At 63.1% G+C, this 115,343-nt stretch carries 93 protein-coding genes and 1 tRNA gene (2 of these 94 cut by a window edge); 46 read left to right on the top strand and 48 right to left on the bottom strand.

What is annotated here, in order from left to right; translation table 11 throughout:
- Window positions 1-1,165, top strand: partial view of an MFS transporter gene (locus AC1RL5_RS01740; protein WP_492589006.1) — the 3' portion only. 50 nt of this gene lie to the left of the window's left edge; the window shows 1,165 of its 1,215 coding nt (coding positions 51-1,215); its start codon lies off the left edge, out of view; the stop codon is at window positions 1,163-1,165.
- Window positions 1,166-1,353: 188 nt separating this feature from the next.
- Here the strand turns inward: AC1RL5_RS01740 and AC1RL5_RS01735 are convergent, their stop codons facing one another.
- The 5 genes from AC1RL5_RS01735 to AC1RL5_RS01715 form a co-directional block, all read right to left on the bottom strand.
- Window positions 1,354-2,532 carry a sugar transporter gene (locus AC1RL5_RS01735; RefSeq protein ID WP_011061784.1) on the bottom strand — a complete coding sequence of 393 codons (1,179 nt, stop codon included), beginning with the start codon at window positions 2,530-2,532 and terminating at the stop codon, window positions 1,354-1,356.
- A 132-nt stretch (window positions 2,533-2,664) separates the two neighbouring features.
- Window positions 2,665-3,264, bottom strand: coding sequence for a TetR/AcrR family transcriptional regulator (locus AC1RL5_RS01730; RefSeq protein WP_011061785.1), 600 nt, complete (start codon window positions 3,262-3,264; stop codon window positions 2,665-2,667).
- 144 nt (window positions 3,265-3,408) lie between these two features.
- Entirely contained in the window at window positions 3,409-4,296 is an 888-nt protein-coding gene (locus tag AC1RL5_RS01725) for an alpha/beta fold hydrolase (protein WP_103407341.1), read from the bottom strand.
- Between the two features lie 22 nt (window positions 4,297-4,318).
- A complete protein-coding gene (locus AC1RL5_RS01720; protein WP_492589007.1) occupies window positions 4,319-5,374 on the bottom strand; it encodes a sugar phosphate isomerase/epimerase family protein in 1,056 nt (351 codons plus the stop codon).
- A 201-nt stretch (window positions 5,375-5,575) separates the two neighbouring features.
- A complete protein-coding gene (locus AC1RL5_RS01715) occupies window positions 5,576-7,315 on the bottom strand; it encodes an amidohydrolase (RefSeq protein ID WP_123577942.1) in 1,740 nt (579 codons plus the stop codon).
- 106 nt (window positions 7,316-7,421) lie between these two features.
- Between AC1RL5_RS01715 and AC1RL5_RS01710 the strand changes: the two genes are divergently transcribed.
- From AC1RL5_RS01710 to AC1RL5_RS01695, 4 genes are all read left to right on the top strand, one after another.
- A complete protein-coding gene (locus AC1RL5_RS01710) occupies window positions 7,422-8,336 on the top strand; it encodes a LysR family transcriptional regulator (RefSeq protein ID WP_019094508.1) in 915 nt (304 codons plus the stop codon).
- A gap of 354 nt (window positions 8,337-8,690) precedes the next feature.
- The gene (locus tag AC1RL5_RS01705) at window positions 8,691-9,674 is read left to right on the top strand and encodes a DUF1852 domain-containing protein (RefSeq protein WP_072450085.1); all 984 of its coding nucleotides are present in this window, start codon (window positions 8,691-8,693) and stop codon (window positions 9,672-9,674) included.
- A 27-nt stretch (window positions 9,675-9,701) separates the two neighbouring features.
- On the top strand, window positions 9,702-10,736 hold the full coding sequence (locus AC1RL5_RS01700; protein ID WP_176876674.1) for a methionine synthase: 1,035 nt from the start codon (window positions 9,702-9,704) through the stop codon (window positions 10,734-10,736).
- A 106-nt stretch (window positions 10,737-10,842) separates the two neighbouring features.
- Window positions 10,843-11,352, top strand: a complete 510-nt coding sequence (locus AC1RL5_RS01695) for a flavin reductase family protein (protein ID WP_011061792.1) — start codon at window positions 10,843-10,845, stop codon at window positions 11,350-11,352.
- Window positions 11,353-11,439: 87 nt separating this feature from the next.
- Here the strand turns inward: AC1RL5_RS01695 and AC1RL5_RS01690 are convergent, their stop codons facing one another.
- The gene (locus AC1RL5_RS01690) at window positions 11,440-11,910 is read right to left on the bottom strand and encodes an Lrp/AsnC family transcriptional regulator (RefSeq protein WP_011061793.1); all 471 of its coding nucleotides are present in this window, start codon (window positions 11,908-11,910) and stop codon (window positions 11,440-11,442) included.
- Between the two features lie 124 nt (window positions 11,911-12,034).
- On the opposite strand from AC1RL5_RS01690, the gene AC1RL5_RS01685 reads away from it, so the two are divergent.
- The 7 genes from AC1RL5_RS01685 (at window position 12,035) to AC1RL5_RS01655 (ending at window position 21,311) form a co-directional block, all read left to right on the top strand.
- On the top strand, window positions 12,035-13,288 hold the full coding sequence (locus AC1RL5_RS01685) for a methionine gamma-lyase (RefSeq protein WP_492589008.1): 1,254 nt from the start codon (window positions 12,035-12,037) through the stop codon (window positions 13,286-13,288).
- Between the two features lie 121 nt (window positions 13,289-13,409).
- Window positions 13,410-14,543, top strand: coding sequence for a branched-chain amino acid ABC transporter substrate-binding protein (locus tag AC1RL5_RS01680; RefSeq protein ID WP_011061795.1), 1,134 nt, complete (start codon window positions 13,410-13,412; stop codon window positions 14,541-14,543).
- Between the two features lie 724 nt (window positions 14,544-15,267).
- Window positions 15,268-15,813, top strand: a complete 546-nt coding sequence (locus AC1RL5_RS01675) for a phage tail protein (RefSeq protein WP_072450083.1) — start codon at window positions 15,268-15,270, stop codon at window positions 15,811-15,813.
- A 17-nt stretch (window positions 15,814-15,830) separates the two neighbouring features.
- Window positions 15,831-16,406, top strand: a complete 576-nt coding sequence (locus tag AC1RL5_RS01670) for a phage tail protein (RefSeq protein ID WP_011061797.1) — start codon at window positions 15,831-15,833, stop codon at window positions 16,404-16,406.
- 28 nt (window positions 16,407-16,434) lie between these two features.
- A complete protein-coding gene (locus tag AC1RL5_RS01665; RefSeq protein WP_053152323.1) occupies window positions 16,435-16,992 on the top strand; it encodes a phage tail protein in 558 nt (185 codons plus the stop codon).
- Complete coding sequence (locus tag AC1RL5_RS01660; RefSeq protein WP_103407347.1) at window positions 16,989-17,534, top strand: GNAT family N-acetyltransferase; 546 nt, start codon at window positions 16,989-16,991, stop codon at window positions 17,532-17,534. Before AC1RL5_RS01665 ends, AC1RL5_RS01660 begins: the two co-directional genes overlap by 4 nt.
- Window positions 17,535-17,660: 126 nt before the next feature.
- Entirely contained in the window at window positions 17,661-21,311 is a 3,651-nt protein-coding gene (locus tag AC1RL5_RS01655; RefSeq protein ID WP_492589009.1) for an autotransporter domain-containing protein, read from the top strand.
- 139 nt (window positions 21,312-21,450) lie between these two features.
- On the opposite strand, the gene AC1RL5_RS01650 is transcribed toward AC1RL5_RS01655, so the two are convergent.
- The 8 genes from AC1RL5_RS01650 to AC1RL5_RS01615 form a co-directional block, all read right to left on the bottom strand.
- Entirely contained in the window at window positions 21,451-22,863 is a 1,413-nt protein-coding gene (locus tag AC1RL5_RS01650) for an aspartate aminotransferase family protein (protein ID WP_103290075.1), read from the bottom strand.
- Window positions 22,864-22,865: 2 nt separating this feature from the next.
- Entirely contained in the window at window positions 22,866-24,314 is a 1,449-nt protein-coding gene (locus AC1RL5_RS01645) for an APC family permease (protein ID WP_145711818.1), read from the bottom strand.
- 93 nt (window positions 24,315-24,407) lie between these two features.
- Window positions 24,408-25,898 (bottom strand): aldehyde dehydrogenase, encoded by a 1,491-nt coding sequence (locus tag AC1RL5_RS01640; RefSeq protein ID WP_072450078.1) that lies wholly within the window; start codon window positions 25,896-25,898, stop codon window positions 24,408-24,410.
- Window positions 25,899-26,128: 230 nt separating this feature from the next.
- The gene (argE, locus tag AC1RL5_RS01635; RefSeq protein WP_011061804.1) at window positions 26,129-27,292 is read right to left on the bottom strand and encodes an acetylornithine deacetylase; all 1,164 of its coding nucleotides are present in this window, start codon (window positions 27,290-27,292) and stop codon (window positions 26,129-26,131) included.
- Complete coding sequence (locus AC1RL5_RS01630; protein WP_011061805.1) at window positions 27,285-27,962, bottom strand: DUF1028 domain-containing protein; 678 nt, start codon at window positions 27,960-27,962, stop codon at window positions 27,285-27,287. Before AC1RL5_RS01630 ends, argE begins: the two co-directional genes overlap by 8 nt.
- A 70-nt stretch (window positions 27,963-28,032) precedes the next feature.
- A complete protein-coding gene (locus AC1RL5_RS01625; protein WP_011061806.1) occupies window positions 28,033-28,443 on the bottom strand; it encodes a RidA family protein in 411 nt (136 codons plus the stop codon).
- Complete coding sequence (locus tag AC1RL5_RS01620) at window positions 28,443-29,759, bottom strand: flavin-containing monooxygenase (RefSeq protein WP_492589010.1); 1,317 nt, start codon at window positions 29,757-29,759, stop codon at window positions 28,443-28,445. Before AC1RL5_RS01620 ends, AC1RL5_RS01625 begins: the two co-directional genes overlap by 1 nt.
- 238 nt (window positions 29,760-29,997) lie before the next feature.
- On the bottom strand, window positions 29,998-31,893 hold the full coding sequence (locus AC1RL5_RS01615; protein WP_093404052.1) for an acyl-CoA synthetase: 1,896 nt from the start codon (window positions 31,891-31,893) through the stop codon (window positions 29,998-30,000).
- Between the two features lie 103 nt (window positions 31,894-31,996).
- Between AC1RL5_RS01615 and AC1RL5_RS01610 the strand changes: the two genes are divergently transcribed.
- Entirely contained in the window at window positions 31,997-33,016 is a 1,020-nt protein-coding gene (locus tag AC1RL5_RS01610) for an AraC family transcriptional regulator (RefSeq protein ID WP_072450074.1), read from the top strand.
- A 177-nt stretch (window positions 33,017-33,193) separates the two neighbouring features.
- On the opposite strand, the gene AC1RL5_RS01605 is transcribed toward AC1RL5_RS01610, so the two are convergent.
- Entirely contained in the window at window positions 33,194-34,150 is a 957-nt protein-coding gene (locus AC1RL5_RS01605; protein WP_015635988.1) for a LysR family transcriptional regulator, read from the bottom strand.
- Window positions 34,151-34,276: 126 nt separating this feature from the next.
- Here AC1RL5_RS01605 and AC1RL5_RS01600 point away from each other — a divergent pair, with 126 nt between their 5' ends.
- The 5 genes from AC1RL5_RS01600 to AC1RL5_RS01580 all read left to right on the top strand — a co-directional run bounded on the left by AC1RL5_RS01600 (window position 34,277) and on the right by AC1RL5_RS01580 (window position 41,590).
- A complete protein-coding gene (locus AC1RL5_RS01600; protein WP_207239336.1) occupies window positions 34,277-36,028 on the top strand; it encodes a DUF1302 domain-containing protein in 1,752 nt (583 codons plus the stop codon).
- Between the two features lie 34 nt (window positions 36,029-36,062).
- A complete protein-coding gene (locus tag AC1RL5_RS01595; RefSeq protein WP_093403823.1) occupies window positions 36,063-37,424 on the top strand; it encodes a DUF1329 domain-containing protein in 1,362 nt (453 codons plus the stop codon).
- 110 nt (window positions 37,425-37,534) lie between these two features.
- The gene (locus AC1RL5_RS01590; protein ID WP_177190964.1) at window positions 37,535-38,839 is read left to right on the top strand and encodes an MFS transporter; all 1,305 of its coding nucleotides are present in this window, start codon (window positions 37,535-37,537) and stop codon (window positions 38,837-38,839) included.
- Window positions 38,840-38,889: 50 nt separating this feature from the next.
- On the top strand, window positions 38,890-40,062 hold the full coding sequence (locus tag AC1RL5_RS01585) for an amidohydrolase (RefSeq protein WP_072450070.1): 1,173 nt from the start codon (window positions 38,890-38,892) through the stop codon (window positions 40,060-40,062).
- An 88-nt stretch (window positions 40,063-40,150) separates the two neighbouring features.
- On the top strand, window positions 40,151-41,590 hold the full coding sequence (locus AC1RL5_RS01580) for an amidase (RefSeq protein ID WP_123577948.1): 1,440 nt from the start codon (window positions 40,151-40,153) through the stop codon (window positions 41,588-41,590).
- 29 nt (window positions 41,591-41,619) lie between these two features.
- On the opposite strand, the gene AC1RL5_RS01575 is transcribed toward AC1RL5_RS01580, so the two are convergent.
- A complete protein-coding gene (locus AC1RL5_RS01575; RefSeq protein WP_103407351.1) occupies window positions 41,620-43,548 on the bottom strand; it encodes a hybrid sensor histidine kinase/response regulator in 1,929 nt (642 codons plus the stop codon).
- Between the two features lie 242 nt (window positions 43,549-43,790).
- Between AC1RL5_RS01575 and AC1RL5_RS01570 the strand changes: the two genes are divergently transcribed.
- The 3 genes from AC1RL5_RS01570 (at window position 43,791) to AC1RL5_RS01560 (ending at window position 48,103) form a co-directional block, all read left to right on the top strand.
- A complete protein-coding gene (locus AC1RL5_RS01570; RefSeq protein WP_011061817.1) occupies window positions 43,791-44,888 on the top strand; it encodes a carboxynorspermidine decarboxylase in 1,098 nt (365 codons plus the stop codon).
- 30 nt (window positions 44,889-44,918) lie between these two features.
- The gene (locus AC1RL5_RS01565; protein WP_011061818.1) at window positions 44,919-46,163 is read left to right on the top strand and encodes a saccharopine dehydrogenase family protein; all 1,245 of its coding nucleotides are present in this window, start codon (window positions 44,919-44,921) and stop codon (window positions 46,161-46,163) included.
- Between the two features lie 200 nt (window positions 46,164-46,363).
- The gene (locus AC1RL5_RS01560) at window positions 46,364-48,103 is read left to right on the top strand and encodes a dipeptidase (protein ID WP_072450066.1); all 1,740 of its coding nucleotides are present in this window, start codon (window positions 46,364-46,366) and stop codon (window positions 48,101-48,103) included.
- A 55-nt stretch (window positions 48,104-48,158) separates the two neighbouring features.
- Here AC1RL5_RS01560 and AC1RL5_RS01555 read toward each other — a convergent pair whose 3' ends face one another.
- Genes AC1RL5_RS01555 through AC1RL5_RS01530 form a run of 6 tightly spaced genes read right to left on the bottom strand, consistent with a single transcriptional unit; the run spans window position 48,159 to window position 53,742 of the window.
- Entirely contained in the window at window positions 48,159-49,124 is a 966-nt protein-coding gene (locus tag AC1RL5_RS01555) for a fatty acid desaturase family protein (RefSeq protein ID WP_072450065.1), read from the bottom strand.
- Entirely contained in the window at window positions 49,111-49,734 is a 624-nt protein-coding gene (locus tag AC1RL5_RS01550) for a phosphatase PAP2 family protein (protein ID WP_053152341.1), read from the bottom strand. Before AC1RL5_RS01550 ends, AC1RL5_RS01555 begins: the two co-directional genes overlap by 14 nt.
- Before the next feature lie 51 nt (window positions 49,735-49,785).
- Complete coding sequence (locus AC1RL5_RS01545) at window positions 49,786-50,877, bottom strand: glycosyltransferase family protein (protein WP_072450064.1); 1,092 nt, start codon at window positions 50,875-50,877, stop codon at window positions 49,786-49,788.
- Window positions 50,874-51,608, bottom strand: coding sequence for a diiron oxygenase (locus AC1RL5_RS01540; protein WP_053159182.1), 735 nt, complete (start codon window positions 51,606-51,608; stop codon window positions 50,874-50,876). The genes AC1RL5_RS01545 and AC1RL5_RS01540 overlap by 4 nt, the downstream gene beginning before the upstream one ends.
- Window positions 51,605-52,627, bottom strand: coding sequence for a hypothetical protein (locus tag AC1RL5_RS01535; protein WP_072450063.1), 1,023 nt, complete (start codon window positions 52,625-52,627; stop codon window positions 51,605-51,607). Before AC1RL5_RS01535 ends, AC1RL5_RS01540 begins: the two co-directional genes overlap by 4 nt.
- A 53-nt stretch (window positions 52,628-52,680) precedes the next feature.
- Entirely contained in the window at window positions 52,681-53,742 is a 1,062-nt protein-coding gene (locus tag AC1RL5_RS01530; RefSeq protein WP_072450060.1) for a glycosyltransferase family 2 protein, read from the bottom strand.
- A gap of 490 nt (window positions 53,743-54,232) precedes the next feature.
- On the opposite strand from AC1RL5_RS01530, the gene AC1RL5_RS01525 reads away from it, so the two are divergent.
- The 5 genes from AC1RL5_RS01525 (at window position 54,233) to AC1RL5_RS01505 (ending at window position 63,589) form a co-directional block, all read left to right on the top strand.
- Window positions 54,233-56,218 (top strand): type VI secretion system Vgr family protein, encoded by a 1,986-nt coding sequence (locus AC1RL5_RS01525; protein ID WP_103407357.1) that lies wholly within the window; start codon window positions 54,233-54,235, stop codon window positions 56,216-56,218.
- Window positions 56,219-56,244: 26 nt separating this feature from the next.
- The gene (locus AC1RL5_RS01520; protein ID WP_072450056.1) at window positions 56,245-56,694 is read left to right on the top strand and encodes a DcrB-related protein; all 450 of its coding nucleotides are present in this window, start codon (window positions 56,245-56,247) and stop codon (window positions 56,692-56,694) included.
- A gap of 43 nt (window positions 56,695-56,737) precedes the next feature.
- Entirely contained in the window at window positions 56,738-60,943 is a 4,206-nt protein-coding gene (locus tag AC1RL5_RS01515; protein ID WP_492628925.1) for an RHS repeat-associated core domain-containing protein, read from the top strand.
- Between the two features lie 1,099 nt (window positions 60,944-62,042).
- Window positions 62,043-62,315, top strand: coding sequence for a hypothetical protein (locus AC1RL5_RS01510; protein WP_492589011.1), 273 nt, complete (start codon window positions 62,043-62,045; stop codon window positions 62,313-62,315).
- Between the two features lie 143 nt (window positions 62,316-62,458).
- Window positions 62,459-63,589, top strand: a complete 1,131-nt coding sequence (locus AC1RL5_RS01505; protein ID WP_492589012.1) for an RHS repeat domain-containing protein — start codon at window positions 62,459-62,461, stop codon at window positions 63,587-63,589.
- On the opposite strand, the gene AC1RL5_RS01500 is transcribed toward AC1RL5_RS01505, so the two are convergent.
- The 7 genes from AC1RL5_RS01500 to AC1RL5_RS01470 all read right to left on the bottom strand — a co-directional run bounded on the left by AC1RL5_RS01500 (window position 63,552) and on the right by AC1RL5_RS01470 (window position 71,171).
- Window positions 63,552-64,556 carry an Ldh family oxidoreductase gene (locus AC1RL5_RS01500; protein WP_492589013.1) on the bottom strand — a complete coding sequence of 335 codons (1,005 nt, stop codon included), beginning with the start codon at window positions 64,554-64,556 and terminating at the stop codon, window positions 63,552-63,554. The two genes, AC1RL5_RS01505 and AC1RL5_RS01500, sit on opposite strands and share 38 nt — an antisense overlap.
- A gap of 58 nt (window positions 64,557-64,614) precedes the next feature.
- Window positions 64,615-65,466 carry a substrate-binding periplasmic protein gene (locus tag AC1RL5_RS01495; RefSeq protein ID WP_492589014.1) on the bottom strand — a complete coding sequence of 284 codons (852 nt, stop codon included), beginning with the start codon at window positions 65,464-65,466 and terminating at the stop codon, window positions 64,615-64,617.
- 60 nt (window positions 65,467-65,526) lie between these two features.
- On the bottom strand, window positions 65,527-66,189 hold the full coding sequence (locus tag AC1RL5_RS01490) for an amino acid ABC transporter permease (protein ID WP_072441385.1): 663 nt from the start codon (window positions 66,187-66,189) through the stop codon (window positions 65,527-65,529).
- Window positions 66,186-66,827 carry an amino acid ABC transporter permease gene (locus tag AC1RL5_RS01485; protein ID WP_072450047.1) on the bottom strand — a complete coding sequence of 214 codons (642 nt, stop codon included), beginning with the start codon at window positions 66,825-66,827 and terminating at the stop codon, window positions 66,186-66,188. Before AC1RL5_RS01485 ends, AC1RL5_RS01490 begins: the two co-directional genes overlap by 4 nt.
- A complete protein-coding gene (locus AC1RL5_RS01480; protein ID WP_492589015.1) occupies window positions 66,827-67,636 on the bottom strand; it encodes an amino acid ABC transporter ATP-binding protein in 810 nt (269 codons plus the stop codon). The genes AC1RL5_RS01485 and AC1RL5_RS01480 overlap by 1 nt, the downstream gene beginning before the upstream one ends.
- A gap of 57 nt (window positions 67,637-67,693) precedes the next feature.
- Window positions 67,694-69,001 (bottom strand): M24 family metallopeptidase, encoded by a 1,308-nt coding sequence (locus AC1RL5_RS01475; RefSeq protein WP_011061831.1) that lies wholly within the window; start codon window positions 68,999-69,001, stop codon window positions 67,694-67,696.
- 133 nt (window positions 69,002-69,134) lie between these two features.
- Window positions 69,135-71,171 (bottom strand): NADH:flavin oxidoreductase, encoded by a 2,037-nt coding sequence (locus tag AC1RL5_RS01470; protein ID WP_011061832.1) that lies wholly within the window; start codon window positions 71,169-71,171, stop codon window positions 69,135-69,137.
- Between the two features lie 126 nt (window positions 71,172-71,297).
- Here AC1RL5_RS01470 and AC1RL5_RS01465 point away from each other — a divergent pair, with 126 nt between their 5' ends.
- The 4 genes from AC1RL5_RS01465 to AC1RL5_RS01450 all read left to right on the top strand — a co-directional run bounded on the left by AC1RL5_RS01465 (window position 71,298) and on the right by AC1RL5_RS01450 (window position 76,083).
- Entirely contained in the window at window positions 71,298-71,939 is a 642-nt protein-coding gene (locus AC1RL5_RS01465) for a TetR/AcrR family transcriptional regulator (protein ID WP_011061833.1), read from the top strand.
- Window positions 71,940-72,287: 348 nt separating this feature from the next.
- Window positions 72,288-73,097: an amidohydrolase family protein gene (locus AC1RL5_RS01460; RefSeq protein WP_492589016.1), complete on the top strand. Its 810-nt coding sequence runs from the start codon at window positions 72,288-72,290 to the stop codon at window positions 73,095-73,097.
- 47 nt (window positions 73,098-73,144) lie between these two features.
- Window positions 73,145-74,374 carry an MFS transporter gene (locus tag AC1RL5_RS01455; RefSeq protein ID WP_011061835.1) on the top strand — a complete coding sequence of 410 codons (1,230 nt, stop codon included), beginning with the start codon at window positions 73,145-73,147 and terminating at the stop codon, window positions 74,372-74,374.
- A gap of 98 nt (window positions 74,375-74,472) precedes the next feature.
- Entirely contained in the window at window positions 74,473-76,083 is a 1,611-nt protein-coding gene (locus AC1RL5_RS01450; RefSeq protein ID WP_103407365.1) for an amidohydrolase family protein, read from the top strand.
- 103 nt (window positions 76,084-76,186) lie between these two features.
- Here AC1RL5_RS01450 and ydiJ read toward each other — a convergent pair whose 3' ends face one another.
- Window positions 76,187-79,255: a D-2-hydroxyglutarate dehydrogenase YdiJ gene (gene ydiJ / locus AC1RL5_RS01445; protein WP_072450042.1), complete on the bottom strand. Its 3,069-nt coding sequence runs from the start codon at window positions 79,253-79,255 to the stop codon at window positions 76,187-76,189.
- Window positions 79,256-79,415: 160 nt separating this feature from the next.
- Here ydiJ and AC1RL5_RS01440 point away from each other — a divergent pair, with 160 nt between their 5' ends.
- Complete coding sequence (locus AC1RL5_RS01440; protein ID WP_015636008.1) at window positions 79,416-80,321, top strand: LysR substrate-binding domain-containing protein; 906 nt, start codon at window positions 79,416-79,418, stop codon at window positions 80,319-80,321.
- A gap of 208 nt (window positions 80,322-80,529) precedes the next feature.
- Here AC1RL5_RS01440 and AC1RL5_RS01435 read toward each other — a convergent pair.
- The 5 genes from AC1RL5_RS01435 to AC1RL5_RS01415 all read right to left on the bottom strand — a co-directional run bounded on the left by AC1RL5_RS01435 (window position 80,530) and on the right by AC1RL5_RS01415 (window position 84,240).
- Window positions 80,530-80,605, bottom strand: a tRNA-Gly gene (locus AC1RL5_RS01435).
- 65 nt (window positions 80,606-80,670) lie between these two features.
- Window positions 80,671-81,231: a CDP-diacylglycerol--glycerol-3-phosphate 3-phosphatidyltransferase gene (gene pgsA / locus AC1RL5_RS01430; RefSeq protein ID WP_011061839.1), complete on the bottom strand. Its 561-nt coding sequence runs from the start codon at window positions 81,229-81,231 to the stop codon at window positions 80,671-80,673.
- Between the two features lie 32 nt (window positions 81,232-81,263).
- Window positions 81,264-83,087 carry an excinuclease ABC subunit UvrC gene (gene uvrC / locus AC1RL5_RS01425; protein ID WP_072450040.1) on the bottom strand — a complete coding sequence of 608 codons (1,824 nt, stop codon included), beginning with the start codon at window positions 83,085-83,087 and terminating at the stop codon, window positions 81,264-81,266.
- A 1-nt stretch (window position 83,088) separates the two neighbouring features.
- Entirely contained in the window at window positions 83,089-83,730 is a 642-nt protein-coding gene (gene gacA / locus AC1RL5_RS01420; protein ID WP_011061841.1) for a response regulator transcription factor GacA, read from the bottom strand.
- A gap of 147 nt (window positions 83,731-83,877) precedes the next feature.
- Window positions 83,878-84,240, bottom strand: a complete 363-nt coding sequence (locus AC1RL5_RS01415; RefSeq protein ID WP_011061842.1) for a helix-turn-helix domain-containing protein — start codon at window positions 84,238-84,240, stop codon at window positions 83,878-83,880.
- 82 nt (window positions 84,241-84,322) lie between these two features.
- On the opposite strand from AC1RL5_RS01415, the gene AC1RL5_RS01410 reads away from it, so the two are divergent.
- Window positions 84,323-84,553 (top strand): DNA-binding protein, encoded by a 231-nt coding sequence (locus tag AC1RL5_RS01410; RefSeq protein ID WP_011061843.1) that lies wholly within the window; start codon window positions 84,323-84,325, stop codon window positions 84,551-84,553.
- A gap of 22 nt (window positions 84,554-84,575) precedes the next feature.
- Here the strand turns inward: AC1RL5_RS01410 and AC1RL5_RS01405 are convergent, their stop codons facing one another.
- Both AC1RL5_RS01405 and AC1RL5_RS01400 read right to left on the bottom strand, forming a co-directional pair.
- Window positions 84,576-85,037: a GNAT family N-acetyltransferase gene (locus tag AC1RL5_RS01405; protein ID WP_207239341.1), complete on the bottom strand. Its 462-nt coding sequence runs from the start codon at window positions 85,035-85,037 to the stop codon at window positions 84,576-84,578.
- Window positions 85,037-85,792, bottom strand: coding sequence for a carbon-nitrogen hydrolase family protein (locus AC1RL5_RS01400; protein WP_072450038.1), 756 nt, complete (start codon window positions 85,790-85,792; stop codon window positions 85,037-85,039). Before AC1RL5_RS01400 ends, AC1RL5_RS01405 begins: the two co-directional genes overlap by 1 nt.
- A 639-nt stretch (window positions 85,793-86,431) precedes the next feature.
- Between AC1RL5_RS01400 and AC1RL5_RS01395 the strand changes: the two genes are divergently transcribed.
- From AC1RL5_RS01395 to AC1RL5_RS01340, 12 genes are all read left to right on the top strand, one after another.
- The gene (locus AC1RL5_RS01395; protein ID WP_103407366.1) at window positions 86,432-87,523 is read left to right on the top strand and encodes a 3-deoxy-7-phosphoheptulonate synthase; all 1,092 of its coding nucleotides are present in this window, start codon (window positions 86,432-86,434) and stop codon (window positions 87,521-87,523) included.
- Between the two features lie 214 nt (window positions 87,524-87,737).
- Entirely contained in the window at window positions 87,738-88,019 is a 282-nt protein-coding gene (locus AC1RL5_RS01390) for a peptidylprolyl isomerase (RefSeq protein WP_007924449.1), read from the top strand.
- Window positions 88,020-88,171: 152 nt separating this feature from the next.
- Window positions 88,172-90,034, top strand: coding sequence for an extracellular solute-binding protein (locus tag AC1RL5_RS01385; RefSeq protein WP_103407367.1), 1,863 nt, complete (start codon window positions 88,172-88,174; stop codon window positions 90,032-90,034).
- The gene (locus tag AC1RL5_RS01380) at window positions 90,034-91,098 is read left to right on the top strand and encodes a microcin C ABC transporter permease YejB (protein WP_011061848.1); all 1,065 of its coding nucleotides are present in this window, start codon (window positions 90,034-90,036) and stop codon (window positions 91,096-91,098) included. The genes AC1RL5_RS01385 and AC1RL5_RS01380 overlap by 1 nt, the downstream gene beginning before the upstream one ends.
- Complete coding sequence (locus tag AC1RL5_RS01375; RefSeq protein WP_041118786.1) at window positions 91,098-92,120, top strand: ABC transporter permease; 1,023 nt, start codon at window positions 91,098-91,100, stop codon at window positions 92,118-92,120. Before AC1RL5_RS01380 ends, AC1RL5_RS01375 begins: the two co-directional genes overlap by 1 nt.
- A 14-nt stretch (window positions 92,121-92,134) precedes the next feature.
- Window positions 92,135-93,709, top strand: a complete 1,575-nt coding sequence (locus tag AC1RL5_RS01370) for an ABC transporter ATP-binding protein (RefSeq protein WP_093403872.1) — start codon at window positions 92,135-92,137, stop codon at window positions 93,707-93,709.
- 234 nt (window positions 93,710-93,943) lie between these two features.
- Window positions 93,944-95,362 carry a sigma-54 interaction domain-containing protein gene (locus tag AC1RL5_RS01365; RefSeq protein ID WP_103407368.1) on the top strand — a complete coding sequence of 473 codons (1,419 nt, stop codon included), beginning with the start codon at window positions 93,944-93,946 and terminating at the stop codon, window positions 95,360-95,362.
- Window positions 95,363-95,648: 286 nt separating this feature from the next.
- Window positions 95,649-97,040, top strand: coding sequence for a GntP family permease (locus AC1RL5_RS01360; RefSeq protein ID WP_492589017.1), 1,392 nt, complete (start codon window positions 95,649-95,651; stop codon window positions 97,038-97,040).
- Window positions 97,041-97,047: 7 nt separating this feature from the next.
- Complete coding sequence (gene hbdH, locus AC1RL5_RS01355) at window positions 97,048-97,821, top strand: 3-hydroxybutyrate dehydrogenase (protein ID WP_015636019.1); 774 nt, start codon at window positions 97,048-97,050, stop codon at window positions 97,819-97,821.
- Window positions 97,822-97,947: 126 nt separating this feature from the next.
- Entirely contained in the window at window positions 97,948-99,903 is a 1,956-nt protein-coding gene (locus AC1RL5_RS01350) for an acetoacetate--CoA ligase (protein ID WP_492589018.1), read from the top strand.
- 299 nt (window positions 99,904-100,202) lie between these two features.
- Entirely contained in the window at window positions 100,203-102,743 is a 2,541-nt protein-coding gene (locus tag AC1RL5_RS01345; protein WP_093403881.1) for a PAS domain-containing hybrid sensor histidine kinase/response regulator, read from the top strand.
- Window positions 102,744-102,794: 51 nt separating this feature from the next.
- The gene (locus AC1RL5_RS01340; protein ID WP_011061856.1) at window positions 102,795-103,070 is read left to right on the top strand and encodes a peptidylprolyl isomerase; all 276 of its coding nucleotides are present in this window, start codon (window positions 102,795-102,797) and stop codon (window positions 103,068-103,070) included.
- 59 nt (window positions 103,071-103,129) lie between these two features.
- Here AC1RL5_RS01340 and AC1RL5_RS01335 read toward each other — a convergent pair whose 3' ends face one another.
- The 4 genes from AC1RL5_RS01335 to AC1RL5_RS01320 form a co-directional block, all read right to left on the bottom strand.
- Window positions 103,130-104,038, bottom strand: a complete 909-nt coding sequence (locus AC1RL5_RS01335; protein ID WP_125063059.1) for a sugar kinase — start codon at window positions 104,036-104,038, stop codon at window positions 103,130-103,132.
- A gap of 249 nt (window positions 104,039-104,287) precedes the next feature.
- Window positions 104,288-105,505: an amino acid deaminase gene (locus AC1RL5_RS01330; protein ID WP_492589019.1), complete on the bottom strand. Its 1,218-nt coding sequence runs from the start codon at window positions 105,503-105,505 to the stop codon at window positions 104,288-104,290.
- A 47-nt stretch (window positions 105,506-105,552) separates the two neighbouring features.
- A complete protein-coding gene (locus AC1RL5_RS01325; RefSeq protein ID WP_123577960.1) occupies window positions 105,553-106,317 on the bottom strand; it encodes an IclR family transcriptional regulator in 765 nt (254 codons plus the stop codon).
- 150 nt (window positions 106,318-106,467) lie between these two features.
- Window positions 106,468-106,857, bottom strand: a complete 390-nt coding sequence (locus AC1RL5_RS01320; RefSeq protein WP_011061860.1) for a RidA family protein — start codon at window positions 106,855-106,857, stop codon at window positions 106,468-106,470.
- Window positions 106,858-107,418: 561 nt separating this feature from the next.
- Between AC1RL5_RS01320 and AC1RL5_RS01315 the strand changes: the two genes are divergently transcribed.
- Window positions 107,419-108,480: an SMEK domain-containing protein gene (locus AC1RL5_RS01315; RefSeq protein ID WP_492589020.1), complete on the top strand. Its 1,062-nt coding sequence runs from the start codon at window positions 107,419-107,421 to the stop codon at window positions 108,478-108,480.
- Between the two features lie 114 nt (window positions 108,481-108,594).
- On the opposite strand, the gene AC1RL5_RS01310 is transcribed toward AC1RL5_RS01315, so the two are convergent.
- Window positions 108,595-110,028 (bottom strand): RtcB family protein, encoded by a 1,434-nt coding sequence (locus AC1RL5_RS01310; RefSeq protein WP_019095389.1) that lies wholly within the window; start codon window positions 110,026-110,028, stop codon window positions 108,595-108,597.
- A 437-nt stretch (window positions 110,029-110,465) separates the two neighbouring features.
- Window positions 110,466-111,482 (bottom strand): fimbrial protein, encoded by a 1,017-nt coding sequence (locus AC1RL5_RS01305; RefSeq protein WP_123577962.1) that lies wholly within the window; start codon window positions 111,480-111,482, stop codon window positions 110,466-110,468.
- Between the two features lie 307 nt (window positions 111,483-111,789).
- Here AC1RL5_RS01305 and AC1RL5_RS01300 point away from each other — a divergent pair, with 307 nt between their 5' ends.
- Complete coding sequence (locus tag AC1RL5_RS01300; protein WP_123577963.1) at window positions 111,790-112,362, top strand: type 1 glutamine amidotransferase family protein; 573 nt, start codon at window positions 111,790-111,792, stop codon at window positions 112,360-112,362.
- A 115-nt stretch (window positions 112,363-112,477) separates the two neighbouring features.
- On the opposite strand, the gene AC1RL5_RS01295 is transcribed toward AC1RL5_RS01300, so the two are convergent.
- From AC1RL5_RS01295 to AC1RL5_RS01275, 5 genes are all read right to left on the bottom strand, one after another.
- Window positions 112,478-112,651 carry a hypothetical protein gene (locus AC1RL5_RS01295; protein ID WP_492589021.1) on the bottom strand — a complete coding sequence of 58 codons (174 nt, stop codon included), beginning with the start codon at window positions 112,649-112,651 and terminating at the stop codon, window positions 112,478-112,480.
- Between the two features lie 36 nt (window positions 112,652-112,687).
- Complete coding sequence (locus AC1RL5_RS01290) at window positions 112,688-112,945, bottom strand: hypothetical protein (protein WP_492589022.1); 258 nt, start codon at window positions 112,943-112,945, stop codon at window positions 112,688-112,690.
- A gap of 82 nt (window positions 112,946-113,027) precedes the next feature.
- Window positions 113,028-113,492, bottom strand: coding sequence for a hypothetical protein (locus AC1RL5_RS01285; protein ID WP_239690626.1), 465 nt, complete (start codon window positions 113,490-113,492; stop codon window positions 113,028-113,030).
- 131 nt (window positions 113,493-113,623) lie between these two features.
- Entirely contained in the window at window positions 113,624-114,886 is a 1,263-nt protein-coding gene (locus AC1RL5_RS01280; protein WP_492589024.1) for an NAD(P)/FAD-dependent oxidoreductase, read from the bottom strand.
- Window positions 114,887-114,896: 10 nt separating this feature from the next.
- Window positions 114,897-115,343, bottom strand: partial view of a polyamine ABC transporter substrate-binding protein gene (locus AC1RL5_RS01275; RefSeq protein ID WP_065364312.1) — the end only. 642 nt of this gene lie beyond the right edge of the window; the window shows 447 of its 1,089 coding nt (coding positions 643-1,089); its start codon lies beyond the right edge, outside the window; it ends in the stop codon at window positions 114,897-114,899.

The following is a 115,343-nucleotide window of genomic DNA, read 5'->3' as shown; positions in this document are numbered from 1 at the left end:
CGCCCCGGCCTTCGACCTGCGCCCGCTGCTGGTGGCCAACCTGGCCTGCACCATGGCGATGATGGCGTTCGTTTCGCTGATCGGCCCCATTGCGCGGATTCTCGGCCTGGCCACCTGGCAGGCGGGGATGGCGGTGACCGTCTCCGGGGTGATCTGGATGCTCCTGGCCCGGCCCTGGGGCCGGGCCAGCGATCGCCTCGGTCGGCGGCGCATCCTGCTGCTGGGCACCGGCGGCTTCACCCTGGCCTTTCTCGCCCTCAGCCTGTTTATCGACGTGGCGCTGCACGCCCTGCCTTCGGCGCTGCTGGCGTTTGCAGGGTTGCTGCTGGGCCGCGGCCTGATCGGGGTGTTCTATGCGGCAATCCCGGTGGGCGGCTATGCGCTGATCGCCGACAACATCGAGCCCGAGCATCGCGCCCGGGCCATGGCGTCCCTGGGGGCGGCCAACGCCTGCGGGCTGGTCCTGGGGCCGGCGCTTGCCGCATTGCTGGCGCGCCACAGCCTGAGCCTGCCGTTCTATGCGCTGGCGGTGCTGCCGCTGCTGGGCTTCGCCTTCCTCAAGGCACGGCTGCCGCGCCAGGAACTGCACCTCAAGCAGCCGCCCAAGCCGGTGAGCCTGGGCGACCCGCGCCTGCGCCGGCCGCTGGTGGTGGCGTTCGTCTCGATGCTGTGCGTGGCCATGGCGCAGATCACCGTGGGCTTCTTCGCCCTCGACCGCCTGGGCATGAGCCCGGCCGATGCGGCGCAGACCGCCGGCATTTCCCTGACCCTGGTGGGGGTGGCGCTGATCGCCTCGCAACTGGTGGTGCGCAAACTGGAATGGCCGCCGCTGCGGATGATCCGCATCGGCGCCCTGGTGGCGGCGCTGGGCTTTGTCACCAGCATTCTCGCGGCCCACGCCTGGGTGCTGTGGCTGGGGTTCTTTGTTTCGGCCGCCGGCATGGGCTGGATCTTCCCCTCCTTCGCCGCCCTGGCCAGCAACTCGGTGGACGCCGCCGAACAAGGCGCCACGGCCGGCTCCATCGGCGCGGCCCAGGGCCTGGGGGTAGTGGTCGGGCCCCTGGCCGGGACCCTGATCTACGGGCTGGAGCCACGCCTGCCCTACCTGCTGGCGGCGCTGCTGCTCGTACTGGTCGCCTGCTGGCCCGTAGCCCGACTCCGGTAACCTTCGGGCGAACGACGCGCATTATCGAAACCCTGCGGCCCTGTAGCCGCTGCCGAGCCTGCGGCGAGGCTGCGAAAAGGTCCGCAGGACCTTGCTCGGCGGTCTCCAACCGGGCACGCAGCGGCCTTGAGAGCGCCGCGCCCCTGCGACGGAGTGCCGCCCAGACCGTTCGCAGCCTGCGGCAGCGGCTACACGCTGGTGCGGCTCATGCGGCCCAGGGCCAGGCTGTACAACAGCAAGGCCAGGGTCGCCAGGGCGCCACCCGCCAGGCCGACATAGGCAAAGCCCAGCTGCCCGCCGACCCAACTGCCCAGCAGCGCACCGCCGCCAATGCCGATGTTGTAGATGCCGGAGAACATCGCCATGGCCACGTCGGTGGCGTCCGGCGCCAGCACCAGTACCTTGGATTGCAGGGCCAGGCCGAAGCCCATGATCGCCATGCCCCAGAACACACTCAGGGCCACCAGCGACCAGACGTGGCCATTGAGCGGCAACAGCAGGCTCAGGCACAGCGCCAGCAGCGCCACCGCGGTCAGTAGAAACCCCTGGGGGCTGTGGCGGTGCAGCCAGCTGAACAGCAGCGAGCCGATGATCCCGGCGCCGCCGAACACCAGCAGGACCAGGGTCACCACCTCGCCCCCCAGGCCCGCCGCCACCTTGATGAAGGGCTCGATGTAGCTGTAGGCGGTGAACTGCGCCGTCACCACCAGGGCGGTAAGCACATAGATCGCCACCAGCGCCGGGCGCTTGAACAGCAGCGGCAGGCTGCGCAGGGAACCGGAGTTCTGGCTCGGCAGCAGCGGCAAGGTGCGGATCAGCCACAGCACCAGCAGGCCGGCCATGGCCGCGATCACGCTGAACGTGGTGCGCCAGCCCAGGGCCTCGCCCAGCAAGCGGCCCAGGGGAATGCCCAGGACCATGGCCAGTGAGGTGCCGGTGGCCAGCAGCCCGAGGGCCTGCACCTGCTTGCCCGGCGGCGCCAGGCGCACCGCCAGGGACGCGGTGATGGACCAGAACAGTGCATGGGCCAGGGCCACGCCGATGCGGCTGAGCATCAGCAGGCCGAAGTTGCTGGCCAGGCTGGAGAACACATGGCTGACGATAAACAGCCCGAACAGCACCGTGAGCAGCTTGCGTCGTTCGATGTTGCGGGTCAGCAGCATCACCGGCAGCGAGGTCAGGGACACGATCCAGGCGTAGATGGTGAGCATCAGACCGACCCGCTCGGTGGGCAGGTCGAAGCTGGCGCCAATGGCGCTGAGCAGGCCCACCGGCACAAACTCGGTGGTGTTGAAGACAAAGGCCGCCAACGCCAGCGCGATGACCGGCTGCCAGTTGCCTTGGGGTGTCGCCGCGGAATCACTCATGGGGGGGCGTCATACTCTTTCGATGATGGGACGGGTCCGGGACCCGCTGAAAAAATGCACAACCCGGGCCAGCCTCGCTGCTCCCGGATTGCGGGCAAAGGCTCCCAGGCGGAGCCGGGGTGCAGCGCCGCTTCAATTCCCTTGGGCGGTTCGCGCAAAGACCTGCATGGCCAGCGCCACGCCCTGCAGCAGGCGCGCTGCGCTGACGCCGTCGCGGGCTTGCACCGACAGCCCGTGGAGCACCGTAGAGTAATAATCGCCCAGGGAAGTTGCATCGCTGTGGCCGGGCAATTCACCCGCCTGCTGCGCGGCTTCCAGGCGCTGGATAATGCTTGCGGTACGCGCCCGGCGATGTTCGGCCAGCCATTCGCGCACGCTGTCGTTGTCGCTTGAGCAGTTCACCGCCGAGGCCACCACCATGCAGCCACGGGGGCCGTCGGCCCGGGTGTAGAGTGCCACCGCTTCTTGCAGCATGCGCTCGATGGCGACGTAGGCGCAGGGCTCTTGCAGGGCCAGGTCGGCGAAACCGCCTTCCTGGCTTTCGTACAGCTCGATGGCCTCGCGAAACAACGCCTCCTTGGAGCCGAAGGCGGCATAGATGCGCGCCGAGGCGATGCCCAGGGCCGCCACCAGGTCGGCCATGGAGGTGGTTTCGAAACCACGGCGCCAGAACAGTTCGAGCGCCTGGCGCAGTGCCTGGTGACGGTCGAATTCGCGGGGTCTTCCAGCCATGGGGGTCGGGTATCTCGTCGGGACAGGGAAGGCGTTCGGTTGAGCCCGAACAGCCGGTTGGCGCAGGGCGCCGGGACGAAATGATATTAGATTTGCGCCGGTCGCGGCCAATTTCCGTGGCCGCGGCCTTGCCTGCGCCCTGCCTCAGTCACGGCCCTCCTGCAGAAACGGCAGCAGCAGCGCGAGAAATTCCTCCGGTGCCTCCTCCATGATGAAGTGCCCGCAGTCCTCGACAATGGCCCCGCGCAGGTCATTGGCATGGCCCTGCAGGGTCAGCAGAGGTGCATCGTTGGTGGCGTGCTCGGCACCAATGGCCAGCACCGGCATGGTCAGCGGCCGCTGCGCGCGCAGCTGATTCTGGCGCACCGTCTCGGGGATCGCCCGGTAATAGGCGAAGCCTGCGCGCAACCCGCCCGGGGCAGCGTAGGCCTCGATGTAGACTTCGGCGGCCACCGCCTCGCGGCGATGGGACCAGTGGTCGAAGATGTAATTCAGGTAGGCCCGCTCGCGCCCGGCGATCAAGGCTTCCGGCAAATCCCGCAGCTGGTTGAACATGAAGTGCCAGAGAAAGATGTTCTGCTCCGGCGCGACGAAAATCGGTGGTGCATCCGCCAGCCCGGGGATCACCGCCTCGGTCAGCGCCAGGCGCTCCACCGCCTGCGGATGGTCGCTGGCCAAGGCGTAGGCGATCCACATGCCGACGTCGTGGCCGACCACGCTGTAGCGCTCGAAACCCAACTGCCCCATCACCTGGTGCAGCACCCCGGCCACATGGCCGGTGTCGTAGCCGTGCTCAGGACGGTCGGACTGGCCGCTGCCCGGCGGGTCCACGGCAATGGCCTGGAAGCCTTGGGCAGCCAGGGCCTGGATCACCTGACGCCAGGCGTACCAGGTCTGCGGCCAGCCGGGAATCAGCAGCACCGGCCGGCCCGTGCCGGCGATGACACAGTGGATGCGCTGGCCATCGACGCGCACGTAACGGTGAACCAGGTCGAGGCTGTCGGCCTGGAGGTTGTCAGTCAAAGCATTCATGGTGTGTTCTCGATGAAGGGTTTCAGGCAATGCCGAGCATGGCGTTGATCTGTTGGCGGTCGATCTGCGCGCCGGCGAAGTCGTCGAAGATGCGCTCGGTGACCTGGATCATGTGGCGGTTGATGAACTCGACACCTTCCCGGGCGCCATCCTCCTGATCCTTGAGGCAGCACTCCCATTCCAGGGTCGCCCAGCCCAGGTAGTCGTATTGCGCCAGCTTGGAAAAGATCCCCTTGAAGTCCACCTGGCCATCGCCCAGGGAACGGAAGCGCCCGGCGCGCTCGACCCAGGCGCTGTAGCCGCCGTAGATGCCCTGGCGGCCGCTGGGATTGAACTCGGCATCCTTGACGTGAAACATGCGGATGCGCTCGTGGTAGATGTCCAGGTAACTCAGGTAGTCCAGCTGTTGCAGCACGAAGTGGCTGGGGTCGAAGAGAATGTTGCAACGCGGGTGATGGTCCACCAATTCATAGAAGCGTTCGAAGCTGGTGCCGTCGTGCAGGTCCTCGCTGGGGTGGATCTCGTAGCACAGGTTGACCCCCTGCTCGTCGCAGGCATCGAGGATCGGCCGCCAGCGCCGCGCCAACTCGTCGAACGCCGTCTCGATCAGGCCCTCGGGGCGCTGGGGAAAGGGAAACAGATAAGGCCAGGCCAGGGACCCGGAAAAGGTCCCCAGCTCACTCAGCCCCAGGCGTCGCGAAGCCTTGGCCGCCAGCTTCATCTGCTCCATGGCCCAGGCCGTTCTGGCTTGCGGATTGCCCCGCAGCGCTGGCGGGGCGAAGTTGTCGCACATCGCATCGTAGGCCGGGTGCACCGCCACCAGTTGGCCGAAGATATGGCTGGTCAGCTCGCTGATCTGCAGGCCCTTCTGCGCCAGCTGGCCCTTGAGTTCATCGCAGTAGTCCTGGCTCTCGGCCGCCGTGGCGACGTCGAACAACCGCGCATCCCAGGCAGGGATCTGCAGCGCCTTGAAACCCAGGTCGGCGGCCCATTGGGCAATCGCCGGCAAATTGTGGAACGGCGCCGTCTCGGCGCTGAATTGCGCCAGATGCAGGCTGGGACCCTTGAGGGTTTTCATCGAACTGCTCCCTATTCTTTGTCAGTCGACAAAGAATAGGGATACGCTCTTGCCGCGTCAATCATCGCCGTACAGAAAAGTGTTTGGCCGTGAGGCCGATCGCCCGTAGGCGCTGGCTTGCCAGCGAAGGCGTCGCAGTGGTCGACAAGGCAAAAAAAGCCCGCGATGAAGATCGCGGGCCCGGCCGGCATCCAGGCAGCATCACGGCCGGCTATACACCTCACGCCCGGCAAAGTAGGTCTTGAGCACCTGGGTTTGCGCCAGTTGCTCCTGGGGCACCTGGAACACATCGCGGTCAAGAACGATCAGGTCGGCCTGCTTGCCCGGGGCCAGGCTGCCGATCTGCTGCTCCAGGCCAATGGCCCGCGCGGCGTTGTGGGTGTAGGCGTAGAACATGGTTTCCCGGTCGATGCCTTCGTCCTTGTTCAACACGCCCTTGGGCCCCTTGCGGCTGATGGCCTGGGCGATGGCCTTCCAGGGTTCCGGGGTGCTTACCGGCCAGTCGCTGGCCCCGGCGATGGTGGCGCCGTTCTTCAGCAGCGAGCGTGCCGGGTACATGAACTGGAACTGCATGGCGTTGATGTAGGGCTGGAGCAAATCGATGCTCAGCTCATCGGCGGCGGCCCAGTACAGCTGCATGGAGGCGATCACGTCCAGTGGCTTGAAGCGGGCGAACTCCTTGGGGTTGACCATCTGCAAGTGGGTGATGGAGTGCACCACCCCACTCTGGCGATCACGCCGCGCCTGCTCGAAGCCGTTGAGGGATTCGCGCACCGCGCGGTCGCCAATGGCATGCACATGCACCAGCCAGCCACGGGCATCGGCGGCGCTGACCAGCTCGCCGAAATGCGCCGGGTCGATCAGCAGTTCGCCGTCCTTCTTCGAGTTCTTGTAGGGGGTCAGCAGGGAAGCGGTCTGCGCCGGAAACTCGGCGACACCGTCGGCGAAGATCTTGATTCCCGGCAGGCTCAGGTTCGGCACCCCGAGGAACTGCTGGCGCACCTGCTCCAGCACCTCCAGGTCCGCCGGGCGGCTCTTGGGATTGGCCACCATCAGGGCCGCGACCCGCAGGGTCAGCTCGCCCTTCTGCGCCAGCGCCTTGTACACCGGCAGTACACCGACGGTCTGGGCCGTGGGATGCATGGCGAACAGCGCGTCGCCCGGGGTGGCGTTGGCCGCCGGGTCCATCAGCGCGGTGATGCCCAGGCTCAGGTTGAGGTCGCGGGCGGCGCGCCCGGCGTCGAGCAACTGCTCGAAGCTCGGCGGCGGCAGTTGCGAGGTCAGGGCCGAGAGCCCGGCATCGGCGACAAAACCGTTGGGGCTGCTGTCCGGGTGATGGCCGATGGTGGCCTGGGCCTCGCCCTGCAGCGCCTTGACCCGCGCGGCGTCTATGCCGCCGCGCTTGAGCATGGCGCGGTTGGCCCAGCCGGTGTGGTAGTCCCAGCCAACGAACAGAATCGGTACATCGGCCCATTCGCCCTGGTTGAAGCGCTGTTCCAGGGCGTCCACCTGGCTCCAGTAGGTCGAGGGAAAACCGCTGACGCTGAGGATCTCGCCATGCCGCGCCTTGCCGTCATCGCGCCAGCCGCGCAGGCGCTGCTCCAGCTCGTCCAGGGGCAGTTGCTGGGTTTCCAGGTCGGCGGCCTTGAGCTTCAGGCCCCCGAAGATGGCATGACTGTGGCTGTCGATGAACCCCGGCATCAGCACCTTGCCCTGCAGGTCGATGACCTGGGTGCCCGGGGCCTTCAGCGCCAGCACCTGGGCATCGCTGCCGACCATGACGATGCGCCCCTGCTCCACCGCCACCGCCTGTTGCAGGGGCTGGCCCTGCTCGGCGGTGAACACCTTGGCGTTGTGCAGCACCAGGTCCACCGCGGCCTGGCTGTGCAGCGAGACCAGGGCCAGGGCCGAGGCCAGCGTGATATTCAGCGTCTTTTTCATTGTTGTTCGCACCCTTGGCTCAGAATGCGCCAGAGACTAGCCAAGTCACCGGTGCTTAAGAATACTGCTTCGCGCAACCCATCCTTTCCAAAGAGGCAAGACTGCAATGGACCAGCTGGGCGCCATCACCATGTTCGTGACCACGGTCGATCAGGGCAGCTTCACCCGCGCCGCCGCGTGCCTGGGCAAGACCACCTCGGCCCTGACCAAGGCAGTGAGTCACCTGGAGAGCCAGCTCGGCACCCGCTTGCTGGAGCGCTCCACACGCCGGATCGCCCTCACCGAGGCCGGGCATATCTACCTGGCCAGCGCCCGGCAGGTATTGCGCCAGCTGCAACAGGCCGGGGAAGACATCGAGCGCCTGCAGCAGGAAATGTGCGGCACCCTGCGCCTGGTGGCGCCGCCCTCCTTCGCCCCGGCCTTTCTCAATGGCGCCTGCTACGGCTTTCTTGAGCAGTACCCGCAGATGCGCCTGGACGTGGAGCTCACCGACGAATTCGTCGACCTGCAAAGTGGCGGCTATGACCTGGCCGTGCGCGACGGGCCGGTGGAACTGCCGGACCTGATCGCCCGCCCGTTGACGGCCAACCGCATCCTGCTCTGCGCCAGCCCGCGCTATCTGCAGCGCCAGCCCTTGCCGGTGACCCCGGCGCATTTTGCCGAGCATGACTGGCTGATCTTCCGTCACCCGGCATTGAACCCGCATTTCTGGCGCTTCACCTTGAATGGCGAGCAGCAGCGTGTGCCCCAGCCGGTGCCGCGGCTGGCCAGTGACAATTACGATTTCCTGTTCGGTGCCCTACTGGCCGGGCTGGGCCTGCAACTGTGCCCGCAGTGGAGCGCCGCGCCCTACCTGCGTCGCGGCGAGCTGGTGCAACTGCTGCCCGAGGCGCAGCTGGACCCGGAGCAGTTCGGCCCGAGGATCCATGTGATCTACCCCGCCCACAGGCGCCAGACCCGCAAGCACCAGGCCTTCATCCAATGCCTGAACCGCTACCTGGACGAGCAGCAATTGCATTGATGGGCCAGCTCCCGGCCCATCTGGCGCTGGCAGCCCTGTCGAGTGCGGCCGCAGCCACCACGGGTCGGATTGCGCCAGAGCCCAGGCATACACATCAACCAGTGGTTTGGCCGGGCAATGAATACTGGGGCAAATAGGCTTTTGCGATTGAGTGACTATCACATCATGAATGTGACTAAAGACCTGGTGAAATCAATTCATTAGTACTCAATTAATAGCTCGACATAAGATGCGCCTCAATAATAGACAACATAAAGACTACCGAGAAAAAGTAGCCAGGAACAAAACTGGAAAGCACTGAAAGCCAACAAACAAGTTCAGGACTTATCTCGGAAATCAGGATGCCAGATCACAATGAACAACGATTTCACATTCACCATCAAGAGCATTTGCTTCGACGAAGATTATCACCCGTCCGAGAATACGCGCATCACCACCAACTTTGCCAACCTGGCCAGGGGCAAGAGTCGCCAAGAAAACTTGCGCAATACCTTGAGGATGATTGACAACCGCTTCAATGCCTTGGCGCATTGGGACAACCCCAAGGGCGATCGTTATACAGTCGAGCTTGAAATCATCTCCGTGGAGATGGACATCGACACTCAAAGCAGTGGCCATGCCATCCCTCTGATTGAAATATTGAAAACCAATATTTTCGATCGAAAGACCAACGAACGCTTTGAGGGCGTTGTAGGAAACAACTTTTCCTCTTACGTACGGGACTACGACTTCAGCGTGCTATTGCCGGAGCACAACAGGGAGCGACCAAAGTTCAGCATTCCGGAAAACTTCGGAGAGCTGCATGGAAAGCTATTCAAGCATTTCATCAACTCCAGCACTTACAAGGAAAACTTCAACAAGCCACCGGTGATCTGCCTGAGCGTTTCGAGCAGCAAGACCTACCATCGGACTGAAAACCAGCACCCTGTACTGGGCATTGAATACCAGCAGGACGAATATTCTCTAACAGATGAATACTTCAACAAGATGGGGTTGAAAGTTCGCTACTTCATGCCGTCCAACAGCGTTGCGCCTTTGGCTTTCTACTTTGCCGGCGATTTGCTCAGTGATTACACCAACCTGGAACTGATCAGCACCATCAGCACGATGGACACCTTCCAGAAGATTTACCGGCCAGAGATCTACAATGCCAACTCTGCAGCAGGCAAATCCTATCAACCGAGCCTGAAGCACCAGGACTATTCATTGACTCGAATTGTCTATGACCGAGAAGAACGTAGCCGCCTGGCGATTGAGCAAGGGCAGTTTGTCGAGAACAACTTCATCAAGCCATACCAGAACATTCTTGAGCAGTGGTCCGCCAATTACGCTCTTTGACTCATCAAAAATACAAGGTCACCCATGATGAAAAAGTTGTTACCCACTTCAACTGCCGGCAGCTTGCCTAAACCTTCCTGGCTTGCACAGCCTGAAACGCTCTGGTCGCCCTGGAAGTTGCAAGAGGAAGAACTGGTTGAAGGCAAGCAGGACGCCTTGCGCTTGTCACTGCAAGAACAACAGCAAGCAGGCATTGATATCGTCAGTGATGGCGAGCAGACACGTCAGCACTTTGTCACGACGTTCATCGAACACCTCAGCGGCGTTGATTTTGCAAAACGTGAAACCGTCAGGATTCGTGATCGCTATGATGCGAGCGTCCCCACGGTGGTGGGGGCTGTCAGTCGCCAGAAGCCGGTTTTCGTGGAAGATGCCAGGTTTCTGCGCCAGCAGACCGAGCAACCCATAAAGTGGGCGCTGCCAGGCCCGATGACGATGATCGACACGCTTTATGACAGCCATTACAAAAGCCGCGAAAAACTGGCCTGGGAATTCGCCAAGATCCTCAACCAGGAAGCCAGGGAGCTGGAGGCGGCCGGCGTGGATATCATCCAGTTTGATGAGCCCGCCTTTAACGTCTTCTTCGATGAAGTGAATGACTGGGGTGTGGCCACCCTGGAAAGAGCCATTGAAGGTCTTAAATGCGAAACGGCGGTGCACATTTGCTATGGCTATGGCATCAAGGCCAATACGGACTGGAAAAAGACCCTGGGCTCAGAGTGGCGGCAATATGAAGAGGCGTTCCCCAAGCTGCAGAAATCCAGTATCGATATAGTCTCGCTGGAATGTCACAACTCTCATGTCCCAATGGATCTCATTGAACTCATCAGAGGCAAGAAGGTGATGGTCGGGGCCATTGATGTGGCCTCCAACACCATTGAAACACCCGAGGAAGTGGCCGACACCCTGCGCAAGGCATTGCAGTTCGTGGATGCCGACAAGCTCTATCCCTGCACCAACTGTGGCATGGCGCCCTTATCCCGTGGCGTGGCAAGGGGCAAGCTGAAGGCTTTGAGTGCCGGCGCAGAAATCATCCGAAGAGAACTCTCGAACCTGAGCTGAGCTAAAGCCGCAAGTGGTGTGCCAGGGGGGTGAAGCGGTGGATTGAAAAGCCGCCGCTTCACCCCTCTGCGCGCTGCCGGACAGTACCCAATATTCAGGACCCGCCATGTCACTTCCCAGTACGGCTATCGAGCCAATGCGCTTTCGCGAAGCGCTCGGGCACTACGCATCCGGCATCACGGTGATTACCTCACAGGTTGATGGCGAGCCGCTCGGCTTTACGTGCCAGTCGTTCTATAGCGTGTCGATGAGCCCGCCGCTGGTGTCATTCAGCGTCATGTCCAGCTCGGCCAGCTACCCCAAGATTCGTCAGGCGGGCCGCTTCATGGTCAATATCCTCTCAGGCGAGCAGGTCAGGATTTCCAACCAGTTCGCAAGCAAAGGCACGGACAAGTGGCAGGGAGTTCAATGGCAGGAGTCGCCGCTGGGCAACCCGATCATTGCCGGCAGCCTGCACTGGCTCGATTGTGAAATTCACGCCGAACACGTCGCAGGTGACCACCTGATCGTGATCGGTGAAGTCAAGGCGCTGAACCTGCAGCAAGCGGCTGCTGCGCAGCCATTGCTGTATTTCAAAGGACAATATTGCAACCTCGCGGCCCCGGGCGCGGTGTGAACCCTGGCCGGCGCTCCTTCGCTTTGGGCCTGTTTCAGACAGCAAGGTTGCTTGTGAATCGCAAGGACGCTGGCGCCCCACCTGCGCTCACTCTTGTACCGGAATCTGCCGCAACGGCTTGACCGACTTGAAGGAAAAACTCGAATAGATCTCCTTCACCGCCGGCAGGGTCTGCAACACTTCACGGGCGAATTCGCCGAAGGATTCCAAGTCCTTGGCCAGCACTTCGAGGAGAAAGTCGTAGCGCCCGGAGACGTTGTGGCAGGCGATGATTTCCGGGATCTCCAGCAGCCGTTGTTCGAAGGCCCGGGCGGTGTCCTGGGAGTGGGATTCCATCATCACGCTGACAAAGGCGGTGACCCCATAGCCCAGCGCCTTGGGCGAGAGGATCGCCTGGTAACCGGTAATCACCCCGCTCTCTTCGAGAATCTTCACCCGGCGCCAGCACGGCGAGGTGGTCAAGGCGACGCTATCCGCCAGCTCGGCATTGGTCAGCCGGGCGTTGTCTTGCAGGGCGATCAGCAGGGCTTTGTCGATACGGTCCAGATCGAGGGGCATGTCTTACCTTTTTATCTTATTTTTATGGTTATTTATTCCAATTATTCGGTTCTAAAGGGCCGATATTGGAAATTATTGCGCCGGATTTGAGCATAGCATTAGAGCAAATCCGGGAGCGTTCACCATGAACAATAAAAACAGTGACCTTGGTTTTTCCACCCGTGCCATCCATCACGGCTACACCCCCCAGGAGCATCAGGGCGCGCTGATCCCGCCGATCTACCTGACTTCCACCTTCACCTTCGCCACCGCCGAATACGGCGCCGGCTGTTTTGCCGGTGAAGAACCCGGCTACTTCTATACCCGCATCGGCAACCCGACCCTGGCGTTGCTGGAAGCGCGCATGGCCGCCCTGGAAAACGGCGAAGCGGCCGTGGCGTTCGGCTCCGGCATGGGGGCGATTGCCGCGACCTTGTGGACCCTGCTGCGCCCGGGCGACGAGGTCATCGTCGGCCAGACTTTGTACGGCTGCACCTTTGCCCTGCTGCACCACGGCCTTAGCGAATTCGGCGTCAAGGTACGCCATGTCGACCTGACCGACCTGGGCGAGCTGCGGGCGGCCATCGGCCCGGCCACGCGGATGATCTATTTCGAAACCCCGGCCAACCCCAACATGCAACTGGTGGACATCGCCGCCGTGGCCCAGGTGGCCCGCCAGCATCCCGGCCTGCTCGTGGCGGTGGACAACACCTACTGCACACCTTACCTGCAGCGCCCGCTGGAACTGGGCGCCGACCTGGTGCTGCACTCGGCCACCAAGTACCTCAGCGGCCATGGCGACATCACCGCCGGCATCGTGGTCACCGGCCAGGCCCTGGCCGAACGCATCCGCCTGCAGGGCCTGAAGGACCTGACCGGCGCGGTGCTCTCGCCCCAGGACGCTTTTCTCCTGATGCGCGGCCTCAAGACCCTGGCCCTGCGCATGGATCGCCATTGCGCCAACGCCCAGGCCGTCGCCCAGTTCCTCCAGGACCACCCCGCCGTGGCCTGGGTCGCCTACCCGGGGCTGGCATCCTTTGCCCAACACGCCCTGGCCGCAAGACAGATGAAGCTGCCCGGCGGCATGATCGCCTTCGAACTCAAGGGCGGGCTGGCCAGCGGGCGACGCTTCATGAACGCCCTGGGGCTGTTCAGCCGCGCGGTCAGCCTGGGGGATGCCGAATCCCTGGCCCAGCACCCGGCGAGCATGACCCATTCCACCTACACCCAGGAGGAACGGGCCGAACACGGCATCGCCGAGGGCCTGGTACGGCTGTCGGTGGGGCTGGAAGACATCGCCGACCTGCTGGCCGACATCGCCCAGGCCCTGGACGCCAGCGCCGAACCCGCGCGCCCCACCCTGGAGGCCGTGAGCCGAATCGGCAAGGCCCTGCCTTGAGCAGGATCAGCACATCTGGCGGCAAAGCCGACTACAACACCCTGCCGGCGCCCGGGCGCCGGCAGTCCAGGCAACACCCGCAACACCCTTAGAACCGTAACCCACAGGAGTGGAACAACCCATGAGTCGTATCAATAACAAAGCCACCCAACTGCTCAGCGCCATGATCCTTGCCGGCCTGGCCTGCCATTCCATGGCAGCCGACAGCATCCGGATCGGCATCGCCGGGGCCAAGACCGGCCCGGTGGCGCAATACGGTGACATGCAGTTCAGCGGCGCGCGCATGGCCATCGAGCAGATCAACGCCAAGGGTGGCGTCGACGGCAAGCAACTGGTGGCCGTGGAATACGACGATGCCTGCGACCCCAAGCAAGCGGTCGCCGTGGCCAACAAGGTGGTCAACGACGGCGTCAAGTTCGTGGTCGGACACCTGTGCTCCAGCTCCACCCAGCCCGCGTCGGACATCTACGAAGACGAAGGCATCGTGATGATCACCCCGGCCGCCACCAGCCCAGAGCTGACCGCCCGTGGCTACAAGATGGTGTTCCGCACCATCGGCCTGGACAACGCCCAGGGCCCGGCGGCGGCACGCTACATCGCCCAGCTCAAGCCGACCAATGTGGCGGTGCTGCACGACAAGCAACAGTACGGCGAAGGCATTGCCAGCTCGGTCAAGGACATCCTCGGCAAGGAAGGCATCAAGGTGGCGATGTTCGAAGGCATCAACGTCGGCGAACGCGACTACTCCTCGATCCTGGCCAAGCTCAAGCAGGCCAATGTGGATTTCGTCTACTTCGGCGGCTACCACCCGGAAATGGGCCTGCTGTTGCGCCAGGCCAAGGAAAAGGGCCTGACCGCACGCTTCATGGGGCCTGAAGGCGTGGGCAACGACTCGATCTCGCAGATCGCCAAGGACGCTTCCGAAGGCATGCTGGTGACCCTGCCCAAGTCCTTCGACCAGGACCCGGCCAACAAGGCCCTGGTGGAGGCCTTCGAAGCCAAGAAGGAAAACCCCAGCGGCCCGTTCGTGCTGCCGTCCTACTCGGCCGTGGAAGTGATTGCCGGAGGCATCGCCGCAGCCAAGAGCGAAGACCCGGAAAAAGTCGCCGAGGCGATCCACAAGGGCACCTTCAAGACCCCCACCGGCGACCTGAGCTTCGACGAGAAAGGCGATCTCAAGGACTTCAAGTTCGTGGTCTATGAGTGGCACTACGGCAAGCCGAAAAGCGTAGCGGCGGAAAACGCCGGGCTCTAAGCCGGGCACCGGGTGCCGCCTGCCAGGGCAGCGGCGCCCTACCCGTTTCAGGTGCAAGGCCTGAAAGAAACTCTGCACACCGTTTGAACAACGCCCTTCAAGCCAGACTTAAAGCACTAATTCCCGAGTATTCTAGTTGGGAACAACTTAAAGAACGGGTAACAACAAGGACCGCTTCGGGTAACACTTTCCAAAGCCTCTACTTATACTCCAGAGCCCTCGCCTTGGAAGCGGCCCATGCTTCCCGCCCAGGAAGATCGTTAGCCTGCTTTGTTTTCTTCTGAACTTCTCACTGCCGTCTCCCGCTCAACTAGAGCTCGTGATGAAAGGGCCTGAAAAGCCCGAACCAGAGGACTTTCGCGAGCAGCGCAATAACCCCCGCCCACCCGCTGCAAGCCAGCATTCGATATGCCTCAAGGCCTGTATCTTTAGTGCCAAGCCGCTAGGCATGAGGCTTGCCGCGCTGCGCTTATGCAGCAACTAAAACGTTAAAGCACAAGGCTGTGACGCGCTTCGAATGTTACCGATAAAGATGAACTTAATGTTACCGACCAAGTAAAAAAAGATAAGCCGTAAACCCACTAACACCGGGAAGTAGTTCCTCTTTTTTCATGGATAGAAATACTGTTTGCTAACTAAATTCGATTTTGTATATCGTGCGCAACATCAAATTGCCAGCTGCGGAAAGTACTTCTGCCAGGCCTTTTTTCAAGGAGCGAAGAACATGGAACCCTTTCTCGGCGAGATTCGTCTGTTCCCCTGGTCCTGGGCCCCACAAGGCTGGCTTTTGTGCCAGGGGCAGATCCTCGACGTCGTGAACTATACGGCGCTGGCCAGCCTGCTCGGCGATCGCTACGGCGGCGACGGTAAAACCACCTTCGGCCTGCCAGACCTTCGAGGCCGGGCAGCCCTGGGGGAAAACCCTGTCGCGTCGACCAGCCCTGTGCTGGGGGTACATGAACTGGGCAGCATGGACGGCGCCGAGTGGGTCGCACTGACCCTCAACAACCTGCCCGCCCACAACCATGTCGCCAATGTCGCGGTCACCGCCGGCACCGGCGGGCCGGCGGGAAATATTCCCGCCATCAGTTCGACGTCCAAAGGCGCCGTATCCAAACCCACCTATGTCGCTTATGCCGACAAAGATCGCGTGACGATCAACCCGACCACAGTGGTGACCACCCTCGGCTATCCACTGCCAAACATGCAGCCATCGATCGTCGGCAACTTCTGCATTGCCGTCACCGGCACCTACCCACCCCGGGCCTAACGACTAAGGATAGTGATATGTCTGATGCATACCTCGGAGAAATCCGCATGTTTGCCGGCAACTTTGCCCCCAGGGGCTGGGCCCTGTGTAACGGTGCGCAACTGTTGATCCGGAACTTTGAAGCCCTTTACACCCTGATCGGCACGACCTACGGCGGTGATGGCAGCAACACCTTCTGCCTGCCTGACTACCGCGGCCGTACCCCCATCGGCCAGGGCAATGGGCCCGGCTTCACGCCCCGGGCCCTGGGCCAGGCCGTAGGGACCGAGCAAGTCACCATGAGTGCGCTCAATACCCCACCGCACATCCATGGCTTCCAGGTCAGCTCCAGCGAGGTCACATCCGCCAACCCGCTCCCCGCCAACCAACCGGCCAATAGCTACACCTTTGGCAAGTTCAAGCTTGAAGGCAGCTTTACCGGCCTTTACAGCAAGGGCGACAGCACATCGGCGGTGGTCAGCATGAGCCCCAACTTTCTTAGCCCGGCTCTGGGTATCCCCAATAAAGCAGTCGAGCCACACAGCAACATGATGGGGTCCCTGGCGATCACCTACATCATCTGCCTGAACGGCTACTACCCACAAAAGCCCTAGTTTCTCTTAACTTCAGGAATGCTCGACCATGGACGCTTTTACTGGTGAAATCAGGCTCTTTCCCTTCAACTTCGCTCCCGATAACTGGGCCGTCTGCGACGGCAGCCCGTTGCTCGTGCAGAATTACCCCGCACTGTACTCAGTGATCGGCCTCACTTATGGCGGTACTGCCGGGACCAGTTTCAATCTGCCCAACCTCAAAAGTCGCGTCACCATCGGCACCGGCCAGGGCGCCAACCTGACCAATCGATCCCTGGGCCAGGCCGTGGGCGGCGATACAACGACCTTGTTGCCAGCACACTTTGCACCCCATACCCATCACGTACTGGCCAAGGACGGCACCGACACCACTGGCGCCCTGGACCTGGCCAATGGCACTGCCTACCTGGCACAACCACGGGGTGTGCGCTTGTACAACGGCACAGTGCCGCCCACCGCTGCTCCGGGACCAAGCCTGCATCCAAGTACGGTGACCACGAACGGTACGGAGGCGGCGAAGACAGGTTCGACGCGCGATGTGATGCAGCCTTTCCTGACCCTGCGCTATTGCATCTGCCTGAACGGCGAGTACCCACAGCAATCGTGACCAGAGCATGCCTTGACTCTCTCCTGCAGGTCACGCTGCCGGCCGGCGCCAGGCTGCGTCCGCAGAGCGCTGATGACCTGGCCTTCCTGCGGGAGCTGTTCGTGTCCCGCCGCTGGGACGAGGTCAGTGCCGTTCCTGGCTGGAGCGACGCCCAACGACGGGCGTTCCTGCACAACCAGGCCGAGTTGCAACACCAGCACTATGAGCGGCACTACCCCGAGGCGCAGTGGCTGATTGTCGAGCAGGCCGGCCAGCCCATCGGCCGCCTGTGCCTGCATCGGCACGCCACTGAGCAGCGCATCGTCGATATCGCCCTGCTGCCCGCCTGGCATGGCCAAGGCCTGGGTACCCGACTGTTGCGGGCGATCCTGGCGCAGGCCGACGCCCAGGGGCACAACAGCAGCCTGAGCGTCGAAACCGCCAGCCGGGCCCGGCGCCTGTATCAGCGGCTGGGCTTTGAGCCCATTGAAGAGAATGGCCTGTACCTGCAAATGCAGCGGCCGGCACAACGACCGGTCCGTGAGGATCTGGACAACCCCTGAAGCCTGAATGCGTATTACTGCCAGGACGCCCGAAACAGGCAGCCTGCGTATTTTCCACCTTCGTCCTTGACTCCCTTACACGCTGGATGCGACCCAACCAAGCGGGTCGCATGGCAGGAAGCCTTTATGAAAACATCACGCAGTTGTTTCCACGCTTGGCTGGCACGTCCGCTGGCCTTTCTCCTCCTGCTGTTGAACCTGGCCCTGGCTGCCCAGGCCCAGGCCGCAGCGCCAGTGATCACCAGCCCGGTATCGGGCACTACCCTGCCGTCAGTTGCGGTGGGCCAGTCGATGAGCATCCCGATCCTTTCCGTGGGCGGCGCAACACCCCTGGATCAATGGTTCCAGTGCGACATCGACGATCCGGACTACGATGGCATTACCCCCTGCCTGCCGCCGGGGTTGATCCTCGACTCCTCGCCCCACAGTTCAGCCACCACCCTGCACGGCACACCGACCACCGCCGGCAACTATACCTTCAGCATTTCCCTGAATGACGGCGTTGGCCAGGCCGGAGTCGCCACCTACAACCTGGTGGTCACCAGTTCTGCGGTCCCAACCCTGACGTCGGTCAGCCCAAACAGCGGCAGCATCGCAGGCGCCACCGCCGTCACCCTCACCGGCAGCAATTTTACCGGCGCCACCTCGGTCAGCTTCGGCGGCACGGCGGCCCCCAGTTATACCGTCAACAACGCCACGACCATCACGGCCACCACACCGGCTCATGCCGCGGGCGCAGTGAACGTAACGATCATCACCCCTGGCGGCAGCGCGACCCTGACCAATGGCTATACCTACGCCGTGCCCGCCCCCACAGTCGGCCCGGTCAGCGCCACGGTGGCCGCCAACAGCAGCGCCAACTCGATCACTCTGAGCCTCAGTGGCGGCGCCGCCACCAGCGTCGCCGTGGCCAGCGCCGCCAGCCATGGGACTGCCACCGCCAGCGGCACCAGCATCAGCTACACCCCCACCGCCGGTTTCTCCGGCACCGACAGCTTCACCTATACCGCCACCAACGCCAGCGGCACTTCCAGCCCGGCTACGGTGACCATCACCGTCACCCCGCCCACCCTGGCGATAACACCGACGACTCTGCCCAACGGCACTCAAAGCGCGGCCTACAGCCAGACCCTGAGCACCTCCGCGGGCACCGCCCCCTACAGCTACGCGATCACTGCCGGCAGCCTGCCGGCCGGCATGAGCCTGAACACCGGCACCGGTACACTCAGCGGCACCCCCACTGCCGGTGGTGCCTTCAACCTGACCATCACCGCCACCGACGCCTACAGCGCCACCGGCTCTCGCGCCTACACCTTGTTGATCAACGGCCTGCCACCAGTTGCCAACGCACTGAGCGCCACGGTCGCGGCCAACAGCAGCGCCAACCCGATCCCGCTGAGCCTCAGTGGCGGCGCCGCCACCAGCGTCGCCGTGGCCAGCGCCGCCAGCCACGGGACTGCCACGGCCAGCGGCACCAGCATCAGCTACACGCCTGCCGCCGGCTTCTCCGGCGCCGACAGTTTCACCTACACCGCCACCAACGCCAGCGGCACTTCCAGCCCGGCCACGGTGAGCATCACCGTCGGTGCCCCGAGCATCACCCTGAGCCCCGGCTCCCTGAGCAACGGCAACGCCGGCACGCCCTATAGCGCAACCCTCAGCGCCACCGGCGGCACTGTGCCCTACAGCTACAGCATCACATCCGGCAGCCTGCCGACCGGCCTCAGCCTGAACACCGGCACCGGTGCGATCAGCGGCATACCAAGCGCCGCTGGCACCTTCAACCTGACCATCACCGCCACCGATACCAACGGCGCCACCGGGTCCCAGGCCTACTCGATCTCCATCAATATTCAGGCACCGGTTGCCAGCGCCGTCAGCGCCACGGTCGCGGCCAACAGCAGCGCCAACCCGATCCCTCTGAGCCTCAGTGGCGGCGGCGCCACCAGCGTCGCCGTGGCCAGCGCCGCCAGCCACGGGACTGCCACGGCCAGCGGCACCAGCATCAGCTACACGCCTGCCGCAGGCTTCTCCGGCGCCGACAGTTTCACCTACACCGCCACCAACGCCAGCGGCACTTCCAGCCCGGCCACGGTGAGCATCACCGTCAGCGCGCCCAGCCTGGTACTGACCCCGGCGTCCCTGGGAGCGGGCACGGCGGGCAGCCCCTACGGCGCAACCCTCAGCGCCACCGGCGGCACCGTTCCCTACAGCTACAGCATCACCAGCGGTAGCCTGCCGACGGGCCTGAGCCTGAACACCGCCAGCGGCCTGATCAGCGGTACGCCGACTACCAGCGGCAGCAGCAACCTGGTCATCACCGCCACCGATGCCAACGGAGCCACGGGCTCACAGGCCTATTCGATCACCATCGCTGCCGTGGCGATCACCGTGCCCGCCTCCAGCCAGATCCTCGCAGCGGGCCAGTCGGCCACCGTCGACCTGACCCAGGGCGCCACCGGCGGCCCGTTCACCCACGCCACCCTGGGCACGGTGACCCCGGCCTCGGCCGGCCGGGCGATGATGATGGGCCCCTTCTCGATGCGCTTCGTGCCATCGGCGGCCTTCGCCGGTACGGCGGTCGTCAGCTTCGGCCTGCACAATCTCAGCGGTTCCAGCGCCTCCAGCACCATGAGCTTCATCATCCAGACCCGTGCGGACCCGACCAGGGACGCCGAGGTCATCGGCCTGCTCAACGCCCAGAGCCGCGCCGCGGAACGCTTTGCCAGCACCCAGATGGACAACTTCAACCAGCGAATGGAGCAGCTGCACCAGATGCGCTGCGACCGCAATTCGTTCAACGCCAGCTTGCGCAAGGACGGCAGCAACGTACCGCTGGGCGAGGTCGCCAAGGTGATCAAGGAGCAACTGGGAGATTCGGCCAACCAGACCGAGCAGGAAAAACGCGAGGCCGCCGCTGCCGCACAGGACAACTGCAAGCAGGATGCCCTGGCGTTCTGGAGCGACGGTTTCGTCAACACCGGCTCGACCCACGCCCGTGGCGCCCAGGGCAACAGTTTCACCACCCTGGGCCTGAGCGCCGGCGTCGACTATCGGCTGTCGCCCACGCTGATCGCCGGGGTCGGGATCGGCTACGGCAACGACCGCAGCGAGATCGGCAGCAACAAGACCCGCAGCGATGCAGACGCCATCGGCATCGCCACCTACCTGAGCCTGAACCTGGCGCCCCAGGTGTTTGTCGACGGCCTGCTGGGCTACAACCGCATCAGCTTCGACTCGCGTCGCTACATCACGGGCAGCAACGACGACTATGCCCGAGGCTCGCGCGATGCCGACCAGTTGTTCGCCTCGCTGACCGCCAGCTACGAGTACCGCCAGGGGCCACTGTCGCTGACCCCCTACAGCCGCTTGAACGCCAGCGTCACACGCCTGGACGCCTTCAGTGAAAAGGGCGCAGGCATCTACGGGCTGTCCTATGACGAACAAAACCAGCAGAACTTCACCTCCTACCTGGGCCTGCGCACCGGCTACGACCTGATGACCCGGGTCGGCGTGCTCACCCCCAAGGTCGGCCTGGCCTGGGGTCACAACTTCAGTAACAGCAGCGACTACAAGATGCGCTACACCGACCAGGGCGATGAAGGCCTTCTCTACCGGCTCAAGCCCGACGCCCTGGACCGCGACTTCGCCAGCCTGGACATGGGTGTTGACTTCAACCTCGGGCGTGCCTGGCAAATGGGCTTCTCCTATAAGACCGCGCTGGGTTCGGATGAACGCAACGACAGCCTGCGCATCGGTTTGAACGGGAAGTTCTAGAGGCTGACCACAGGCTAACGCCCCGCCACCGGGGGATGCAGAAGGAAATGCTTCCCCTGCCGAGTGACAGGCAAAAAAAACCGCCGCAGCCAGGCTGCGGCGGGTGATGCCACTCAAGGGGGGCGGGTCTGTGTCGCGCTTAGCTGCTCGGCAGGGTACCGGCCTCGATTTCCCCGGCGGTGCGTTCCACTGCGCGGCGGGTCTTGTCCACCAGCTCGTCAATGTCGCCACGGCTGGCCACCAGGGCCGGGGCCATGATCATCCGCCCGAAGGTCGAGCGAATGATCACCCCCTCTTCGAAGCCCAGGGTGCGGCAGCGCCAGGCGATGTCGTTCTCGTTGGCGAAACGCTTGCGGCTGGCCTTGTCCTCGGCGAACTGCAACGCCGCCACCAGCCCGGTGCCCTGGATCTCGCCGATCAGCGGGTGGTTGCCGAACACTTCCCGCAGGCACTGCTGCAGGTAGGGGCCGGTATCGTTCTTGACCTGGCTCACTACCCCTTCATCGCGCAGGGCCTTGAGGTTGGCGATGGCCACGGCCGCTGCCACCGGGTGCCCGGAATAGGTCAGGCCGTGGGCGAACACCCCGCCCTGCTCCACCAGTACCTGGGCAATGCGCTTGCTCAGCACCAGCCCGCCCATGGGGATGTAGCCGGAGGTCAGGCCCTTGGCGATGGACAGGGTGTCGGGCTCGAAACCGAAATGCTGGTGGGCGAACCATTCGCCGGTGCGACCGAAACCACCGATCACTTCGTCGGCGCACAGCAGCACGTCGTACTGGCGGCAGATGCGCTGGATTTGTGGCCAGTAGCTTTCCGGCGGGAAGATCATGCCGCCCGCGCCCTGGAACGGCTCGGCGATGAAGCCGGCGACGTTCTCGGCCCCCAGTTCGAGGATCTTCTCCTCCAGCTGGCGGGCGCAACGCAAGCCGAACTCGGCGGGTGTCAGGTTGCCTTCGTGGGCGAACCAGTAAGGCTCGTCGATATGCGCCACGTCCGGGATCAACCCGCCCATGTCATGCATGAACTTCATTCCGCCCAGGGCCGTGGCTGCCAGGGTCGAGCCGTGGTAGCCATTCCAGCGGCCGATCATCACCTTCTTCTGCGGCTGGCCGAGGATCTGCCAGTAGCGGCGCACGCTGCGGATCAGCACCTCGTTGGCCTCGGAACCGGAGTTGGTGTAGATGGCGTGGCTGTAGTGCCCGGGCAGCAGGCTGAACAGCAACTCGGACAGCTCCACCACCGCCGGGTGGGTGGTGTGGAAGAACATGTTGTAGTACGGCAATTGCTCCAGCTGGGCGCTGGCGGCAGCGGCCAGGTCCTTGCGGCCATAGCCCAGGTTGGTGCACCACAGGCCGGACATGCCGTCCAGGTAGCGCTTGCCGTCGTTGTCCCACAGGTGCAGGCCCTCACCGCGGACTATCACCCGCGGGCCCTCGGCGTTCAGCGCCTTCTGGTCGAGGAAGGCATGGATATGGTGCGCGGCGTCCAGGGCCTGGTAATCCTGGGTGCTGCGGGGCGCGGCCGGCTGCGGCTGTTGGTTGGAGGTGCTCATGGTCATTCTCCTGCACGGTAGGCGGGTTCAAGGGAAGGTTGGGTTGCCAGGGTCGGTTCGCCGGGCAGCAGCGGTTCGGGAACGAACAGCGGCTTGCGCATCACCAGCTTGATCCAGACCACGGCGATCAGCGAAATCACCCCCAGCACCACGCCGGCACTGCCGAAGATCCGCGCGGTCATCTCGGGGGATGGGGAAACGTGGTAGATCGCAAACAGCATGCCGACGATACCCAGCACCTGGGGCCAGGGGTAGAACGGCGAGCGGAACGGCCGTGGCGCATCGGGGTAGCGGCGGCGCAGGGCGATCACGTCGATATGCACGACGATATAGGCCAGCAGCCACGCCAGGGCGGCGGCCAACAGCAGCAGGCTGATGGAATCCGGGTCCTGGCCCAGCAGCAGGATCGGCAGCCCGGTCAGCGCCGCCACGAACAGCACCGCCACCCAGGGCGTACGGCCACGGGGGCTCAAGCGCTTGAACTGGGGAAAGGCCTGGCCGTTCTGGGCCATGCCGTAGAGCATCCGCGGCAGCGCCGCCAGGGACGAGTTGACCGTGCTGCAGGTGGCAGTGATCACCGCCCCCACCAGGAACAGCTTGCCGGCCTCGCCGAACACCGTGGTGGCGAACAGGAAATGCGGCAGCGGATCGCTGGCCAGTTGCGCCCGCGGCACACAGAGCAAGGCACCCAGGCAATAGAGGGTAATCACCAGGAAGATCACGCTCAGGCCGATGATCATCGAACGCGGGATATTGCGCTCCGGGTTGCGGGTTTCCTCCACCAGCGGGCAGACGAACTCGGCACCGACAAAGCCCCAGATGGCCATGGCCGCCAGCGCCAGGGCGCCGACTTGCAGGGGGTTCCAGCCCTGGTCCAGTGGCAGTTGCAGGTCGGCCTGGGCACTGCTCACGGCGCCCAGGCCCAGGGTCAGCAGGATCACCACCATCACCACCGCCAGCACCGTCTGCAGCTTGGCGAAGACGTCGATGCCCAACAGGTTGAGCAAGGTGAACACCCCGAGCACTCCATAGGCCACCAGCATCGGCGGCAACGCGCCGGGGTAGACCTTGCCGATGATCAGGTCCAGAAGCAGCAGCTCGGCGGACAGGGCGAACATCGCCACCACCATGTAGCCGGAGAAGGTCGCGAGGATCGCCGGGAAATGCCCGATGGCCACCTCGGTGTAGCTGCTCAGGCTGCCGGCCCGGGGCACCATCAGCGCCAGTTCGGAAAACGACAGGGCATAGGTCAGGGCCAGCAGGTAGGCCAGCAGCAGCGGGATGAAGAAGCCCAGCCCGGCCATCCCCGCCCCTTGCAGCATCAGCACCATCACCCCCTGGGACACCACCAGGCCGACAGCCACCGAGACCAGTGAACCCAGGCCCAGGACCCGGCGCAGGCCGCCCTTGTTGGTGGGGCGCAAGGCCCCCGTGGAGAGATTTGCAGTCATGGCACGCACTCCGTTCTTATTGTTGTTGTGGGCCTGCCGCCGGGGCGGCAGGTGCAGCGGCGCCAGCCCGGCGCCGCAGAGGGTTCACAGCGCTCAGCGCAGCTGGAACCAGGTGGTTTTCAGTTGGGTGTACTTGTCGAAGGCATGCAGCGACAGGTCGCGACCGAACCCCGACTGCCGGCCACCGCCAAACGGCACGGTGACGTCCAGGGCATCCACGGTATTGACCGACACCGTGCCGGCCCGCAAGCGCCCGGCGACCCGGTGGGCGCGGTTGAGGTCGTCGCTCCACAGCGAGGCGGCCAGGCCGTAGACGCTGTCATTGGCCAGCGCAATGGCCTGTTCCTCGTCGTCGAACGGCGTCACCGCCAGCACCGGGCCGAACACTTCTTCCCGGGCGATGGCCATCGCCGGGCCCACGCCGGTGAGGATGGTCGGCTCGATATAGTTGTCGCTGCCATCGATGCTCAGTTGCCGGCCGCCACAGGCCAGCTGCGCGCCCTGCTCCAGGGCCACCGCGATATGCCCCACGACGCTGGCGGTCTGGCGCGCGTCGACCATGGCCCCGGCACGGCTGGCCGGGTCCAGCGGGTTGCCCGGCCGCCAGTCCCGGGCCTTGGCCTTGAGGCGTTCCACGAACTGTTCATGGATGCTGCGCTGCACCAGCAGCCGCGAGTTGGCGGAACACACCTCGCCCTGGTTGAAGAAGATGCCGAAGGCGGCCTTCTCTGCGGCCAGGTCCAGGTCCTGGCAGTCGTCGAACACCAGGTTCGGGCTCTTGCCCCCGCATTCGAGCCAGACCTGCTTGAGGTTGGACTGCGCCGAATACTGCATGAAGCACTTGCCCACCTCGGTGGAGCCGGTGAACACCAGGCAATCCACGTCCGGGTGCAGGCCCAGGGCCCGTCCGGCTTCGCTGCCCAGGCCCGGCACCACGTTGAGCACGCCTTCCGGCAAACCGGCCTCCAGGGCCAGTTCGGCCAGGCGCAGCGCCGAGAACGGCGACTGCTCGGCGGGCTTGAGCACCACCGAGTTGCCCACCGCCAGGGCCGGCGCCAGCTTCCAGGCGGCCATGTCCAGGGGAAAGTTCCAGGGCACCACCGCGCCGATCACCCCCAGGGGCACGCGGCTGATGCTGGCGTGGCTGTTGCGGGCGCCGGGGGCCACCTGATCGTAGAGCTTGTCGATGCTTTCGGCGTACCAGGCGAAGACATTGGCCGCGCCGGGCACGTCGATGTTCCAGGCATCCATCACCGGCTTGCCCATGTTCAGGCTGTCCAGCAGGGCCAGTTCCTCGCGGTGGGCCAGCATCAGTTCGGCCAGGCGCAGCAGGACCTTCTTGCGCTCCACCGGGGCCATGCGCGCCCAGGGCCCGTGCTCGAAGGCCCGGCGCGCGGCGGCCACCGCCAGGTCCACCTCGGCTGCGCCACAGGCGCTGACCCGGGCCAGCACCTGGCGGGTGGCCGGGTTGATGGCATCGAAGGTAGCGCCGGATTCGGCGGACAACCGCTGGCCGCCGATCAGCGCCTGGTCAATGAATGTTTGTCGGGCAGCCCGCTGCTGCCAGTAACCGAGATCGAACACGCTGCATTCCCTCGTCGGCCGTTGCGACGGCCTGCTGGTTATTGGGTCCAGAGCGATGGTGCGTCACAGCGGGCCGGAGGAAAAATACTAAAAATATGTTCGAGTCCCATGAAAAAGCTCTGCAACCAGACGGCCTGGCGCCCCACGCAAAACGCCGCCATCCGGAGGTCCGGATGGCGGCGAATGGGCACTGCCCCACGGCGAGGGAGCCTGGGTGGAGCGCATCCGGTTCAGGCCGGGTGTTCCAGCCAGTCGCCCAGGCGCAACAACAGGGCGTCGCAGGCGTGCAGTTGCTCAAGGCTGATGAACTCGTCGGGCTTGTGGCCCTGGTCCATGCTGCCCGGGCCGCAGACCACCGTGGGAATCCCGGCCTGGTGGAACAGCCCGCCCTCAGTGCCGAAAGCCACGGTGCCGAACTCCCGCGAGCCGCTGAGCAGCGCCAGCAGTTCGGCGGCCTCGCTGTCGGCAGCGGTGGCCAGCCCCGGGTAAGCACTCAGAGGTTGCAGGGCGATCCCGGTGTCGGCCTGCACCGCCTGCATCTGCGGCAGCAGCTGGTCCCGGGCATAGCCTTGCAACTGGTCCACCACCGCCTGGGCGTCATAGCCCGGCAGGGTGCGCACCTCGAAATCGAACTGGCACTCGGCCGGCACAATGTTCAGGGCCCGGCCGCCCTGGATGGTGCCGGTCTGCACCGTGGAGAACGGCGGATCGAAACGTGGGTCGTGGTGCTCGGGTTGCGCCAAGCGGCTGCCGATCTCCCCCAGCTTGCCAATCAGCCGCGCCGCGTACTCGATGGCATTGACCCCATAGGGCGCATAGGCGGAATGGCAGGCCGCGCCGCGCACCTGGCAACGCATGGCCAGCTTGCCCTTGTGGCCGAGCACCGGGCGCAGCTCGGTGGGCTCGCCGATCAGGCACAGCAGCGGTTTGTGCGGCCGCTGCTGCATTCGTTCAAGCATCGGCCGCACCCCCAGGCACCCCACTTCCTCGTCATAGGAAAAGGCCAGGTGCACCGGCAGCCGCAAGCGGCGCCGGGTCAGGCCCGGCACCGCAGCCAGTACCGAGGCGATGAAACCTTTCATGTCGGCGGTACCGCGGCCGTACAGGCGCCCTTCGCGCTCGCTGAGGACAAAGGGCTCGACGCTCCAGGCCTGGCCGTCCACCGGCACCACGTCGGTGTGGCCGGACAGCACCACACCGCCACGATCCTCGGGGCCGATGCTGGCAAACAGGTTGGCCTTGGTCCGCTCCGGGTTGTAGATCAGCTCGCTGTGCACGCCATGGCTGGCCAGGTAATCGCGGATGAAGCCGATCAGCTCCAGGTTGGAGTCGCGGCTGACCGTGGCAAAGCCCACCAGCCGCGCCAACAACTCGCGGCTCGATTGTTCACTCATTGCCCGGCACTCCGTAGCTGGGCGCCGCCGTCGGGTCCAGGGCGCGGGTCAGGTAGTCCTGCATCTGCGGTCGGTAGGCCTGCCACAGGCCGGCGAGCTGGCCGATGGGGTCGGCGTCGGCCCAGTCCACCCGCAAGTCGACGATGGGCCAGGTCAGGTCGTCCACCACGCTCAGCGCCGCCGAATGCACCGGCCCCGCCTCGCCCCCCGCCGCCATCGCTGCCTGCATCGCCGCCAGCAGGCGCTCCACCAGCATGCCCGGGGTGTTTTCAAAGGCCTGGACCATGGCCTCGATCACCTGCGGGCCTGCCAGCAGGTTGCCGGCCGCCACGCACTGCTCCCCCGCCACCGCGTTGTGCTGGCCCAGGGCTTCCTGGCCGCTGAACAACGCGGTGCGGCCCTGGCTGTCGATCACCGTGACCTGGCGATACTGGCTCCAGCCGTTGCTGCCCAGGGCCCGGTCCAGGGCGCTGGCCGGGTCGAGCTTCTGGCCCTCCAGCAGGTCGAGGATCTGCGGGCCCAGGGCCGGCAAGGTGACGTTCTGGGTCGCCACCGCGCCCACTCCGGCCCGCACCCAGGGGCAGCGCGCGCCCACGGCGATGCTGGAAGAACTGATGGCGATGCCCAGCTGGCCGGTTTCGGCGCAGCGTCCAACGATGGAAAAAGTCATGCAAACTCCCTGGCCCACAGGGCCTTGTGGCAAGCGCGGCACAAGGCCGCCGGAAACTTCGGCAACCCCCTCACTCGGGGATCACCGCGATCACGTCGATCTCCATCAGCCACTGCGGCTGGCCGAGGGCCGAGACCACCAGCCCGGTGGAGATCGGGAACACCCCCTTGAGCCACTTGCCTACCTCCTGGTAGACCGGCTCGCGGTAGCGCGGGTCGGTGAGGTAGGTGGTGGTCTTGACGATGTGGCTCAGATCGCTGCCGGCCTCTTCCAGCAGTTGCTTGACGTTTTTCATCGCCTGCTCGGCCTGGGCCCGCGGGTCGCCGAGGCCGACCAGCCGGCCGTCGAAGTCGGTGCCGACCTGGCCGCGCACATACACCGTGTTGCCGGCGCGCACGGCCTGGCACAGGTCGTTGTCCAGGGACTGGTTGGGGTAGGTGTCCTTGGTGTTGAACATGCGGATGCGAGTATGAGTAGGCATCAGTGGGCTCCCACGGGGCTGAGGTTGAGGGCCGGTGCTTCGGCGGTAGCCGCCGGCGGCCGGGCGTCGCTGTAGGCCTGGTACTTGCGCTGGGTGGCGATGTGGTCGGCGACATGCTTGGCGTCGTGCCACACCCCCCAGATAAACGACGAGCCACGGCGCGACAGCCAGGGCAGGCCGAGGAAGTAGACCCCCGGCTCGCGGGACACGCCGCGCTGGTGCAGGGGCTTGCCCTGTTCGCTGAAGGTGTCGACCTGCAGCCAGGAAAAGTCCACGGCGTAGCCGGTGGCCCAGATGATCGAGGTGATGCCGGCCTGTTGCAGGTCGAGTTCGAGGATCGGCTGCTTGACGCAGTCCGGGTCCGGCAGGCGCCGGCGGGCTTCGGGCTCCAGGGGCAGGTCGAGGCCGTTGCGGGCGATGTAGGCATCCGCCGCGTCCAGCAATGCCAGGTAGTTCTCGTCGCCCCGGGCCAGGTTGTCCAGCAGGTCGGCCTGGAAGGTCACGTGCTCGCCGGCAAAGGCCTTGGTCAGCCCCACCAGGGTGATGCCCTGGTGCGCCAGGGCGCGGAAGTCGATGGTCTGGCCGCCGCGGGCGCCGCTGACGGCAATGGTCACGTGCTCGCGCCCCGGCTTGGCGATCTCGGCGTCCCACTCTCCCAGCACCCCGAGCCACCAGCAGAAATCCCGGTTGCGATAGGAGCGCGGTGGCCGGTCGTGGGCCCCCACCGACAGGTAGACCCGGCGCCCCGCACGCTGCAGCTCATCGGCGATCTGCACCCCGGACGACCCCGCGCCCACCACCAGCACCGCGCCCTCGGGCAGTTGCTGCGGGTTGCGGTATTCGGCGGAGTGGATCTGCGTCAGCCGGTCATTGGCCGGGGCAATCGGCGGGATCACCGGACGCTGGAACGGCCCGGTGGCGGCCACCACCCGTTGGGCCTGGATCAGCCCTTCGGAGGTCTCCACGGTGAAGCCCGGGCGGCCGACATTGCGCAGTACCTTGCGCACTTCCACGCCGGTGCGGATCGGCGCATTGAACTTGCGCGCATAGGCTTCGAAATAGTCTGCCACCTGGTCCTTGGCCGGGAAGGCATCGGCGGCGACATCGAATTCCATCCCGGGAAAGCGGTCATGCCAGGCCGGCCCGTTGGCCACCAGGGACTCCCAGCGCCCGGTGCGCCAGGCCTCGGCCACCCGGCTGCGCTCCAGCACCAGGTGCGGCACCCCGAGCTTGCTCAGGTGCTCGCTCATGGCCACGCCGGCCTGGCCTGCGCCCACCACCAGGGTGTCCACTTGTATGGGTTGTTCTACGGTCATGTCTGTGTCCTTCTGCGAGACGAATGGCGCCGGCCGGAAGGCTGGGCGCACGCTGTTCAGAACCCGGGGGTAAGTCGGATGCCACAGATGGTGCGACAGACGCCTGCGAAGGAAAAATATTAAAAATGTGCTCGCTGGATAAGAAAAAGCGAGGCAGCGCGCGAGCATGCGAAGCGTGCAACTTCACAACACCGGCGCTGCATCGCAAGCACTCGGGCCCGCGGCCTGGAGCCCAGGCTCAGCTTCGCTCACTGACAAAGGTGTAGCGGCTCAGAGCCTCGGCCAGTCGCGAGGTTTCATCTGCGCAGCGATAGCTCGCCACCAGGCCTTGCCTGGCGCTCTGCACCACCCTCACCTCTTGCAGCTCGATGGCCAGCAAGGCGGCTTCCTGGCGTATGACTGTCTCGATTTCAGCCATGACCAGCGCGGGCTTGAAAATCTTGCCCACTCCGGTGACGGGTAGCGCGTCGGCCAGGATGATCGCCTTGGGCACCGCTGCGCGCTCGCTGATATGCCGCGTCGCGTAGTCCAGCAACTGGGCGCTGCTGATGGCACTCCCGGCGCGCACCTGCACATAGGCCACCGGTACTTCCCCGGCGTGCGCGTCGGGCCGGCCCACCGCTGCACACAACGCCACATCGGGGTGCGTGGCCAGCACCTCCTCGATGTATTTGGGCTCAATGTTGTGCCCCCCGCGGATGATCAGTTCCTTCTTGCGCCCGGTGAGCCAGAAGTAACCTTCGGCATCGCAGCGCCCAAGGTCCCCGGTGTTGAACCAGCGCTGTTCGGACACACCGTCGAGGGCGGCAGTATCGAACCACGCCCCCTGATCATGGGCGCTGTCCAGATAGCCGATGAAGACATTGGGACCGCTGATGCAGATCGCCCCCACCTCATCGACTTGCGCATCACGCAACCAGGCACCTCGCTCATCGAGGATCATCACCCGCATGTCCTGCCAGGGTAGGCGCAGGCCGACCGAGCCAATGCGCGACTCACCACGCGCCGGATTGACCGACGACGCGCAAGTGCCCTCGGTCAAGCCATAGCCTTCGAGAATGCGCTGGCCTGTCTGTTGCTCGAACTTGCGCAGCAAGTCCCTGGGCATCGGCGCCGCGCCGCAGATCGCCACCGTCAGCGAGCTTGTGTCATGCCCCGCGCAGGGCACCTGCAACAGGCCGGCGTAGACCGTGGGCACAGCTGAATAGCTGCTGACCTGATGGGTTTCGACTATCTCCCAGAACCGCGGCATGAATCCCGGCGTGCGAAACCCCGCCGGTGGTGCCAGCAGCACATGACCGCCCTGGGCAAATACCGCCAGGCCACAACCGATCAGCGCATTGACGTGAAACAGCGGTAACGCGGTCAGCACGGTGCGCCCTGGCCGCAGGACCGGCGCGCCGATCACCGTATCCAGTTGCCCGCAGAAGATCACTTCATTGCGCTGGCTGTGACGGGCAATTTTCGGCAAGCCGGTGGTGCCGCCAGTGCAATAGTAGGCCGCCACGTCGTTCAGGCCCGGCGGGGCAAACCGCAGGCGCTCGCCTGGCTCGAGGGCCAGTTCGGCGAAGAAATCCAGGACCGGCACCCCGGCCACTTCAGCGGGCAGTGGCGCGCTCTGCCCATGGCCCGGCAGGTGCCGCATCGGGTCGACAGCCAATACGCCTTGCAGGCCGGGCAAGCGGGCAATCGCGCCCTCGACCCGCTGCCAGATCTGCGCATCCGGCTCGGGGCCTACCGTGACTATCCAGCGGACCTTGGCCGTCGCCAGCAGCTCGGCCATCTGCGTACCGTCCAGCAAGACGTTGACCGCAAAGGCGATACCCGCGGTCTGCGCACCCCACATGGCGATATGGGTTTGCGGCAAGTTCGGCAGGATCAGCGCAACCACGTCGCCCCGCCGTACCCCCAAGCGCTCGAACAGGTTGGCTGCGCGAGTGATGTCCGCCAGCAGTTGGGCGTATGTCCAGCGCACCGGCCGCGCATGATCCTCGACCCGCAGAAAGAAGCTCAGTGCCGGGGCCTGTGGCCATTGGTTCGCGCTGCGTTCGATCAACGCATAGGTGTTGTTGATATCGGCAAAGGGCTGAGGACCCGCCTCGATCTGCAGAACGTCCTGATAGTCGCAAAGCATTTCCAAGACCTCCAATCATGAATTTTCTTGACTTGAGATGCTGGCATGAGGCGAATTAGGTTACTTGGCATTTGATAACAAGAATTTGGCATTCGGGAACAAAATGAACCGTCCCCCCTTGTTTGTCAGGGCCCCTGCCCTGACCGGCTTCACTCGACTGGTCAGCGAGCATGGCGGTGACGCCCAGGCCCTGCTGGCCCGTGTCGGCATGACCCAGGCCCAGCTCGACGACGCCCATTTCAGCCTGCCCCTGGAGAAGGTCGCGCAGTTGCTGGAGATCACCTCGCAGACCTTGTCGCTGGCGGATTTCGGCGCTCGCCTGGCGAACCTGCAGGACGTCTCCATCCTCGGGCCGCTGGCCCTCATCGTGCTCCACGCCAGCCACCTGGCCGATGCCCTGGAACGGGTCGCTCGCTACATGCCCTACCACTCCCCCGGGCTGAACCTGCGCCTGAGCGTCGAGGGCCAATATGCCGCCTGGCACCTGCAGCATGACCTGAGTGTAAGCAGGCTGGGCGACCGGCAATTGAGCGAGCTGGTCCATGGCATTGCCCTGGCTTTCCTGCGCCGGGTTACCCACCACACCGGCAAGCAATGGCAAATCAATTTCAGGCATGACAGCCCCCTCGACGCCAAGGCCTATCGCGCCCTGTATGGCTGCCGGGTACGCATCAACCAGGCTGAAAACGCCCTGCTCTTTCCCGCCAGCTTGCTCAGTACCCCGCTGGCCAGCGCCAGCCCGGCAATGCTTGAGACCACCGAGCGCATTGTCCGCCGCCTGATCCAGAGCCACCCCCTGGACCTGGGGCGCCAGGTGGAAATACTGGTGGAACGCCTGCTGGTGACGGGCAACTGCACGCTGCCGGTCCTGGCCGGACAACTGGGCATGCCCCGGCATATGCTCCAGCGCCGCCTGCTAGCCCAAGGCTTGCGCGTGGAGGAAATCATCGATGACTTGCGCCGCAAGCGCCTTGAGTCGCTGCTGCCCCACCCGCAGATCGCCCTGACCGAAGTGGCGTTCCTGTTGGGCTACGGCGACCCCAGCTCGCTGACCCGCGCCTGCTATCGCTGGTTCGGCCAGAGCCCCAGCGCATGTCGCCAAAGGCACTTGGCGCAACCTTAGGCTCTGTACGAAAACTACCTGTGCTTCGATCAGACTGCGTTGAAGACAGGCTCGGCATGCTCATTCAGGCCGCTGGACTCGGCTTCCTCGCCTGCTTTTGCCGTGCCTGATCTTTGCTCGGCGAGTTTTCGTACAGACCTTTGGCGCGGCCGGTTGAGCCCCCCCGGCACCCGCGGTTCAAGCACCCGGGAATGTCGACAGCCCGGCACTCCCCGGGGCTTCGCTGACGATCATGTCCACGGCTTGCTGGGCAATCGGTGAAAGCGTGCGCCCGGCATGGGTCACCACGGCGTAGCGGATGGTCAGCACATCCGCCGGCCAGGGCGGCTGTATGAACGGTGCCAGGTCCACCAGCAGCCCGTTGTGCAGGTCCTGGTCGAGCCACGAGCGCCAGGTCAGGAGCAACGAGTCGCTGCTCAGGGTGGTTTCGCGCAACAGGTTCAGATCGTTGGAGCTCAGGGTCCAGGGCAGCAAGGTGCCCGGCGCCAGATCGAACAGGGCATACAGCGAAGCTTCGTTGGACGGCGACACGCCACTCCACTGGTAGTCGAGGATCTGGGCACGGGCAATCGGGCCTGCCTGGCGGGCCAGCGGGTGATCGCGGCGACAGAACACCGAGGCCGGCTGAGGCGGCAGATGGGTCACGGAAAAGCGCGGGTCGATTTCCTCGCCCGACTTGAGGCTGGCGACCACGAAATCCAGTTGCTCGGTTTCCAGCAGGTGGCACAACTGATTCCAGTACCCGACCTGGACATTGAGCACCAGCCTGGGGACCTGTTTGCGCAACCTGATGAGAATATCGACGGTGTTGAGCGTGGCCGCCATCGGGTTGATGCCCAGGCGCAGTTCCCCACCTTCGGCGCCGGCAATATCGATGGCTTGCGCCACCAGCTTCCTGGCGCAACCGAGCAGCTCATGAGCACGCCCGATCAACTGCTGCCCGGCAGCGGTGAGCATCACCGTGCGCGTATCACGATCGAAGAGCCGAACGCCCAGGTCCGCTTCCAGCGACTGGATGCTGCGGCTGAACGCCGTCTGCGACAGGTTGGCCCGAGCCGCAGCGCGGGAAAAATGCAGTTCCTCACTCAGATAGACCAGATGGCGCACACGTTTCAGATCGATTAAGTCGTTCACTGCATTAATCCAGCCCTATCTTTGCATTGGACACTCTTAACACGCTCCCAGAAGATTCTCCACCACCAGCATCGCCCGGCAGACAACACGTACTGCCTCCAATAAAAAAAACGATGGGGAAGTTCTGTGGCGCACCAATTCCAGCTTGATCCATTCCGCTTACTGGGCCTGCCAACGCTGCTTGCACTGAGCATCAGCGCACCTGGCCAGGCCGCTACCTTCGACATCGGCGAGATCCAGGGCCAATTCGATTCTTCGTTGTCCATTGGCGCCAGCTGGGCACTGCGCAACCCGGACCGGGCCTTCATCGGCACGTGGAACGCAGGGCACGCTTCAAGCCAATCCTCCGACGACGGCCGGCTGAACTTTCGCAAGGGCGAAACCTTCTCGAAGATCTTCAAGGGCGTGCACGACCTGCAGCTCAGCTACGGCGACAGCGGGCTGTTCCTGCGGGGCAAGTACTGGTACGACTTCGAGCTCAAGGACGAGAGCCGGCGCTATGTGCAGATCAGCGATGAGCATCGCAAGGAGGCCGCCAAGTCCTCGGGCGCGCAGCTGCTGGACGCTTTTGTCTATCACAACTATTTCATCGCCGATCAGCCCGGCAATGCGCGCCTGGGCAAACAGGTGGTCAGTTGGGGGGAAAGCACCTTCATCGGCAATGGCATCAACGTGATCAACCCGACGGATGTCGCCGCCTTCCGGCGCCCGGGAGCCGAAATCAAGGAAGGCCTGATTCCGGTCAACATGCTGTTTCTGTCCCAGGGGCTGAGCGAAAACCTCTCTGCCGAATTTTTCTATCAACTGGAATGGGACCAGACCGTCGTCGACAATTGCGGGACCTTTTTCGGCTCCGACGTGATGGCCGATGGATGCAATACCCGCATGGGTTTCTCGCCCCCCTGGGACCCCAATGGCCAGTATCACTTCACCCGGGGTGGCGACCGCGACGCGCGGGACAGTGGCCAGTTCGGGATGGCCCTGCGCTGGCAGGTCGAGGCGCTGAACAACACCGAGTTCGGCCTGTATGCCCTGAACTACCACAGCCGCGCGCCTTTCCTCGGTGGCACGGTCGGCACGGCCCCCTTCGCGGTAAAGCCAGGGACCAGGGAATCGAGCGCCGAGTACTTCATCGAGTACCCGGAAGACATCCGCCTCTATGGCCTGAGCTTTGCCACCACCCTGGGCACCACTGCGGTTTCCGGCGAACTGAGCTACCGGCCGAACATGCCGCTATCACTCAACGGCAGCGACGTCACCATTGCCGCGCTCGCCGGCCCGATGGCGGCCGATCTCGGTGCGCCGATCTTCACCAGCGGCTTTGCGCAGCCAGTGCCAGGCGAGAGCTTCCACGGTTATGTGCGAAAGCCGGTGACCCAGGCGCAAATCACCCTCACCCATTTCATCGACCAGGTCTTGGCCGCCGAGCGCCTGAGCCTGATTACCGAGATCGGCTACAACCACCTGGGGGATATCAACAGCAACGCCTTGCGCTTCGGCCGGGACAGTATCTTCGGCAACGGCGAACTGCCCGACAACCGCAATTGCGCGCTGATGGCCAACCCGGTCAACCCGCAGAACTGCAACAACAAGGGCTTCTACACCGCCAATTCCTGGGGTTATCGCGGCCGCGCCATCCTCGACTATCAGAACGTGATCGCCGGGGTGAACCTCAAGCCCAGCCTGTCCTGGTCCCATGACGTGGAAGGCTACGGCCCCAACTTCAACCAAGGCAGCAAGGCCATCAGCCTCGCCCTGGATGCCGACCTTCGCAATACCTACTCGGCGAGTCTTTCCTACACCGATTTCTTCGGTGGCGCCTACAACACTTCGACTGATCGCGACTTCGTCGCCCTCAGCTTCGGCGTGAGCTTTTGAATCCGCAATCAGCAATCGAACAGGACAGGGTGCGATGAACATTTCGAAGTCGGTTTTTCACGGCAGTGCGTTGTCGCTGCTGCTTTGTACGTCGGCCATGGCCGCAGTGTCGCCCGAAGAGGCGGCCAAGCTCGAGACCACGCTGACCCCGGTGGGTGCCGAGCGCGCCGGCAATGCCGACGGCACCATTCCGGCCTGGACCGGCGGCCTGGCGAAGAATGCCGGGGCGGTCGACAGCGCCGGTTTTCTCGCCGACCCCTATGGCAGCGAACATGCGTTGTTCAGCATTACCTCGCAGAACGTCGAGCAGTACAAAAGCCGCCTGTCCCCGGGCCAGGTCGCGATGTTCAAGCGCTACCCCGATTACCGGATGAACGTCTACCCCACTCACCGCAGCGCCAACGTACCGCCGAGCATCGTCGAGGCGGCCCGCAAGAACGCCCTGAACACCACCCTGGTTGCCGGCGGTAACGGCCTGGAGCACTTCACCAAGGCCTATCCGTTTCCGATTCCCGGGAATGGGCTGGAGGTGATCTGGAACCACATCACCCGTTATCGCGGTGACAGCGTGAAGCGCCAGATGGTGCAGATCGTGCCGGATGTCCAGGGCAACGGCACACCCGTGACCTTTGCCCACCAGTATGTGTTGCGCGAGAGCCTCGCCGACTACGATCCGGCCAAGCCGAGCAACGTGCTGTTCTACAACAAGCAGACCGTGGTCGCGCCCGCGCGCCTGGCCGGCAACGTGGAACTGGTTCACGAGACCCTCGATCAGGTCAAGGAACCGCGCCAGGCCTGGATCTACAACGCCGGCCAGCGCCGTGTGCGGCGGGCCCCGCAGGTGGCCTACGACGGGCCGGCCGCCAGTACCGACGGCCAGCGCGTGGTGGACAACTACGACATGTTCAACGGCGCGCCGGATCGCTATGACTGGCAACTGGTGGGCAAGCAGGAACTGTACATCCCCTACAACAGTTACAAGCTCGATTCGCCCACGCTCAAGTACGCCGAGATCACCAAGGCCGGGCACATCAACCAGGACCTGGCGCGCTATGAACTGCACCGTGTGTGGCACGTGGTCGCGACCTTGAAACCCGGCCAGCGCCATGTGTATGCCAAGCGCGATTTCTACATCGACGAGGACTCCTGGCAGGCCGCGGTCATCGATCACTACGACGGGCGCAATACCCTGTGGCGGGTTGCCGAAGCCCACCAGCTTTCCTACTACAACAGCCAGGTGCCCTGGTACACCGCCGAGACCCTGAATGACATGGTCAGCGGCCGTTACCTGGTGCTGGGCCTGAAGAACGAAGAGAAGAGCAACTATCAGTTCGGCGTCAAGGCACTGGAGGCCGAGTTCACGCCCAACGCCTTGCGCCAGAGTGGGGTGCGCTGAACTCGGGTCACGACGGCTCGAACAACAGCGCCTTCGCCGAGGGGGCGCCAGGACCTCGTACTGGCGGTGGGCACAGCCTCTGTGCCAACCGCCACTCTTTGGAAAATGCCATGAAAAGCACCCCCGCTCCTTCGCTACCGCTTCAATACGCGCCGAGCACAGCACCGGCAATGCCCCGCGGCAACATGCGCAGGGTGGTCGTCGCCTCCTCCCTGGGCAATGCGCTGGAGATGTACGACTTCACCGTCTACAGCTTTTTCGCGGTGATCATCGGCCAGCTGTTCTTCCCCTCCGACTCCCCCCTGGCGTCGCTGATGATGTCGCTGGTGACCTTCGCCCTGGGGTTTGTCGTCCGCCCGCTAGGGGCGGTACTGATTGGCCGGGTGGCCGACCGTTACGGCCGCAAGCAGGCGCTGTCGCTGACCATTGCCTTGATGACCATCGGCACGGGCATCATTGCCTTTACCCCCACCTATTCGAGCATCGGGATCTTCGCCACCATCATGCTGGTGCTGGGGCGGATGCTGCAGGGCTTTTCCGCGGGCGGTGAAGTCGGTGCCGCGTCGGCCTTCCTGATGGAGTCCGGGCGCACCGACAACCGCTGCTTCATGGTCTGCTGGCAAGGCGCGAGCCAGGGCGCTGCCGCCCTGCTCGGGGCGCTTTCCGGGCTGCTGCTGACCAGTGTTCTGTCGGAGCAGGCGCTGCACAGCTGGGGCTGGCGCGTTCCGTTCATCATCGGCCTGCTGATAGGCCCGGTGGGCTGGTACATCCGCAAGCACCTGGATGAAACCCACCAGAACCCGGAGAACCCGACGCCGTTTCGCGACCTGTTGCGCAAGCACGCGCGCACCCTGGGGCTGGGCATATTGCTCATGGCCAGTTCGACGGTCACCTCCTACATGGTGGTGTTCTACATGCCGACCTACCTCACCCGGACCTTGCACTACTCCAGCAGCTTCGCCTTTTCGCTGGTGGCCTTCGCTTGCGTCCTGTTGACGGTCGTTCCCCCGCTGGCCTCGCGATGGGCTGACCGCATGCCACGGCGCAAGCCCTTGCTGTACTGGCTGTGCGGGCTGCAGATCATCCTGACCTACCCGGCCTTCATGCTGCTGGGCCTGCAAAGCACCCTGCTCTGCCTGGTGGCGGTGTCGATGCTGATCCTGCCGATGGCCATCAGCGGCGGTGCCGGCCTGGCGCTGCTGATGGAAGCCTTCGCCCGGGACGAGCGAGTCACCGGGCTGTCGATCGTCTACAGCTTCGGGGTCACCCTGTTCGGGGGGTTCTCGCCGCTGATCGTGACCTGGCTGATCGCCGTGACCGCAAGCCCGCTGGTACCTGCCTGGTATCTGTGCAGCGCCATCGTGCTCAGTGGCGTGGCCCTGCGTTTCTACCCGGAATACCCGGGCCGTCCCTGAATCCGACCTGCAATTGCCCCTCTACCTGGAACAAGGAATCCGTTGTGAACATGACCTCCCTGCAAGACCGACTGCAAGCCAGCACCGAGCGCTTCCTGAAGATCAGGCGCAACATCCACGCCCATCCGGAACTGGGTGAAGACACCCTGGACACCGCAGCCCTGGTCACCGGCCTGCTCGAAGGCTGGGGTTATGAAGTCCACACCGGGGTGGGCGGCCATGGCGTGGTCGGCGTCCTGCGTCGCGGCTCGGGCTCCAGGACCCTGGGCCTGCGGGCGGACATGGATGCCCTGCCGATCATCGAGCGCAACGGCTTGCCCTGGGCCAGCCAACGCGCCGGGGTGATGCACGCCTGTGGTCATGACGGCCACACCGCCACCCTGCTCGCGGCGGCCGAACAACTGGCCCTGCACGGCGAGTTCGACGGCACGCTGAACCTGATCTTCCAACCGGATGAAGAAGGCCTGACCGGCGCCAGGAGCATGATGGCCGACGGGCTGTTCCGGCGCTTCCCCTGCGATGCGGTGTACGCCTTCCACAACATGCCGGGGTTTCCCGTGGGCTACGCGATCATCAAGAGCGGCGGGGTCATGGCCTCGTCCGAGCGGGTCGGCATTACCCTGACCGGCAAAGGCGGACACGGCGCCGTGCCGGAGCGCGCCGTCGATCCGATCCCGGCCCTGGCCAGCATCATCAGTGCCCTGCAAACCGTGGTCTCGCGCAACATCAGCGCCAACGATGCGGTGGTGATCAGCATCGGCAAGGTACAGGCCGGAACCGCCACCAACATCATTCCCGAATCGGCCATGCTGGAACTCAGCGTGCGCACGGTTGACCCGGCGATCCGCCAACAGGTCGAGCAGCGGATCCGCACCATCGTCGAGGGCCAGGCCGCAGCATTCGGGGTCACCGCCGAGATCGACTATCAGTTGCTGGCCCCGGTCCTGGTGAACACCGTCGCCGAGACGCAACGGATGCTCGACGCCGCGCGCAAGGCCCTGGGCAACGAGAACGTGGTGGAGCAAGTGTCATTCAGGGCCATGGGCAGCGAGGATTTTGCCTGGATGCTGGACGAAGTGCCCGGCTGCTATTTCGGCCTGGGCAACGGCACCGGGGAGTTCAACGGCTGCTCGGTGCACAACGATCACTACGACTTCAACGATCAATTGATTCCCCTGGGCGCAGCGTGCTGGGTGGAACTGGTCGAAGGCTACTTGCGCTGAGGCGCTTGGTTCTCGGGGTGCCCCGAGCTGGGTGCCCACACACTGTCTTGTGCAGGCCAGCCCTGCACCCGCCTATCAGGACACTGCCATGCCAAACGCTACCGCCATCGCCGACATGAGCGCCATCGAGCTGCTCGGTCATTACCGTGACAAGCAGCTGTCTCCCGTGGAGGTCACCCAGGACGCACTGGCCCGTATCGAGCGCTTCAACCCGCGGGTCAATGCCTTTTGCTACACCGATCCCGAAGGCGCGCTGAACACCGCACGCGAAGCTGAAAAGCGCTGGATGAAGGGCCAGCCCTGCGGCGCCCTCGACGGCTTGCCCACATCGATCAAGGAGCTGACCCCGACCCGGGGCATGCCGTCGCGCAAGGCATCACTGACGATTGGCGCGCAAGGCCCCTGGGACGTCGACGCGCCCGTCACCACTTTCATGCGGGAGGCCGGCGCCGTGGTGCTGGGCAAGACCACCAGCCCGGAGTTCGGCTGGAAAGGCGTGACCGACAGCCCCCTCTACGGCATCACCCGCAACCCCTGGGACACCCGCATGACCTGCGGCGGTTCCTCCGGCGGCGCAGCGGTGGCCGCGGCGCTCAATCTGGGCGTGCTGCATCAGGGCAGCGATGCCGGAGGCTCGATCCGCATCCCCGCCAGCTTTACCGGCACTTTCGGCTTCAAGCCCACCTTTGGCTACATCCCCCAGTACCCGGCCAGCGCGACGACCCTGGTATCTCACCTGGGCCCCATGACCCGTACCGTGGAGGATGCCGTACTGCTCCTGCAGGCCATCGCCCGGCCCGACCCGCGGGACGCGCTGATGGGAGCCCCGCGACACACCCCGTGGCTGTCCGACAGCACCCACCTCAACGGCCTGCGCATCGCCTACAGCGCAGACTTCGGCTATGTGCAGGTTGATCCGCAGGTCGCTCGCCAGGTGGCGCAGGCCGTGGCGCGGCTGGAACAACTGGGGGCGATCGTCGAAGCGGTCGACCCGGGATTCGACGACCCCCTGCAACTGTTCAAGAGCTTGATCTACGCCGGCGCACAGACGCTGGCCCGGCAACTGAGCACGGCCCAGAAAGCCATGCTCGATCCGGGCCTGTTGCGCTTTACCGAAGAATGCCGCCACACCACCCTCGCCGACTTCACCGCGGCCCAGGAAGCCCGGGCGGCCTTGATGGCCCACATGAACATGTTTCACAGCCGCTACGACCTGCTGGTCTGCCCGATGCTGCCGATCACCGCGTTCGAGGCCGGCCACGACACCCCGCCCGGCAGCACTATCGATGACTGGATGAAGTGGTCGCCTTTCAGCTACCCCTTCAACCTGACCCAGCAACCTGCTGCCTCATTGCCCTGCGGGTTCTCGGAGGCGGGATTGCCCATCGGCCTGCAGGTGGTTGGCGCGCGATTTGCCGACGATCAGGTGCTGCGAGTATGCCGGGCTTACGAGCGTGCATTTCCCGCGCCCTTTCCACAGGCCCCCATGACCGGCGCGGCCATGGCCCCGCAGGTGTCGCCGGTGTAGGGTTTGCACCCTCTTGCCGTGCGCCGCAGTCAGCCCGCCGCAGACTGTGCCAGGACCTGGGCCAGGGCGTCCCTCAACTGCGCCTGGCTGAAGGGCTTGAAGATCCGTGGCAGCTCCGGCACCGGGCCGTCCTGGCGCTGGGCATAACCGCTGGCCAGGATGATCGGCAACTGCGGGTGCAGGCGCCGCACCGCTTCGGCCAACTGTCGGCCATCCATGTGTGGCATGGCCATGTCGCTGATCATCAGCTGGATGTCCGGGTGCTGCTCAAGACACTGCAGCGCCTGGGCTCCGCTGGCGGCGCGGATGACTCGATGGCCCAGGTCCTCCAGCAGCAGCGTGGTGCTGTCCAGGACCAGGCTGTCGTCATCCACCAGCAGCACGCACAGTGGCGGGTGGTCCGGGCCCGGGGCCGGCATGGCCTCACTGCCCGGCGAATCCTTGGCCGCGCTCGCCAGGGGCAGCCACAGCTCGGCGCGGGTGCCCTGGCCCAGGCGGCTCTGGAGCACCAGGCGCCCGCCCAGTTGCTCGGCCAGGCCGTGGACCATCGACAGGCCCAGGCCGGTGCCCTTGCCCAGGCCCTTGGTGGTGAAGAACGGATCGGCGGCGCAGGCCAGGGTCTGTTCGTCCATGCCCTGGCCATCGTCGACCACCGCCAGGCAGACGTACTGCCCCCGGGCCAGGTTGCCCGTGGCCCCGCGCAATTGCGCCTCGATCAGGATCGAACCGCCCTCGGGCATGGCATCCCGGGCATTGCTCACCAGGTTCAGCAGCGCCAGTTCCAGCTGGTTGAGATCAGCCTGCACCGCCGGCAGGTCCGGCGCCATCTCCACCCGCAGGGCAATCCTGGGCCCCACCGAACTGCACAACAGGCCGCTGAGGCTGGCCACCAGTTGGCCCAGGTCCAGGGCCTGGGATTTCAACTCCTGGCGCCGGGCGAAGGCCAGCATGCGCTGGGTCAGGGTCACGCCGCGCTCGGTGCCCTGCAGCGCGTTGTCCAGCAGGCGCCGCAGCCTGGGGTCATCGCCGACCCGTTTGTGCAGCAGCTCCAGGTTGCCGCGGATCACCGTCAGCAGGTTGTTGAAGTCATGGGCGATGCCGCCGCTGAGCTGGCCGATGGCCTGGAGCTTCTGCGACTGGAACAGCGCTTCGCGGGCGACTTCCAGTTCCTTCTGCGCCTGGACCACCTCGGTGATGTCGCGGGTGATCTTGGCGAAACCGATGATGGCCCCGGAGTCGGCGCGGATCGGGTCGACAATCACATGGGCCAGGAACCGCGTACCGTCCTTGCGCAGGCGCCAGCCCTGCTTCTCGAAACGGCCTTCGCGGGCGGCGGCTTCCAGGGCCTTGCGCGGCTCGTCGCTGGCCCGGTCCTCGGCGGTATAGAACAGTGAAAAGTGCTGGCCGATGACTTCCTCTGGGGCATAGCCCTTGATCCGTTGCGCCCCCAGGTTCCAGCTGCTGACCCGGCCCTGGGCATCGAGCATGTAGATCGCGTAGTCGGTCACGCTCTGCACCAGCAGGCGGAACTGCTGTTCGCTCTGTTTCAGGGTCTGCTCGGCGGCCCGCTGCTCGGTCATGTCCCGGGTGACCTTGGCAAAGCCGATCAGCCCGCCGGCGCTGTCGCGGATCGGGTCGATCACCACATGGCACCAGAACCGCGTGCCATCCTTGCGCAGGCGCCAGCCCTCGCCTTCGAAACGCCCGCACTGCGCGGCACTGTCCAGCGCCCTCTGGGGCAAACCGGCCTGGCGATCCTCGGGGGTATAGAAGCAGGAAAAGTGCCGGCCCAGCACTTCCTCCTCCCGGTAGCCCTTGAAGCGCCGGGCACCGCTGTTCCAACTGGCGACCCGGCCCTGGGCGTCGAGCATGTAGATCGCGTAGTCCACCACCGCATCGACCAGCAGGCGGAAGCGATCGTCAGTAAGAGGGTGGTACGGCTCGGGCAGATCAGGCATGGCAGTTTCCGTCGGGTATTTTTTTCATCGAATCGGCGAAACGTTGCAGCGCCGCAGCATTCATCGGCCGGGGCTCGGGCCAGTGTGCACCGCCTGCAGCTGTCTGTGTGGAATCGCATGCCTGGCTCGACAACGCAAGGGACAGACGGTTGACCGTGGAAAATATATTTCCGAGCTTTCGATCTAGTGGCACTGCGGGCACAATGCGTACCTTTTTGGCTGGCCCTGCCGGAGACCCTGAAATGATCAAGACGCCGTACTACCTCATCGACAAGCAGAAGCTTTTGAGCAACATGCAGAAGATCGCCTACGTGCGCGAGCAGTCCGGCGCCAAGGCCCTGCTGGCCCTCAAGTGCTTCGCCACCTGGTCGGTGTTCGACCTGATGCAGCAGTACATGGACGGCACCACCTCCTCGTCGCTCTACGAGCTCAAGCTCGGCCGGCAGAAGTTCGAAGGCGAGACCCACGCCTACAGCGTGGCCTGGGCCGACGACGAGATCGAGGAGATGCTCGCCAACTGCGACAAGATCATCTTCAACTCCATCAGCCAGCTGCAGCGCTTTGCCGACGCCAGCGCGGGCAAGGTGCGCGGCCTGCGGGTCAACCCCCAGGTGAGCAGCTCGGACTACCTGCTGGCCGACCCGGCGCGCCCGTTCAGCCGCCTGGGCGAGTGGGACCCGGCCAAGATCGAGCAGGTCATCGAGCAGATCTCCGGCTTCATGTTCCACAACAACTGCGAGAACGGCGACTTCGGCCTGTTCGACCAGATGCTGACCACCATCGAGGAGCGCTTCGGCCACCTGCTGCACAAGGTCGAGTGGGTCAGCCTCGGCGGCGGCATCCACTTCACCGGCGAGGACTACGCCCTGGACGCCTTCTGCGCGCGTCTCAAGGCCTTCTCCCAGAAGTACGGCGTGCAGGTCTACCTGGAGCCGGGCGAAGCGGCGATCACCCAGAGCGCCTCCCTGGAAGTGACCGTGCTCGACACCCTGTACAACGGCAAGCACCTGGCCGTGGTGGACAGCTCCATCGAAGCCCACATGCTCGACCTGCTGATCTATCGCCTGAACGCCAAGCTGTCACCAAGCGCGGGCGAACATACCTACATGGTGTGCGGCAAGTCCTGCCTGGCCGGGGATATCTTCGGCGAATACCAATTTGATCGTCCGCTGGCCATCGGCGATCGACTGTCGTTCATTGATGCGGCGGGTTACACCATGGTCAAGAAAAACTGGTTCAACGGTCTGAAAATGCCGTCCATTGTCGTGAAACAACTCGATGGCAGCATCGAGGTGGTACGCGAGTTTGGTTTCGAAGACTACCTGTCCAGCCTTTCCTGAGCGGACAGGTCACGAGGAGAAGTAAATAAATTGAAGAAGAATGTTCTTATCATTGGTGCAGGAGGTGTCGCCAAGGTGGTGGCCCACAAGTGCGCGCAGCACAACGACGAACTCGGTCGTATTGCTATCGCGTCGCGCAACATCTCCAAATGCCAGGCCATCATCGACAGCGTCAAGGCCAAGGGCAGCCTCAAACAGCCCGCTGAAATAAAAGCCTATGCGCTCAACGCGCTGGACATCGAGGCAACCAAGGCGCTGATCCGCGAGACCGAGTCGCAGATCGTCATCAACGTCGGTTCCGCCTTCCTCAACATGTCGGTGCTGCGTGCCTGCATCGATACCGGTGTGGCCTACCTGGACACCGCGATCCACGAAGAACCGGGCAAGATCTGCGAGACCCCGCCCTGGTACGGCAACTACGAGTGGAAGCATCTCGAAGAGTGCCAGCAGAAGAACATCACCGCGATCCTCGGCGTCGGCTTCGACCCGGGCGTGGTCAACGCCTATGCGGCCCTGGCCCAGCAGGAACATTTCGACCGCATCGACTCGATCGACATTCTCGACGTCAATGCCGGTTCCCACGGCAAATATTTCGCCACCAATTTCGACCCGGAAATCAACTTCCGCGAATTCACCGGGCAGGTGTGGAGCTGGCAGGACAGCCAGTGGACCAGCAACACCATGTTCGAAGTCAAGCGTACCGACGACCTGCCTGTGGTCGGCTCGCAAAACCTGTACCTGACCGGCCACGATGAAGTGCACTCGCTGTCGAAGAACCTCGATGTGCCCAACGTGCGCTTCTGGATGAGCTTCGGCGAGCACTACATCAATGTGTTCACCGTGCTGCGCAACCTGGGCCTGCTCTCCGAGCAACCGGTGAAGACCGCCGAAGGCCTGGAAGTGGTGCCGCTCAAAGTGGTCAAGGCCGTGCTGCCTGACCCGGCCTCCCTGGCCCCGGGCTACACCGGCAAGACCTGCATCGGTGACCTGGTCAAGGGCAGCAAGAATGGCCAGCCGCGCGAAGTCTTCATCTACAACGTGGCCGACCACGAAGAAGCCTACGCCGAGACCGACAGCCAGGGCATTTCCTACACCGCCGGCGTACCGCCCGTGGCCGCCGCCCTGCTGGTGGCCCGTGGCGAGTGGGACGTGCAGCGCATGGCCAACGTCGAGGAACTGCCGGCCAAGCCGTTCCTCAAGGCGCTGGACCTGATGGGCCTGCCGACCCGCATCAAGGACGAACAGGGCGACCGCCCATGGGACGCCAAGGCTTGATGCACTAGCCACGACAGGAGGCGCCGATGCAGGCGCCTCCTGCCTGGATGAATGTTTCGTTTGTGCGTCGCTTTTGCGTTTCTGTGCGACAGATCCCACTTCAGGGGCTCCCGCCCTGCTCCTTCGCAGTGTTAGCTTGGCAAGGTTTCTGACTAACAGCTCAGATAATCCTTACCCCCTGCAAAGGAATGCCCTCCGCAATGGATTTTTCTCTCAAGCACCTGGCTGCGGCCACCCTGATGCTCGCCAGCCTGTCGTCCTACACCTCGATCGCCCAGGCCAACATTACCCCGCAACAAAGCGCGGCCATCCTCAAGACCTTCAATGACGCCACGGTCACGGATTTCCGCCAGTTCCTCGGCACCCTGGCCAAGAGCCCGCTGGCCAAGAGCGACCAGCTCGCCCCGACCATCGAGACCTTCCTGGCCAACAAGCCCCTGAACGCCGAACAGCAGAACGAGATCCACCGCCTGCTGGGCCTCTACGCCCGGATCAAGTACGGCAAGGCCGCCACCGAAACCCTGCGCGAGCTGGTGGCCATCCCCACCTTCAACATCGACGGCGTGCCGCAATACAAGAACCCCGAGTTCCTCAAGATCGCCGCCAAGATCCAGGACCTGGCCAAGGCCTTCAACCTGAACTTTCGCAACATCGACAACCGGGTCTACGAGATCTCCCTGGAAGGCAGCGGCGATGAAGTCGTCGGCATCCACGCCCACGCCGACGTGGTGCCGGTGACCCCGGAAAACTGGGTGCTCGAAGACGGCACCCGCCTCGACCCGTTCAAGGTCACCCTGATCGGCGACCGCATGTACGGCCGCGGCACCGAGGACGACAAGAACGGCATCGTGGTAGCGCTCTACGCGATGAAGATCATCAAGGAAGAGAAGCTGCCCCTGGCACGCAACTTCAAGCTGCTGGTGGACACCACCGAGGAAACCAGCGGCGACGCCATTCCCTACTACTTCGAACACAACCCGACGCCCAACTACAACCTGGCGCTGGACGGCGGCTACCCGGTGGTGATCGCCGAGAAAGGCTACGGCACGGTGATGGCCAGCTTCGCCCGGCGCGCCGCCGAGGGCAAAGGGGCGGAGATCACCCACCTCACCGGTGGCCTGGCCACCAACCAGATCCCCTCGACCTCGGTAGCCACCCTGGTCAGCGAGCAGCCCGCGGAACTGGCCGCCAGCCTGCAAAAGGCCGGCGCCGAATATGCCAAGCAGCACGGCGGCAACTTCCAGGTCGCGGCCAAGGTGGTGGGCAAGGATGTGCAACTGACGGTCACCGGCGTCTCGGCCCACTCCTCCGAGCCCGAGTCCGGGGTCAACCCGGTGGCGCGGATGCTGGACTTCATCAACAGCCAGGACGGCAAGATCGCCTTCAAGCACAACGCCTTCACCGATGGTGCCCGCTACGCCGCCGACAACTGGGGCCTGGACTACCTGGGCAACAAGCTGGGCATCGGCTTTTCCGACGACTTCATGGGGCCGCTGACCACCTCCCTGACCCAGGTCAGCGTGGATGCCAAGACCTTCAAGCTGGCGGTCAACCTGCGGGTGCCCAAGGGCAAGACCCCGCAAGTGCTGAAGGGCGAAATCACCGACAGGCTGGCGGCCTGGAGCAAGAAGACCCAGGTGGCGGTGAACATCGACACCAAGATCGCCGAACCTATGTACCGCAACCCCGAGGGTGAATGGGTCAAGGCGCTGCTGGCGGTGGCCAGCGAGAACCTGGGCATGGCGCACAAGTTCGGCACCTCCGCCGGCGCCACCTCGGTGCACGAGTTGCCCAACGGCGTGCAGTTCGGCCTGGCGCGGCCCGAGGTCAAGTACACCGGCCACACCGACAACGAGTTCAAGACCGTGGAGCAATTCCTCCTGGACCTGCAGATTGTCACCGAGATGGTCGGCCGCATCGGCCAGTTGCCCAAGCTCTGACCGCCCTCACGGGCCCGCCCCCCATGGCGGGCCCGTTCTCCCCTTCCTCCACGCCTCAGCGCGCCGATGACCTCCAGTCGGGGTCGCTGACATCTCGCAGTACCCCGCCATACCCCTGGTAGAGGTTGCCCTCGGGCAGCAACTGCGCTGTGGCCAGTTGCCGGTGCAGGCCGCCCAGGTGGTAGAACGGCACACGCACATAGAGGTGATGCTCGATGTGGTAGTGGATGGCGTGGGGGCCGAACAGGAAGGTCTGCACGCTGGGCCGTACGATGCTGCGGGCGTTGCGGCTCTGGTCGGCGGCAACCGGCAGGCCGGCATGCTCCATGATGGCTCGCACCCGGCCCAGCAAGGGCAGCAGGGTAATCGCCGGCAACAGCCACAACCCCAGGTACAGCCAGGGGTGGCCGCTCCAGGCCAGCAGGCCGAACAGCAGGCCGTTGCTGACCAGCATGGACAGCACTTGCGCCAGGGCCTGGCGCGGCGACTTGTCGACCCGGGGCATGATCGCGCGGTAGTCACCCCGGGCGAACCTCAAGGCACTGATGAAGTAGCCCGCCCCGCACAGGTCCGCCAGCAGGCGCAGGGCCAGCTTGCCCCGGGGCAAGGGGTAATCCCCCAGGCCGAAGACCGCCACCACCGGGTCGTCATGCTCCATCGGATGCAGGTGATGCTTGAGGTGGCCGGCGCGGTAGGTGCAGAGGGACAGGAACAGCGGGCCGGCGGCCAGCCACTGGCCCAGCCGATCATTGGCTTTCTGCCCGCGCAGCAGCAGGCCGTGGGCGCTCTCGTGCATCAGCACCGCCAGCGCCAACTGGCTGCGGGCGATCAGCAGCGCGGCCAGCAGGTAGATGACGGGGTGCGGCCAGAGCGCGGCGCAGGCGAATGCGGCGGCGATCAGCCCCCAGTCGGCCAGCAGCGCCAGGCCACCGATCCAGGGCTTGAGCAGGAACAGCCCGGCGTCGGGGGCAAAGGCACGCAGGGCCCGATTCTCTCCGGCACGGGGTTCAGGCTGGGACACGGGCAGGGTTTCCTTGTCGTTGGGTGGCCAGGGCACAGGCCAGGGCCAGGAACAGGCCGCCCGCCACATCGATCAGCGTGTGCTGCTTGAGGGTCAGGGTCGAGAGGCAGATCAGCAGGCCGATGACAGCGCTCAGCTCTTTGCAAGGGCGGCGCCAGAGCGCGCGACAGGCCAGGCAGGTCACTGCCACATGCAGGCTGGGAAAACCGTTGCAGGCCAGGTCCAGTTGCCACATCCGGCCCAGCCGCTGTTGCAGGAAGCCATTGTCGAGGGCGGCGATATCCGGCCTCGGCACATATTCGGGGAACAGCCAGAAGCACAGCAGCCCAACGGCGAAGGCCATGCCGGTGGCGTTGCGCAGGGCCCTGAAGCCCTCCTGGCTGGCATAGGCCGCCGCCAGCAGCACAAAGGGAAAGAACAGCACATAGACGAACCAGGACTGGGCGATAAAGGGGATCAGCTCATCCAATGGCGTGACCCAGTTGTAACGCGGCGTCACCAGGCGCTGCAGCCCCATGAACGCGCCCAGCCCCAACAGCAGGGCGAACACCGCAGCCAGGGCCTGCCGAAGGTTGGCGGCGGCTATCAGGCGCTGCAAGGTGCCGGTCATGGCTGCTGGCCTGGGGTGGGCATGGAGCGGTGAAGACTCAAGGCCGCGCCCTCACAAGCCGAGCAAGCGGCTGGCCCAGGCATCGATCCGTGCCTGGGCCCGCTGGTTGCCCGAGATCACGTCGGGCGCTGGCGCCGCCGCGCTCAATTGCCGCGCCGCCTCGGCCACCTGACGGCGGAAATCGGCAGGGTCGCCGCGCCAGGTCACCACCCGGTGCAGCAACTGCAGTTGCCGGGCCCGGGCGGCGTTGCTGGTCTGTTCCGGCTGGTCGCTCACCACCAGGATGATCGGCCGCTGGTAGACCCGGGCGATGGACAGCGCCGCCATGCCCGGTGCCGAGACCAGGAGTTGCGCCCGGGCAGCGCGGCTGGCCCAGAGCGGATCGACCTGCAGCCAGCCGCTGCGCCCGGCATAACCCTCGCCCACGCGGTGAGCGTCCAGGCCCGCATCCTCCAGGCCACGGCTCAAGGCATCGGCCAGGTCGGGCTCACGAAAATGCGGGTTGAGGTACACCGCGGCGCCTACGGCGGCCTGTTCCGGCAAGGCTTCGGCCAGGGCCACCGGGGTCGGCAGGCGATACAGTGCCGGGGCCTGGGTATCGTCGACTTCATAGGCGAAATCGTGCTCGATGCGCGCCCGCGCCGTATCGATCTGGCGCCCGACAATCCAGCCGAACAGGCGCCCGAACTGGCGCGGCCACATGCCGGCAAAATTGTTCAGCAGCGCCACCTTGAGGCTGGCCCCGTATACGTGCACCACCTGGCGCCGCCAACCCGGCAGCATGCCCATGTAGAGCAATGCCGGGTGGAAGGAATCGTTGATCACCAGGTCCACGCCGCGCAGCCGGCGCCGCAGTTGGAGGATGTCCCGCAGCATGCGCCCGGGGCGGAACAGGTAGTGGGCGACATTGCGGTTGGTGGCCTGGCGCAGCATGTTCTGCTGGCTGTCGAACTGCACCGCGTAATGCAGCGAGAGAATCTGCGCCGCAATGCCGAAGCGCTGCAGGAAGTCCTGCCCCTGCTGCGAGGTGGTCAGCACCTCGACCTCGGCCCCGGCCGCACGCAAGGCATGTACCAGCAGTTGGGCGCGCATCAGGTGCCCGCGGGCATCGGCGGTCGCCAGGTAAAGAATCCGTGCACTCATCGCCCCACTCGGCCCCGACCACCGAGCAGCCAGCCGGCACCATACATCGCCAGGGCACCGGTCACGCCAAAGCTCGCATCGACGCGGCGAATGTCCTTGAGCAGGCGCGCCAGATGGCCCGCCTCATGGGGCGCCACGATGCGCCGCAAGGTGTTCTCGCACAGGCGCACGTGGGCTTTCTCGTCGGCCAGCACCCGCGCCAGTAGCGGATACAAGCCATGCCCGGCATCCAGCACCGCACAATGGCGGGTCAATACCCGCTCGGCCATCTGCTCGGCACACAGCCCGGTGGCATAGGCCGGCACCAGCAGGCCCTGTTCGAAATGCCCCGCATAACGACGGGCCAGGCGCTGCCAGCGCTGGATCTTGCGCCGGCTCAGCCAGTCCGGCTCCAGGCGGGCTTGAGCGTCGTCGCCCCGCTCGCGCAGGGCCTCGGCAAACAGGGTCACGTGGCGCTGCTCATCGGCCAGGTGCTGTGCTACCTGCCGTTCGAGCCAGGGTGGCGACTGCGGCAACAGCTCATCGAGCAACGCACGCTCGGTGGCGTCTTCACCGGCCAGGTACATGCGCAACAGCAGGCGTTCGCCTCGCGGGCTGCGGTGCAGGCGCAACAAGGCGGCGCGCTTGATGCGGTCCACCAGCCGCGCCTGCAGCGCCCCCAGGCCCTGGGGCCGGGGCATGCTCAGGCAGTCGAAGTTGGCCTCGCCGGCAACCGCTTGCCCCGCATTCATTGCACGGGCTGCGCGGCGCTGGCGGTGGCCGTCCTGGCCCCGTGCGAATGGCGCTGCCAAGCCAGGATCAGGCCGATAAAGCTGTCACGCATGAAGGCCGTGCCGCTGGCCGCAGCGCCGGGAAAGCTCTCCTCCTGGCCGTTGTAGCGCAGGTAACCCTGGCCGTTGACCGCGCCCAGCTCCAGGCTGTCGCCCTTGTTCAAGCCCCGCTGACGCACCTCCCTGAGCAACGGGCTGTCCTCCAGCGCAAAGACAAACAGCTGGCGCTGTACCACCCACAGCGGGATCTGCCCGCTCAGGGCCTGCAGGTCGAGGTTCCAGGTGCCCTGCTGCAGCACCTGCTCCAGCGCCTCGCTGCCCGGCTGCCTGGCACTGAAGCTGGCACGCATCAGCGACTTCGAGACTCGGCCGACGCCCAGGCCGATGGTGATGTCGCCCGCTGTCGGGTGCTGCGCATCGCTGGGGCGCACCACCACGAAATAACTGGCCAGGCGCGCCGCGATCGACGGCTGGGCCAATACGTTGCGCGCCTGTTCGGGGCTGAACAGCACGCGCTCACGGGTGCCTTCACGGACGCTGATCTGATAGGGATCGAGACTGATGTCACGGAACTTGCCACGCACCGGTGCGTGCACATAGGTATCGGATTTCCACACCTTGCCCGAACGGCGCAGCAGCACCTGCAGGCTCAGGGGCACACGCTGGCCGTCGCTGGCGATGCCGCTGCCGTGCAGCAGAATGTCGCCGATCACGGTCTTGCTGTCGTGGTTGCTGTCGGCGTCGATGACGATGGCATGGGTTTGCCGGTCGACACTGGCCCGTGCATCACTCACGTCCAGGGCGATGCGGTTGCAGTCGAGGTTGCTGGAGGCGAACGTGGCGCAGCCACTGTCCGAAGCGAAGTGGTACACCCCGCGACCGGCGAACTCGCTGGGAGCGGCCTGGGCCTGGGCACCGAGTGCCAGCAAGGCCAGGCACGCCAGGGAACGGCCGAATGAGGCAAGAGAAGGGTTCTGCATGGGGACTTCCTCTGGGCACGCGAACGGCGTGCGACGATACGGCGCGACGCGGATCAATCCAGGTTGCGGTGGTACGACAACGCTTCACTGTGCCGGGCACTGGAGCGGCCGATGGACAGCCCGCAGCCACGCACCACGGCGCCGGCAGTGTCGAGCAACGAGATGGCAGTGACCATGGCCATGGCCCCCAGGCGCCGGGCTCCGTGCAGGGGCGGCAGGTCCTGGTGGTTGAGGGCCCGCAGGCTGTAGCCCAGGCGCCCGACCATCACGCACAAAGGCCCCAGCGGCCCACTGCGCCCGAGCCATTGCAGCCAGCCCGGCAGGTAGGCGCGCACCAGGTACGGGGTCAGGCCGACGCTGTCGCCGCCCCTGAGCCAGCGCAGCTTGAACACCTCGCCCTGGCTGTCGGGCAGCCGGTGCTCGGTGTGTGCCGCCGGCGCATAGGCCACCGCCACCCCCGCCGCTTGCAGGCGCAGGCCCATGACCTGGCAATGGGCACGATAGATGCCATCCAGTGGCTCGTAGCGATAGTGCTCGAAGGTGGCACAGCGAAAAGCCACGTTGTTGGCGTAGAAGTTACGCGTGGCGCCGTGGCGCAAGGGGCTGGGGAAATACATGAAGTCGATGGCGGTCAGCGCGCTGCCGGCGACGCTCGGCGCGTAGCTGGTGCGCCCGGCCACCGCCACGGGCGCCTCGGGTTGCACAAAGGGCAGCAGCAACTCTTCCAGCCAACGGGCATCGGGCAGGCAGTCGGCATCGGCGAATACCACGTACTGGCAACGCTCCTGGTCGACCGCATCGAAGCCGACATTCTTGGCGTCGTAATAGCCGGTGCTGGCGTCGATCTCGACAAAATCCACGGTGCGCCCAGCCAGCACGTACAACGCCTGGCGCGCCGCGAGGTCAAGCCCGTCATGGGTAATGACCCACTGGGCAAAAGACTGGGGTGACAAGCTCTGCCGGGCCAGCCGGGCGATCAGGCGCTCCAGGCTGTTCAGGGCTTCCTGTGCATCCTTGCCGCCGCGCAGGTTGTTGGTTTCCAACACCAGCGCGCTGCTGGCAGCAATGCCCTCCAGGCGCTCGCGCAATTGGCTACCGGGAGGCAACTGCGACATCCCGGTTGTCGTCTCTTGGCTATCCATTTCGCTGTGTCTCGAAAAAAAGCAGGGCCGCCCTGGGGCGTGACGGGCGCAATCACAGCATTATTCCGGGGATTATTCAAACGCCGGCTGCATTCGCTGTGATCGCTTGCGCAGTTGGCTCAGGCAGCACTTTGCCAGTGTTCCGTTCTTGCCAAACCAGGGCAAACAATGCTTTCGGCGCAGGACAACGGCCTGTCCCCAAGTACGTCATTCGGAGAGCGAACTTGTGTGCTGCGTGCTCACTAAGAGGGCAGCACTGTCACTGCGCGCATTATCACTTCATGTGGGCGAGGCGTACGACGCGCTTCCTCGGAAAGCCCCACACCAAGCTTCGAAAATTCTATTTATTTTCCGGATTTATCTCATATTTTTTCTTGCGCACCCTTTGCTAGTTTGAGCGCCACCTCCAGCCGGGGTCGAGCAAGACACGGGCCTGGCCTCTCTCACGCTTAAGGATGAGCTTATGTTCGCGCCGGCCGACACTGCGCATTTCGTGCTGTCCATTCCTGCCGTTCATCACGACTTCAAGGTGCTGGCCTTCCGGGGTCGCGAAGCCGTCAGCGAGCTGTATGCCATCCACATCGAGCTGGTTTCGGACAACCCCAACGTCGATCTGGAAAGCCTGCTCAACCAACCGGCGTTCTTGCAGTTCGGCCTCAAGGGTGAAGGCATCCATGGCCTGATCGACGACATTGAGGTCGGCGACAGCGGCAAGCGCATGACCCGCTATCACCTGATCCTGCGCCCTCACCTGTACCAGTTGCAGCACCGGCATAACCAACGGGTTTACCAGAACCTGACGGTGCCGCAGATCATTGCCAAGGTGTTCAAGGAACACGGCATCCTTGCCGACCAGTACCGTTTCAATATCGCCCCCAAGCCTTCGGTGCCGCGCGTGTATTGCGTGCAATACGGGGAGACGGATTTCCAGTTTCTGCAACGGCTGTGCTTTGAAGACGGCATTCATTGGCACCACGAACACAGCCTCGACCGGCACGTGCTGGTGTTTTCCGACAACCAGACCGACTACCCCATTCTCGCCCCCGCGCGCTATCAGCAAGGCAGCGGCCTGGCCGCCGAAGACCCGGTGGTCAGCCATTTCGCGGTGCGCTTCAGCACCCGCACCAGCCAGGTGGCCCGGCGCGACTACGACCTGAAAAAGCCCGACCCGCGCAGCACCTCCAGCGGCGCCAAGCTCGACCCAGTGCCCAGCACCTTGCATACCGGGGCACGCAGCAAGGCCACCCCGGTGCTGGAAGACTATCGCTACCCCGGCCGCTACAACACCGGCGCGGTGGGCAAACAGTTGAGCCAGATCGCCCTCGAAGGCCATCGCGCCGACTACCAGTTGGCCAAGGGACAAAGTGAACTGTCGAACTTGCGCTGCGGCCATCTGGTGACTCTCAGCGAGCACCCGCGCGGCGAATACAACCAGATGTGGCTGCTGATAAGCGTTGAACATGAGGGTCGCCAACCACAGGTGCTGGAAGAGTCGGTCACCAGCGACGAGCGCCACGGCGGCTTCAACCAGGGCTACCGCAACCGCTTCAGCGCCATTCCCAGCGAAACCTTCTTCCGGCCCCAAGAGCCGCCCCCCAAGCCGCGCCTGAGCAGCCAGACCGCGCTGGTGACCGGCCCTGCCGGTGAGGAAATCTGGTGTGACGATTTCTCGCGCATAAAGATTCAGTTTCATTGGGACCGCGAGGGCGAGCGTAACGAGTTCTCCAGCTGCTGGGTGCGCGTGGCCACCAGTTGGGCGGGTGAGGGGTTTGGTCACGTGACCATCCCGCGGATCGGCATGGAAGTGCTGGTCAGCTTTATCGGTGGCGACCCCGAGCAGCCGCTGGTCACCGGCTGCGTGCCGAACCAGCACACGCCCGTGCCTTATCCGTTGCCGGCGAACAAGACGCGCAGCGTGTTCAAGACCCGCAGCAGCCTGGGGGGCAATGGCACCAACGAATTGCGCATTGAGGACCGGGCCGGCCAGGAGCAAATCTACATCCATGCCCAGCGCGATCAGGACTGCACCGTCAGGAACAACGAAAGCCATTGGGTCGGCGTCAACCGTGTGCACTCGGTCGGCCAGGACGAAACCATCACCGTCGGCCAGAAAAGCCTGAGAACGGTCAAGGTCGACGACACCCTGCGAGTCGGCGCCACCAAGAAGGACAGCATCGGCACCCAGTACCTGATCGAAGCCGGGGAAAAAATACGCCTGGTCTGCGGCCAGAGCGTGATCGAAATGCTGGCCACGGGGGAAATCAACCTCTACGGCAGCGCCTTCAACTTCTCGGTGACCGGCGATGCGCAGATCAATACCGGCGGCAAGCTCGACATCAACATGCCCGGCGGCGCCGCCACCACAGCCCCCAAAACGGATGGCGACAAAGACAACATCGATGCCGAAGTCGAGGCCGCCTTCTCGCCCCCACCGGCACCTACCGCCTGACGTTCATTTCCCAAGAGCAAGCACCCATGGACTACCTGATCCAGGAAGGAAAACTCACGCTGCCCAGTGGCTTTCAAGATCGCAGCGTCAATATGTTCGTCCCGGGGGTAACCCTGCCAGCACCTTTCAGCCTGACCCTGTCCCGGGACATCACGCTGCCCGGGGAAAGCCTGGCGGAGTATGTCGAGCGCCAGGTCGGCCTGATTGCCGCCAAGTTGCGCAAATACAAACGTCAGGACCTGCAAGAGGTCTGGCTTTCGACGCAATCCCCGGTGCCGGGCCTGCAAGTCGACGCCCATTACCAGAGCGACGGGCGTCCGGTGTACCAGCGTCAGGCCGGCTTTATCGTCTCGCCCCAGCGCGTGCTGGTGTTTTCGGCCACCAGCCAGCAGCCCTTTGACGATCAACTGAATCAGCTGTGGACAGACGTCCTGGCGAGCTTTCAGCAGCACCCTCCTGTCGCTGGCCCCCCTTAAGGACACCTGACATAAAAGGTCGGCATGACACGGAGTGTTTTCGATGTTTGAGGCTGCACGTTTTGATGATGAGATCGCTCATAGCAATGCACTGCTGGGCTTTCTAGTAGGGGCCGCGCTGGGATTGGCACTGGTGGCAGCCGTCTCTATTTTCACCGTTGCTACCTGCGGAGCCGGGGCCGTGTTATTGCCGTTGCTTGTCGGGATGGTGGCCGGCTTTGCAGGTTCAGAGTTGATTAAGGCGGGTGAAAGCATAGGACGAATGACCAAGGCTCCCGCCGGAGGGATCACCAGTGGTTCCAGTAACGTGCGCATCAATGGCCTGAGTGCCGCACAGGTACAAGGCAGCCTAGGCATTTGCACTAAACACCCGGCTCCTCCAATGGTCGCGGAGGGCTCCGCCAAGGTCTTTATCAACGGCCTGCCCGCCGCCCGCAAGGGCGACAAACTGACCTGCGGCAGCGTCATCGACAGTGGTTCGGAAAACGTTTTTATCGGTGCCGAGAAAGAGCCGTACTTGCCGATCGACGACGAGGTCCCCGAGTGGCTGCGCACCACCGTTGATATCCTCATGGTCGTCGCCAGCTTCGCAGGTGCGCTTCGTCAACTCCCTTTGACGGCAGGTAAGTTCCTCCCTTGCGCCATGAAATTCGCAGCCGGCGCGGTAACCGGTGAGCTGATCAGTCGATATGCCATCGGCCCGGCGATAAGCCGCGTGGCCGGTGCCCTGTTCGGCAATCCGGTGGACGCCATCAGCGGGCGCAAACTGCTGTTGGAAGAGAGTGAAACCGACTTCAGCCTGCCAGGACTGATGCCCATCACCTGGGCGCGCTTCTATGCCAGTGACATTACCCACGAAGGCTTGCTCGGGCGCGGCTGGGTGCTGCCCTGGGAGCAAAGCCTGCGCCTGGAAGACCAGCAACTGTACCTGCGCGACAACCAAGGGCGTGACCTGCCCTTGCCGCAACTGGAACCCGGCGAGCGCGCCTACCTGACGGACGAACAACTGTTCGTGGTGCGCTCCGAAGGTGGGCACTACCTGCTGCAAAGCCTGGACAACACCTTCTTCTATTTCGGTGAGCTGGCCGTCGACGGTCAGCCATCTCCCCTGCGGCGTATCGAAAACGCCCTCGGCCATTTTCTTAATTTCAGCTATGACAATCAGCAGCGTCTGAGCGACCTGTGCGCCACGGGCGGCATTCGTCTGCACCTGTGCTACGAGCAGCACGAACGGCGCCTGAGCCGAGTCGAACGGGTTGTCGATAACCAGCCTGTCGAAACCCTGGTGCATTACCAGTACGACGGCAACGGCCAACTGCGCCAGGTCATCAACCGCAACGGCGAACGGGTGCGCGGTTTCGCCTACGACCAGGGCCTGATGGTGGCCCACGAAAACGCCCTGGGCCTGCGTTGTCACTACCGCTGGGCCACCCTGAACGACGGTCAGCCCAGGGTCGCCGAGCACTGGACCAGTGACGGTGAGCGCTACCTGTTCAGTTATGACCTGGCACAACGTCAGACTCATATCAAAGACGTGCTCGGCCGTACCGCGCAGATCGACTACAACGAAGGTCGGCGAGTTATCGCCAGCCGCGACTTTGGCGGTGAGCAGTACCGCTTCCAGCTCGATGAATCCGGCAACATGACCGGTCTGGAGTTGCCCGACGGCAGTGCCCTGAGCTTCACCTACGACAAGCTCTCGCGACTGGAGGAAGAAACCGATCCCCTGGGTCGCTCGATCCGTTACAGCTATCACCTGGACACCGACCTGATCACCGCCATCGAGCGTGCCGATGGCAGTTGCCAGCGCTGGAGCTATGACCGTCAGGGTAACCTGCTCGACAGCACCGACCCTTTGGGTCAGGTGACCCAATTCTTCAACACCGACGCCGGCCTGCCCCACACCCGCATCGACCCGCTGGGCAACAACACCCGACTATGGTGGAACGAACTGGGGCAGATCGAGCAATACCAGGACTGTTCCGGACAGCTGACGCGCTATGGCTACGACAGCCACCTGCACCTGGCGAGCATCACCGATGCCCTGAAGTGCACCACGCGCCTGACCCGCAAAGCCGATGGCGAAGTGCTGCGCGTCGACCATCCAGACGGTAGCCATGACCAGTACCGTTACAACGCCCTCGGCCAGTTGCTCAGCCACACCAATGCCGACGGCCACACCACCAGCCTGGCGCGCACGCCCCGGGGCTTGCCCAGCCAACGCAGGGACGCCCGTGGCCTGCAGGTTCATTATCAATACGACAAAGCCCAGCGCCTGATCGCCCTGCTCAACGAAAACAAGGCCGCCTACCGCTTCAGCTACGACGCCAGCGACCGCCTGCAGGAAGAAGTGCGCATCGATGGCCTGCGCCGCCGCTTCAGCTATAGCCTCAACGGCCAACTGAGCCAGTTGGAAGAAATCGCCACCAGCCCGAGCCTGGTGCAGCTCACTCGCCAGCAACAGTTCGAACACGACGCCGCGGGGCGCCTGCTCAGCCGGGTCACCAGCGATGCCCGCCTGGATTATCACTACGACGATGCAGACCGTCTGATCGCCGTCGAGCGCCTGCCAAGCAAGGCGGGCCAGGCCCTGGGCATCCGCCCCGATAGCCTGGCCTTCAGCTACGACGCGGCTGACCAACTACTGAGCGAAAGCAGCAGCACCGGCAATCTTGCCTACCAGTACGACGCCCTGGGCAACCTCAGCGGGCTGACCCTGCCCGACGCTCGCCAGCTCAACCAGCTCTATTACGGCAGCGGCCACCTGCACCAGATCAACCTCGACGGCCACCTGATCAGCGACTTCGAGCGCGACGCCCTGCACCGCGAAACCCTGCGTACCCAAGGCAACCTAACCAGTCGCTACGGCTACGACAGCCAGGGGCGCAAAATGTGGCAAGCCGCGATCCGCCTGCCCCACGAGCAACTGAGCCAACTGCAGGAAAACACCGACAGCCTGCTCGGCCTCCCCGAGCATCCCGCTACCGCCCTGCACCGCCGCTATCACTACAGCGACGGCGGTGAAGTACAACGGATCGTCGACAAACAGCGCGGTATCACCGACTTCCATTACGACGCCAGCGGCCAACTGCGCAGCCGCCAGCCGAACCACCCGCAACTGCACACCGAAGACTTCTCCTACGACCCGGCCGGCAACCTTTGCGGCAGCGGCAGTTGGCAATTCGACAAGATCCAGAACAACCGCCTCATAGCCTTCAAGGACCTGCGTTTTACCTACGACGACTGGGGCAACCTCAGCGAAAAGAGCAGCACCAACGGCGCAACGCAACGCTTTACCTACGATTGCGAAAACCGCCTGATCCATGCCCAGACCTGGCACGGCGCGACCTTGCGTAGCGAAGCGCGTTACCACTACGACGCCCTCGGGCGACGGATCGCTAAAGCCGTCACGCAAAGCGGCCAGACCCAAGACACGACGTTCCTCTGGCAAGGCCTGCGCCTGCTGCAAGAACAACAACCGCAGCGCCACAGCACTTACGTCTACGAGACCGAAAGCTACGCGCCCCTGGCGCGCATCGACACTGATCCCACGCTGCCCGACCATCCCGGCCAAACCTACTACTTCCACACCGACCAGATCGGCACCCCACAGGAAATGACCGACGCCCAAGGGCACGTGGTGTGGCGCGCGTACTACAAAGCCTGGGGCGAATTGGAGGCGTTATCACCGAATGTGGTGGAGCAGAATCTACGCTTTCAGGGGCAGTATCACGACCGGGAAAGCGGGCTGTACTACAACACCTTCAGGTACTACGATCCGGCGGTGGGGCGGTTTACCACCCAGGACCCGATTGGGTTGGCGGGCGGCGAGAACCTATATCGGTATGCGCCGAATGCGTTGGGGTGGGTTGATCCGTGGGGATTAAGTTGCTCCCCTAAAGTTGCTAAACCAGGCAAGGTTGTTAATGATCTTAACGGGTTTACTGGTAAAGATTTCCACGTTGGAAATCAGACGCTTAAATTAGATAAGAAAGGGATGAAACATATATTGGAACGTCACCACCCTGAATATTGGGATGGCTCAATAAAAGCCAAGCAAAGTTTCTTATCAAGCAAAATGTCAATAGATGATGTTTCTAAGGCTATTGGTGATGTAATGAAGCAAAATAGAAGTGCCTTATCAAACAAAGGTGGTTTAGGGCAATACCAAATAACAGGCACGTCCAATGGTGTTGAATATGTAGTTGGATTAAAAAATGGAAGAATAGGACAATTTTACCCAAAATGAAAAACATAGTAATAGAGACATATATAAAGCAAGATAATAAGTATATAAGTATCTTTGATTTTGATGGCAATATAGCTGATCCGGATTATATCGAAGGTGCGTTAGTGCTTTCAATAAATGGAGTTAGTCTTATTGATCTGTCGATGTATGACTATATTGATGAGCTCTGGTGTTATTTATCAGAAGGGCTGTCATTAATACATGAGGGAAAAAATTTTTGCTGCTTCTTTCCTGACCAGCCAATAGAAGTCAAGTTCATTTGTTTAAATCGAGAGGTTAGAGTTATCGTTAATTGCCATGAAGAAGTCAAGATTGATGTGAACAAGGATTATTTTTTGATGTCGATGAGTAATCACGCTCGGGCCTTCTTTAATCGCTTAATGGAGATAGAACCATCATCAAAAGAGTCGAGCATGCGTATTATTAGTTGCTTGAATGAGATCAAGTTATAATTTTATTCCTATGTATATTTAGGGAGGCGCTGAGTTATTCAGTTTTAGCCCCGAGGGCGCGCTGCAAGCCTTGATTTATAAGGGCGGCATTCGCCGAACTGGGAGTTAATCAGCGGTTCATTAGTAGAGTGACACGTCAGGTTAATTTTTGTGCAGCATGGCTCTTCAAAAAAATCACGTTCTGAAACGTATATGAGAGTTTGCCTTCTAACATTTAATCGTTCCGCACTCGCTACTACAGCCTTATGATGAATGTAAATATAAATGAGCGCGGCCGTGAAAACTGAGTGCAGACTCTTTTTCTTAGAACGAGACGTTACATTGAGATTTCACGACCGCTCTTTTACATTTCGAAAAACAATGCTCTTACACTGACGATGTGGTGTCCATATAGTTACGCCCGTCGCTGCCAATTCAGCGACCGGACTTGGCCGTCCGACCCTCCATGCGCATCAAGCGCCACCATCCGAAAGCGGGCGCTTTTTTCGCGCTCGCACATTCGTATTATGGCGACTGTGCGTGGGACACCTTCGGGTGTGCCGGGGTCATGGAGCTCGGTCGGCCAACCCGCGTACAGTTGCCACCCTATTTTCGTTTGGCCGCGAAAAGTGGCAGCTCATTAACCCTCTCCATGGAGCGTCACCGTTATGGATTACCACGCTTTCACCTCCTCCAACACCACCGACCACCCCGTCGCCTTTATCAACCCTCAAGCAACTCTGCTTGATCTACTGAACTACGCCGGCCTGCACATCCGCGCTGCCCACGACATGTTGGACAGCGTCTCCAGCATGACCAGCCGCAACGCCGACAATCTCGACCTGACGCGCTTCTCCAGCGTGGCAACCTTGTTGTTACAGGACGGATGCGACGTATTGCGGGTGGCGGAACAACAGGCCATGGATTTACCAGAACCTTAACCCTCCAAGTCCAGGTTCGCGTGCCGGTACTCGTCATCGGGCATCTAGACCAGGCCCTGGTTGTTCTGCTGTGAAGCCTACCGGTAACGGCAGGCTTCAAACACACAACGATAATGCTAGCCGTTCGGTCAAGGTCTTTATCATTGGCGGCCGGCAAGCTCCTACCCTACGCTTTGAAATTCGCGGCCGGTGCGATAACCGGTGAATTGGTCAGCTGCTATGCCGTCGACCCGACTATCAGTCGTGTGGCCGGTGCCCTGTTCGGCAATTCGGTGAATGCCATCAGCGGGCGCAAACTGCTCTACTACGGCAGCGGCCATTTACCCCACGTACAACTGAACCAACTGCAGGAAAACACCGACAGCCTGCTCGGCCTCCCGCAACATCCCGCCACCGCCCTGCACCGCCGCTATCACTACAGCGACGGCGGTGAAGTACAACGGATCGTCGACAAGCAACGCGGTATCACCGAATTCCACTACGACGCCAGCGGCCAACTGCGCAGCCGCCAGCCGAACCACCCGCAACTGCACACCGAAGACTTCTCCTACGACCCGGCCGGCAATCTTTGCGGCAGCGGCAGTTGGCAATTCGACAAGATCCAGAACAACCGCCTCATAGCCTTCAAGGACCTGCGTTTTACCTACGACGACTGGGGCAACCTCAGCGAAAAGAGCAGCACCAACGGCGCAACGCAACGCTTTACCTACGATTGCGAAAATCGCCTGATCCATGCCCAGACCTGGCACGGCGCAACCCTGCACAGCGAAGCGCGTTACCACTACGACGCCCTCGGGCGACGGATCGCTAAAGCCGTCACGCAAAGCGGCCAGACCTACTACTTCCACACCGACCAGATCGGCACACCGCAGGAAATGACCAATACCGAAGGGCATGTGGTGTGGCGCGCGTACTACAAAGCCTGGGGCGGGTTGGAAGCGTTATCGCCGAATACGGTGGAGCAGAATCTGCGCTTTCAGGGGCAGTACCACGACCAGGAAAGCGGGCTGTACTACAACACCTTCAGGTACTACGATCCGGCGGTGGGACGGTTTACCACGCAGGACCCGATCGGGTTGGCGGGTGGCGAGAACCTGTATCGGTATGCACCGAATGCGTTGGGGTGGATTGATCCGTGGGGTTGGGGGTGCTGGAGCACGGCCAGGAAAAACTTCTGGAAAAACGAGATTAAAGTAAACCCATCGAATTACTCTGCTGCAAACGCACAAAGAAACGCTAAAGTCGCCCCTCTAGTTGCTGATACAAGCCAATAGACAGGCTGATCCCCTCCTTCTGCGCCCGGGCCCAGGCTTGCTGTTTGGCCTCTCCGGGAGGGTGGACGCCAAGGCTCGCCAGGCGCTGCATCTGCTGCGCCAGTCGAGCCTCGAACTGCTCATCGAGCAGGTGCGGGGCGATGGCGATCACCAGCAGGCCCGAACCCGGCGATTGCCCGCCGCTTCGAAAATCCGGCGCATCCAGCGACCAGTTGCCCCCGGCGACACCGCCGGCGAGCACTTCGACCAGCAAGGCGATGTTGGCCCCGCGACTGCCGCCGAACGCCAGCAAGGCACCGTGCATGGCCTCCCGGGCACTCAGGGTGGCTGCGCCCTGGGCATCCACTGCCCAGCCTTCGGGGATCGCCTCCCCGGCCTCGGCCGCCTTGAGGAGGTTGACGAAGGCCGTGGCGCTGCTGGCCTGGTCGATCAGCAGCAAGCGCCCGTCGCCGCAGGGAGCGGCGAAGGCCAGGGGGTTGGTGGAATAGATCGGCTGGCGCTGGCCGGCCACGGTCAACAGCGCCGGGCCGTTGCAGAACGCCAATGCCACCAGGCCTTCGGCGGCCAGGCGCCGGGTGTAGTAGCCCAGCTCGCCACAGGTAAACCCGTTGTGCAGGGCAAACAGGCTGATTCCCAACTGCCGGGTGCTGTCACACACAGCGCCAAAGGCCTGATCGAACCCCAGTTGCGCAATGCCCGCGCGCGCATCGCAACGGATCATCGCCGGGGCCAGCTGGGTGATCAGTGGCTTGGCCAAGCCCGCTATGCGCCCGCTGGCAAACCCGTGCAGGTAATCGGCCAGATGCTCGAAACCCACACTGGCCAGGCCATGACCCTGGGCTGATACCGTGGCCTCGGCCAGAGCCTGGGCCACTTCCTGGCTGCTGCCCGCCTGCAGGCAGCAGCGCTGGGCAAAATCCCTGGCCTCTGCCAGCGACAGACACTTGAACGCTGCACTCTCTTGCATCGATTGCTCCCTGACGCTGCTGCACAACCGCCCTGGCCACCGGGCCCGGGGCTGCGGGTCATTCCACCAGGCGTGGCGCCCCCACGTTGGCGGCTTGTTTATCCAGGCCGAACGAGCCGAGTATCTCGGCAATTTCGCCAGAAGCATGCAAGGCCTGGATGTTTTCATTGAGCGCCACACTCAGCGCCGTATTGGCCTTGGTATGGGGAAAACTGGTCTGCCCCGGCTCTAGGGTAGCCTTAACCCGCGGGTCGGGCTCCGAGACCTTGATGCTCATGCCCCGGTAGGCACCCTTCTGCTGCGAAGCCACGCCCACCGCGAAGCTGTCGATGCCCAGCGCAATCCGCTTGGCCGCCAGGTCCTGGGCCATGGCCACCGGGTTGGGGTAGAGCACCAGATTGTCGCCAAAGGCCTTTTTCAAGTCGTCGACCCACAGGTAACCCTGCACCGTGCCGATGCGCTGGCCTTCGAGCTCGGAGATTTTCGAATAGCCCTCGCTGGAAATGATCCCCATCACGTCCAGGTACAGCGGCGCGGTCAGACCCAGGACCTTGCTGCGCTCGGCGGTACGGTACCAGTCGCCGATGCCGACGTCGGCCCGCCGTGCGATCACCGACTGGACCACCGCCGCCGGGTCCACCACTGTCAGCTTGATATCCAGGCACTCCCTGGCAGCGATGCGCTTGATGATTTCACCATCGACCCCGCTCAACTGGTTGCCCGGCCCGGGGATCGAGTACGGCGGGAAGACCCAGGCCGCGACGCTCAACACCCCCGGAGTCAGGGTTTCAAACGAGTGGGCCGGCTTGCAGTCGGCCAGAGCCTGGGGGGCACCGAGCAGCACCGAACCTCCCCCCAGGGAGGAACAAAGGAACGCCCAACGAACAATGCGTTTGAATGAACGGATCATGGCTTCACCTGTGCATGGGTTGCGTTAAGAGAATGGCAGCCGAAAGACGGCTCGAGCAGGTCATGCGTGCTGGCTGGGGGCCAGTTTTTTCTCCAGCGCCGCCACGCCCAGGGTCGCGGGCGCACACACAGCGGCATACATCAGGCCGGCCAGGGTCAGCACCGGCATGTACTCGAAGGTGGATGAACCGATGGCCGAGGCGCGGCTGACGATCTCCGGGAGCGCGATGGTGAAACACAACGACGCGGCCTGGAACATCATGATCGAGAACCCCAGCAACGACGGCAGAGCCACCCGCAACGCCTGGGGCAAGATGATGAAACGCAGTGCATCGAAGCGGTTCAGGCCGATCACCTCGGCCGCCTCGTTCTGCCCTTGGGCCACCGCCTCGATGCCGCCACGGATGATCTCGCTGGTGTAGGCCGCAGTGCAGTAGGCCAGCGCCAGGGCTGCCGCCCAGAAAGAACTCAGGGTCAGGCCCGCCGAAGGCAGGCCGAAATAGAAGTACTGCAACAGGATCAACGCCGGCGCGCCACGCCCCAGCTCGACTATCAGCAACGAGGGGTAGCGCACTGCCCGGCGGGGCGCCGACACACCCAGCGCCAGCAACAACCCAAGGCCCACCCCCAGTGCCAGGCTGGCGGCGGTGACCTGAATTGACAGCACAAAGCCCTTCCACAGCTCGGGAAACCAGGCCATCCACATCGTCAGGATCTCGTTCATCGGGCAATCCTCTGCTTCAGGGTGGCCGACAGCCAGCGCGAGAACAGCGCCACCGGTACGCTGAGAATCAGGTAGACCAGCGCCGCCACGCTGTACACCTCCAGCCCTTGAAAGGTTTGCTGGGACATCTGGTACGCCTGGAAGCTGACGTCACCGACACCGATGGTCGAGGCCACGGCCGAGTCCTTGAGCAAGCCAATGGCATAGGTGGCCGAGGTGGGAATGGCGATGCGCACCAGTTGCGGCAGCATCACATCGAAAAAGCGCTGGGGCGCCGACAGATTGAGCACCTGCGCCGCCTCGTACTGCCCCTGGGGGATCGCCGCAAAGGCACCGCGATACACCTCCGACATATGCGCCGCGGTGATCAGCCCCAGGCCCAGCACCGCGGCAGCGAACGGCGACAAGGCGATGTAGCCGCCTCCGATGCCGAAGAAGATGAAGAACAGCCAGACGATGGGCGGTATCGAACGCAGGGTCAGCACCAGCATCGCCGCCAGCCAGCGACACAGCTTCAGGTTCGACAGACGCAGGGCACAGAGTGGAAAGCCCAGCACCACGCCGATGCAGAAAGCGCCCAGGGTCACGCTCAGGGTCCAGGGCACGCCGCGCAACAGGACCAGCAGAATATCCGCCATCAGCGATTCCTCACGGCCTGGAGAAACTGCACCACCCGCGCGTGCTGCGGCTCGCGCATCACCTGGGCGCTGGGCCCCTGCTCGATGATCCGCCCTTCGGCCATCACCACCACCCGGTCGGACACCGTCTCGGCAAAGTGCATCTCGTGGGTCACCACCAGCATCGACATGCCCTCGCGCGCCAGCTCCTTCATCACCGCCAGCACTTCCAGGCCCAGCTCGGGGTCCAGGGCCGAGGTCGGCTCATCGAACAGCATCAGCTCCGGATCCAGCGCCAGGGCCCGGGCGATGGCGATGCGTTGCTGCTGGCCGCCGGAGCAGCGCGCCGGATAGGCGTTGGCCTTGTCCGCGAGCCCCACCCGGTCCAGCAACTGCAAAGAGCGGGCATCAGCTTCCTCGGCCCTGCGGCCGAGGGTGCGGACCTGCGCCAGGCTGACGTTGCGCAGCACCGTAAGGTGCGGAAACAGGTTGAACGACTGGAACACCATGCCGATGCGCCGGCGCAGATTGAGCAGCTCGCTCCGGGGCAACGGGCGCCCGGCTTCGATAGCCACCCCGCCCATGCTGACCCACCCCCGGGTCGCGGGCTCCAGTTGGTTGATGCAACGCAGCAAGGTGCTTTTACCCGAGCCGCTGGGGCCGATGATCGCCACCACCTCACCCTTGGCCATCTCGAAACACACGTCGTGCAATACGGGGTAAGGCCCGAATTGCTTATGGATCGCCTCCAGTCGCAGGAAAGGTTCGGCGCTGGGTACCGGGGGCGGTGCCAGGGGGCTGGCGTTTTCGATCACGGTCATGCTGCTCATTGTTTTTCTCCGGACAGGGTAGACGCCGTGCCTGCAAGAATCAGGCAACAACCACTGCTATCGATCGCCGTCGACTAACGGGGTACGGGAAAGCTTGACCGCTCCAGCAGCGGTAATCAGCACCTGCTCTTCGAGCTTCACGCCTTCATGGCCGCCCCGCTCGCCGATGTAGCTCTCCACCGAGAGCACCATGTTTTCCTCGAAGTGGCCGTCATAGCCCCACTCGGCAAAGTCCACCGCGTAGGCCACGCTGGGGTACTCATCGACCAGGCCCACACCGTGCAGCATCATCATGTAGCGGTTGTGCTCGAACTGCCTGGGCACCGGCCAACAGCCCTCGGCGAACTCGCGAAACGACAGCCCCGGGCGCAGCAGGTCGAGATTGAAACTGATTTGCTGCGAGGCGATGTCCAGCAGGTCGCGCTGGGCCGCCGTCGGCGCCTTGCCGGGGCAGATGAAGCTGCGGGAGATGTCCGAGAGATAACCGCCCGGGCCCACCATGTCGGTGTCGAAACAGACCATCTCCCCGGCCGCGATGAGCTTGTCCGAGGCGTCCTGGAACCAGGGGTTGGTGCGCGGCCCGGAGTTCAGCAGGCGGCTCTCGGCCCACTCCCCGCCCTGGGCCACGTTGGTCCCGTGCATGATGCTCCACAGCTGGTTCTCGGTGATGCCCGGCACCAGGCTGGCGCGCATGCGGGCAATCGCCAGGTCGCACACATCCATCGACACCCGGTGGCTGGCAATCTCCTGCACCGACTTGATCAGCCGCGCCTGCTCCATCAGCGGCTGGGCATCGAACAGCTGGATGCCCCTGGCCTTGAGCTTTTCCGCGCCCCAGGGGTCGCAGCGGTCCACTGCCAGGCGACGATTGCCGGCGCCATGCCGGGTCAGCAGGTCGGCCACCTCCAGGGCCCAGCGTTCGGCCTTCTCCTCGACCCGTGGGCCGGCCAGGAAATACAGCCAGGGGATCGCCGGGCGAATTTCATCGATGGTCTCGATGTGCTCACTGTTGTGCCGGCTGCTGTCGAACTCGAACAGCACCACCGGGCCATCGGTGGCCACGAATACGTAACGGCTAGGGGAATGCATCACCCACAGGCCGAGGTTATTGGTATCGGTGGCGTAGCGGATATTGATCGGGTCGGCCAGCAGCACGCCGGCGTAATCCTGCTTGCGCAGTTGCTGGCGAATGCGCTCCAGGCGGTACTGGCGCAGCGCCGGCCGGTCGATCGCGGCATAGGCCGCCAGCAGGCCGTGGTCCACCGGGGCCAGGGCATGGCCGGTGACGCTGGCATCACTGCGATAGTGCAGGGGGCTTGGGGGAACGACATTGAGCAGCTCGGTGAAATCGGTATCCGTGTGCATGCAACAACCTCCGCTGGGAAGAGTTTGAGGTTTATCAAAACCAGTCAGACCAACGTTCGGGGCAGTGACTTGACGCTAGGGAAACGGATGACGGCTGTCTTTCTTATTGTGCAAAACAGGGCGCAAGCAGTGGCTAGAGGTCCTTGACCAGGCGCAGTGCGTCGTAAATGGCCGCGTGGGTATTGCGCGATGACACCGCATCGCCGATCCGGAACAACTGGAAACGCCCCTGAGGGTTGGTCACCAGGTTTTGCGCGGTGCCGGCAATCAGGTCCTTGTACTCCACGGCGCCTTCGTTGGTGGCCATGGGCTGCAGCTCGAAATACAGCTCGTCCAGGGGCCGGGTGCCGTGGTTGACCACGATCTGGTCCACCAGTCGGGTTTTCTCCAGGTCGCTGTAGTCGGTGCCAATGGTCGCCAGCAACTGCTCGCCCTGGCGCTCCACGGCCTTGAGCCGGTAAGTGACGGTAAAGGTGGTGTCCAACTGCTGCAGCGAGCGCATGTAAGGCACCAGGTTCATGCCCATCACCTCCGGCGCGAACGAGCGGTCGGGGGTCATGATCTCGGTCCTGGCGCCGCTGCGGGCGATGAACTCGGCAGCCTGCAAGCCTGCGTGATCGCCGGCATCGTCGTACACCAGCACATTGCGCCCAGGCTTCACGTCGCCGGAGATGATGTCCCAGCTCGACACCAGCCACTGGTTGCCGCTGTGCAGGACTTCGGTATGGGGCAAGCCGCCGGTGGCGACGATCACCACGTCGGGGTTTTCATCGAGGACCATCGCCGCATCGGCCCAGGTGTTGAAACGAAACTTCACCCCCAGGCGCTCGCACTGCGCCATGCGCCAATCGATGATGCTGATCATCTCCTTGCGCCGCTCGGACTGCGCGGTCAGGCGCACCTGCCCGCCGGGCTGGTCGGCCACCTCCAGCACCAGCACTTCATGCCCGCGCTCGCCGGCGACCCGCGCCGCCTCCAGGCCACCGGGGCCGGCGCCGATGATCAGGACCTTGCGCGGGTGCGCGGCCTTGGGCACCTCGTGGGGCATGCTGGTTTCGCGGCCAGTGGCGGCATTGTGAATGCAGTAGGCGGCGCCGGCATTGTAGATCCGGTCCAGGCAATAATTGGCGCCGACACAGGGGCGGATTTCATCTTCACGGTTCTCGATGATCTTGCGCACGATGTGCGGGTCGGTCATGTGCGCACGGGTCATGCCCACCATGTCCACCAGGCCCGAGGCAATCGCGTGGCGGGCGGTGGCGACATCGGGGATCTTCGCCGCATGGAAGGTGGGGAAACCGGTCAGGGCACGAATCTCCCCGGCAAAGTCCAGGTGCGGTGCATTGCGCATGCCCTGGATCGGGATGATGTCGGTCAACCCGGCATCGGTGGCGATATTGCCGCGAATCACGTTGAGAAAATCGACCATGCCGCTGTCTTTCAACAGCTGCGAGATGTGCAGCCCCTCCTCTTTCTCAAGGCCACCGGCCAGCACTTCATCGCCGGTGTAGCGGATGCCGACGATAAACTCCGGGCCCACCCGCTGGCGAATCGCACTCAGCACCTCGAAGGTAAACCGCAGGCGGTTGTGCAATGAACCCCCGTAGGCACCCTCCAGCTCGTTGGTCAATGGCGACCAGAACTGGTCCATCAGGTGGCCGTAGGCCTGCAGTTCGATACCATCCAGGCCGGCGGCCTGCATGCGTTCGGCGGCGTCGGCGTAATCGCGGATGATGCGTTCGATATCCCAGATTTCCAGCTTCTTGGGAAAGGCTCGGTGTGCCGGCTCCTGATTGTGCGAAGGGGACACCACCGGCAGCCAATCGCCCTTGTCCCAGCGGGTGCGGCGCCCCAGGTGGGTGAGCTGGATCATCACCGCCGCGCCATGCTCGTGGCATTCGTCGGTGAGGTCTTTCATCCAGCCGACCACTTCGTCCTTGTACGCCAGGATGTTGTTGAACACCGGAGGGCTATCACGGGAGATCGCCGCCGAGCCTGCAGTCATGGTCATGGCCACGCCGGCCTTGGCGCGCTCGACGTGGTAGGCCCGATACAATTTCTTCGGCATGCCCTCTTCGGGGTACGCCGGCTCGTGGGAGGTGGTGATAATGCGGTTGCGAAGTGTCAGGTGCTTGAGGCGATAGGGCTGAAGAAGCGGATCGTTATTCATATCGGTCTCGCATACTGGTCATCAGGCAAGGCAGACGATAGACCTCAATGTACACCAGTGTCAATGACACTGACAGTAGTGTACATTCGCCCCGTCAAGGTTAAACGGACAAGGAAAAAATGCCCCATGAAAGCAACCAGCAACAATGTGGAAGCTGCCGGCCGCGGCTCTCTGGAAAGCTGGCTCAACGCGGCCTATGAGAGCCTCAAGGAATCGGGAGTGGATGCGGTGCGGGTGATGCCGCTGGCGAAGAAACTCAACCTGTCGCGCACCAGTTTCTACTGGTATTTCCAGGACCGCGAAGCCCTGCTCGAAGCCCTGGTTAATCTGTGGAAGAACAAGAACACCTTGAGCCTGGTGTCACAGTCCGAGGCCTATGCCGAATCCATCACCGAGGCGATTCTCAACGTCTTCGACTGCTGGCTGAACAGCGAATTGTTCGATTCACAGTTCGAGTTCGCCATGCGCAGCTGGGCCCTGCAATCCCCCGAAGTGGCGCACGAGATCCGCCAGGCCGATGCACAGCGGGTGCAGGCCCTGGCACAGATGTTCGACCGTTTCGGTTTCGCCCATGACGCCGCCGTCACCCGCGCGCGCTCGATCTACCTGACCCAGATCGGCTACATCAGCATGAACACCCAGGAACCGATGGCGCAGCGCATGCGCTACATCCCCGAGTACTTGAAGATCTTCACCGGCGTGGAGCCCCTGCCCCGGGAGCTGGACCGGTTCTTCCAGCGCAACGGTTTTTCAGCGGCCGAGCTTTAGAACCGAGGCGGGCCGCCGCCTGGCCCGCCGGCGTTGCTCAATACCCTGTTCAGCCTGTGCCGGTTCGGCCGGGGGCTGAGCAATCTCGACCAGGCATCCCGATGACGCCCCCCAACCCCGTGTAAAAAACCACGCCTGCACGCATTGACAAGGCAGAGGCAAAAACTCAACATGCCAGCACTTGTAGGACAACCAACAACCAACAACTAACAAGTGCCGCTTTTCAACCGTGATGACGCGCGAAAGGCTGTCGAGGGGATGAAATCCATGTCTCACTTGCGACCCGCCACCGACTCGCCGCCTTTGTGCGCGCCCCCTGGAGCAGAGGTCCGGGCCCCGAGCTTCGTAATGCCGGCCGGGGCATGCGACACCCATGCACACGTAATCTCCGGCGATCTTGAACGCTATCCACTGGTACCCGACCGTAGCTACACCCCACCTCCGGCACCTGAGGCGCTGTATCTGGAGGTGTTGCGGGCGATGGGGATGCAGCGAGGGGTTTTGGTGCAGCCGAGCGTCTATGGCACCGACAACCGGTACATGCTCGAAGTGTTGCAACGTCATCAGGACCAACTGAGAGGGGTCGCGGTAGTAGACGAACACGTTGGCGACGACGAACTGGCGAATATGCATGCCTTGGGTGTGCGTGGTGTTCGCATCAACGTTCTGTTTCGAGGCGGAGTGAATCTGGACTTGATGGAGCACCTTGCCCATCGAATTGCCGACCTTGGCTGGCATATGCAGTTTCTGATTGATGTTCGGCTTCTAAGTGAGATTGAGGCTCGGATGGCCAAGTTGCCTTGCGCTGTCGTGATTGATCACTTCGGGCACTTCCCGGCCCATCTGGGCATTAAGGAACCGGGGTTTGAGTTGCTGCTGAGGAACGTGGCGGAGCACGGTTGGTGGGTCAAGTTGTCGGGCGCTTACCGTCTGAGTGATCAGCATCCGGACTATGCCGATACAGATGCGCTCGCCCATGCCTTGCTGGCCGTTGCCCCGGAACGAATGGTGTGGGGCAGCGACTGGCCTCACGTAGCACTCGAAAGTACGCCCGACACAAGTTCATTGCTGGATCGCTTGCTTTCATGGGCGCCCAGCGAACGCCAACGACAGAGCATTCTGGTTGATAACCCTGGCGCCCTGTACGACTTCAAATAACAAAAACAATAACCAAGCAGAACTGCGGTGCTGCCCGGAGAATAATAATGAGTTGGTTTAGCGAACTTAATACCGTTGAAAAACGCACCTTCTATTCCGCATTTGGTGGCTGGGCCTTGGACGCCCTGGATTTCATGGTGTTCACCTTTGTCATCGCCTCGCTGATGACCCTTTGGCACATTGACAAGGGTTCAGTGGGGCTACTGAGTACCGTGACGTTACTTTTCTCGTCCATTGGCGGATGGGGAGCGGGCATTCTGGCAGACCGATACGGTCGTGTGCGGTTGCTGCAGATCAGTATTCTGTGGTTCTCGATCTGCACCGTATTGATCGGCTTTGCGCAAAACTTCGAACAGTTATTTGTCCTTCGGGCACTGCAGGGGCTCGGGTTCGGAGGTGAGTGGGCCGTGGGATCGGTACTGATCGGCGAAATGGTTCGAGCGCAACATCGCGGCAAAGCCGTGGGTATCGTGCAAAGCGGATGGGCCATTGGCTGGGGCGCCGCCGCACTGCTCTACACACTGTCTTTCAGCTTGCTTCCCGAAGATATTGCCTGGCGGTCGCTGTTTTGGATCGGCATCGTTCCGGCACTTCTGGTCCTCTACATTCGTAAATATGTACCAGAGCCCGAGGTATTCCTGCGGACTAAAAAGCACCAGAGCGAAACAGGCAACTCGGTTCCTTTCTGGCACATTTTCTCACCCTCGCTCCTGCGCACCACGCTGCTATCCGCCCTGCTCTGCATGGGCGTTCAAGGTGGCTACTACGCAATCACCACGTGGTTGCCAGCCTATCTGAAACTGGAAAAGGGCCTGTCGGTCTTTGGCACCGGTAGCTATCTGATGGTGGTCATCATCGGTTCATTCTTTGGCTATGTCTGCGGCGCCTTCCTGTCTGACCGCCTGGGGCGCCGCCCCAACTTCATCATCTTCGCCGTTCTGTCGGCCATCAGTGTGGTCTGCTACATGCAGCTGAACTTGACCAACACTCAAATGCTGTTTCTCGGCTTTCCACTGGGCTTCGCAGCTTCAGGTATCTACAGCGGCATGGGCGCCTTTTTGACTGAGCTTTATCCTTCAGCAGTGAGGGCCAATGGCCAGGCATTCTCCTATAACTTTGGGCGAGCGGTAGGCGCTCTGTTTCCCGGACTCGTAGGCTTTATAAGCGCCAAATACAGCCTCGGCACCGCCATCGCGATCTTCGCGGGAGGAGCCTACTGCCTTGTCCTGGTGGTGACCTTCTTCCTCCCGGAAACCAAGGGCAAGCAATTACACTGAGCCAGCCATCATTTGTTAGAGTAACGCCCACGCAATGTTCGTTACGTGGGCGTTTGACGTTTCAAGCTTTTGAAACTGACATTTGATGACTGAGTAAAATGACTATAAAAGCAATTGGCCGACGCGATCACTTCTCGGTTGAAATTTTTCGTCACCTGGAAAGCGAAATACGTGAAGGTCGACTCCGCCCAGGTGATCGCATCCCCACGGAAAGCCGGTTAGCAGAGGCTTTTGCCGTTAGCCGAAATGTAGTGCGTGAAGCTGTCGCTCGGCTCAATTCGGCCGGCCTCGTCGTCAGTCGCCAGGGGCTTGGGGTATTTGTTGCAACCGAAGCCAATCAAAGCAGCTTCCGGATTACTCAAGAGGAGCTCACCGATAGCACCAAGCTGCGTCAACTGTATGAGCTGCGCCTGGACCTCGAAGTCGCCGCGGCCGCCATGGCCGCCAGACGCCGGTCACTCAGTCAGTTGAACAAGATTGAAGCGGCACTGGACACCCTGCGCGCCAGTATCCAAAACCGTCAGGACATGGTGGAACACAGCCTGCAGTTCAAGCGCGCAATTGCCGATGCCACAGGCAATGAATACTTTCGCAACTTCATCATTTTTCTGTGCAGCCACGTCTACGAAGCGGCGTTACTGGAGAACCACCTGGTTCGCTCCAGCGACCTTGGCGAGACGCTACTGGCTGAGCATCAGGCGATCTTCGAAGCGATCAGGCTCGGCGATCCCGACCTTGCCAGACGAGTCACCTGGCAACAAATCATCAACTCCGCCGAACGCAACGGATTGCGAGGATTGCAAGGCTGGGAAATCACTCGGATGAGTTCGCTGGGAGAGACCTACGCACCGCAATGCGCAGGCCCGGACCCTGAACCTCGTACATTGCTACGCACCTTGCCTGACGGCGCGTGCGACTGCCACTTTCACGTTTTTGGTGACGAGAATGGCCAACCCTTCTCTCCTCACCGCTCCTACACGCCGCCACCCGCTCCACTGGAGGCATTTCAACGTGTCCAAAAAACCCTGGGGCTAAGTCGCGGGGTCATCGTCCAACCCAGCGTCTATGGGGCGGACAACAGCACAACGCTCGCGGCACTGAAAGAAGCGGGCAGCGCATTCCGCGGCGTTGTGGTGATCGATGCCGATACCGATACAGAAACCTTGTGGGCAATGCATCGCCTCGGGGTGCGCGGCGTGCGCGTCAACCTGATCTTCAAAAGCGGCGTTGAGGTATCGGATGTTGCAGCGCTGGCAGAAAAAGTCGCGCCACTTGGCTGGCACCTACAGCTACTGATCGATATCACTGAGTTCGCCGACTTGTACGAGACCGTGGCCAGCCTGCCCGTCGCAGTCGTCATCGACCACATGGGGCACATGCCCACCAGTTGCGGGCTGGGCCATCCAGGATTCACCGACCTGCTGCGGCTGTTAAAAGAAGGTCGTGTGTGGGTCAAGCTTTCGGGGGCTTATCGCTTTACAGCATCGAAGGACTTCCCTTACGACGACGTAACGCCCTACGCTCGGGCGTTGATCGAAGCGAATCCAAACCGCTTACTGTGGGCGAGCGACTGGCCACATCCTTGTATACCGGTACCCATGCCCAACGATGCCAGTCTGCTGGAGATGCTGTTTAACTGGGTTGAAAACGATGACGCGCTCATCAAGCAGATTTTGGTTGATAACCCTGCAAAGCTCTATGGGTTCTGATACCGCTCGACGATCTGCGCACATCGGTTTTCGCTGGGCCGATGGCCTCCAATCAATACCTGGAGAAACGCGAGGCGGCCAAGCCGCCTCAGGATCGCACCAATCAGCATCCTGAAGATGGGCCGGCGGTGTCGCGCAGGAACCTCAGCAACGCCTGGAGCGGGTGCAGGACAAGCTGCCCGTCCTTGCGCTTGACCTGGCTTCGACACGAGTACCCATCCGCCAGCAGGCGCCCTGCCCCATTAAGACGGGCCACCAATGGCCCCCAGGACTGTCGGTAAATAACCTCGGACGTCTCGGCATTTTGTGTTTCGTGCCCGTAGGTTCCGGACATTCCACAACACCCACTGGCTTGCACCTGCAACCTCAAGCCGACTCGCGCATAGATCGTCTGCCACAGGCCCACACTGCCCGGCTCGTTGGTTTTCTCGGTGCAGTGCGGCAGGAAGTAGTAAGTACCTTCGTCGGCGCTCACCGCTGATTGCACAAGCACCTCCACAAGCCATTCCTGCGGCAGCAGGACCGCTGGGGCCTGGTCCTCACCCAGGGTCTTGACGTACTCCTGGCGGTAAACCAAGGTCATCGCGGGATCAAGCCCCACCAACGGAATCTGATATTGATGCAGTTCGCGAAGCGATCGGGCGTTGAAATGCGCGGCTTGTTCGAATGCCTTTAGAAAGCCCTGAACCTGCAGCGGCTTGCCATTGGCCGCGAACGGCGCGATGTACACCTCAAACCCGAGCCTGGAAATCAACTCGATCCAGTCCGCGAGCAGCGGTGTCTCGAAATAACGGGTGAAGGCGTCCAGCACGAGAATAACGCTGCGTTTACGCTGCGCCTCGTCCAGCCCTTCAAGAAGCGCTGGCGACGCCACGCGCACCTTCCAGCGGCGGCAAACGTCATCAAAATTCAGCAAGCTCAGCAGCGGGCTGTCGACCATACCGGCAACGCGCCGAAGAAAAGCCCTCACCATCCCAGAACCGATGATCCCGTTGTACAAGTGCGGCACACGGGCCAAGTAGGGAATCGTGTACTCCAGAGAACCGATGAGGTAATCCTTCAATGGGCGCAGATATCGGCTGTGGTAAAGCTCGAGGAATCGTGAGCGAAAGTCGGGCACGTTCACTTTCACCGGGCACTGACCCGCACAGGACTTGCAGGCGAGGCACCCTGCCATCGCCTCGTAGACCTCATGGGAAAAGTCTTTCTGGCCCATCTTGTGCGCAACCGTATTGGCAGCACGCCTGGCGAAGCTGATCACCGTGGCCGCTAAAGGGCGAGCCCCTTGTGAAACCAACACATCGACACCTTGCTGCCCCTGCAAGCGCAGCCACTCCCGGATCAGAGAAGCGCGCCCCTTGGGCGAGTGAATTCTATTTCGAGTGCCCTTCCAGGAAGGGCACATGGCGTCATCGGGGTCGAAGTTGTAGCAGGCGCCGTTGCCGTTGCAATGGACCGCGGCGTCGTAATGCAACCACACCCGCTCATCAATCGTACGATCCAGTTCGCCGCGCAACGCGACCTCATCAACTCGAGTCAACCGAGCGTCAGGTAGCGTGTGTGGCGTGGCGATTTTTCCCGGGTTGAGTTGGTTGTACGGGTCAAAAGCCGACTTGAGTTCCTGCAGCGCCGGATAGAGTTCGCCGAAGTAGTCCGGCACATATTGCGACCTCAACCCTTTGCCATGCTCCCCCCAGAGCAAGCCACCGTGCTTTTGCGTCAGCTCGGCGACGGCATCGGAAATGGGCTGGATCAAGGCCGCCTGGGCGGGGTCTTTCATATCCAGAATCGGCCGCACATGCAGGACCCCGGCGTCAACGTGGCCGAACATGCCATATTCCAAACCATGGCTATCCAAAAGCGCCCGAAATTGCGCAATGAAATCAGCCAGGTTCTCGGGAGGAACCGCAGTATCTTCAACGAACGGCTGGGGCCTGGCGGAACCTTTGACATTCCCCAGCAGCCCCACCGCACGCTTGCGCATCGCGTAAACTCGCTTCAATGCCTCTGCACCGATGGCAAGGGTGTGCCCCAATCGCACCACACTGGTGTCCTGCTGAAGGTGCCGGACAAACTCATGAACACGCAGCTGAACCACTTCCTCATCGTCGCCGCTGAACTCCACCAGGTTGATTCCCAGGGTTGGCACATCAGGGTCTTGGGGAAAGTACTCGGCGACTCCGTGCCAGACGATGTCGCTCATGGCCAGCCCGAGGACCTTGGAGTCGACCGTCTCGATGGACAATGGCTCGAGCTGCATCAACGCCTTGGCATCGCGCAATGCATCCATGAAGCCCGCGTAACGTACGTTGACAAGGATCGAGTACTTGGGAATGGGCAACACGTTCAGCGTGGCTTCAACAATGAAACCCAGTGAGCCTTCGGACCCACACAGGACACTGTTCAGATTGAATCGGTCATTCGGCTCACGCAGATGCGCCAGGTCATATCCCGTCAAGCAACGGTTCAACTTGGGAAAGGTATGCTCGATGAGTTCGGCGTAATCATCGGCGATCTGCGAAGCACATCGATAAATTGCCCCAACCTTGTCGTCGCGATGCGCTTGCGCCTGCCAGCAATCTCGCTCCAGGACTGCACTATCGAGCCGCTCCCCGCCTATCAGAATGGTAGAAAGCGCCAGGACGTGGTCACGGGTTTTTCCGTAGGTACAGCTTCCCTGACCGCTTGCGTCGGTATTTATCATCCCGCCGATCGTGGCCCGATTCGACGTCGACAACTCCGGTGCAAAAAACAGTCCGTGCGGTTTCAACGCCGCATTGAGCTGGTCCTTGACCACACCGCTTTGCACACGCACCCAGCGCTCCTCGACGTTGATCTCAAGGATGCCGTGCATATGACGCGACAGATCCACCACAACGCCGCTCGTCAACGATTGGCCATTGGTTCCGGTTCCGCCGCCACGCGGCGTGAGTACCACCGAACTGAACGACGCCAGCGCCGCAAGGCGGGCCAAGAGCTCGACATCTTGCACATTTCTGGGAAACACCGCGGCTTGAGGCAGACGCTGATAGATCGAGTTGTCGGTTGCCAGCACTGTCCTCACAGCATGATCACGAGCAATTTCTCCCTGGAATCCTTCTTTCTCAAGGCGAGCCAGGAACAACTCACAGGGTTCGTTTTTAGTTTCGTGGGGAGGCAACCTGGCAATCATGGTGGAATTCCTAGCGGCGATACGGCTAATCTGAGCATTCTCGTTATGTATGCTTCCTAGCCCGAGGCCTGGCTCAGGACAAAGGCCTTTCCACCGATTTTGTGGGGACAAGACAATTCACACAAACGTAAAACCTGCAGCATTTCCATGAGCTTTATGAATGAACCCACGAAGACTGACCCCTTCGATGTCCCTGCTGATCGCTTTCGAGGCAGCAGCCCGACATTGCAGCTTTACCAAAGCGGCAGACGAACTTGCCCTGACTCAAAGCGCTGTCAGCCGGCAAGTGCAGGCTCTGGAATCACAGCTTGAGGTCTCGCTGTTCAAACGTGAGGGAAGAAGAATCGAACTCACCGCTGCCGGCGCGCTTTACCAGCATGAACTCACTGCCGCACTGGGCCGAATTCGAAGCGCTACCCTGCAGACAATTGCCTTCAAGGAGGAAGAAGGCCCATTGAACCTCGCGGTACTGCCGACCTTCGGTTCAAAATGGCTGCTGCCCAAAATGCATGAATTTTATGCGCGTCATCCCAGGAGCCTGGTGCACGTCCACTCGAGGATCATTCACGCCGACAACCCATCCAGCGTGAGCGACATGCAGGCCATCATCTACGCGGGAAAAGGCGACTGGCCGGGCTACGTATCGCACCTTTTGCTACAAGAAAAACTGGTGGTTGTCGCCAGCCCCAAAGCGCTGCCGGACAGCCTTGAGATGTCGCTCAACGATGTCACCAATCATTTGTTGTTGAATGTCGTTTCTCGACCCAATAGCTGGTCTGATTGGTTTGACCTCAACAAGCTGGACCACCAGAAAATGCGGACAGGCCCAAGCTTTGAGCTCACGGCTCACCTTATACAGGCGGTATCCGCTGGCGTCGGCATTGGGCTGGTTCCCGATATTCTGGTGCAAGACGAAATCAAATCCGGGGCACTGGTAAAACTGTTTGGCCCTATGGAAAGCGGTCGCAATTACTATCTGACCTGCGCGGCGCGCTATCAGCATTATCCGGCGCTTGAAACATTCAGCGCCTGGCTGTTATCCGAGAGTGCCATCGTGAGTGCCTGAACAGGCCAGGGGCCGGATGTTCATCACCGCTCCAGCAACGAACCGATTCAGCGCTGCCCGGATTCAGCCTTTTGAGAAGGACTCAATTCCTGGATTTGAAAGCGCTGGATGGTGCTGGATTTCAGTGAAACCCACAGAAACGAAAAAAGGACCCGAAGGTCCTTTTTTCGATCGCTGCAGAATTCGTGGAACTCTGCAGCGCTATGTTTGGAGCGGGAAACGAGACTCGAACTCGCGACCCCGACCTTGGCAAGGTCGTGCTCTACCAACTGAGCTATTCCCGCAACGTCTTGGTGTTGCGCATTCTATAGAAATCCGAATGCGCGTCAAGCCTTTGATTCAAAAAAACTTATTTTTTCTCGTTATCAGTTTTCAGGTGCGGCCAGGCGGCTCGCAGATACTGCAGCATGGACCACAGGGTCAGGCCCGCTGCCGCCAACAGCAAGGCGTAACCTACCAGCACCCAGAAACTGAAGTCCGAGGGATTGGCCAGCAAAATCACCAGCGCCAGCATTTGCGCCGCCGTTTTCCACTTGCCCATGTTCGACACCGCCACCTGCGCGCGGGCGCCGAGCTCGGCCATCCACTCGCGCAGCGCCGAGATGACGATTTCACGACCGATGATCACCGCGGCGGGCAAGGTCAGCCACAGGTTGTGATGCTCCTGCACCAGCAGCACCAGGGCCACCGCCACCATCAGCTTGTCGGCCACCGGGTCGAGGAACGCACCGAACGGCGTGCTCTGCTGCAGGCGCCGCGCCAGGTAGCCGTCCAGCCAGTCGGTGGCGGCCGCGAAGGCAAACACTGAACTGGCGGCCATGTAGCTCCAGCTATAGGGCAAATAGAACAGCAAAATGAAAATCGGGATGAGCAGGACGCGTAGAACGGTGATCAGATTAGGGATATTCATCGGCACAACTGGCTACGAGGTGATTGGGCATTCTACTCGCTGTGCAGGTTTGCATAAATCAACTCTGCGAGCTTTTTACTGATTCCCGGTGCTTTGGCAATCTCGTCGATGCTTGCACGGGACAGTTCCTGCAATCCACCAAAATGTTTGAGAAGGTCCCGCCGACGCTTCGGCCCGACGCCCGCCACCCCTTCCAGGGTCGAGGTACGCCGGGTCTTGCCACGCCGTGCGCGGTGACCGGTGATCGCGAAGCGGTGAGCCTCATCGCGGATTTGCTGGATCAGGTGCAGCGCCGGCGAGTCACCCTTGAGGGTGAATTCGTGGGCTGCGTCGTTCAGGTACAGGGTTTCGAATCCGGCCTTGCGGGTCGTGCCCTTGGCCACGCCGAGCAGGATCAGGTCCGGCACCGCCAGCTCATTGAGCACATCCCGAGCCATGGATAGCTGGCCCTTGCCGCCGTCCACCAGAAGGATGTCCGGCAGCTTGCCCTCGCCGTCCTTGAGCTTGCTGAAGCGCCGGGTCAGGGCCTGGTGCATGGCGGCGTAGTCGTCGCCGGCGGTCACGCCTTCGATGTTGTAGCGCCGGTAGTCGGACTTCAGCGGCCCTTCCGGCCCGAATACCACGCAGGAGGCTACAGTGGCCTCGCCGCTGGAATGGCTGATGTCGTAGCACTCCAGGCGCTGCGGCGGCTCGTCCAGGTTCAGCACCTCGGCCAGGGCTTCGAAACGTGCGGCCACGTGCTGGCGGTTGGCCAGGCGCGCGCTCAGGGCCTGCTCGGCGTTGGTTACCGCCAGTTGCTGCCAGCGGGCGCGGGTACCGCGTACCCGGTGGCTGATGGTCAACTCGCGCCCGCGCAGCTCGTCGATGGCGGCGATCAGGGTCGGGAAGTCCTCATGGACCACGTTGACGATTAACTCGGAAGGCAGGTCGCGTTCCGGGCTGCTGACAAAATACTGGCCGAGGAACGCCGACATGACTTCGGCCACGTCCTCCTCGATACCCACCTGGGGAAAGAAGTTCTTGCTGCCCAGTACCCGGCCGCCGCGCACGCTGATCAGGTGCACACAGGCGCCGCCCGGGTTGACGAAGGCCGCCACCACATCCACGTCGCCCGTGCCACCTTCCATGCTCTGCTGGTCCTGGACCCGACGCAGCAGGGATATCTGGTCCCGCAGTTCGGCGGCCTTTTCGAAATCCAGGGTGCTGGCGGCGGCTTCCATGGCGGTGGAGAGTTCGTCGGTCAGGGCATTGCTGCGCCCCTCCAGGAACATCACCGAGTGGCGCACGTCCTCGGCATAGACCTCAGGCTCCACCAGGCCGACGCAGGGCGCCTTGCAGCGTTTGATCTGGTACTGCAGGCAGGGCCGCGTACGGTTCTTGTAGTAGCTGTCCTCGCATTGGCGGACCATGAAGGTCTTCTGCAACAGGCTGAGGCTTTCGCGAATGGCGCCGGCGCTGGGATAAGGGCCGAAATACTTGCCCTTCTGCTTCTTCGCCCCGCGATGGATGCTGAAACGCGGAAAGTCGCCGTCCGAAAGAAACACGTAGGGGTAGGACTTATCGTCGCGCAGGAGAATGTTGTACGGCGGCCGCCATTCCTTGATCAGCGTCTGCTCCAGCAGCAGCGCTTCGGTTTCATTGGCGGTGATGGTGGTTTCGATCTGCGCGATGCGCGCCACCAGGGCGGCGGTCTTCGGCGCCTGGCCGGTCTTGCGGAAATAGCTGGAGAGCCGGTTCTTCAGGTTCTTGGCTTTACCGACGTAAAGCAGGCGTGCATCGCTGTCGAACATGCGATACACACCGGGGCGGCCACTGCAGGTAGAAAGAAAGGCACTGGGATCAAACTGTTCGGTCATTTCAGAGGCTGGCATCAACCATGCCGTGACGAACCGCCAATAGCGTCAACTCGACATCGCTGCTGATCGAGAGCTTCTCGAAAATGCGATAGCGGTAGGTATTCACGGTTTTAGGCGACAGGCACAGCTTGTCGGAGATGATCTGCACCTTCTGGCAGCCGACAATCATCAGCGCAATCTGGATCTCCCGCTCCGACAGGGCGTCGAACGGTGAATCACTGGAAGGCTGGAATGACTTGAACACCAATTGCTGAGCGATCTGCGGGCTGATATAGCGCTGGCCGGCAAATACCAGGCGGATGGCCTGGACCATTTCGTTCAGACCGGCGCCCTTGGTCAGATAGCCCGCCGCGCCCGCTTGCAGCAAGCGGGTAGGAAAGGGATCTTCCTCGCAGACGGTGACCGCCACGACCTTGATGTCCGGATGACTGCGCAGCAGTTTGCGCGTGGCTTCGAGGCCGCCGATGCCTGGCATCTTGACGTCCATCAGGACCACATCGGGCTTCAGCTCCCGCGCCTTGAGCAGGGATTCTTCCCCTGACTCCGCCTGCCCGACTACTTGCAGGCCATCGATGTCAGCCAACATTCGTGTAATGCCCGTACGAACGAGATCATGGTCATCGACTACTAGCACCCTTATCAAGCAGACACCTCGCGATATGGTCTTTACAGGTTGCCCGACACCTTAGCAAAAAAGCGGCGTACAAACCTAATCACAAGCGCTATATAAAAAACATCCGGGCGCAATAACGGTCCTACCCCCGTGCGCACCGAAAGAGGCCAGCGCCCCTCACTCTCGTACCTGGGCCTTGCGCCTCTCGCCCTGGCTTGCCGAAAGCTCGGCCAGGGTACTGGTCAGGCGGCAGATAGCATCCTGATCCTCCTTGAACAGCGCCCGATAGCAATCCAGGACCTTTTCCTCGGTCTGACTCAGCCCGCCGCTCTGGATCGGGATCCGGCTGCCGGTCAGCACATACAGCACATCCACCCCTTTTGCCGCCACCCGGGACAGATAGTCCGCCTTGGGTGCACGATCACCACTTTCATATTTACCCTGGGCGTTGGCTTCAACCCCGCCTATTTCACCAAAAACTTTCTGCGACAGTCCCAGGCGTTCTCGCTCCTGCCTCAACCGCGAACCGATTCCACTCATTTGGATGTATGATCCCATCTGATACACCCCAAGGGGGTGTCATACTCTTCAAGCATTGAACAAATTTGAACGGTTTTGAACTATGCCCGGTATCCGCACTGCCGCACAAGCCAAGGCCTGGCTGGAACATCAAGGTAAATCGGTTCAACAATTTGCTCGTGAACACGGGGTTGACCCGGCCACTACCTATCAGGTGCTGGCAGGCCGCAAGAAAGGCAAACGAGGGGAAGCACACAAGGTCGCGGTGCTACTGGGAATGAAGGACGGCATCATCCTCGAGGATGCGCCCGCGATAGATCCCAACGCACAGTAAAGCCTGCGGAACGGCGTTGCGCTCAGGCGTCGCCAAGCCTTCCGGCAAGCGAATCAGACAAGCGCGCCATGCGCCAGAAACAATCATCCTCTCCCACCACCCGCAACCCCATCCGCTCATACAACCGCTGTGCGGGATTGCCCTTGAACACGGTCAGGCGCAACAACCCTCGGCGCTCCTGGCGAGCCAGCTCCAGCACCTGCTCCAGCGTCCAGGCACCGGCGCCCTGCCCCCGGAAAGCCTCCAGCACATGCAATTCGCGGACATACAGCGCCTGCGCATCCCGGCTCAGGCTGACAAACCCCAGCACCCGGGCACCCTGGCAGATCAGCAGGTTCCTGCGGCCGGCCCAGGCCACATCGAAGGCTTCGTCCTGCCACAGCAAGTCGTTGCGAATGTAATAGCCGAGCATGGTGGAACGGGTCAGGTCGCGGGCGAACGCCAGGTCCGAATCAACCGCCGGGCGTAATGAAAAGCCGTCCATCAATGGCTCACCTCCAGCACCTGCGCCTGCCATTGCCCAGTAACACCCCGGACAATCAACAAAGCCTCGCCCACCCCCTCGACGGCGCCCAGCAACCGGCCCCGGGCATCCCAGGCTGCGCTGCGTCCAGCGCAGGCCCAACCACCGCTGGGGCCGCCGTGGTTGGCCATCAGCACCAGCATCCCGTGCTCCTGGGCGTATCCCTGGAGCAGCATGCTATCGGCAGCGTAGCCACCTTCGCTGATCAAGACCCCGGCAGCATAGATCCCGGCGCCGGCATCGGCCGCCGCCTGCACATGGCTGGCGTGGCAGAAGTCCGCGCAGACCGCCAAAGCCACGGTTTCGCCACCGATAGGCAAAGGGGTGCCGCCCTGGCCTGCGACAAAAGCGCGCTCCTCTCCTGCATGCAGGTGCTGCTTGGTGTAGACCGCCAGCGAACCGTCGCCGCCCAGCACCAGAGCGCCAATCAGCACCGGCCCGTCAACAGACAGGCGGATCGGCATCCCCACCACCGCCGTCAGTTCCAGCGCCCGGGCCAGATCCCGCAGTGGCTGCAACTGCGGTGCATCGGGTATCAGCGCCAGTTCGGCCGCCAATTGCGGCTCATAGCCGGTCAGCGACAGCTCGGGAAACACCAGCAACTGCACGCCCTGCGCCGCTGCCAGTTGCATCAACCGCTGATGCCGGGCCAGGTTGGCCGGTAGATCGCCCGCGATGGACACCGTTTGGGCAGCAGCGAGGGTCAGCACGGACATGAACATTCCTTGGAGGGCGAACAGGCGGGAGCGGCGAGTGTGGCATAAATCCCCTGCAGGCTTAATCCATCGCCGCCGCGTGCTGCGCCGATAGAAATTACTGATTGAATCCCGGCACCAGCCTCTAGTAAGCTCGCCCCCACTTTACGGAGAAACCCATGTTGTCCACGACCCCTTCCCTGCACCGCCACACTGCCAGCGCACTGCGCTCGGTCGCGGCTGCCTGGGTCAACGGCACTCGGGCTCCGGCCAGCTTTTATTTTGGGTATTGGTTTAGCCACTGGCGCGCCTGATACCCAACCGGCGCCCACTTCAACGGGTCGCCTACCAGAGAAATCTCAACCCCCGGTCGGCCTCCCGACCGGGGGTTTTGTTTTTTCCGGCACTGCATTTTCAACCACGACTTTCAGCGACACACCGAACTTACTGAGGATTGCTCCATGAACTACTCCACCTATTACCGCTACGACATGTTTTGCGCCTGGCGATTTAGCAGCCTCCGCTCGGGACAGCCTGCCGCCTCCGATCGGTCACCTACCGGTGGCAATTGCACACTTATGGCCAGTACGGCCAATTGTCGAACACCCCAGTAGGGCCGCGCGCGGGACATAACCCGCCGCCCGCCCAGGAAGACCGCACATGAACTCGTCCGTATCCGCCCTGCCCCTGTCCGCCCACGTCAGCGCCAATGAAACCCTGACCCAGCGCCTGCCCAGCTCCCTGGAACTCAAGCAGCAACTGCCGCTGTCCCTGGCCTTGAACCAACAGGTCGCCGCTCACCGCCAGGCGGTGCGCGCAATCCTCGAAGGTCGCGACCCACGCCTGCTGGTAGTCGTCGGCCCCTGCTCCATCCACGACCCGCAATCGGCCCTGGAATACGCCGCCAACCTGGCCCGCCTGGCCGATGAAGTGCGCGACCAGATGCTGCTGGTGATGCGCGCCTACGTGGAAAAGCCCCGTACCACCGTCGGCTGGAAAGGCCTGGCCTACGACCCCCGCCTGGATGGCAGCGACGACATGGCCGGCGGCCTGCACCTGTCCCGTGAACTGATGCGCGAGATGCTGCGCCTGGGCCTGCCGGTTGCCACCGAACTGTTGCAACCCATGGCCGCCGGCTACTTCGATGACCTGCTGAGCTGGGTCGCCATTGGTGCGCGCACCACCGAATCACAGATCCACCGCGAGATGGCCAGCGGCCTGGACATGCCCGTGGGTTTCAAGAACGGCACCGACGGCGGTGTCGCTATCGCCTGTGACGCCATGCGCTCGGCGGCCCACCCGCACCGCCACTTCGGCGTCGACAGCCAGGGCCACCCGGCGGTCATCCAGACCCCAGGCAACCCCGACACCCATCTGGTGCTGCGCGGTGGCCATCGCGGGCCCAACTACGACCGCCAGAGCGTGGCCCAGGTCCAGCAGGACCTGCAGAAGCTGAAGATCCCGGCGCGGATCATGGTCGATTGCAGCCACGCCAACAGCGGCAAGGACCCGCTGCGTCAGCCGGCGGTGTTCAACGAGGTACTGGAGCAGCGCTTGCAGGGCGATACCTCGCTGATGGGGGTGATGCTGGAAAGCCACCTGTTCGAAGGCTGCCAGCCCCTGAGCGCGAACCTGCGCTACGGCGTTTCGGTGACCGACGGCTGCCTGGGCTGGGACGCCACCGAACAATTGCTGCGCAATGGCGCGCAACAACTGCGACACGCAGGCAAGGCCGCAGCCGTCCCCGCCTGAGCAGCACCGCCCCCGCAGGAGCTGGCTTGCCAGCGAAGGCGTCCTCAAGAGCAGCGTCTCCTCCAAGGACCTCTTCGCCGGCAAGCCGGCTCCTACAGGACCCTCACCACTCATCCCCCGCGGGCGCCAGGCGGCAATGCCTTGAAGGAACTTTGAGAAGAAATAGCCACCTGAATCCGGTAGGCTCTCAACTTTCTTGAAAGGAGCAACATCCATGGCCAAAGCCACTGCCCGTCACATCCTGGTTGCCAGCGAAGCCAAGTGCAACGAACTCAAAGCCGAAATCGAAGCCGGCGCCGACTTTGCCGAAGTCGCGAAAAAGAACTCCACCTGCCCTTCCAGCCGTGACGGCGGCAACCTGGGCTCCTTCGGCCCAGGCCAGATGGTCAAGGAATTCGACACCGTGGTGTTCAGCGCTCCGGTAAACGTGGTGCAAGGCCCGGTGAAAACCCAGTTCGGCTACCACCTGCTGGAAGTCACCAGCCGCCAGGACTGATCCCCAAGCGCCTGCGTCTGCTCAACGGCCCGCCTTTTGGTGGGCCGTTGCGCATGGGCGCCAGGTTCTGCCCAAAGCGGATGCGGCTGGCCAGTCACGCGCCGCTAGCGTACAAATCGTGGTCATCGATCACCCGGCTCCTAAGGCTGACAATGCGACTGCTTTCCTCCACCATGCTTTTCACTGCCCTGCTGTTGGGCGCCGCGGGTGCCCAAGCCGCACCGCAACACGCCATGACCGTCTATGGCGAACCGGCCAAGTACCCCCAGGGTTTCAGCCACTTCGACTACGTCAATCCCCAGGCCCCCAAAGGCGGGACGTTGCGCCGCTCGGCCATCGAAATCGGCCGTTTCGACCACGTACTGCCCTATATCGACAAGGGCATCGGTGTCTCCCAGCTCGACGGCCTGGTCTATTCGCCCCTGGCCCAGCGCTCCCTGGACGAGCCCTACACCGTCTACGGCCTGGTGGCCGAAAAGATGGAGCGTGCCGAAGACGGCCTGTGGCTGCGCTTCTACCTCAACCCCAAGGCGCGCTTTGCCGACAACACGCCGATCACCGCCGAAGACGTGCGCTACAGCTACGACCTGCTGATGACCCAGGGCAGCATGCGCTACCGCACCCAGTTCGACGACGTCAAAGGCGTCACCGTGGAATCACCACGAGTGGTGCGCTTCGACTTCAAGAACAACGAAAACCGCACCCTGCCCCTGGATATCGCGACCCTGCCGGTGTTCCCCGAACACTGGTGGAAGAGTCGCGACTTCGCCAATGGCGGCGGCTATGAAGCGCCCCTGGGCAGCGGCCCCTACCGCGTGGCCAAGGTCGACTCGGGCAACAGCATCACCTTCGCCCGCAACCCCGACTGGTGGGGCAAGGACCTGCCGGTGAGCCGCGGCCTGTACAACTTCGATCATTTCAGCGTCGAGTATTTCGGCGATATCGACGTCGCCCGCCAGGTGCTGCGCGGCGGCGCCTACGACTACAACCGCGAGTTTTCCGCCACCGGCTATTCCATCGGCTACGACAGCCCGGCGCTGAACGACGGCCGCCTGCAAAAGGCCCACCTGGCGCAATCGGCGCCGCAACCGGCCCAGGGCTATGTGTTCAACCTCGACCGGCCGGTGTTCCAGGACCGCCGGGTGCGCCAGGCCCTGGCCATGCTCTGGGATTTCGAATGGAGCAACCGGCAGATGATGCGCAACCTCTACATCCGCCAGCAGAGTTTCTTCTCCAACACCGCCCTGGCGGCCCGCAGCCTGCCGGATACCGAGGAACTGAAGATCCTCGAACCGCTGCGCGGGCAGATCCCCGACGAGGTCTTCACCCAGGTTTTCGAGGCGCCGAAAACCGACGGCAGCGGCGTGATCCGCGACAAGCAACTGCAAGCCCTGGCCCTGCTGGAACAGGCCGGCTGGAAGCCCGAGGGCGACAAGCTGGTGAACGCCCAGGGCGAGCCCCTGAGCTTCACCTTCCTGATCACCCAGGGCTCCATCGAACGCCTGCTGCTGCCCTACAAGCGCAACCTGGCGCAGATCGGCATCAGCCTGAACATTCGCCGCATCGACTCCGCCCAGTACGTCAACCGCCTGATGGCCCGGGACTACGACATGATCGTCACCGGCTACCCGGTGACCACCTCGCCGGGCATGGAGCTGTACAACTACTTCGGCTCCGCCGCGGCCAACGACCCCGGTTCCAACAACTACATGGTGCTCAAGAACCCGGCCGTGGACAGCCTGGTCAACGGCCTGGTGAAAGCCACCAGCCAGCCGGAGATGCTGCGCTACGCCCATGCCCTGGATCGGGTGCTGCAGTGGAACTACTACTGGATAGCCAACTACTACCCGCCCGGCACCTCCACGGTGTGGTGGAACCGCTTCGGCATCCCCAAGGTGCCGGCGAGCAACGATGAAGCCATCGAAAGCTGGTGGGAAGTCAGCAGCAGCGCACTGACCGACGAACAAATGGCCGCCGAGCTGATCCGCCGTGGCAAACCCGGAGGGCGCCACTGATGCTGGCCTACATTCTGCGGCGCCTGCTGCTGATCATCCCGACCCTATTGATCATCCTCCTGGTGAACTTCGTCATCGTCCAGGCCGCCCCCGGCGGCCCGGTGGAACAGGCCATCGCTCGCTTGCAGGGCATCGGTGGCGGCGCCGCTGTCGGCGGCTCCGCCGATGCCATGAGCAGCAGCGGCTCCCGGGCCAGCCGCGGCCTGGACCCCAAGCTGATCCAGGACATCGAGAAACAGTACGGCTTCGACAAGCCGGCCCATGAACGCCTGTGGCTGATGCTCAAGAACTACGCCCAGCTAGACTTCGGCAAGAGCTTCTTTCGCGGCGCCACGGTCACCGACCTGATCCTGGAAAAGATGCCGGTGACCATTTCCCTGGGGCTCTGGGCGACCCTGATCACCTACCTGGTGTCGATCCCCCTGGGAATCCGCAAGGCGGTGCACCACGGCAGCCATTTCGACATCTGGAGCAGCACCGCGATCATCATCGGCTACGCCATGCCGGCCTTCCTGTTCGCCATGTTCCTGATCGTGCTGTTCGCCGGCGGCACCTCGCTGAACTGGTTCCCGGTGCGCGGCCTGGTCTCGGACAACTTCGAGCAGTTGAGCACCCTGGGCAAGGTCGCCGACTACTTCTGGCACCTGGTACTGCCGGTCAGCTCCCTGGTGATCGGCGGCTTCGCCACCCTGACCATCCTCACCAAGAACTCCTTCCTCAACGAGATCACCCGCCAGTACGTGGTCACCGCCCGGGCCAAGGGCCTGAGCGAGCGCCGGGTGCTGTATGGACATGTGTTCCGCAACGCCATGCTGCTGGTGGTCTCGGGCATTCCCCAGGCCTTTATCAGCGTGTTCTTCGCTGGTTCCCTGCTGATCGAGGTGATCTTCTCCCTCGACGGCCTGGGGCGCATGAGCTATGAGGCCGCGGTGTCCAGGGACTACCCGGTGGTGTTCGGCTCGCTGTTCATCTTCACCCTGTTCGGCCTCTTGATAAAACTCATCGGCGACCTGTGCTACACCCTGGTCGACCCGCGCATCGACTTCGCCGCGAGGAACGCCTGATGCTCACGCTTTCTCCTCTGGCGCGCCGGCGCTTCGACCGTTTCAAGAAAAACCGCCGCGGCTGGTGGTCGCTGTGGCTGTTCATCGGCCTGTTCATCCTGACCCTGGGCGGCGAGCTGATCGCCAACGACAAGCCGCTGGTGGTCAGCTACCAGGGCTCGCTGTATTTCCCGGTGCTCAAGCGCTACACCGAGCAGGAATTCGGCGGCCAGTTGCCGTTCCAGGCCGACTACCGCAGCGACTACGTGCAGCAACTGATCCGCAAGGACGGTGGCTGGCTGCTGTTCCCGCCGGTGCCCTTCAGCGAAGACACCCCCAACTACGACCTGACCCAGCCGGCCCCCAGCCCGCCGAGCAAGGTCAACTGGCTGGGCACTGACGACCAGGCCCGGGATGTGCTGGCGCGGGTGATCTACGGCGCCCGGGTGTCAATCCTGTTCGCCCTGGCCCTGACCGCCATCAGCGCCCTGATCGGCATCGCCGCCGGCGCCCTGCAGGGCTACTACGGCGGCTGGGTCGACCTCCTGGGCCAGCGCTTGCTGGAGGTCTGGTCCGGGTTGCCGGTGCTCTACCTGCTGATCATCCTCTCGGGCTTTGTCGAGCCGAACTTCTGGTGGCTGCTGGGGATCATGGCGCTGTTTTCCTGGCTGGCCCTGGTGGACGTGGTGCGCGCCGAGTTCCTGCGCGGGCGCAACCTGGAGTACGTCAAGGCTGCCCGGGCCCTGGGCCTGAGCGACCGCAAGGTGATCCTGCGGCACATCCTGCCCAACGCCATGAACGCCACCCTGAGCTACCTGCCGTTCATTCTCACCGGGGCCATCTCGACCCTCACCGCCCTGGACTTCCTCGGCTTCGGCATGCCCGCCGGCAGCGCCTCCCTGGGCGAATTGATCGGCCAGGGCAAGCAGAACCTGCAGGCGCCGTGGCTCGGGCTGACGGCGTTTTTCACCCTGGCGCTGATCCTCTCGCTGCTGGTGTTCATCGGCGAGGCGTTGCGCGATGCCTTTGATCCTCGATCTTGAAGCGGACTGTAGAAATGACTGAAAACCTGATCGAAATCCGCCAGCTCAATGTCGCCTTCGGCGCGCAGACCGTGGTCCGCGACCTGAGCCTGGATATCCGCCCCGGCGAATGCCTGGCCCTGGTGGGGGAATCCGGCTCGGGCAAGTCGGTGACCGCCCATTCGATCCTGCAACTGCTGCCGCAGACCGGCTGCAGCGCCACCGGCAGCGTGCGCTATCGCGGCCAGGAACTGATCGGTGCCAGCCCGGCGACCCTGCAACAGCTGCGGGGCAACCGCATCGCCATGATCTTCCAGGAGCCCATGACCTCCCTCAACCCGCTGCACAGCGTGGAAAAACAGATCGGCGAAACCCTGCTGCTGCATCGCGGCCTGGGGGGCAAGGAGGCCCAGGCGCGGATCCTCGAACTGCTGGAGCTGGTGGGCATCCAGAAGCCCCGGGAACGGCTCAAGGCCTACCCGCATCAACTTTCCGGCGGCCAGCGCCAGCGGGTGATGATCGCCATGGCCCTGGCCTGCGAACCGGAACTGCTGATTGCCGACGAACCCACCACCGCCCTGGACGTGACCGTGCAGCGCAAGATCCTGCTGCTGCTCAAATCCCTGCAACAGCGCCTGGGCATGTCCCTGCTGCTGATCAGCCACGACCTCAACCTGGTGCGGCGCATCGCCCAGCGGGTGTGCGTGATGAAAGCCGGGGAAATCGTCGAGCAAGCCGACTGCGACACCCTGTTCAACGCGCCAAGGCATCCCTACAGCTGCGAACTGTTGCACGCCGAACCCGAAGGCGAGCCGCTGTGCCGCGACACCCGGGAAACCGTGTTGGAGGTGGACCACCTGCGCGTCGAATTCCAGATCGGCGGCGGCCTGTTCCGGCGCAAGGAGTACCTGCGGGCAGTGGACGGCATCAGCCTCAGCGTGCAGCAAGGCAAGACCCTGGGGATTGTCGGCGAGTCCGGTTCGGGCAAGTCCACCCTGGGCCAGGCGATCCTGCGGCTGCTGGACTCCGAAGGTGGCATCCGCTTCCAGGGCCAGGCCCTGGACGGCCTCAATCAGAAACAGCTACGGCCCTGGCGCAAACAGATGCAGGTGGTATTCCAGGACCCCTTCGGCAGCCTCAGCCCACGCATGTCGGTGGCGCAGATCATCAGCGAAGGCCTGGAAGTGCACAGCCAGTACGATGCCCGCCAGTGCGACGAACAGGTCATCCGCGCCCTGGAGGAAGTCGGCCTCGACCCCGACAGCCGCCACCGCTACCCCCACGAGTTCTCCGGCGGCCAGCGCCAGCGCATCGCCATCGCCCGGGCCCTAGTGCTGAAGCCGGCGCTGATTTTGCTGGACGAGCCCACCTCGGCCCTGGACCGCACCGTGCAGAAGCAAGTGGTGGCCCTGCTGCGTCAGCTGCAGGAAAAGTATGGCCTGACCTACCTGTTCATCAGCCATGACCTGGCGGTGGTGCGAGCCCTGGCCCACGACATGATCGTGATCAAGGACGGCCAGGTCGTGGAGCGCGGCGCCAGCCACGAGGTGTTCGAAAACCCCCAGCACCCCTACACCCGGGAACTGCTGGCCGCCGCCCATCCCGGCTGACCTGCCGTCGACGCCCCTTTCTCGCAGCCTCGCAAGGCTCGACAGCAGCCAGCTTCGCGACCTGGTGTAGCCGCTGCCGCAGGCTGCGAACGGCTCCGCAGGAGACGCCGCCCTTGAGACCGCCGAAGGTCCTGCGGCCCTTTGCGCAGCCTCGCTGGCGCTCGGCAGCGGCTACAGCGCAACAACCGGGGCAGACTGCGGCATAATCGCTGCGCCCATTTCCAGGATGCCGCCATGAACGACAGCGAAAGCCTCAAGGACTACCAGCGCGTGCGCCAACTGGCGATCCGCTCGCTGTTCGAGATCATCGAGCAATCCAGCGAAGGCACGGTGATCGTCGACCGCGACGCCAATATCGTCTGGATGAACGAGCGTTATGCCCGGCGCTTCGGCCTGGAATCCGCCGCCTTCGCCATCGGCAAGCCCTGTGAAAGCGTGATTCCCGGCAGCCTGTTGCGGGAGGTGGTGCGCACCGGCCGCCCCATCCTGCTGGACATGCAGGACACCCCCAAGGAACCCCTGGTGGTGATGCGCCTGCCGATCCACGACGACGCCGGCACGGTGATCGGCGCCATCGGTTTTGCCCTGTTCGACGAACTGCGCAGCCTGTCGCCGATGCTCAAGCGCTACCTGAGCATGCAGGAAGAACTGGCCTCTACCCGCTCCCTGCTGCGGGCCCGGCAGACCAAATACAACTTCGCTCACTTCATCGGCACCAGTGCCGCCAGCCTGGAGGTCAAGCGCCGCGCCCGACGCGGGGCCAGCGCCGAGTCGCCGATCCTGCTGCAAGGCGAAACCGGCACCGGCAAGGAACTGCTGGCCCAGGCCATCCACGCCGCCTCGCCACGGGCCCACAAGCCCTTTGTCAGCATCAACAGCGCGGCCATTCCCGAGGCCCTGCTGGAGGCGGAATTCTTTGGCACCGCCCCCGGCGCCTTTACCGGCGCCGACCGCAAGGGTCGCCCGGGCAAGTTGCAGATCGCCCAGGGCGGCAGCCTGTTCCTCGATGAAATCGGCGACATGCCGCTGCCCCTGCAAAGCAAGCTGCTGCGGGTGCTGCAGGAAAAAGAGTTCGAGCCGGTGGGTTCCAACGAGGTGATCCACAGCGATGTGCGAATCATCGCCGCCACCTCCACGGACCTTGAAGCGGCGATCAAGCGCGGCGAGTTTCGCGCCGACCTGTACTACCGGTTGAATGTGCTGCCGATCCAGGTGCCAGCCTTGCGCGAACGCCTGGACGACCTGCCGGCCCTGAGCGAAGGGATTCTCGAAGAACTGCGCAGCCAGCATGAACTGGACCGCGATGCCCTGGCCCTGCTGGCGCAACATGCCTGGCCGGGGAACATCCGCGAGTTGCGCAACGTCCTGGAACGAGCGGCGCTGCTCAGCGACGACCTGATACTCAACGCCTCGGATATTCGCGCGGCGATTGGCAGCTTCAGCCCGGTGCAGCGTAACGAAGCCCTGGTGCCGGGCGATTCGCCGAACCAGGAAACCTTCGCAGCGGCCCGAGAGCGTTTCGACCGGCAACTGATCGGCGCCACCCTGGCCCAATGTGCCGGCAAGGTGGACGAAGCGGCCCGGCGCCTGGGGCTGGGGCGCTCCACGCTATACAAGAAGATGGCGGCCCTGGGGATTGATGAGTCTCCATAAAGAGACATCAATCTCTATTTAGAGAATTTACCGGTGCACTGCGCGCTTTTCGCTGGCAAGCCAGCTTCTACGGCGCTCTGAACGATCTCTGTAGGAGCTGGCTTGCCAGCGAAGAGGCCGGTCAATCAAAAAAAATTCTCAAAACAGAGACAGTCAATGTCAATCCGCCCAAAGAAAAATAAAAATATCCATATATTTCAATGGCTTATGTAGATGGCACAGTTCTCGCTATAACGCTCTCCACACGCAACACCCGACAACAATAACAATCCTGGAGAGACACACCATGAGTGTGATCATTGCCTTGGCAGCCCTGGCGCTGCTGATGCTCGCTGCCTACCGTGGCTACAGCGTCATCCTCTTTGCCCCCATCGCCGCCCTCGGCGCGGTGCTGCTCACCGACCCGTCCGCCGTGGCGCCCGCCTTTACCGGGGTGTTCATGGAGAAGATGGTCGGCTTCATCAAGTTGTATTTCCCGGTGTTCCTGCTGGGCGCAGTGTTCGGCAAGCTGATCGAGCTGTCGGGCTTTTCCCGCTCCATCGTCGCGGCCGCGATCCGCCTGCTGGGCACCCGCCAGGCCATGCTGGTGATCGTGCTAGTCTGCGCGCTGCTGACCTACGGCGGGGTCTCGCTGTTCGTGGTGGTGTTCGCGGTCTACCCCTTTGCCGCCGAGATGTTCCGCCAGAGCAACATCCCCAAGCGCCTGATCCCGGCGACCATCGCCCTGGGGGCGTTTTCCTTCACCATGGACGCCCTGCCCGGCACCCCGCAGATCCAGAACATCATCCCCAGCACCTTCTTCAACACCACCGCCTGGGCCGCGCCGTGGCTGGGGGTGATCGGCACCATCTTCGTGTTCTGCGCCGGCATGCTGTTCCTCCAGCGCCAGCGCAACAAGGCGCAGAAGGCCGGAGAAGGCTACGGCACCGAGTTGCGCAACGAGCCGGAAACCGCCGAAGACCTGGAGCTGCCCAACCCCTGGCTGGCGCTGTCGCCGTTGCTGCTGGTGGGCATCATGAACCTGCTGTTCACCCACTGGATTCCCCAGTGGTACGGCAAGACCCACAGCCTTAGCCTGCCGGGCATGGCAACACCGGTGACCAGTGAAATCGCCAAGCTCACCGCCATCTGGGCGGTGCAGGCCGCCTTGCTGGTGGGCATCCTGATGGTGCTGGTATTCGGCTTCTCGGCCATTCGCAGCAAGCTCGCCGAAGGCAGCAAAAGCGCGGTCAGCGGCGCCCTGCTGGCGGCCATGAACACCGCCTCGGAATACGGCTTCGGTGCGGTGATCGCTTCCCTGCCAGGCTTCCTGGTGCTGGCCGACTGGCTCAAAAGCATCCCCAACCCGCTGGTCAACGAAGCCATTACCGTGACCCTGCTGGCGGGCATCACAGGTTCGGCCTCGGGCGGCATGAGCATCGCCCTGGCGGCCATGTCCGAAAGTTTCATCAGCGCCGCCCACGCTGCCAACATTCCCCTGGAAGTGCTGCACCGGGTGGCCGCCATGGCCAGCGGCGGCATGGACACCCTGCCCCACAACGGCGCGGTGATCACCCTGCTGGCGGTCACCGGGCTGACCCATCGCGAGGCCTACAAGGACATTTTCTGCATTACCCTGATCAAGACCCTGGCGGTCTTCGTCGTCATCGCCACTTTCTACGCCACCGGCATTGTGTGAGGTATTCATGACCACTCTTTCTGGCAAGACCGCCCTGGTCACCGGCTCCACCAGCGGCATCGGCCTGGGCATCGCCCTGGTGCTGGCCAAGGCCGGGGCCAAGCTGATTCTCAACGGCTTTGGCGATGCCTCGAAGGCGATCGCCGAGGTTGCACAATTCGGCGGCCAGGTCGGCCATCACCCGGCGGATGTCAGCGACCCTGCGCAGATCGCCGAGATGTTCGCCTACGCCGAACGGGAGTTCGGCGGCGTCGACATCCTGGTCAACAACGCCGGCATCCAGCATGTGGCGGCGGTGGAGGAGTTCCCCGTGGAGCGCTGGGATTCGATCATCGCCATCAACCTGTCGTCGGTGTTCCACAGCACCCGCCTGGGGCTGCCGGGGATGCGCGCCAAGGGCTGGGGGCGGATCGTCAACATCGCCTCGGTGCACGGCCAGGTGGGCTCGGTGGGCAAGGCCGCCTATGTGGCGGCCAAGCACGGGGTGATCGGCCTGACCAAGGTGGTAGGCCTGGAAACCGCCACCAGCAACGTCACCTGCAACGCCATCTGCCCGGGCTGGGTGCTGACCCCGCTGGTGCAGAAGCAGATCGATGATCGCGTCGCGGCCGGCACCGACCCGCAACAGGCCCAGCATGATCTGCTGGCGGAAAAGCAACCGTCCCTGGCGTTCGTCACCCCGTCGCAACTGGGGGAACTGGTGCTATTTTTGTGCAGCGAAGCCGGCGCCCAGGTGCGTGGTGCGGCGTGGAACATCGATGGCGGGTGGCTGGCGCAATGACGCGCGTCTCTGGCTGACGTCTTCGCCGGCAAGCCGGCTCCTACACGGCTGTGCTGGCCCGCGTAGGAGCTGGCTTGCCAGCGAACAGCCCCCCAAAAAAACAACAATAAGAACACGAGGCCTTGCATGTCCGACCTACTCTGGCAACCCAGCGCCGAGCGCATCGGCAAGACGCGGATGGATGCCTTTCGCCGCTTCGTCAATCAGCGCCACGGCCTGAATCTTCACGACTACCCCGCCCTGCACCAGTGGAGCATCGACCAGCGAGAAAGCTTCTGGCAGGCGATCGTCGACTTCTTCGAGGTCAGCTTCCACCAGCCTGCTGAATGCGTGCTGCGCGAAGGGCCGCAGATGCCCAGCGCGCAGTGGTTTCCCGGCGCCACCCTGAACTTCGCCGAGCACCTGCTCAAGCGTCGGGATGACAGCGTCGCGGTGGTGGCGATCAACGAAAACGGCCAGCGCGAACAATTGACCCACGCCGAACTGGCGGCCCAGGTCGCCGGCCTGCAACGCAGCCTGCGGGACGCTGGAGTCGGCCTCGGTGACCGGGTTGCCGCTTGCATGCCCAACACCTGGCAGACCCTGGTGGGCATGCTCGCCAGCACCAGCCTCGGGGCCGTGTGGTCCAGCTGCTCGCCGGATTTCGGCACCCAGGGGGTGGTCGACCGCTTCGGCCAGATCGAGCCCAAGGTGCTGATCACCTGCGCCGGCTACCGCTACGCCGGCAAGGACATCGACCAGACGGCCAAGGTCAACCAGATCCTCGAGCGCCTGCCGTCCCTGGAGCAGTTGCTGATCGTGCCCTACGCCCGCTCGCAGGCCCGGGCCGAGGACTACCGCACCCCGGCCAGCGTCAGCCTGTGGGACGACTTCTACCGCCCCGGCGGCGAGCCCGAATTCTTTCCGGTGTCCTTCGCCCATCCGCTGTACATCCTCTACTCCAGCGGTACTACCGGGGTGCCCAAGTGCATCGTCCACGGCACCGGCGGGGTGCTGCTGCAACACCTCAAGGAACACGGCCTGCACGCCGACCTGGGCCCCGGCGAGCGCCTGTTCTACTACACCACCTGCGGCTGGATGATGTGGAACTGGCTGGTCTCGGCCCTGGCCACCGGGGCCAGCCTGGTGCTCTACGATGGCTCGCCGTTCCATCCCGGCAACGAGCACCTGATGGACCTGATCGACCGCGAAGCCATCAGCGTCTTCGGCACCAGCCCCAAGTACCTGGCGGCTCTGGAAAAGGCCGGCAGCCGGCCGCGCCAGAGCCACCGCCTGGAGAGCCTGAAGACCCTGCTGTGCACCGGCTCGCCGCTGTCGCCGCAGAGCTACGACTACGTGTACCGCGAGATCAAGAGCGAGCTGTGCCTGGCCTCGATGTCCGGCGGCACCGATATCGTCGCCTGCTTCGTCGCCGGCAATCCGATACAACCGGTGCGCCGCGGCGAGATGCAAGGCAAGGGCCTGGGCATGGCCATCGAAGTGTGGAACGACCAGGGCCAGCCGGTGATCGGCGAGAAAGGCGAGCTGGTGTGCACCCGGCACTTCCCCAGCATTCCCGTGGGCCTGTGGCACGACCCGGACCAGAGCAAGCTCAAGGCCTCGTACTTCAGCCTGTTTCCCGGCGTTTGGGCCCAGGGCGACTACGCCGAACAACTGGCCGAGGGTGGCTGGCTGATCCATGGGCGTTCGGACGCCGTGCTCAACCCCGGCGGGGTGCGTATCGGCACCGCGGAAATCTACCGCCAGGTGGAAAAGCTGGAGCAGGTCCTGGAAAGCCTGGCCATCGGCCAGAGCTGGGAGCAGGACGTGCGGGTGGTGCTTTTCGTGCGCCTGCAAGACGGCGTGGAGCTCGATGAAGCCTTGCAGGAACACATTCGCCAGGTGATTCGCAGCAACACCACGCCGCGCCATGTGCCGGCGAAAATCCTCGCGGTCACGGACATTCCCCGCACCATCAGCGGCAAGATCGTCGAACTGGCAGTGCGCAACGTGGTGCACGGCCTGCCGGTGAAGAACACCGACGCCCTGGCCAACCCCGAGGCCCTGGAGCAGTTTCGCGACCGCGAGGAGTTGCGCCACTGACCCCGCCCTTTGCAGGAGCCGGCTTGCCGGCGAAGGCGTCGTCCAGGTCGGCGCGCTCGGCAATGGCCACTTCGCTGGCAAGCCGGCTCCTACGGGCTACCGCATCCCCAACGCATCACTCTGATAACCGTTCAGCCCCTCTAGACTGGTCATCTGCCGCAAAAGCGGGTGAAAATGTGCGCGCCGAAAACGCCTACAATCCATCCGTTTGAATATGCACCGCATGTCCATGCGACTTTTCGAGTGCGCGAGCCTGTGGCGTCGCCGCGTAATACCGCACCACCCAGGACACCTTCGACATGAATGGCCCCCACTCCGGCAGCGAAGCCGCCAACCTGATTGCCCGCCTGGACTGGTCGGCCACTCCCCTCGGAGAATCCGGCCACTGGCCCCAGAGCCTGCGCACCGCCGTGGACATCGTGATCCATTCGCCGATGCCGATGCTGCTGCTGTGGGGCGCCGAGCTGACGCAGATCTACAACGACGGCTTCGCCCTGCTGGCGGGCAACAAGCACCCCAGTGCCTTCGGCCACCCGGCGCACCTGACCTGGCCGGAACTGATGGACTTCACCGACCCGATCTACCGCGCCGTGCTCAACGGCCAGGTGCGCACCTTCAGCGAACAGCGCTTCAGCCTGCAACGCACCAACGGCAGCGAGTACGACCTGTGGCTGGACCTGACCTACAGCCCGATCCGCAACGAACGCGGCGACGTCGCCGGAATCCTGGTCACCGCCATCGAGACCAACGAACGCCGGCGCATCGCCCTGGAACTGCAGCAGCGCTCCGACGACAGCCTGCGCGCCCAGCACGAGACCGAAGAGCGCCTGCAACTGGCCCTGGCGGCCACCGACGCGGTGGGCACCTGGGATTGGGACATCGGCGAAGACCGCTTCATCGCCGACGCGCATTTCGCCCAGTTGCACAGCGTCGATCCGCAGCAGTCCCGGCAACTGCCGATCAGCGAATACCTCAAGGGCGTGCACCCGGAGGACCGCGGCATGGTGGCCCGGGGCATCAAGCACTGCATCACCCACGGCACCGAGTACGCCGAGGAGTACCGCCTGCAACTGGCCGACGGCCAACTGCGCTGGGTGTTCGCCCGAGGCCGCTGCTACAAGGACCACCATGGCCGGCCGACGCGTTTTCTCGGTGCGGCCCTGGACCTTACCGAACGCAAGCAGATGGAACAGGCGCTGCGCCAGAGCCAGACCGAGCTGCAACTGATCATAAATGCCATGCCCGTGCTGATCGGCTATGTCGACCACGAGGAACGCTTTCGCCTGAACAACAGCGCCTACCTGGACTGGTACGGCCTGACCCCGCAAGAGCTGTACGGCAAGAGCATCCGCGAAGTGGTCGGCGACGAGATCTACGCCACTCGCGCCGAGAACATCAAGGCCGCACTGGCCGGCAAGCCGTGCAGCTTCGAGGCCAACTCGCCGCACCGCGACGGCCGGCCGCGCCATGCCCTGATGAAGTACCTGCCGCGTTACGGCGCCGACGGCGCGATCAATGGTTTCTACATCTTTGTCATCGACGAAACCGAGCGCCGGCAGACCGAAGAAGCCCTGCGCAATCTCAACGAAACCCTGGAGGACCGGGTCAACCAGCGGACCGAGGCCCTGGCCACTGCCAACCAGCGCCTGCAGAACGAAATGTTCGAGCGCGAACGCGCCGAAGACGCCCTGCGCCATGCGCAGAAGATGGAAGCCGTGGGCCAGCTCACCGGCGGCATCGCCCACGACTTCAACAACATGCTCACCGGCATCATCGGCAGCCTGGACCTGATGCAGCGCTATATCGACAACGGCCGCGGCGCCGAGATCGGCCGCTTCACCGAAGCGGCCATGTCCTCGGCCAAACGCGCGGCGTCCCTGACCCACCGCCTGCTGGCGTTCTCCCGGCGCCAGTCCCTGGACCGCCAGCCCCTGGACCCCAACCAGCTGGTGCGCTCGCTGCAAGAGCTGTTCAACCACACCAAGGGCGAGCACATCGAGCTGCAGATGCAATTGGCGGACGGCGTGTGGCCGGTGAACACCGACGCCAGCCAGCTGGAAAATGCCCTGCTCAACCTGGTGATCAACGCCCGCGACGCCATGCCCGACGGCGGCAGGCTGCTGATCGAAACCGCCAACAGCTACCTCGACGGCAGCGACATCAGCACCCTGGAACCGGTCAAGGCCGGCGACTACGTGATGCTCGGCGTCAGCGACAACGGCGCCGGCATGAGCCCGCGGATCCTGGCCAAGGCCTTCGACCCGTTCTTCACCACCAAGCCCATCGGCCAGGGCACGGGCCTGGGGCTGTCGATGATCTACGGCTTCGCCCAGCAGTCCGGCGGCCACGTGACCATCAGCAGCGAACCGGACCAGGGCACCTGCGTGCGCCTGTACCTGCCAAGGCTGTTCGCCGCACCACTGAACAGCGCCGAACCCGCCACCCTCAACCAGGCGCCCCAGGCCATCGCCGGGGAAACCGTGGTGGTGGTGGAAGACGACCCGGCAGTGCGCATGCTGGTGCTCAATGTCCTCGCCGAACTGGGCTACCGCGCCTTCGAGGCCGAAGATGCGCGCAGTGCCCTGCCCTTGCTGGAATCGCCGATGCGCGTCGATCTGCTGGTGACCGATGTCGGCCTGCCGGGCATGAACGGCCGGCAACTGGCGGAGATCGCCCGCCAGCAGCGGCCCGGGCTCAAGGTGCTGTTCATGACCGGCTACGCGGAAAAGGCGGCCGAGCGCCAGGGCTTCCTGGAGCCGGGCATGGACCTGATGGCCAAGCCGTTTTCCATTGAGGAAATGGCCCAGAAGATTCGTCAGATGATCGGCCGCGCGTCCTGAATTCAGGCATAATCCGCGGCCGCCGATTTCCCGCTACAAGGTCACCCGCCCATGAAAGCCCAAGCCCGCCACATCCTGGTGAAAACCGCCGAAGAGGCTGAACAGCTCAAGCAGCGCATCGCCAAGGGTGAAGCCTTCGACGTACTGGCGAAGAAATATTCCACCTGCCCGTCCGGCAAGCGCGGCGGCGACCTGGGGGAAGTGCGCCCGGGGCAGATGGTCGGTGCCATCGACCAGGTCATTTTCAAGAAGCCCCTGCGCACCGTGCATGGCCCGATCAAGAGCAAGTTCGGCTATCACCTGGTGCAAGTCTTCTTCCGCGACTGACCCCGGGCCTTGTAGGAGCTGGCTTGCCAGCGAAGGTGCCCGCAAGGTCAACGCCCGGTTCAATGGCGGGGTATCAGGGCGCCGGGATGCTGGATGACCTGGCTCGCCAGGCGGTGCCCGGCCTCTGCCGCTTGCACCGGGCTGCCGCCCAGCAGGCGCCGGGCCAGATAGGCTGCGCTGAACGAATCCCCGGCCGCCGTGGTGTCCACTACCTGCTCCACCCGCTGGGCCGGCACCTCGAAAGCACCACCCGCCACGCGAATCAGGCAGGGCTCGGCGCCCCGCTTGAGCACCACTTCCGGAGTGCCCTGATACGCCGCGAACACCGCTTCGGCATCCGCATAGGCAAACAGCGCTTGCTCATCCTCCAGGGTCAGCAATGCCAGATCCACCTGGGGCAATACTTCGCGGTACGCCGCCCGGGCCTGTTCGACCGACGCCCACAGGCGCGGCCGGTAGTTGTTGTCGAAGACTATCAGCGCCTGGCGCTGGCGCGCCTCGGCCAGGGTCTGCAACAACTTCCCGCGCCCCACCTCCCCCAGCACCGCCAGGGTGATGCCGCTGAAATACAGCACATCGTAATGCTTCAGCGCTTCGAGGATCGGCCCGGCCGCCACCGTGGTAAAGCAGTCGCGCACTGCCGCCTCGTTGCGCCAGTAGAGAAAGCGCCGCTCGCCCCGAGCGTCAGTCTGGATGCAATACAGCCCAGGCAGGCGCCCCGGCAAGCGCTGCACCCGCTCCAGGCCGATGCCCTCCGCCGCCCACCCCTGGCACATGGCATCACTGAAGCTGTCATCGCCCAGGGCGGTGACGTAATCCACCCGCCCGGCCTCGCCCAATTCCCGCGCGAGGTACACCGCGGCGTTCAGGGTGTCGCCGCCAAAGCTCTGTTGCAGGCTGCCGTCATGATGCTGCTGCAACTCGATCATGCATTCGCCGATGGCCGCGATGCGTTTCTTCCTGTCCATGTTCCTGACCTCCCCTCAAAGCACATTCCACCGGGTAGGAGCTGGCTTGCCAGCGAAGGCGCCCGCGAGGCCTGCACCTCATCCAGAGGCCTCTTCGCCGGCAAGCCGGCTCCTACAGACCCAACATCTCCCCAGCCCCGTAGGGGCTGGCTTGCCAGCGAAGGCGCCCGCAAGGCCTGCACCTCATCCAAAGGCCTCTTCGCCGGCAAGCCGGCTCCTGCAGACCCTGCATATCCCCGGCTCCGGCGATCAGAAACAGGTTTCCAGGTTCTCGATCACCTGCAGGCGCTCATCCACCAGCAACCCGGTGCGCCATTTGTCGAAGGTCAGGCAGGGGTGCGAAGTACCGAAGGAAATGATGTCGCCAATGCGCAACTCCACTCCCGGCGCCACCGTGAGAAACGCATGCTGGTCCATCACTGCAGTGACCTTGCACGCCCCCACGTCATCCCCGGCACTGGCCTGGGCCCCGGCGCGATAACGCCGCAGCGGTACCGGCAGGCCGGCGTCATAGGCCACATCGCGCTTGCCCAGGGCCACCACGGCAAAGCCCGGCTCCGGCAGCGATTGCACATGGGCCCAGACCTCCATGGCCGGGCGCAGGCCCTCCTCCAGGTCGGCGCGGCGATCCAGCACGCAGCACTGCGCCTCTTTATAGATGCCATGGTCATGAGCCACGTAACTGCCCGGACGCAGCACACTGAGGAAGCGGCCCTTGGCGTTGTGGGTCTCGAAGGATTCGGCAATCAGGTCATACCAGGCTGACCCCGAGGCAGTGATAATCGGCCGCTCGATGGCGAACAGCCCGTCGTTGTGCAGGTCCACCGCCAGGCGCACCAGGGAGTCGGCGAACTGACGGATGCCACTGATGGCCTGATCGCCATGGATCACCCCTTCATAACCTTCGATACCGCACAGCGCCAGGGCCGGCTGCGCCTGGATCGCCTTGGCCAGGGCCAGCACCTCCTGCTCGGTGCGGCAACCGCAACGCCCACCGACCACGCCGTACTCGATCATCACCTTGAGCGTGACCCCACGCTGGGCGAAAAACGCCCCCAGGTCGGCGACGCTGTCCGGGTGATCGACCATGCAATAGAAATCGAAATCCGGGTCCGCCAGCAGCTCGGCGATCAGCGCCATGTTCGGCGCCCCCACCAGCTGGTTGGCCATCAACACCCGGCGCGCGCCATGGGCATAGGCAGCGCGAGTCTGTATCGCAGTGGCCAGGGTGATGCCCCAGGCGCCGGCGTCCAACTGCCGCTGAAACAGCGCGGGCATCATGCTGGTCTTGCCGTGGGGCGCCAGCTCGGCACCGCTGTCAGTGACGAACTTCTGCATCCAGCGGATGTTGTGTTCCAGGGCCTCGCGGTGCAGTACCAGGGCCGGCAGGCTGACGTCTTGCAACAGGCTCGCGCCCTGGGCAGCGGCGCCCTTTTCCACCAGTGGCAGGTTCAATACGGAAGACATCTTGGCACTCCTTATCAAGGCAGCTGCGCACAGCCGCGAAACAGTCATCAATCGTTGATACGCCGGGCCAGACGGTTGGCGCTATCGATCAGCACCCGGCGATATTCCTGGTAATTGCGCTGGGCATCGGCCCTGGGCGCGACGATGCAGAGCGTGCAGATGCACACCCCGTGCTCATCGCGCACCGGTGCGGCAAAACAATGGGTAAAGGTGTCGGCCACGCTGTCGAAGGAAAAGAACCCATCCTCGCTGGCCTGGCGGATTTGCTTGAGAAACGTCGCCAAGGGCAGACGCTCACCGTCGGGCAGAACGAAGTCCCGTTCATCGATCAGGTCGACAATCTGCCCATCGCTCAAATGCCCCAATAGCAACCGCCCGGAAGCGGTCCAGGGAATCGGCGCGTTCTCGCCGATATTCGAGGAAATGCGGAAGTGCCGCTCGCCCTCCTTCATCAGCGCCACCGTGTATTTGCGCCCGTTGAGCAGGCACATCTGGGCGGTTTCCTGGGTCTGGCGGACGATTTCCTGCAAGGCCTGATCGGCCTCGCGGCTCAGGTCGAAATGACGCAAATGGGCCTGGCCGAGAAAGTACAACTGGCGGCCCAGGTACACATGCCCCTCCTGGCCCACCGGTTCCAGTACCCGCCGCTCCAGCAGGGAAGCCACCAACTCATAGACCGTGGACTTGGGGCCGCCAATGCCCTTGGCGATATCGTTGGGCCGCAACGGCTGGCCGATCTCCTTGAGGAAATCGAGAATATCGAACGCCCGATCCAGGCCCTTGGCCCGACGCTTGATGTTGTCTTCGCTCATCTAACTGGCCTTCACAAAAAAACATGGCGCCCCTATCGACCCGTAGGAGCCGGCTCGCCGGCGAAGAGGCCCTCAAGCCTTGTGCCGCCCTCACGGGCGCCTTCGCTGGCAAGCCAGCTCCTACAGGCCAGCTTCTACAGGCCATAGCCATCAGGCCTTCTTCTTGTAGGCCACACAATCGATCTCGACCTTGCAATCCACCATCATGCTGGCCTGCACACAGGCCCGGGCCGGCGCGTGTTCGGGCTTGAAGTACTCACCGAACACCTTGTTGAAACTCCAGAAATCCCGCGGGTCTTCCAGCCACACGCCAACCCGCACCACATCCTCCAGGCCATACCCGGCCTCTTCGAGAATGGCCACCAGATTGCGCAGCGTCTGATGCGTCTGCTCGACGATCCCACCGTGAATGATCTCGCCATCCAGCGCCGGCACCTGGCCGGACACATGCAGCCAGCCATCTGCCTCGACCGCGCGAGCGAAAGGACGCGGCTGGCCACCGCCTGCGGTGCTACCGGTGCCGTAACGGGTGATGCTCATGAGAGGTTCTCCTGGGTGAAAGGTGAAAAACAATCTTCAAGAAACGCTGTTCCTGGAGATGCGCTGGCGCACAAAAGGCAATCCAGCCATATGATTCCGCTATAACGGATTTAATACTGCAATAACGGAACACTGTGAAGGAGTTTGCCATGCTTAATCAGGGATTGAAAAGCACTGGAAGGAATCAGGGAAACTAAAGCGAGAAAGTCGTGTGAAAGGATGAGTGTTACACGGGTATAGAACGCAAGTGCCGCTGGGGACGGGAGGGAGCCATCTAAATGAATGCCAAGACCCAGATCGATACGAGCAAAGAGCCTCTCAATCTCCCCCGCTGCATCCATTTTTCGACACTGCAGTAAAGCTAAAAACACTCAATCACATTGCTCAAGTTTTACGCACTCCAGCTGAAAACCTGACGGAGATTGTAAGTTTCGAGAAAAACACGAAAGGACAATTATCCGTGCCGGTAGACAGCAAGGAGAACCGCCACTACCGAGCTGATAGCTAACCTCAAACAACGAAGCCAAGGACCATACAATGGCGCTTGCATCAGCAGAACGCATGATCGACTACCTGAGCCAGAGACTACGCCAACATGCGTATGCCGTAATCGACGAATGCAAACAGGGTTTCACCGACGAAGCGAAAAAGGCCGAGACTCTTTTCATGCACCTGCTCAATGAAGCAGGGTCGCATGCAGGCTTCAGCTTCAGAAACATGAATGTATGGCCCAACACTCCCCGATTGAGTGAAAAGCCCGTCGACGAGCAAAATGGAATCAACTATCCCGCCATCGACCTGGCTGATGAAAGAAACGGTGTCTGTGTGCAGATAACCTTCCAGGGAGAAAACCCCCAACAGAAGATCAATCACACCATTAACAATTTCATCAAGCATCAATTAAAAGAGCAGTACACCAGGGTATGGATCATTTATGCCGCCCATAATCGCGCACCAAAAGTCAAAGCAAATAGTTATGACAAGAACCTTGTTTCGATTTTCGGACTCCAAGACATTGTGGACTGGGTCAAGTATCAGAGCGACTGCACTAAGAGTGATGGCCCGCTCACTCGCGCCCACGATTGTGTGAAGTATTGGCTGGACGGAACACACCCTCCCAGATTCGGTACAATAAATACCGACGAACACCACGAAAAAGCCATCGCCTATCAACAGGGACTGAGTAAACTTCCATACGACCCACTTGCTAATCTTCCGCGCACTGATTACTGCCAGTACATCGAAGTCAGAGACTTCAGATCGTTATGCGCTTTTAATTCACTACGTCAACAAGCGTCAATGAAACCGGGAAGCAATTTTAAAAAATGGTCACAGCTTCCAGACTTTCGTCATCTTGAGCAGGATATCGACGAGCTAGTTGCGGAACTTGTAGATAACTTTAACAACCATTTCCCCAAGGGTTTCGACTCAGTGGGGCGCTGGAGCGAGCCGCAAAGCTGGGATGGTTTTCCGTCATCTCATCGTATTTTCAAAGACGGCCTGGAATTAAACGATTCAGAACTTGAATACTGCAGAAGCATTCGCAACAAACTGCTGCAGCTTATGAAGCTTATCAACGACCACAAACAGCGATTGGCCAGCTTTGGTAAAACACCTTATTGATCACATGTTATTCAGGCTCTATTTCCTCTAGTACAGGCTGCCGATCCTAGGCCAGCCTGTACTTCTCAGGATATCGATTTCTATCTTGTCTCTACTGCCCAAGAGAGATTTCGATCAAGCCTTGAACGTCAAAATCGGCGAAAACCGCGCTATTACCGACACCGTGCCCTCTTCCACCTGGGACTGGATCACCTGGCCAATTTCCTTGTAGGCCCCCGGTGCTTCTTCGATCATCCGCTCTTCCTTGGTGGTGATGCACTCCACGCCCTGCAGGCCGAGGAAGGCCTTGTCCTTCTTGGCCTTGAACACCACCTCGCTGCGCGACATGGAGCGTCCGGCGCCGTGGCTGGCCGAGCGCAGCCAGCGTTCGTTGCCCAGCCCGGTGAGCAGGTAGGAGTCATGCCCCATGCTCCCCGGAATCAGCAGCGGCTGCCCGGCATAGGCCGGTGTGGCGCCTTTGCGGTGGACGTTGCCGCCTTCCTCGCGCAGTACGATGTTGTGCGGTACATCGACAATCAGCGGCGCTTCGATGCCCGCGCCGAACACCTGCCGAGTGCGCTGGCGCACCATTTCGGCGATCAGTGCGCGGTTGGCGTCGGCGTAGTGCGCGGCGCTGTGCATGGCCAGCAGGTACTCATCGGCCATCTCGCCAAACAGGGCGAATATCTTCGAATCGGGATGCTTGATCCCGGCCGGCCACAGGGCCTTGGCCTTGTCCATCCAGCGTCGGCCTACATAGAAGCCCACGTCGCGAGAGCCGGTGTGGATCATCATCACCACCTGCCCCACGGACAGGCCCTGGGCGAAGCAGGCCTGGCGATCCACCAGTTCGGTGACCACCTGGATCTCGACAAAGTGATTGCCGCCGCCCAGGGAACCCAGGCCCGGGTCGCGAAGGATCTTGCGCGAAAGGTCCTGCAGGGCCTCCGGTGCATAGTCGGCGCTGCCGCGGGCAAAGGACGACTCATGCAGGCCAGAAAGCTCACGCTGCAATTGGGCGAAATCTGCCCCGGCAAACAGCCCGATCGGGTCCTGTTGCTGTACCTGAGCCCAGAAATCCCCCAGCCCCGAAGCAAACAGCGCGCTCATGGCCGTGGGGCTGGTGGGAATATTGCGCGTGCCTTCCAGCAGATCGCCCCGCACCAGGGCGGTCCACTTGGCCTTTTGTGCCATGAACTGCTCGTAGTTCAGCCCCAGCTTGTGCAGGCGCATGCCGCAATTGATGTCGGTGCCGATGGCTTGCGGCACCACCATGTCGTGGCTGGTGACGATCACGCTGCCCACCGGAATCGGGCTGCCGGTATGGAAATCCGGCGTGGCGCAGGCGCACTTCACTTCGCCGCCATGGGGGTGGGCGACCTTGGCGAAATCCATCAGTTGCAGGATGGCTTTCTCTTCGATAGCAAAGCTGTCGGGCAGCAGCAGATCCACCTTGAGGCCGGCGTCATTGGTGGACGAGATAGAGAGGGAATTGGAATTCAGGCGTTCGATGGCCACCCCGGAACGGGCGAGCTTGTGCTGAATTCTTTTCAGAGGAGTCTTGGTCATTTTTCAACTGCTTTTCTTGGACGCAACAAAACAACCACCCTTTTGGTGGCTGGAATTGTCTGGTCAGCAGCGAAACTTAGACGGCGCGGATAATGGGGGAATGACGCTGTGGATGTAAATAGCCGGGGAGAAATTATTTAAGGAGGCGCCTGGCGAGACGCCTTCGCCAGCAAGCGGGCTCCTACAGAGCTGCGTGGGGTTAGAAGTTGAAGCGCACGCCCTTGATCTGCACCTTCTGCGCCTGGCAGTTGGCGGCCTGTTCGGCATGTGCGCCTTGCGCCAGCAACCGTCTTCGCGAGTAAGCTCGCGCCTGCAACGGCGGCAGGCGGGCCAGGGTCTGCTGCCAGAGGAAGCGGCCCTGGGCATAGCTCTGGGTCTTGAGCCGTAGTAACTGCTAAGGCCCCGGCGCATGCCGAAACCCTGAACGATGAAACCGCTCAACGATAACTCATCGTCAAGGTCGCCATCCCACGGACCGTTCCTGGGGTGACTCGCGAAGCGGTCTGGACATAACGCGCGGTCAGGGGAATGTCGTAGCTCGAGACCCCAGCGGAGATATTCCCCGCCCACCATCGATTGACAGAGCCCGAACCGTAGCCGAGAACAGTCGCTCCCTTGAGGATCTGCACCCCCACTCCCGAGGCAGTCGACCCGGCGCTCAGCGACAAGGTGCTGCCCTGGTTAGCCACGTTGTTCACATCTATGAACGAGACATAAGCCCCGATCGAAGCCCCGGCATCCCCTCCCGAACATGACAGGTTGAGTTTGAAGGGCACCGCTTTGGAGGTACTCCCCACACCGGAAAAGGTCATGTTCGATGTTCGCCCCAGGGGCACTGAAATCTGCGACCTGGACACACTGCAGGTCGGTACTCTGAGCTGCACCGTCACTGCGCTTTTGCCGCTGGTGTAGACCGTCCAGCCTTGGGATTTGCAGATACCAACGCAGTTGAACGCAACGTTCACCAACCCGTTACCAGCCAAGGTCCCACTCTGGATGTCGCCGATCTTTATGATTTCCAGCCACATGGATTGCTTGTAGACATCACCCTTGACCCATCTGAGTTTTACGGATGACTTTCCGCTCCCCACCAGATACTGGCTGGACCCGGACTGATTTTCACGCCATCTCCATTTGGCGTTCCACCTGAATCCGACTCCAGGCACGTTGCTCAAGTAGACGTTGTAGTAACCGGGGGCCAGCGTAGCGCCTTGAAGCTTGTAGACCATGGGCTCGGAACTGAATATTTGCGGCCATGGATCCCTCATCATCGAGTCCACCTCTGCGGTGGTCGCAATGACGTCGCCATTCATGGTTCCTGCACCGACATAAATGCTGGCAGGCAACTGAATGATCGATGACTCGGGAGAGAACTCCCCGCCGGCATACGCCGGCCCCTCACCCCATAGCGACAACACCAGGACAAGAGCCGAGAGCAGAAGGGTGCGCTTCATGAAAGTACGGTGCCTGTTCAAATGTCCACGACGTTTGGCGCTCTTTCCACTGAGGACGAGGCGACCCAAACTTCGACTTTAAGCCCCCCCCCATCACGGCACCTATCAGCCCGAACACAGAACGTTGTCGATAAATCCTCAGGAGCCAAGGACTTATCCTACAAAGCGCTGTTGCAGGGGTCAGCCACACGCCAACGACAGCAGCCCTTCCCCTTTGCCCAGCAACGAAATGTTCCATTGAGTCGCTGAAATCGGGCTATTCTACGCGCCCTCCAATACTCATTCGCCTCAGCAAGGACAGCTGCCCATGACCCGCGCCATTACCCTTGTCTGCGACAATTTCGCCGACTGGGAAACCGCCCTGATCAACGCCACCGGCCGTGGCTACTATGGCTTCGACTGCCGTTACGCTTCCCCCAAGGGCGCCATCGTGACCTCCATGGGCGGCCTGCGGGTGACCCCGGACCTGGCGTTGGAAGATATTCGTCTGGATGAGGTGGACCTCTTGATGGTCTGCGGCGGGACGGTCTGGCAAGGCCCCCAGGCGCCGGATATCCGCGAACTGCTACGCGCGGCCAAGGAGCGCAAGCTGGTCCTCGCCGGTATCTGCGACGGCACCCGCGAACTGGCCCGGGCCGGGGTGCTGGACCAGCTCAAGCACACCTCCAATTCGGCGGACAACCTGCTGGCGGTGGGTTATGCCGGCGCCGCGCACTACCAGGATGTGCCCCATGCGGTAGCGGACCAGCGCGTGATCACCGCCCCGGGCAGCGCTCCAGTGAGTTTCATGGCACAGATTCTCGGCGCCCTGGGCATCAGCGACGACAACCTGACCTTCTACCTGGGCCTGCACGCCGCCGAGCACCGCCAGCAAGCCTGACCCTCCCCTGTAGGAGCCGGCTTGCCGGCGAAGGCGATCTCCCGGCCGCCTTGGCTGGCAAGCCAGCGCCTACGCAAGGTAGTGGGTGGGCTGCAGTGCCGGCGTGTGCCGTGGATTACTTCACCAGCCGAAAATCCCGGTGGCCCAACCAGGCCGCAAAGTCCGCAGCGCTGAAAATGCTCTCGCCCTCATGCTCGATGATCGCCAGCCCCGCCAGAAATTCGCTGTCCCGGGTGTAGGCATGGATGCTGGCGCCGAAGGCCAGTACGCCATCCAGGTGACGGGCCAAGGCCAGCGCCGCCTGCCCTAGGCGCTGGTGATCCGCCTAGTCTTTATCCATGGCCGCCAGGCTCAGAATGCCTTCAGGGAGCCATCCCAGTTGCCCGGCCAGCCCGGCATACTCCACCAGTTCCCCTGGATATTCGGCCCCCATCCCAATCAGCATGGGGCTACCGCCAATGAAGAACGAGCTCGTACCGGCCCAGGGTTGATCCGCAATTGCGGCCAGACAGGCCCGCACCCGGTTTTCGAGCAAGCCATCGATCTGGCGCGGTAAAAGCACCCTGACAGTCGGCCCGGCCATTGAGTCACCTCCTCCAGCGCACCGCATCCGCACCAGGGATAACAGGCGAGCCCTTGTTCGCTGCATCAGCAGGCATCAATGCTCAAGCCCGCTGCCGGTCAGTGCATTCACCGGACCGGGAGGATAAAAGCCCGTGGTGCAATAGCCAAGCTCTGCGCCTGGAACCATTGACCCCCAACACCTCTTCCAACCGCTTCGCCTCGCCCTCCGTCAACAAGGGCGCAGGCGGTTGGACAAGGCGCTGGCTGGACAGGGCGGGCACCGGGGCCGTTGGTTGGGCCGTCTTCGCAGTACGGCTGCGGCTCGCGCTGCTTTGCGGGTACAGCGCTTCATCCAGGCATTTGTCGCGCATGCCCTGGCTGGACAGGCCGTGGCAACCGGTGCCGTTGGACAGGGCGCGGGCGCCGCAGGTGGCCTTGCCGTCGGGGTCCTTGAGGTCGATGCAGCCCAGGGAACCAAAGCCATGGCCCAGTACCGAGGCGGGGTCTTCGGCGCAAGCTGCGCCGGCACACAGGAACAGGGAGGTCAGCACAAGTGCATTTCGCATAGGGGCGCGTCCATGGCTAGCGTAGGTCCCCCGGCGCCTTTCCGGCCGCCATGCAGGTCTGTCGAGGGAAAAAGCCGTTGTAGCAGATGAACATGACCGTTTCCCTTCCCCATACCACCGCGGCTGCGTGACTAGCGGAAACGCCCCGCCAGGAAGGGTTGCAGGTTCACGCTCGGGGTCAGCCCGCTGGCCTGCTCCGCCACCAGTTGCCCACTGATGGCGGCCAGGGTCAGGCCAACGTGACCGTGGCCGAAGTTGTAGTGCACCTGGGGCAGCAACCGCGACTGGCCGAGCACCGGCTTGCTGTCCGGCAGCGAGGGACGAAAGCCCATCCACCGGGAAACCGGTTCGTGGTGCAGGGGCAGGAAGCGTCGCGCCGCCCGGGCCAGGTAGCGATAACGGCGCGGATCCGGCGCGGCGTCGAGGCCGCCGAACTCCACCGTCCCCGCCACCCGCAGCCCTTGGGCCATGGGCGTCAGGTAGAAACCGCCGGCGCCCCAGCACACCGGGCGGCTGAGCAAGCCGCCAGCCTGATCGAACAGCACGTGATAACCGCGCTCGGTGTCCAGGGGAATCTCGTCCCCCAGGCTCTGCGCCAGGCGGCGGGACCAGGCGCCGCTGCACAACACCAGGCGTTCGGCGGGCAGTTGCTCGCCACTGCCGAGGCGGGCAAGCACCCGCTCGCCGTCCTGGGCGCTGCGCTCGACCCCCTGCAACTCATCGCGGCGAAACACTCCGCCGCGCTCGATGAAGCACCGCAGCAAGCGCTGGCTCAATGCGAAGGGATCGAGGGTGCGGCTGACCTGGGGCAGTTCCAGCGCCAGGGCCGCACGGGCGTTGAGGGCCGGCTCCATGGCCCGTAGCTCCGGCCCTTCCACCAGGCGCATTGGTACCTCGAACCCCTGGTGATAGGCCAGCATGTCGATAGCGCTCTGCCGCTCGTGGGCCTCGAAGATGTACAGCGAGCCGTCATGGCGCACCAGGTCGTTGGCCCCGGCATCGTCGAACAACGCCTGCCAGGCGCCCATGCAGGGCTTGAGCAGGCTGTGCAGATCATGACTGATGGCCTTGACCCGCGGCTCGCTGGAGCTTTGCAAAAAGCGCCATAGCCAGGGGGCGATCCGTGGCAGGTAACCCGGGCGGATCGCCAGCGGGCTGTCGCGCCGCAACAGCATGCCCGGGGCCTGGCGCCAGATGCCGGGGGTTGCCACTGGCTCCACGGCATAGGTGGCGAAGGTACAGGCATTGCCGAAGGAAGTGCCGCTGCCCGGCGGCTGGCGGTCCAGCAGGGTCACCCGCCAGCCAAGGCGCTGCAGCCACAGGGCGCTGGCCAGGCCCACCACCCCGGCCCCCACCACCACGGCGTGGCCGCGTTGTTGCTGACTTGCAATCATGCCGGGCTCCTCATGTGCCACTGACGACCCGGGTCCACAGGCGAGTGCTCAGGCGCATGCCGGCCGGGGTCATGGTCTTGATCGGGAACAGCGTATCGAGCACCGACTGCGGCGGGTAGGCCGCCGGGTTGCTGCGCAACTGCGGTTCGATGTAGGGCAAGGACGCCGCATTGCCGTTGGCGTACTGCACGAAGTTGCTGATGTTGGCGATCACCTTGGGGTCCAGCAGGTAGTTCAGGTAGGCGTAGGCGTTGTCCAGGTGCGGGGCGTTCCTGGGAATCACCACCATGTCCATGGCCACTGTGGAGCCTTCCCTGGGAATGCTGTAGCCGAGGTTCACGCCGTTTTTTGCCTGCTGCGCGGTGGCCATGGCTTGCAGCACGTCGCCGCTGAAACCCACGGCCACGCAGATGTTGCCGTTGGCCAGGTCGCTGACGTACTTGGCCTGGTGGAAGTA

It is taken from the genome of Pseudomonas sp. GW822-FHT06D10 (assembly GCF_058799535.1).
This window is presented reverse-complemented; position numbering and strand designations above follow the sequence as displayed.

Coding starts and splice junctions, on each gene's coding strand:
- AC1RL5_RS01735 (WP_011061784.1), bottom strand. CDS start 2,532: ATGAGTGATTCCGCGGCGACACCCCAAGGCAACTGGCAGCCGGTCATC.
- AC1RL5_RS01730 (WP_011061785.1), bottom strand. CDS start 3,264: ATGGCTGGAAGACCCCGCGAATTCGACCGTCACCAGGCACTGCGCCAG.
- AC1RL5_RS01725 (WP_103407341.1), bottom strand. CDS start 4,296: ATGAATGCTTTGACTGACAACCTCCAGGCCGACAGCCTCGACCTGGTT.
- AC1RL5_RS01720 (WP_492589007.1), bottom strand. CDS start 5,374: ATGAAAACCCTCAAGGGTCCCAGCCTGCATCTGGCGCAATTCAGCGCC.
- AC1RL5_RS01715 (WP_123577942.1), bottom strand. CDS start 7,315: ATGAAAAAGACGCTGAATATCACGCTGGCCTCGGCCCTGGCCCTGGTC.
- AC1RL5_RS01710 (WP_019094508.1), top strand. CDS start 7,422: ATGGACCAGCTGGGCGCCATCACCATGTTCGTGACCACGGTCGATCAG.
- AC1RL5_RS01705 (WP_072450085.1), top strand. CDS start 8,691: ATGAACAACGATTTCACATTCACCATCAAGAGCATTTGCTTCGACGAA.
- AC1RL5_RS01700 (WP_176876674.1), top strand. CDS start 9,702: ATGAAAAAGTTGTTACCCACTTCAACTGCCGGCAGCTTGCCTAAACCT.
- AC1RL5_RS01695 (WP_011061792.1), top strand. CDS start 10,843: ATGTCACTTCCCAGTACGGCTATCGAGCCAATGCGCTTTCGCGAAGCG.
- AC1RL5_RS01690 (WP_011061793.1), bottom strand. CDS start 11,910: ATGCCCCTCGATCTGGACCGTATCGACAAAGCCCTGCTGATCGCCCTG.
- AC1RL5_RS01685 (WP_492589008.1), top strand. CDS start 12,035: ATGAACAATAAAAACAGTGACCTTGGTTTTTCCACCCGTGCCATCCAT.
- AC1RL5_RS01680 (WP_011061795.1), top strand. CDS start 13,410: ATGAGTCGTATCAATAACAAAGCCACCCAACTGCTCAGCGCCATGATC.
- AC1RL5_RS01675 (WP_072450083.1), top strand. CDS start 15,268: ATGGAACCCTTTCTCGGCGAGATTCGTCTGTTCCCCTGGTCCTGGGCC.
- AC1RL5_RS01670 (WP_011061797.1), top strand. CDS start 15,831: ATGTCTGATGCATACCTCGGAGAAATCCGCATGTTTGCCGGCAACTTT.
- AC1RL5_RS01665 (WP_053152323.1), top strand. CDS start 16,435: ATGGACGCTTTTACTGGTGAAATCAGGCTCTTTCCCTTCAACTTCGCT.
- AC1RL5_RS01655 (WP_492589009.1), top strand. CDS start 17,661: ATGAAAACATCACGCAGTTGTTTCCACGCTTGGCTGGCACGTCCGCTG.
- AC1RL5_RS01650 (WP_103290075.1), bottom strand. CDS start 22,863: ATGAGCACCTCCAACCAACAGCCGCAGCCGGCCGCGCCCCGCAGCACC.
- AC1RL5_RS01645 (WP_145711818.1), bottom strand. CDS start 24,314: ATGACTGCAAATCTCTCCACGGGGGCCTTGCGCCCCACCAACAAGGGC.
- argE (WP_011061804.1), bottom strand. CDS start 27,292: ATGAGTGAACAATCGAGCCGCGAGTTGTTGGCGCGGCTGGTGGGCTTT.
- AC1RL5_RS01630 (WP_011061805.1), bottom strand. CDS start 27,962: ATGACTTTTTCCATCGTTGGACGCTGCGCCGAAACCGGCCAGCTGGGC.
- AC1RL5_RS01625 (WP_011061806.1), bottom strand. CDS start 28,443: ATGCCTACTCATACTCGCATCCGCATGTTCAACACCAAGGACACCTAC.
- AC1RL5_RS01620 (WP_492589010.1), bottom strand. CDS start 29,759: ATGACCGTAGAACAACCCATACAAGTGGACACCCTGGTGGTGGGCGCA.
- AC1RL5_RS01615 (WP_093404052.1), bottom strand. CDS start 31,893: ATGCTTTGCGACTATCAGGACGTTCTGCAGATCGAGGCGGGTCCTCAG.
- AC1RL5_RS01610 (WP_072450074.1), top strand. CDS start 31,997: ATGAACCGTCCCCCCTTGTTTGTCAGGGCCCCTGCCCTGACCGGCTTC.
- AC1RL5_RS01595 (WP_093403823.1), top strand. CDS start 36,063: ATGAACATTTCGAAGTCGGTTTTTCACGGCAGTGCGTTGTCGCTGCTG.
- AC1RL5_RS01590 (WP_177190964.1), top strand. CDS start 37,535: ATGAAAAGCACCCCCGCTCCTTCGCTACCGCTTCAATACGCGCCGAGC.
- AC1RL5_RS01585 (WP_072450070.1), top strand. CDS start 38,890: ATGACCTCCCTGCAAGACCGACTGCAAGCCAGCACCGAGCGCTTCCTG.
- AC1RL5_RS01580 (WP_123577948.1), top strand. CDS start 40,151: ATGCCAAACGCTACCGCCATCGCCGACATGAGCGCCATCGAGCTGCTC.
- AC1RL5_RS01575 (WP_103407351.1), bottom strand. CDS start 43,548: ATGCCTGATCTGCCCGAGCCGTACCACCCTCTTACTGACGATCGCTTC.
- AC1RL5_RS01570 (WP_011061817.1), top strand. CDS start 43,791: ATGATCAAGACGCCGTACTACCTCATCGACAAGCAGAAGCTTTTGAGC.
- AC1RL5_RS01560 (WP_072450066.1), top strand. CDS start 46,364: ATGGATTTTTCTCTCAAGCACCTGGCTGCGGCCACCCTGATGCTCGCC.
- AC1RL5_RS01550 (WP_053152341.1), bottom strand. CDS start 49,734: ATGACCGGCACCTTGCAGCGCCTGATAGCCGCCGCCAACCTTCGGCAG.
- AC1RL5_RS01545 (WP_072450064.1), bottom strand. CDS start 50,877: ATGAGTGCACGGATTCTTTACCTGGCGACCGCCGATGCCCGCGGGCAC.
- AC1RL5_RS01540 (WP_053159182.1), bottom strand. CDS start 51,608: ATGAATGCGGGGCAAGCGGTTGCCGGCGAGGCCAACTTCGACTGCCTG.
- AC1RL5_RS01535 (WP_072450063.1), bottom strand. CDS start 52,627: ATGCAGAACCCTTCTCTTGCCTCATTCGGCCGTTCCCTGGCGTGCCTG.
- AC1RL5_RS01530 (WP_072450060.1), bottom strand. CDS start 53,742: ATGTCGCAGTTGCCTCCCGGTAGCCAATTGCGCGAGCGCCTGGAGGGC.
- AC1RL5_RS01525 (WP_103407357.1), top strand. CDS start 54,233: ATGTTCGCGCCGGCCGACACTGCGCATTTCGTGCTGTCCATTCCTGCC.
- AC1RL5_RS01520 (WP_072450056.1), top strand. CDS start 56,245: ATGGACTACCTGATCCAGGAAGGAAAACTCACGCTGCCCAGTGGCTTT.
- AC1RL5_RS01515 (WP_492628925.1), top strand. CDS start 56,738: ATGTTTGAGGCTGCACGTTTTGATGATGAGATCGCTCATAGCAATGCA.
- AC1RL5_RS01510 (WP_492589011.1), top strand. CDS start 62,043: ATGGATTACCACGCTTTCACCTCCTCCAACACCACCGACCACCCCGTC.
- AC1RL5_RS01500 (WP_492589013.1), bottom strand. CDS start 64,556: ATGCAAGAGAGTGCAGCGTTCAAGTGTCTGTCGCTGGCAGAGGCCAGG.
- AC1RL5_RS01495 (WP_492589014.1), bottom strand. CDS start 65,466: ATGATCCGTTCATTCAAACGCATTGTTCGTTGGGCGTTCCTTTGTTCC.
- AC1RL5_RS01490 (WP_072441385.1), bottom strand. CDS start 66,189: ATGAACGAGATCCTGACGATGTGGATGGCCTGGTTTCCCGAGCTGTGG.
- AC1RL5_RS01485 (WP_072450047.1), bottom strand. CDS start 66,827: ATGGCGGATATTCTGCTGGTCCTGTTGCGCGGCGTGCCCTGGACCCTG.
- AC1RL5_RS01480 (WP_492589015.1), bottom strand. CDS start 67,636: ATGAGCAGCATGACCGTGATCGAAAACGCCAGCCCCCTGGCACCGCCC.
- AC1RL5_RS01475 (WP_011061831.1), bottom strand. CDS start 69,001: ATGCACACGGATACCGATTTCACCGAGCTGCTCAATGTCGTTCCCCCA.
- AC1RL5_RS01470 (WP_011061832.1), bottom strand. CDS start 71,171: ATGAATAACGATCCGCTTCTTCAGCCCTATCGCCTCAAGCACCTGACA.
- AC1RL5_RS01465 (WP_011061833.1), top strand. CDS start 71,298: ATGAAAGCAACCAGCAACAATGTGGAAGCTGCCGGCCGCGGCTCTCTG.
- AC1RL5_RS01460 (WP_492589016.1), top strand. CDS start 72,288: ATGCCGGCCGGGGCATGCGACACCCATGCACACGTAATCTCCGGCGAT.
- AC1RL5_RS01455 (WP_011061835.1), top strand. CDS start 73,145: ATGAGTTGGTTTAGCGAACTTAATACCGTTGAAAAACGCACCTTCTAT.
- AC1RL5_RS01450 (WP_103407365.1), top strand. CDS start 74,473: ATGACTATAAAAGCAATTGGCCGACGCGATCACTTCTCGGTTGAAATT.
- ydiJ (WP_072450042.1), bottom strand. CDS start 79,255: ATGATTGCCAGGTTGCCTCCCCACGAAACTAAAAACGAACCCTGTGAG.
- AC1RL5_RS01440 (WP_015636008.1), top strand. CDS start 79,416: ATGAACCCACGAAGACTGACCCCTTCGATGTCCCTGCTGATCGCTTTC.
- pgsA (WP_011061839.1), bottom strand. CDS start 81,231: ATGAATATCCCTAATCTGATCACCGTTCTACGCGTCCTGCTCATCCCG.
- uvrC (WP_072450040.1), bottom strand. CDS start 83,087: ATGACCGAACAGTTTGATCCCAGTGCCTTTCTTTCTACCTGCAGTGGC.
- AC1RL5_RS01415 (WP_011061842.1), bottom strand. CDS start 84,240: ATGAGTGGAATCGGTTCGCGGTTGAGGCAGGAGCGAGAACGCCTGGGA.
- AC1RL5_RS01410 (WP_011061843.1), top strand. CDS start 84,323: ATGCCCGGTATCCGCACTGCCGCACAAGCCAAGGCCTGGCTGGAACAT.
- AC1RL5_RS01405 (WP_207239341.1), bottom strand. CDS start 85,037: ATGGACGGCTTTTCATTACGCCCGGCGGTTGATTCGGACCTGGCGTTC.
- AC1RL5_RS01400 (WP_072450038.1), bottom strand. CDS start 85,792: ATGTCCGTGCTGACCCTCGCTGCTGCCCAAACGGTGTCCATCGCGGGC.
- AC1RL5_RS01395 (WP_103407366.1), top strand. CDS start 86,432: ATGAACTCGTCCGTATCCGCCCTGCCCCTGTCCGCCCACGTCAGCGCC.
- AC1RL5_RS01390 (WP_007924449.1), top strand. CDS start 87,738: ATGGCCAAAGCCACTGCCCGTCACATCCTGGTTGCCAGCGAAGCCAAG.
- AC1RL5_RS01385 (WP_103407367.1), top strand. CDS start 88,172: ATGCGACTGCTTTCCTCCACCATGCTTTTCACTGCCCTGCTGTTGGGC.
- AC1RL5_RS01380 (WP_011061848.1), top strand. CDS start 90,034: ATGCTGGCCTACATTCTGCGGCGCCTGCTGCTGATCATCCCGACCCTA.
- AC1RL5_RS01375 (WP_041118786.1), top strand. CDS start 91,098: ATGCTCACGCTTTCTCCTCTGGCGCGCCGGCGCTTCGACCGTTTCAAG.
- AC1RL5_RS01370 (WP_093403872.1), top strand. CDS start 92,135: ATGACTGAAAACCTGATCGAAATCCGCCAGCTCAATGTCGCCTTCGGC.
- AC1RL5_RS01365 (WP_103407368.1), top strand. CDS start 93,944: ATGAACGACAGCGAAAGCCTCAAGGACTACCAGCGCGTGCGCCAACTG.
- AC1RL5_RS01360 (WP_492589017.1), top strand. CDS start 95,649: ATGAGTGTGATCATTGCCTTGGCAGCCCTGGCGCTGCTGATGCTCGCT.
- hbdH (WP_015636019.1), top strand. CDS start 97,048: ATGACCACTCTTTCTGGCAAGACCGCCCTGGTCACCGGCTCCACCAGC.
- AC1RL5_RS01350 (WP_492589018.1), top strand. CDS start 97,948: ATGTCCGACCTACTCTGGCAACCCAGCGCCGAGCGCATCGGCAAGACG.
- AC1RL5_RS01345 (WP_093403881.1), top strand. CDS start 100,203: ATGAATGGCCCCCACTCCGGCAGCGAAGCCGCCAACCTGATTGCCCGC.
- AC1RL5_RS01340 (WP_011061856.1), top strand. CDS start 102,795: ATGAAAGCCCAAGCCCGCCACATCCTGGTGAAAACCGCCGAAGAGGCT.
- AC1RL5_RS01335 (WP_125063059.1), bottom strand. CDS start 104,038: ATGGACAGGAAGAAACGCATCGCGGCCATCGGCGAATGCATGATCGAG.
- AC1RL5_RS01330 (WP_492589019.1), bottom strand. CDS start 105,505: ATGTCTTCCGTATTGAACCTGCCACTGGTGGAAAAGGGCGCCGCTGCC.
- AC1RL5_RS01325 (WP_123577960.1), bottom strand. CDS start 106,317: ATGAGCGAAGACAACATCAAGCGTCGGGCCAAGGGCCTGGATCGGGCG.
- AC1RL5_RS01320 (WP_011061860.1), bottom strand. CDS start 106,857: ATGAGCATCACCCGTTACGGCACCGGTAGCACCGCAGGCGGTGGCCAG.
- AC1RL5_RS01315 (WP_492589020.1), top strand. CDS start 107,419: ATGATCGACTACCTGAGCCAGAGACTACGCCAACATGCGTATGCCGTA.
- AC1RL5_RS01310 (WP_019095389.1), bottom strand. CDS start 110,028: ATGACCAAGACTCCTCTGAAAAGAATTCAGCACAAGCTCGCCCGTTCC.
- AC1RL5_RS01305 (WP_123577962.1), bottom strand. CDS start 111,482: ATGAAGCGCACCCTTCTGCTCTCGGCTCTTGTCCTGGTGTTGTCGCTA.
- AC1RL5_RS01300 (WP_123577963.1), top strand. CDS start 111,790: ATGACCCGCGCCATTACCCTTGTCTGCGACAATTTCGCCGACTGGGAA.
- AC1RL5_RS01290 (WP_492589022.1), bottom strand. CDS start 112,945: ATGGCCGGGCCGACTGTCAGGGTGCTTTTACCGCGCCAGATCGATGGC.
- AC1RL5_RS01285 (WP_239690626.1), bottom strand. CDS start 113,492: ATGCGAAATGCACTTGTGCTGACCTCCCTGTTCCTGTGTGCCGGCGCA.
- AC1RL5_RS01280 (WP_492589024.1), bottom strand. CDS start 114,886: ATGATTGCAAGTCAGCAACAACGCGGCCACGCCGTGGTGGTGGGGGCC.